This is a genomic window from Acinetobacter sp. YH12145, from assembly GCF_013418335.1.
In the GTDB taxonomy this organism is placed as follows: domain Bacteria; phylum Pseudomonadota; class Gammaproteobacteria; order Pseudomonadales; family Moraxellaceae; genus Acinetobacter; species Acinetobacter amyesii.
Window position 1 is genome coordinate 115,344 of record NZ_VPCE01000005.1, and the last position, 115,343, is coordinate 230,686.

At 41.0% G+C, this 115,343-nt stretch carries 112 protein-coding genes and 1 tRNA gene (2 of these 113 cut by a window edge); 70 read left to right on the forward strand and 43 right to left on the reverse strand.

Annotated features, from left to right (window positions below; translation table 11 throughout):
- The 4 genes from FTU80_RS06430 to FTU80_RS06445 all read right to left on the reverse strand — a co-directional run.
- On the reverse strand, window positions 1-92 hold the beginning of the coding sequence (locus FTU80_RS06430) for a hypothetical protein (protein ID WP_078189395.1). 250 nt of this gene lie to the left of the window's left edge; the window shows 92 of its 342 coding nt (coding positions 1-92); it begins with the start codon at window positions 90-92; the stop codon falls past the left edge of the window.
- Between the two features lie 154 nt (window positions 93-246).
- Window positions 247-322 (reverse strand) — tRNA-Glu (locus FTU80_RS06435).
- A 91-nt stretch (window positions 323-413) separates the two neighbouring features.
- Window positions 414-1,922 (reverse strand): glutamate--tRNA ligase, encoded by a 1,509-nt coding sequence (gene gltX, locus FTU80_RS06440; protein ID WP_168378189.1) that lies wholly within the window; start codon window positions 1,920-1,922, stop codon window positions 414-416.
- Window positions 1,923-2,091: 169 nt separating this feature from the next.
- Window positions 2,092-2,385: a hypothetical protein gene (locus tag FTU80_RS06445; protein ID WP_180084550.1), complete on the reverse strand. Its 294-nt coding sequence runs from the start codon at window positions 2,383-2,385 to the stop codon at window positions 2,092-2,094.
- Window positions 2,386-2,766: 381 nt separating this feature from the next.
- On the opposite strand from FTU80_RS06445, the gene FTU80_RS06450 reads away from it, so the two are divergent.
- From FTU80_RS06450 to FTU80_RS06490, 9 genes are all read left to right on the forward strand, one after another.
- Window positions 2,767-3,774, forward strand: coding sequence for a sulfate ABC transporter substrate-binding protein (locus FTU80_RS06450; protein WP_180084551.1), 1,008 nt, complete (start codon window positions 2,767-2,769; stop codon window positions 3,772-3,774).
- 248 nt (window positions 3,775-4,022) lie between these two features.
- Window positions 4,023-5,039 carry a sulfate ABC transporter substrate-binding protein gene (locus FTU80_RS06455; RefSeq protein ID WP_180021499.1) on the forward strand — a complete coding sequence of 339 codons (1,017 nt, stop codon included), beginning with the start codon at window positions 4,023-4,025 and terminating at the stop codon, window positions 5,037-5,039.
- 185 nt (window positions 5,040-5,224) lie between these two features.
- Entirely contained in the window at window positions 5,225-6,136 is a 912-nt protein-coding gene (rsmH, locus tag FTU80_RS06460; RefSeq protein ID WP_168378187.1) for a 16S rRNA (cytosine(1402)-N(4))-methyltransferase RsmH, read from the forward strand.
- Window positions 6,137-6,146: 10 nt separating this feature from the next.
- Window positions 6,147-6,479: a cell division protein FtsL gene (gene ftsL / locus FTU80_RS06465; protein WP_078189390.1), complete on the forward strand. Its 333-nt coding sequence runs from the start codon at window positions 6,147-6,149 to the stop codon at window positions 6,477-6,479.
- 12 nt (window positions 6,480-6,491) lie between these two features.
- Window positions 6,492-8,318, forward strand: a complete 1,827-nt coding sequence (gene ftsI / locus FTU80_RS06470; protein WP_168378186.1) for a penicillin-binding protein PBP3 — start codon at window positions 6,492-6,494, stop codon at window positions 8,316-8,318.
- Between the two features lie 10 nt (window positions 8,319-8,328).
- Window positions 8,329-9,825, forward strand: a complete 1,497-nt coding sequence (locus FTU80_RS06475; protein WP_180084552.1) for a UDP-N-acetylmuramoyl-L-alanyl-D-glutamate--2,6-diaminopimelate ligase — start codon at window positions 8,329-8,331, stop codon at window positions 9,823-9,825.
- Window positions 9,826-9,834: 9 nt separating this feature from the next.
- On the forward strand, window positions 9,835-11,244 hold the full coding sequence (gene murF, locus FTU80_RS06480; RefSeq protein ID WP_180084553.1) for a UDP-N-acetylmuramoyl-tripeptide--D-alanyl-D-alanine ligase: 1,410 nt from the start codon (window positions 9,835-9,837) through the stop codon (window positions 11,242-11,244).
- Complete coding sequence (gene mraY, locus FTU80_RS06485; RefSeq protein ID WP_180084554.1) at window positions 11,244-12,362, forward strand: phospho-N-acetylmuramoyl-pentapeptide-transferase; 1,119 nt, start codon at window positions 11,244-11,246, stop codon at window positions 12,360-12,362. The genes murF and mraY overlap by 1 nt, the downstream gene beginning before the upstream one ends.
- 77 nt (window positions 12,363-12,439) lie before the next feature.
- Entirely contained in the window at window positions 12,440-13,243 is an 804-nt protein-coding gene (locus FTU80_RS06490) for a putative RNA methyltransferase (RefSeq protein WP_180084635.1), read from the forward strand.
- A 56-nt stretch (window positions 13,244-13,299) separates the two neighbouring features.
- On the opposite strand, the gene ponA is transcribed toward FTU80_RS06490, so the two are convergent.
- The gene (ponA, locus tag FTU80_RS06495) at window positions 13,300-15,840 is read right to left on the reverse strand and encodes a penicillin-binding protein PBP1a (protein WP_180084555.1); all 2,541 of its coding nucleotides are present in this window, start codon (window positions 15,838-15,840) and stop codon (window positions 13,300-13,302) included.
- 165 nt (window positions 15,841-16,005) lie between these two features.
- Between ponA and FTU80_RS06500 the strand changes: the two genes are divergently transcribed.
- From FTU80_RS06500 to FTU80_RS16485, 18 genes are all read left to right on the forward strand, one after another.
- On the forward strand, window positions 16,006-17,064 hold the full coding sequence (locus FTU80_RS06500) for a pilus assembly protein PilM (RefSeq protein ID WP_078192532.1): 1,059 nt from the start codon (window positions 16,006-16,008) through the stop codon (window positions 17,062-17,064).
- On the forward strand, window positions 17,064-17,750 hold the full coding sequence (locus FTU80_RS06505) for a PilN domain-containing protein (RefSeq protein ID WP_078189382.1): 687 nt from the start codon (window positions 17,064-17,066) through the stop codon (window positions 17,748-17,750). Before FTU80_RS06500 ends, FTU80_RS06505 begins: the two co-directional genes overlap by 1 nt.
- The gene (locus tag FTU80_RS06510; RefSeq protein ID WP_180084556.1) at window positions 17,747-18,520 is read left to right on the forward strand and encodes a type 4a pilus biogenesis protein PilO; all 774 of its coding nucleotides are present in this window, start codon (window positions 17,747-17,749) and stop codon (window positions 18,518-18,520) included. The genes FTU80_RS06505 and FTU80_RS06510 overlap by 4 nt, the downstream gene beginning before the upstream one ends.
- Window positions 18,520-19,047, forward strand: coding sequence for a pilus assembly protein PilP (locus FTU80_RS06515; RefSeq protein ID WP_111884140.1), 528 nt, complete (start codon window positions 18,520-18,522; stop codon window positions 19,045-19,047). Before FTU80_RS06510 ends, FTU80_RS06515 begins: the two co-directional genes overlap by 1 nt.
- 61 nt (window positions 19,048-19,108) lie before the next feature.
- Window positions 19,109-21,253, forward strand: coding sequence for a type IV pilus secretin PilQ family protein (pilQ, locus tag FTU80_RS06520; RefSeq protein ID WP_180084636.1), 2,145 nt, complete (start codon window positions 19,109-19,111; stop codon window positions 21,251-21,253).
- A gap of 36 nt (window positions 21,254-21,289) precedes the next feature.
- Entirely contained in the window at window positions 21,290-21,835 is a 546-nt protein-coding gene (gene aroK / locus FTU80_RS06525; protein WP_180084557.1) for a shikimate kinase AroK, read from the forward strand.
- A gap of 14 nt (window positions 21,836-21,849) precedes the next feature.
- Window positions 21,850-22,932, forward strand: coding sequence for a 3-dehydroquinate synthase (aroB, locus tag FTU80_RS06530; protein WP_180084558.1), 1,083 nt, complete (start codon window positions 21,850-21,852; stop codon window positions 22,930-22,932).
- Window positions 22,933-22,939: 7 nt separating this feature from the next.
- On the forward strand, window positions 22,940-23,779 hold the full coding sequence (locus FTU80_RS06535; RefSeq protein ID WP_180084559.1) for a hypothetical protein: 840 nt from the start codon (window positions 22,940-22,942) through the stop codon (window positions 23,777-23,779).
- A gap of 445 nt (window positions 23,780-24,224) precedes the next feature.
- Entirely contained in the window at window positions 24,225-28,700 is a 4,476-nt protein-coding gene (gene gltB / locus FTU80_RS06540) for a glutamate synthase large subunit (protein WP_180084637.1), read from the forward strand.
- A 69-nt stretch (window positions 28,701-28,769) separates the two neighbouring features.
- Entirely contained in the window at window positions 28,770-30,191 is a 1,422-nt protein-coding gene (locus FTU80_RS06545) for an FAD-dependent oxidoreductase (RefSeq protein WP_078189374.1), read from the forward strand.
- A 239-nt stretch (window positions 30,192-30,430) separates the two neighbouring features.
- Window positions 30,431-31,315 carry a metal-dependent hydrolase gene (locus FTU80_RS06550; protein WP_180084560.1) on the forward strand — a complete coding sequence of 295 codons (885 nt, stop codon included), beginning with the start codon at window positions 30,431-30,433 and terminating at the stop codon, window positions 31,313-31,315.
- 161 nt (window positions 31,316-31,476) lie between these two features.
- On the forward strand, window positions 31,477-32,067 hold the full coding sequence (locus FTU80_RS06555) for a LemA family protein (protein WP_180084561.1): 591 nt from the start codon (window positions 31,477-31,479) through the stop codon (window positions 32,065-32,067).
- A 29-nt stretch (window positions 32,068-32,096) separates the two neighbouring features.
- Complete coding sequence (locus FTU80_RS06560) at window positions 32,097-33,164, forward strand: TPM domain-containing protein (protein WP_180084562.1); 1,068 nt, start codon at window positions 32,097-32,099, stop codon at window positions 33,162-33,164.
- Window positions 33,158-33,718, forward strand: a complete 561-nt coding sequence (locus tag FTU80_RS06565; protein WP_180084563.1) for a TPM domain-containing protein — start codon at window positions 33,158-33,160, stop codon at window positions 33,716-33,718. The genes FTU80_RS06560 and FTU80_RS06565 overlap by 7 nt, the downstream gene beginning before the upstream one ends.
- A 204-nt stretch (window positions 33,719-33,922) precedes the next feature.
- Window positions 33,923-34,264: a prepilin-type N-terminal cleavage/methylation domain-containing protein gene (locus tag FTU80_RS16480; protein WP_180084564.1), complete on the forward strand. Its 342-nt coding sequence runs from the start codon at window positions 33,923-33,925 to the stop codon at window positions 34,262-34,264.
- A gap of 59 nt (window positions 34,265-34,323) precedes the next feature.
- Entirely contained in the window at window positions 34,324-35,967 is a 1,644-nt protein-coding gene (locus FTU80_RS06575; protein WP_180084565.1) for a PglL family O-oligosaccharyltransferase, read from the forward strand.
- Window positions 35,967-36,686, forward strand: coding sequence for a TfpX/TfpZ family type IV pilin accessory protein (gene tfpZ / locus FTU80_RS06580; protein ID WP_180084566.1), 720 nt, complete (start codon window positions 35,967-35,969; stop codon window positions 36,684-36,686). Before FTU80_RS06575 ends, tfpZ begins: the two co-directional genes overlap by 1 nt.
- A 132-nt stretch (window positions 36,687-36,818) precedes the next feature.
- The gene (locus tag FTU80_RS16485) at window positions 36,819-37,166 is read left to right on the forward strand and encodes a type IV pilin protein (protein ID WP_180084567.1); all 348 of its coding nucleotides are present in this window, start codon (window positions 36,819-36,821) and stop codon (window positions 37,164-37,166) included.
- A 47-nt stretch (window positions 37,167-37,213) separates the two neighbouring features.
- Here the strand turns inward: FTU80_RS16485 and bfr are convergent, their stop codons facing one another.
- The 6 genes from bfr to gmk form a co-directional block, all read right to left on the reverse strand.
- The gene (gene bfr / locus FTU80_RS06590; RefSeq protein WP_180084568.1) at window positions 37,214-37,678 is read right to left on the reverse strand and encodes a bacterioferritin; all 465 of its coding nucleotides are present in this window, start codon (window positions 37,676-37,678) and stop codon (window positions 37,214-37,216) included.
- Window positions 37,679-37,935: 257 nt separating this feature from the next.
- On the reverse strand, window positions 37,936-38,130 hold the full coding sequence (locus FTU80_RS06595; RefSeq protein ID WP_078192519.1) for a bacterioferritin-associated ferredoxin: 195 nt from the start codon (window positions 38,128-38,130) through the stop codon (window positions 37,936-37,938).
- A 217-nt stretch (window positions 38,131-38,347) separates the two neighbouring features.
- On the reverse strand, window positions 38,348-38,731 hold the full coding sequence (locus FTU80_RS06600; RefSeq protein WP_180084569.1) for a RidA family protein: 384 nt from the start codon (window positions 38,729-38,731) through the stop codon (window positions 38,348-38,350).
- 56 nt (window positions 38,732-38,787) lie between these two features.
- A complete protein-coding gene (locus tag FTU80_RS06605) occupies window positions 38,788-40,893 on the reverse strand; it encodes a bifunctional (p)ppGpp synthetase/guanosine-3',5'-bis(diphosphate) 3'-pyrophosphohydrolase (protein WP_180084570.1) in 2,106 nt (701 codons plus the stop codon).
- Window positions 40,894-41,111: 218 nt separating this feature from the next.
- Window positions 41,112-41,393, reverse strand: coding sequence for a DNA-directed RNA polymerase subunit omega (gene rpoZ, locus FTU80_RS06610; protein ID WP_067762989.1), 282 nt, complete (start codon window positions 41,391-41,393; stop codon window positions 41,112-41,114).
- A 76-nt stretch (window positions 41,394-41,469) separates the two neighbouring features.
- The gene (gene gmk / locus FTU80_RS06615; protein WP_078192517.1) at window positions 41,470-42,093 is read right to left on the reverse strand and encodes a guanylate kinase; all 624 of its coding nucleotides are present in this window, start codon (window positions 42,091-42,093) and stop codon (window positions 41,470-41,472) included.
- Window positions 42,094-42,226: 133 nt separating this feature from the next.
- On the opposite strand from gmk, the gene ispH reads away from it, so the two are divergent.
- The 12 genes from ispH to rplS all read left to right on the forward strand — a co-directional run bounded on the left by ispH (window position 42,227) and on the right by rplS (window position 53,244).
- Entirely contained in the window at window positions 42,227-43,177 is a 951-nt protein-coding gene (gene ispH, locus FTU80_RS06620; RefSeq protein ID WP_180084571.1) for a 4-hydroxy-3-methylbut-2-enyl diphosphate reductase, read from the forward strand.
- 164 nt (window positions 43,178-43,341) lie between these two features.
- Entirely contained in the window at window positions 43,342-43,827 is a 486-nt protein-coding gene (locus FTU80_RS06625; protein WP_180084572.1) for a GspH/FimT family pseudopilin, read from the forward strand.
- Window positions 43,827-44,372: a type IV pilus modification protein PilV gene (pilV, locus tag FTU80_RS06630; RefSeq protein ID WP_180084573.1), complete on the forward strand. Its 546-nt coding sequence runs from the start codon at window positions 43,827-43,829 to the stop codon at window positions 44,370-44,372. Before FTU80_RS06625 ends, pilV begins: the two co-directional genes overlap by 1 nt.
- Window positions 44,372-45,343, forward strand: coding sequence for a PilW family protein (locus tag FTU80_RS06635; protein WP_180084574.1), 972 nt, complete (start codon window positions 44,372-44,374; stop codon window positions 45,341-45,343). The genes pilV and FTU80_RS06635 overlap by 1 nt, the downstream gene beginning before the upstream one ends.
- A complete protein-coding gene (locus tag FTU80_RS06640; protein ID WP_180084575.1) occupies window positions 45,344-46,114 on the forward strand; it encodes a pilus assembly protein in 771 nt (256 codons plus the stop codon).
- 17 nt (window positions 46,115-46,131) lie between these two features.
- A complete protein-coding gene (locus FTU80_RS06645; protein ID WP_180084576.1) occupies window positions 46,132-50,088 on the forward strand; it encodes a pilus assembly protein in 3,957 nt (1,318 codons plus the stop codon).
- A 13-nt stretch (window positions 50,089-50,101) separates the two neighbouring features.
- Window positions 50,102-50,554: a type IV pilin protein gene (locus tag FTU80_RS06650; protein WP_180084577.1), complete on the forward strand. Its 453-nt coding sequence runs from the start codon at window positions 50,102-50,104 to the stop codon at window positions 50,552-50,554.
- Entirely contained in the window at window positions 50,548-50,982 is a 435-nt protein-coding gene (locus FTU80_RS06655; protein WP_180084578.1) for a type IV pilin protein, read from the forward strand. Before FTU80_RS06650 ends, FTU80_RS06655 begins: the two co-directional genes overlap by 7 nt.
- Window positions 50,983-51,126: 144 nt before the next feature.
- Entirely contained in the window at window positions 51,127-51,384 is a 258-nt protein-coding gene (rpsP, locus tag FTU80_RS06660) for a 30S ribosomal protein S16 (RefSeq protein WP_078189354.1), read from the forward strand.
- 17 nt (window positions 51,385-51,401) lie between these two features.
- The gene (gene rimM, locus FTU80_RS06665; RefSeq protein ID WP_078189353.1) at window positions 51,402-51,950 is read left to right on the forward strand and encodes a ribosome maturation factor RimM; all 549 of its coding nucleotides are present in this window, start codon (window positions 51,402-51,404) and stop codon (window positions 51,948-51,950) included.
- 42 nt (window positions 51,951-51,992) lie between these two features.
- Window positions 51,993-52,733, forward strand: a complete 741-nt coding sequence (gene trmD, locus FTU80_RS06670; protein WP_180004770.1) for a tRNA (guanosine(37)-N1)-methyltransferase TrmD — start codon at window positions 51,993-51,995, stop codon at window positions 52,731-52,733.
- Window positions 52,734-52,872: 139 nt separating this feature from the next.
- The gene (gene rplS / locus FTU80_RS06675) at window positions 52,873-53,244 is read left to right on the forward strand and encodes a 50S ribosomal protein L19 (RefSeq protein WP_078189351.1); all 372 of its coding nucleotides are present in this window, start codon (window positions 52,873-52,875) and stop codon (window positions 53,242-53,244) included.
- Window positions 53,245-53,307: 63 nt separating this feature from the next.
- Here rplS and FTU80_RS06680 read toward each other — a convergent pair whose 3' ends face one another.
- The 5 genes from FTU80_RS06680 to FTU80_RS06700 all read right to left on the reverse strand — a co-directional run bounded on the left by FTU80_RS06680 (window position 53,308) and on the right by FTU80_RS06700 (window position 59,089).
- Window positions 53,308-54,267, reverse strand: a complete 960-nt coding sequence (locus FTU80_RS06680; RefSeq protein ID WP_180084579.1) for a triacylglycerol lipase — start codon at window positions 54,265-54,267, stop codon at window positions 53,308-53,310.
- 225 nt (window positions 54,268-54,492) lie between these two features.
- Window positions 54,493-55,458, reverse strand: a complete 966-nt coding sequence (locus FTU80_RS06685; protein WP_078192507.1) for a triacylglycerol lipase — start codon at window positions 55,456-55,458, stop codon at window positions 54,493-54,495.
- A gap of 202 nt (window positions 55,459-55,660) precedes the next feature.
- Window positions 55,661-56,671 (reverse strand): triacylglycerol lipase, encoded by a 1,011-nt coding sequence (locus FTU80_RS06690; RefSeq protein WP_180084580.1) that lies wholly within the window; start codon window positions 56,669-56,671, stop codon window positions 55,661-55,663.
- A 366-nt stretch (window positions 56,672-57,037) separates the two neighbouring features.
- Complete coding sequence (locus tag FTU80_RS06695; protein WP_373685179.1) at window positions 57,038-58,018, reverse strand: lipase family alpha/beta hydrolase; 981 nt, start codon at window positions 58,016-58,018, stop codon at window positions 57,038-57,040.
- A 42-nt stretch (window positions 58,019-58,060) separates the two neighbouring features.
- Window positions 58,061-59,089, reverse strand: a complete 1,029-nt coding sequence (locus tag FTU80_RS06700) for a lipase secretion chaperone (protein ID WP_180084582.1) — start codon at window positions 59,087-59,089, stop codon at window positions 58,061-58,063.
- A 153-nt stretch (window positions 59,090-59,242) separates the two neighbouring features.
- Between FTU80_RS06700 and truB the strand changes: the two genes are divergently transcribed.
- The 3 genes from truB to FTU80_RS06715 all read left to right on the forward strand — a co-directional run bounded on the left by truB (window position 59,243) and on the right by FTU80_RS06715 (window position 61,548).
- Window positions 59,243-60,151, forward strand: a complete 909-nt coding sequence (gene truB / locus FTU80_RS06705) for a tRNA pseudouridine(55) synthase TruB (protein WP_180084638.1) — start codon at window positions 59,243-59,245, stop codon at window positions 60,149-60,151.
- Window positions 60,152-60,177: 26 nt separating this feature from the next.
- Entirely contained in the window at window positions 60,178-60,951 is a 774-nt protein-coding gene (locus FTU80_RS06710) for a TSUP family transporter (protein ID WP_180084583.1), read from the forward strand.
- Window positions 60,952-61,086: 135 nt separating this feature from the next.
- Complete coding sequence (locus FTU80_RS06715) at window positions 61,087-61,548, forward strand: hemerythrin domain-containing protein (protein WP_180004765.1); 462 nt, start codon at window positions 61,087-61,089, stop codon at window positions 61,546-61,548.
- 82 nt (window positions 61,549-61,630) lie between these two features.
- On the opposite strand, the gene FTU80_RS06720 is transcribed toward FTU80_RS06715, so the two are convergent.
- The 3 genes from FTU80_RS06720 to serA all read right to left on the reverse strand — a co-directional run bounded on the left by FTU80_RS06720 (window position 61,631) and on the right by serA (window position 64,846).
- Entirely contained in the window at window positions 61,631-62,509 is an 879-nt protein-coding gene (locus FTU80_RS06720; RefSeq protein ID WP_180021550.1) for a DMT family transporter, read from the reverse strand.
- A gap of 117 nt (window positions 62,510-62,626) precedes the next feature.
- Window positions 62,627-63,496, reverse strand: a complete 870-nt coding sequence (locus FTU80_RS06725; RefSeq protein ID WP_180084584.1) for an EamA family transporter — start codon at window positions 63,494-63,496, stop codon at window positions 62,627-62,629.
- 117 nt (window positions 63,497-63,613) lie between these two features.
- Window positions 63,614-64,846 carry a phosphoglycerate dehydrogenase gene (gene serA / locus FTU80_RS06730; RefSeq protein ID WP_180084585.1) on the reverse strand — a complete coding sequence of 411 codons (1,233 nt, stop codon included), beginning with the start codon at window positions 64,844-64,846 and terminating at the stop codon, window positions 63,614-63,616.
- A gap of 372 nt (window positions 64,847-65,218) precedes the next feature.
- On the opposite strand from serA, the gene FTU80_RS06735 reads away from it, so the two are divergent.
- The 5 genes from FTU80_RS06735 to FTU80_RS06755 all read left to right on the forward strand — a co-directional run bounded on the left by FTU80_RS06735 (window position 65,219) and on the right by FTU80_RS06755 (window position 71,081).
- Window positions 65,219-66,628, forward strand: a complete 1,410-nt coding sequence (locus FTU80_RS06735) for an FAD-binding oxidoreductase (RefSeq protein WP_078189543.1) — start codon at window positions 65,219-65,221, stop codon at window positions 66,626-66,628.
- Between the two features lie 191 nt (window positions 66,629-66,819).
- Window positions 66,820-67,191 (forward strand): hypothetical protein, encoded by a 372-nt coding sequence (locus FTU80_RS06740; protein WP_180004761.1) that lies wholly within the window; start codon window positions 66,820-66,822, stop codon window positions 67,189-67,191.
- A 91-nt stretch (window positions 67,192-67,282) separates the two neighbouring features.
- The gene (locus tag FTU80_RS06745; protein ID WP_180084586.1) at window positions 67,283-68,656 is read left to right on the forward strand and encodes an AbiH family protein; all 1,374 of its coding nucleotides are present in this window, start codon (window positions 67,283-67,285) and stop codon (window positions 68,654-68,656) included.
- A 63-nt stretch (window positions 68,657-68,719) separates the two neighbouring features.
- The gene (locus FTU80_RS06750) at window positions 68,720-69,601 is read left to right on the forward strand and encodes a pirin family protein (protein ID WP_180084587.1); all 882 of its coding nucleotides are present in this window, start codon (window positions 68,720-68,722) and stop codon (window positions 69,599-69,601) included.
- A 250-nt stretch (window positions 69,602-69,851) separates the two neighbouring features.
- Entirely contained in the window at window positions 69,852-71,081 is a 1,230-nt protein-coding gene (locus FTU80_RS06755; RefSeq protein ID WP_180084588.1) for an MFS transporter, read from the forward strand.
- Between the two features lie 79 nt (window positions 71,082-71,160).
- Here FTU80_RS06755 and FTU80_RS06760 read toward each other — a convergent pair whose 3' ends face one another.
- The 6 genes from FTU80_RS06760 to FTU80_RS06785 all read right to left on the reverse strand — a co-directional run bounded on the left by FTU80_RS06760 (window position 71,161) and on the right by FTU80_RS06785 (window position 77,044).
- On the reverse strand, window positions 71,161-71,460 hold the full coding sequence (locus FTU80_RS06760) for a DUF3817 domain-containing protein (protein ID WP_078189335.1): 300 nt from the start codon (window positions 71,458-71,460) through the stop codon (window positions 71,161-71,163).
- Window positions 71,461-71,602: 142 nt separating this feature from the next.
- The gene (locus FTU80_RS06765; RefSeq protein ID WP_180084589.1) at window positions 71,603-72,172 is read right to left on the reverse strand and encodes a hypothetical protein; all 570 of its coding nucleotides are present in this window, start codon (window positions 72,170-72,172) and stop codon (window positions 71,603-71,605) included.
- 15 nt (window positions 72,173-72,187) lie between these two features.
- Complete coding sequence (yccS, locus tag FTU80_RS06770) at window positions 72,188-74,338, reverse strand: YccS family putative transporter (RefSeq protein ID WP_373685181.1); 2,151 nt, start codon at window positions 74,336-74,338, stop codon at window positions 72,188-72,190.
- Window positions 74,339-74,462: 124 nt separating this feature from the next.
- Window positions 74,463-75,011, reverse strand: a complete 549-nt coding sequence (gene sodC, locus FTU80_RS06775) for a superoxide dismutase family protein (RefSeq protein ID WP_180084590.1) — start codon at window positions 75,009-75,011, stop codon at window positions 74,463-74,465.
- Window positions 75,012-75,127: 116 nt separating this feature from the next.
- Window positions 75,128-76,249, reverse strand: a complete 1,122-nt coding sequence (locus FTU80_RS06780) for an AI-2E family transporter (protein WP_180084640.1) — start codon at window positions 76,247-76,249, stop codon at window positions 75,128-75,130.
- Between the two features lie 150 nt (window positions 76,250-76,399).
- Window positions 76,400-77,044, reverse strand: a complete 645-nt coding sequence (locus FTU80_RS06785) for a ParA family protein (RefSeq protein WP_078192493.1) — start codon at window positions 77,042-77,044, stop codon at window positions 76,400-76,402.
- A 132-nt stretch (window positions 77,045-77,176) separates the two neighbouring features.
- Here FTU80_RS06785 and FTU80_RS06790 point away from each other — a divergent pair, with 132 nt between their 5' ends.
- Both FTU80_RS06790 and FTU80_RS06795 read left to right on the forward strand, forming a co-directional pair.
- The gene (locus FTU80_RS06790) at window positions 77,177-77,647 is read left to right on the forward strand and encodes a Holliday junction resolvase-like protein (protein ID WP_078192492.1); all 471 of its coding nucleotides are present in this window, start codon (window positions 77,177-77,179) and stop codon (window positions 77,645-77,647) included.
- 55 nt (window positions 77,648-77,702) lie between these two features.
- Window positions 77,703-78,296 carry a hypothetical protein gene (locus FTU80_RS06795; RefSeq protein ID WP_180024322.1) on the forward strand — a complete coding sequence of 198 codons (594 nt, stop codon included), beginning with the start codon at window positions 77,703-77,705 and terminating at the stop codon, window positions 78,294-78,296.
- 47 nt (window positions 78,297-78,343) lie between these two features.
- On the opposite strand, the gene FTU80_RS06800 is transcribed toward FTU80_RS06795, so the two are convergent.
- Window positions 78,344-78,970, reverse strand: coding sequence for a class I SAM-dependent methyltransferase (locus tag FTU80_RS06800; protein WP_168378146.1), 627 nt, complete (start codon window positions 78,968-78,970; stop codon window positions 78,344-78,346).
- Window positions 78,960-79,124, reverse strand: a complete 165-nt coding sequence (locus tag FTU80_RS06805; RefSeq protein ID WP_180084591.1) for a hypothetical protein — start codon at window positions 79,122-79,124, stop codon at window positions 78,960-78,962. Before FTU80_RS06805 ends, FTU80_RS06800 begins: the two co-directional genes overlap by 11 nt.
- Window positions 79,125-79,252: 128 nt before the next feature.
- Between FTU80_RS06805 and FTU80_RS06810 the strand changes: the two genes are divergently transcribed.
- Both FTU80_RS06810 and FTU80_RS06815 read left to right on the forward strand, forming a co-directional pair.
- Complete coding sequence (locus tag FTU80_RS06810) at window positions 79,253-79,813, forward strand: hypothetical protein (protein ID WP_078189325.1); 561 nt, start codon at window positions 79,253-79,255, stop codon at window positions 79,811-79,813.
- Window positions 79,814-79,885: 72 nt separating this feature from the next.
- Window positions 79,886-80,317: a protease inhibitor I42 family protein gene (locus FTU80_RS06815; RefSeq protein WP_257221451.1), complete on the forward strand. Its 432-nt coding sequence runs from the start codon at window positions 79,886-79,888 to the stop codon at window positions 80,315-80,317.
- An 89-nt stretch (window positions 80,318-80,406) separates the two neighbouring features.
- Here FTU80_RS06815 and FTU80_RS06820 read toward each other — a convergent pair whose 3' ends face one another.
- Window positions 80,407-80,739 (reverse strand): HopJ type III effector protein, encoded by a 333-nt coding sequence (locus FTU80_RS06820; protein ID WP_078192490.1) that lies wholly within the window; start codon window positions 80,737-80,739, stop codon window positions 80,407-80,409.
- 168 nt (window positions 80,740-80,907) lie between these two features.
- Here FTU80_RS06820 and crcB point away from each other — a divergent pair, with 168 nt between their 5' ends.
- Window positions 80,908-81,291 (forward strand): fluoride efflux transporter CrcB, encoded by a 384-nt coding sequence (gene crcB, locus FTU80_RS06825; protein WP_180062842.1) that lies wholly within the window; start codon window positions 80,908-80,910, stop codon window positions 81,289-81,291.
- A 120-nt stretch (window positions 81,292-81,411) separates the two neighbouring features.
- Here crcB and FTU80_RS06830 read toward each other — a convergent pair whose 3' ends face one another.
- Window positions 81,412-81,666 carry a type B 50S ribosomal protein L31 gene (locus FTU80_RS06830; protein ID WP_180084592.1) on the reverse strand — a complete coding sequence of 85 codons (255 nt, stop codon included), beginning with the start codon at window positions 81,664-81,666 and terminating at the stop codon, window positions 81,412-81,414.
- A 104-nt stretch (window positions 81,667-81,770) separates the two neighbouring features.
- A complete protein-coding gene (locus FTU80_RS06835; RefSeq protein WP_111884186.1) occupies window positions 81,771-83,069 on the reverse strand; it encodes an AarF/ABC1/UbiB kinase family protein in 1,299 nt (432 codons plus the stop codon).
- 201 nt (window positions 83,070-83,270) lie between these two features.
- On the opposite strand from FTU80_RS06835, the gene FTU80_RS06840 reads away from it, so the two are divergent.
- Window positions 83,271-83,483, forward strand: coding sequence for a DUF1737 domain-containing protein (locus tag FTU80_RS06840; RefSeq protein ID WP_180084593.1), 213 nt, complete (start codon window positions 83,271-83,273; stop codon window positions 83,481-83,483).
- On the opposite strand, the gene FTU80_RS06845 is transcribed toward FTU80_RS06840, so the two are convergent.
- The 3 genes from FTU80_RS06845 to FTU80_RS06855 form a co-directional block, all read right to left on the reverse strand.
- Entirely contained in the window at window positions 83,476-83,910 is a 435-nt protein-coding gene (locus tag FTU80_RS06845; protein WP_180084594.1) for a hypothetical protein, read from the reverse strand. The two genes, FTU80_RS06840 and FTU80_RS06845, sit on opposite strands and share 8 nt — an antisense overlap.
- 123 nt (window positions 83,911-84,033) lie before the next feature.
- On the reverse strand, window positions 84,034-85,392 hold the full coding sequence (locus FTU80_RS06850) for an MATE family efflux transporter (RefSeq protein ID WP_306670494.1): 1,359 nt from the start codon (window positions 85,390-85,392) through the stop codon (window positions 84,034-84,036).
- Between the two features lie 41 nt (window positions 85,393-85,433).
- Window positions 85,434-85,892: a DMT family transporter gene (locus tag FTU80_RS06855; protein WP_180084595.1), complete on the reverse strand. Its 459-nt coding sequence runs from the start codon at window positions 85,890-85,892 to the stop codon at window positions 85,434-85,436.
- Window positions 85,893-86,017: 125 nt separating this feature from the next.
- Between FTU80_RS06855 and hemW the strand changes: the two genes are divergently transcribed.
- Together hemW and FTU80_RS06865 are read left to right on the forward strand one after the other, a co-directional pair.
- Window positions 86,018-87,172, forward strand: a complete 1,155-nt coding sequence (gene hemW / locus FTU80_RS06860; RefSeq protein WP_180084596.1) for a radical SAM family heme chaperone HemW — start codon at window positions 86,018-86,020, stop codon at window positions 87,170-87,172.
- 133 nt (window positions 87,173-87,305) lie between these two features.
- Window positions 87,306-87,713: a hypothetical protein gene (locus FTU80_RS06865; RefSeq protein ID WP_078192483.1), complete on the forward strand. Its 408-nt coding sequence runs from the start codon at window positions 87,306-87,308 to the stop codon at window positions 87,711-87,713.
- A 43-nt stretch (window positions 87,714-87,756) separates the two neighbouring features.
- Here FTU80_RS06865 and FTU80_RS06870 read toward each other — a convergent pair whose 3' ends face one another.
- Window positions 87,757-88,059, reverse strand: a complete 303-nt coding sequence (locus FTU80_RS06870) for a hypothetical protein (RefSeq protein WP_180084597.1) — start codon at window positions 88,057-88,059, stop codon at window positions 87,757-87,759.
- Between the two features lie 342 nt (window positions 88,060-88,401).
- Window positions 88,402-90,225 carry an acyl-CoA dehydrogenase C-terminal domain-containing protein gene (locus FTU80_RS06875; RefSeq protein ID WP_168379095.1) on the reverse strand — a complete coding sequence of 608 codons (1,824 nt, stop codon included), beginning with the start codon at window positions 90,223-90,225 and terminating at the stop codon, window positions 88,402-88,404.
- 230 nt (window positions 90,226-90,455) lie between these two features.
- Between FTU80_RS06875 and FTU80_RS06880 the strand changes: the two genes are divergently transcribed.
- A complete protein-coding gene (locus tag FTU80_RS06880; RefSeq protein ID WP_180084598.1) occupies window positions 90,456-92,966 on the forward strand; it encodes a hypothetical protein in 2,511 nt (836 codons plus the stop codon).
- 85 nt (window positions 92,967-93,051) lie between these two features.
- On the opposite strand, the gene aroE is transcribed toward FTU80_RS06880, so the two are convergent.
- The 3 genes from aroE to hemF all read right to left on the reverse strand — a co-directional run bounded on the left by aroE (window position 93,052) and on the right by hemF (window position 95,337).
- Complete coding sequence (gene aroE, locus FTU80_RS06885) at window positions 93,052-93,840, reverse strand: shikimate dehydrogenase (protein WP_180084599.1); 789 nt, start codon at window positions 93,838-93,840, stop codon at window positions 93,052-93,054.
- A 102-nt stretch (window positions 93,841-93,942) separates the two neighbouring features.
- Complete coding sequence (locus tag FTU80_RS06890) at window positions 93,943-94,164, reverse strand: hypothetical protein (protein WP_078189308.1); 222 nt, start codon at window positions 94,162-94,164, stop codon at window positions 93,943-93,945.
- A gap of 231 nt (window positions 94,165-94,395) precedes the next feature.
- Complete coding sequence (hemF, locus tag FTU80_RS06895; protein ID WP_180084600.1) at window positions 94,396-95,337, reverse strand: oxygen-dependent coproporphyrinogen oxidase; 942 nt, start codon at window positions 95,335-95,337, stop codon at window positions 94,396-94,398.
- A gap of 277 nt (window positions 95,338-95,614) precedes the next feature.
- Here hemF and hemN point away from each other — a divergent pair, with 277 nt between their 5' ends.
- The gene (gene hemN / locus FTU80_RS06900) at window positions 95,615-96,988 is read left to right on the forward strand and encodes an oxygen-independent coproporphyrinogen III oxidase (protein WP_180084601.1); all 1,374 of its coding nucleotides are present in this window, start codon (window positions 95,615-95,617) and stop codon (window positions 96,986-96,988) included.
- Between the two features lie 94 nt (window positions 96,989-97,082).
- Here hemN and ribA read toward each other — a convergent pair whose 3' ends face one another.
- Window positions 97,083-97,685, reverse strand: a complete 603-nt coding sequence (gene ribA / locus FTU80_RS06905; protein ID WP_168379100.1) for a GTP cyclohydrolase II — start codon at window positions 97,683-97,685, stop codon at window positions 97,083-97,085.
- Window positions 97,686-97,996: 311 nt separating this feature from the next.
- Here ribA and dxs point away from each other — a divergent pair, with 311 nt between their 5' ends.
- The 8 genes from dxs to FTU80_RS06945 all read left to right on the forward strand — a co-directional run bounded on the left by dxs (window position 97,997) and on the right by FTU80_RS06945 (window position 106,754).
- Window positions 97,997-99,907: a 1-deoxy-D-xylulose-5-phosphate synthase gene (gene dxs / locus FTU80_RS06910; protein WP_180084602.1), complete on the forward strand. Its 1,911-nt coding sequence runs from the start codon at window positions 97,997-97,999 to the stop codon at window positions 99,905-99,907.
- 112 nt (window positions 99,908-100,019) lie between these two features.
- Window positions 100,020-100,850 carry an inositol monophosphatase family protein gene (locus FTU80_RS06915; protein ID WP_078189303.1) on the forward strand — a complete coding sequence of 277 codons (831 nt, stop codon included), beginning with the start codon at window positions 100,020-100,022 and terminating at the stop codon, window positions 100,848-100,850.
- Window positions 100,851-101,307: 457 nt separating this feature from the next.
- Window positions 101,308-103,119, forward strand: coding sequence for a DEAD/DEAH box helicase (locus tag FTU80_RS06920; protein ID WP_078189302.1), 1,812 nt, complete (start codon window positions 101,308-101,310; stop codon window positions 103,117-103,119).
- Between the two features lie 407 nt (window positions 103,120-103,526).
- A complete protein-coding gene (locus FTU80_RS06925; protein WP_111885426.1) occupies window positions 103,527-104,345 on the forward strand; it encodes an ABC transporter ATP-binding protein in 819 nt (272 codons plus the stop codon).
- On the forward strand, window positions 104,342-105,121 hold the full coding sequence (mlaE, locus tag FTU80_RS06930; protein ID WP_078189301.1) for a lipid asymmetry maintenance ABC transporter permease subunit MlaE: 780 nt from the start codon (window positions 104,342-104,344) through the stop codon (window positions 105,119-105,121). Before FTU80_RS06925 ends, mlaE begins: the two co-directional genes overlap by 4 nt.
- Window positions 105,121-105,801 carry an outer membrane lipid asymmetry maintenance protein MlaD gene (locus FTU80_RS06935; protein WP_180024337.1) on the forward strand — a complete coding sequence of 227 codons (681 nt, stop codon included), beginning with the start codon at window positions 105,121-105,123 and terminating at the stop codon, window positions 105,799-105,801. Before mlaE ends, FTU80_RS06935 begins: the two co-directional genes overlap by 1 nt.
- Before the next feature lie 17 nt (window positions 105,802-105,818).
- The gene (locus tag FTU80_RS06940; protein WP_078189299.1) at window positions 105,819-106,454 is read left to right on the forward strand and encodes a phospholipid-binding protein MlaC; all 636 of its coding nucleotides are present in this window, start codon (window positions 105,819-105,821) and stop codon (window positions 106,452-106,454) included.
- Window positions 106,455-106,493: 39 nt separating this feature from the next.
- On the forward strand, window positions 106,494-106,754 hold the full coding sequence (locus FTU80_RS06945; protein WP_218945760.1) for a lipid asymmetry maintenance protein MlaB: 261 nt from the start codon (window positions 106,494-106,496) through the stop codon (window positions 106,752-106,754).
- A gap of 80 nt (window positions 106,755-106,834) precedes the next feature.
- On the opposite strand, the gene FTU80_RS06950 is transcribed toward FTU80_RS06945, so the two are convergent.
- Window positions 106,835-107,848, reverse strand: a complete 1,014-nt coding sequence (locus tag FTU80_RS06950) for a CorA family divalent cation transporter (RefSeq protein ID WP_078189297.1) — start codon at window positions 107,846-107,848, stop codon at window positions 106,835-106,837.
- A gap of 155 nt (window positions 107,849-108,003) precedes the next feature.
- Here FTU80_RS06950 and FTU80_RS06955 point away from each other — a divergent pair, with 155 nt between their 5' ends.
- Together FTU80_RS06955 and FTU80_RS06960 are read left to right on the forward strand one after the other, a co-directional pair.
- Entirely contained in the window at window positions 108,004-108,612 is a 609-nt protein-coding gene (locus FTU80_RS06955; protein WP_180084603.1) for a TIGR00730 family Rossman fold protein, read from the forward strand.
- A complete protein-coding gene (locus FTU80_RS06960; RefSeq protein WP_180084604.1) occupies window positions 108,609-109,016 on the forward strand; it encodes an NUDIX domain-containing protein in 408 nt (135 codons plus the stop codon). Before FTU80_RS06955 ends, FTU80_RS06960 begins: the two co-directional genes overlap by 4 nt.
- A gap of 43 nt (window positions 109,017-109,059) precedes the next feature.
- Here FTU80_RS06960 and FTU80_RS06965 read toward each other — a convergent pair whose 3' ends face one another.
- On the reverse strand, window positions 109,060-109,692 hold the full coding sequence (locus FTU80_RS06965) for a ComF family protein (protein WP_180084605.1): 633 nt from the start codon (window positions 109,690-109,692) through the stop codon (window positions 109,060-109,062).
- Window positions 109,693-109,831: 139 nt separating this feature from the next.
- Window positions 109,832-111,877, reverse strand: coding sequence for an ATP-dependent DNA helicase RecG (gene recG, locus FTU80_RS06970; RefSeq protein ID WP_180084606.1), 2,046 nt, complete (start codon window positions 111,875-111,877; stop codon window positions 109,832-109,834).
- Window positions 111,878-111,936: 59 nt separating this feature from the next.
- On the opposite strand from recG, the gene FTU80_RS06975 reads away from it, so the two are divergent.
- From FTU80_RS06975 to FTU80_RS16405, 3 genes are all read left to right on the forward strand, one after another.
- A complete protein-coding gene (locus FTU80_RS06975) occupies window positions 111,937-112,716 on the forward strand; it encodes an NAD-dependent epimerase/dehydratase family protein (protein ID WP_180084607.1) in 780 nt (259 codons plus the stop codon).
- Between the two features lie 152 nt (window positions 112,717-112,868).
- Window positions 112,869-113,207, forward strand: a complete 339-nt coding sequence (locus FTU80_RS16400; RefSeq protein WP_257221452.1) for a class I SAM-dependent methyltransferase — start codon at window positions 112,869-112,871, stop codon at window positions 113,205-113,207.
- Window positions 113,197-113,466, forward strand: coding sequence for a hypothetical protein (locus FTU80_RS16405; protein WP_257221453.1), 270 nt, complete (start codon window positions 113,197-113,199; stop codon window positions 113,464-113,466). Before FTU80_RS16400 ends, FTU80_RS16405 begins: the two co-directional genes overlap by 11 nt.
- An 86-nt stretch (window positions 113,467-113,552) precedes the next feature.
- Here the strand turns inward: FTU80_RS16405 and plsB are convergent, their stop codons facing one another.
- On the reverse strand, window positions 113,553-115,343 hold the 3' portion of the coding sequence (gene plsB, locus FTU80_RS06985) for a glycerol-3-phosphate 1-O-acyltransferase PlsB (protein WP_180021599.1). It continues 783 nt past the right edge of the window; 1,791 of the gene's 2,574 nt are visible here — the last part of the coding sequence; the start codon falls outside the window, past its right edge; the stop codon is at window positions 113,553-113,555.

Here is a 115,343-nt window from a genome sequence, read left to right on the forward strand (position 1 = left end):
CTTTTAGGCACGACAGGACGAGCAACAGGCTGGCCTGCTTGCGCAAGAGGCATAATTTTAGGGCTTTGACATTTAGGGCAACGGTATTGCATTGCAACTCCATAATTTTAATCTATGGTTTATTTTAATCAGAATGACGCAGAAAGCAAAAATACCGTAAATTTAAATCAGATAAAATTTAGGCAATAAAAAACCCAAGTCATAATGCTTGGGTTTTTTATAAGATGATTTGCATCACCTTGAATATGGCGTCCCTACGGGGATTCGAACCCCGGTTACCGCCGTGAAAGGGCGATGTCCTAGGCCTCTAGACGATAGGGACAATTTGAGGCAACTTAGAGTTGGTTGACACCATCTCTTTGTATGGGCGCTATATTAGGGGGATAACGCCCATCCGTCAACTAAAAAATCAATTAAGCTTCATCAACTGCATCATTTTTCGGCAGTTTTAGGCTTTCATTGAGTTTTTCCCATGCTTTTGTTTCTTTTTTACTCGGACCGCCCACAATTTCAAGTGCATGACGTAAGCGAGCAAAGGTTAAATCAGGACCAATGGTTACCATTGATTGCATAACCGGTGTCGAAGATGTCGAACCTGCAATAGCAATAAAGAAGGTTGGCATGAAGTCACGAAGTTTAATGTCCATTTGGTTCGCCAAATCCATCAGAGTTTGGCTGACGGTGTCATTGTTCCAAGTGAACATGCTTTCTAGACGCCAAATGGCAAATTGAAGGCTTTGACGAACTTGTTCTTCGGTCAATTTTTTGCTTTCAAACTGTTCTTTGCTGAGTGTTGGGAATTGGTTGAAATAAAAACCTGCCCAATTCACTGCTTCAGACAATAAATTAATACGCGGTTGAATCGCAGCAGCAATTTCTTCCAAGGTATTACGATCAGATTTCCAAGCCAGTAGGGTATCGAGCAATTGACCCGGTGTTAAACCTTTAATCCATTGACCATTTAACCAGTTTAGCTTTTCAACATCAAAGATTGGACCGCCTAGTGATACACGTTGAATGTCAAAGTGTTCAATCATTTCAGCCAAAGTGAATTTTTCACTTTCATCCGGCATTGACCAGCCCATACGGCCTAAGTAGTTCAATAATGCTTCAGGTAAAACGCCGATGTCTTTGTAGTAGTTAATTGACGTTGGGTTTTTACGTTTAGACAGTTTTGATTTATCTGGGTTACGTAACAGCGGCATGTGGCAAAGTACAGGCATGTCCCAACCAAAATATTTGTACAATAATTGGTGTTTAGGCGCAGATGGAATCCATTCTTCACCACGAATCACGTGAGTGATTTCCATTAAATGGTCATCAACCACGTTTGCCAAGTGATACGTCGGTAAACCATCGGTTTTCAGTAGAATTTGCATGTCGACTTGCGCCCAAGGAATTTCGACTTCACCACGAAGTAAGTCGTTAAATTTACAAATCCCTTCTTCAGGCACTTTCATACGAATGACATGCGGTTCGCCAGCAGCCAAACGCTGTGCCACTTCTTCCGCAGTGTGTTTTAAGCCACGACCGTCATAACGTGGTGATTCACCACGCGCTTGTTGTTCCGCACGCATTTGATCGAGTTCTTCTGCTGTTGCGAAGCAGTAGAATGCATGACCTTTTTCAACCAGTTCTAAAGCATATTGTTTATAAATGTCCATACGTTCAGATTGGCGGTATGGCGCATGAGGACCACCCACATCTGGACCTTCTGACCAGTTCAAACCTAACCAACGCAATGAATCTAAAATCATTTTCTCAGATTCTGGGGTAGAGCGCAGTTGGTCTGTATCTTCAATACGAAGAATAAATTCACCGCCATGTTGCTTCGCAAAACATAAGTTAAACAATGCAATATAAGCAGTCCCAACATGCGGGAAACCAGTAGGAGAAGGTGCGATACGAGTACGAACAGTCATAATCAGCTTTTAATCAGAATGTAAATTGGGATCTATTATAACGAAAAAGCCTGATCACTTAATGCTTAATTCAACATTGAATGATCAGGCGTTTTTTAGTATTTTTTAGACGACAGTAGGGGAACTCGTCTAAAACAATAGCTTGGACAGCATCAGTATGCTGATGTCGTTATGAGTTGCTACCAGAAAAAATGGCTTGAACAAAACGAGAAAAACTTTGGTTTTGTGATGCAAAGAAACTTTGAGTCGGTGCAGTTTTAATAGACGTAAGTACTTTTAAATTATCGTCTGTACGGCCTTTACCTTCAGATTTTTGCTGATTAATCGCTTTTTCGATCAATGAGGTACGTTCAGCAGGCATCGTAAGTTTGTTATTCGATGCGGTGCTGGTTGCAGCACAAAATCCAGTCTGTGCAGTCACACTTAAACTTAAGCCTAGGCATAGTGCGTATGAAAATTTCATGTCCAAATCTCCCCCTAGTTTTGGTGATGGAACTTTTTATTTGCAAAATAGTTTTAATATTTAGACTACGATTTAACCATCTTTCGTAATTAAAAAGTAGAACTACGTCACAATTTTTACAAAAAAACTAAAAAAGTCTGTACTAGGATTACCTAAATAGACTGTTTTCTCCAGATTTTCGGATGTTTTAGCAAACAACTATGAAGATAGCATGGAGATCGCTTCTGATTGTTGCTGTATTAGCAGAATTAAAGCTTTAAATACGTTATTTTTAGATATCTTTAAAACAGAAATAGATTTGAATTTATATTATAGATAGCTGATTGTTAAAGTTATTTTTGATTTATATAGTGCTCTCAAGATCAATTTGAGTTTGAGCAGATGAAAAAAATAATAGCATCGGGTATTTTCGCTTTATTGGGTGGGGTAGCAGTACAGGTATATGCCGCAAAAGATTTCTTAAATGTCTCATATGATCCAACACGTGAGTTTTATCAGGAATATAACCAAGAATTTGGACAATATTGGAAAAAACGTACAGGACAAGAGATTAACTTTAAACAATCACATGGTGGTTCTGGCAAACAAGCTCGTGCAGTAGCAACGGGTTTACAAGCAGACGTTGTCACTTTGGCATTGGCCAACGATATTGATGAAATTGTGGCGACCGGACAAATCAATAAAAATTGGCAAAAACAATTTCCACATAATTCTGCACCGTATACCTCAACTATCGTATTTTTGGTGCGTAAGGGCAACCCGAAAAAAATTAAAGATTGGAATGACCTGACCAAACCGGGTGTTGAAATTATTACGCCAAATCCAAAAACAGGTGGGGCACCGCGTTGGATCTATTTATCAGCTTGGGGATATGCTTTAAAACAACCGGGTGGAAATGAGGCCAAAGCCAAAGAATTGGTGAAAAAACTCTATAGCAATGTCAAAGTATTGGATTCTGGTGCACGTGGTTCGCTCACGACCTTTGCTGAGCGTGGCATTGGAGATGTCTTACTATCTTGGGAAAATGAGGCACTATTAGCGACCCAGAGCCTAGGCAAAGATAAATATGACATTGTTTATCCGTCTATTTCGATTTTAGCTGAACCTTCGGTGGCTGTAGTAGATAAAACCGTCGACAAAAATGGTAATCGAAATTTGGCGAAGGGTTATTTAAACTATCTATATTCACCTAAGGGCCAAGAGCTGGCAGGTAAATATTTCTTCCGCCCTCGCGATGCAAAAGCCACTGCAAAGTACGCTGCTCAATTCCCGAAAGTTCAAACTTTTACCATTGATAAAGTGTTGGGCGGTTGGGCTAAAGCGCAAAAAACACATTTTGTGAATGGTGCGATTTTTGATCAAATTTATAGTGAAAAGAATAAAGAGTAAAACACCCCACCATAATGTGCGCTGTAAAAACGGATAATCTGGATTATCCGTTTTTTGCATATGTAATGCATAAAAATCTATATATAGTGAATAAGTAGATTGTTTTTGTGTATTTTAATATGAAAAACAAACAATTAAATTCGTAGCGTTAGCTGTATTTAGCAAAGGGTCTAAACACGCTGCAATTGCGATTTATGACTTTATTTCATATATTTAGCAGTATTGAATATAACTTTATGCTGGCTGTTATGAAAACTCAATTTAAGGCGTGGCTCAGTGCTGCGTTGCTTGCCACTGGTGTTGCTTTCTCAGCGTCTGCTCAGGCCGCTGATCGTGAATTTTTAAACGTTTCTTATGATGCAACGCGTGAATTTTATGACGAATTTAATAAGTCATTTGGCGCATATTGGAAAGAGCGTACCGGTAAAACGGTTGCATTTAAACAATCACATGGTGGTTCCGGCAAACAAGCCCGTTCCGTGGTTGACGGTTTAAAAGGTGATGTCGTGACTTTGGCTTTAGCCAATGACATCGAAGAAATTGTGAAGTCTGGTCAGATTCAGCCGGGTTGGCAAAAAGAGTTTCCACATAACTCAGCGCCATATACGTCAACGATTGTCTTCATGGTGCGTAAGGGCAACCCGAAACATATTAAAGATTGGTCTGATTTAACCAAACCGGGCGTACAAATTATTACCCCGAACCCGAAAACTGGCGGTCTCCCACGTTGGGTTTACTTGTCAGCTTGGGGTTATGCTTTGAAACAGCCGGGCGGTAATGAAGTGAAAGCCAAAGATTTCGTGGGTAAAATGTACCATAACGTAAAAGTGATGGACTCTGCGGCACGTGCATCGATGACTACATTTGCAGAACGTGGTATTGGTGATGTGTTATTGACTTGGGAAAACGAAGCTTTAGTTACTCAAAAAACTTTGGGTAAAAACAAATTTGATATCGTGTATCCATCGATGTCGATTTTGACTGAACCTTCGGTGGCAATCGTAGACAAAACTGTCGATAAAAATGGCAATAAATGGTTAGCTCAAGGCTATATCAATTATCTTTATTCTCCATTAGGTCAAGAGATGGCAGCTCGTCATTTTTACCGTCCACGTAATGCAGCAGTTTTAGCAAAATATAAATCACAGTTCCCGCCATTAAAAACCTTTACCATTGATGAAGTGTTTGGTGGTTGGGCAAAAGCTCAACAAACACATTTTGTGAATGGTGCGATCTTCGATCAGATCTATAATAACAAGCGCTAATACATCGAAATCTATGATTTGAGATGTACAAAGACCTCCTTCGGGAGGTTTTTTAATGGATGGCAAAAAATAAAAACGGTTTTCTCTATGGAAAGTAATATTTCTGTACAAAAAGACGTTTGGAGCTTTGCTAAAACAAGGTAATAATGTGCAGTTACATTTTTAGCTGTGTTGAACGAACCCTTATGTCGCATATTTCTGTATTACTTCATGAAACTGTTGATGCTTTACTGGCAGATCGCAATACAGGAATTTTCGTAGATGGCACATTTGGGCGTGGCGGTCATACGCGTTTATTACTGTCTAAATTAGATGAAAATGCACGTGTTTATGCCTTTGATAAAGACCCGCAAGCATTGGCCGTTGCCGCAGAATTAGAACAAGAAGATGCGCGTTTTAAAATTATTCACGCCAGTTTTGCCGATTTAAAAGAGGAACTGCGTAGTCGTGGTATCGATTTGGTCGACGGTATTATGGCGGATTTAGGGGTGTCATCTCCGCAGCTAGACCAAGCAGAGCGTGGCTTTAGCTTTATGAAAGATGGCCCACTTGATATGCGTATGGACAATTCACAAGGTCCAACAGCCGCAGAGTGGTTGGTTGATATTGAAGAAGAAGATTTGGCCAATATTATTTTTAAATATGGTGAAGAGCGTTATAGCCGCCGTATTGCCAAAGCGATTAAAGCGGCAGGGTATATTGAAACTACAGCTCAATTGGCAGAAATCGTAAAAGTTGCCCACCCGAAATGGGAAAAAAATAAACATGCAGCGACACGAACTTTCCAAGCAATTCGTATTGCTATTAACAAAGAACTCGACGATATTGATAACTTCTTACCTCAAGCGGTGGAGATGCTGAAACCTGAAGGCACTCTTGCAGTGATCAGTTTCCATTCTTTAGAGGATCGTTTAATTAAACAATTTATTCAAAAAGAATCTACACTTGCAGAAGACACAGGCTGGGGTTTGCCACAAAAACGCGAAGATACCCGCCGCTTAAAAAAAGTGTCACGAATTAAAGCAAGTGAAGAAGAAGTTAAAGCCAATCCACGATCTCGTAGTGCTTGGCTTCGTGTGGCAGAGCGTTTAGCTTAAAAGGCAAAGAATGAAAACCGAAGCAATCGAAAAAAACTCTGATCAATCGCAGTCAAAGAAAATCATTACATACGGCATTTTATTGCTCTTGGTTTTTGTGAGTGCGATTATGGTTGTATTTCAAGTCTTTGAATATCGACAAGATTATCGTCAATTGAGTACCTATATGCGTGAAAGGGATGACCTCAATGCAGAATGGGGACGTTTGCTGATCGAACAACAAACTTTTGGTGCAACAGCCCAAATTGGGACACGTGCAGTTACCCAATTACGGATGTATTCGCCTCCTATTGCACAAACCGTTGTTATTTCATTGCCACAAACTCCAGAACAGAAAAAATAGGCTGCCGGTCACATGGTTGAAAAGAGAAACAAACAAACTCCGCGTAAAAAACAGCAGTCTGTTACTGGTCGTACAGCCATTTCGGTGGAGATGTGGCGCTATCACTTGATGTGGGCAGTGGTTTTACTGTGCTTTATTGCATTGGTCGGGCGGGCTTTTTATGTACAAATCATCAACAAAGACTTTTTACAAAATAAAGCCAATGCCAAAATTTTAAGAACTGAAACCTTAAAAGCCATGCGCGGTGTAATCTATGACCGTCACGGCGTTCCTTTAGCCATTAGTACTCCGATCATGAAAATCGTGATTGATCCACGTGATTATTTTGACAATAAAAAACTCTTTGAAGAAATTACGGCGGAATTGGCTAAAGATCCAAACAATCGTAAGTTAAAACGTCAATTACCAGATAAAAATCTGAATTTAGATGAACTTGCTGATGCTGTAGGGATGGATCGTGCTGAATTGAGACGCAAAATGAATGAGCGTCCACGTTCACGTTATTTAGTTTTAAAGAAAGAAGTGCCACCACAACAAGCTGAATTGATCATGAAACGTGACTTTCAGGGGGTATATACCGAGAAAAACTATAAGCGCTACTATCCACAGCCTCAGCCAAACTCACAAATTATTGGTTTAACCAATAGTGAGGGTATGGGCATCGAAGGTTTAGAGATGCAATTGAATGAACGTCTTGCAGGCGTAGATGGTGCGCAGCAAATTGTCCGAGATAAAAAAGGCAACCGCGTTAAAGACCCTGAGATCGTGAAAGAGGTTGAGTCGGGTGAAAATATCACGCTGAGTATTGATTCACGTTTGCAATACATTATGTATCGTGAGTTGACTGCAGCCGGCGTAGCCAATAACGCACGTTCTGCAACCGCGATTGCCGTGGATGTCAAAACAGGTGAAATTTTAGCGATGACGTCTTGGCCGTCGTACAACCCGAATGATAAAAAAGGTGTCTTAAATAAAGATGCTATGCGTAACCGTGGTGCGATTGACTCCTTTGAGCCAGGTTCAACCATGAAGCCAATGACCGTGGCAATGGCATTGGAAAGCGGTAAATACACGGCAAATACGGTGGTAAATACCACACCGGGTTCTATGCGTGTAGGGAATCATACTATCCGAGATACGCATAACTATGGCCCTCTGACTTTGGGCGGCATTATTCAAAAATCGTCTAACGTCGGTGTGGCAAAAATCGCTTTATCTCTCCCTTATGAAACATTACCGACCTTCTATCAACGTCTTGGCTTTGGTCAACGTTCAGCGGTGAAATTCCCCGGCGAAAGTGCTGGTCTGATTTTGCCGAAGAGTAAATGGAATGTGTCAGAAGTAGCGACCATGGCTTATGGTTATGGTTTGAACGCTACAGTGCTCCAACTGGCTGATGCATATGCCATGATTGCCAATAAGGGCGTCAAAATGCCACTGAGCTTGTACAAGCTTGAGGAAAAGCCGAAAGGTGAGCAGATGGTTGACCCTAAAATTGCTGATCAAGTGCTTTTAATGATGGAAGCAGTGACCTTGCCGGGTGGTACGGCACGTCAAGCCAATATTCCGGGTTATCGCGTGGCGGGTAAAACTGGTACAGCACATAAATTACGTGCAGACCGTAAAGGCTATTCGACTTCAGAATATCGAGCACTCTTTGCCGGTGTTGCACCAGTGAGTGATCCACGTTTGGCCATGATTGTTGTAGTGGAAAACCCGACAGGTCAGTATTACGGTGGTCTGGTGGCTGCACCAGTTTTCGCTCGTGTAATGCAAGAATCTTTACGTTTAATGAACGTACCATTAGATAAACCTTTAGACACTCCTAAGATCCAGTAATAGGTGATGAATGAAAATTACGTTTCAAGATCTATACACCGTTGAACAGCCCGCAGAATGGATGTTGCAATCCTTTCAGGGCTTCAATCTGGATAGTCGCAAAGTTACAGCAGGGCAAATATTTATTGCCCTGACTTCGTTTTCGCAACCTGAAAAAACTGCACAATTTGCAGGTGCAGCGTTAGAAAATGGTGCGTTGGCAGTCATTTCAGAAACTGATTTGGGCTTGGATCAAAGTGTTGTGATTGCGGATGTGCGTCAATTGATGGGGCAGTGGCAAAAGCAATATCTACAGGCGACTCAACCAGCTCAAGCTGCACGGATTTTGGCTGTGACGGGTACCAATGGTAAAACCACGATCTCACGCTTAATCGCTGAATTACTCATGCTGCAAGGCAAAAAATGTGCAGTGATGGGAACCACTGGAAACGGGATTTTACCGAATTTAGAAGCCTCATCTCACACTACTTTAGATGCGTTACATATGCAAAATGCATTGCATGCCTATGCGCTTGATGGTGCAGAGTTTGCTGCCATAGAGGCAAGTTCGCACGGATTAGAACAAGGTCGATTAAATGGCTGTGCAATTGAAATTGCCGCATATAGCAATTTAAGTCGTGATCATTTGGATTATCATAAAACCCTTGAAGCCTATGCTGAAGCGAAATCACGTTTGTTCCAGTTTACATCGCTCAAAGTTGCAGTCATCAATCTCGATGATGAACATGCAGAAGTGATGCTGAATGCCGCACGCCAAAATCCGGCTCAGCCTAAAATTTTGACTTATTCAACGCGTCAGGCTGCGGATTATCAAGTGACGGATATTCAATACAGCTTAACGGGCGCACAATTTAAATTGCGTACTGCTCAAGCTGAATTTGTGGTGCAAAGTCCATTATTGGGACACTTCAATATTGAAAATATTGTGGCGAGCTTAATTTCAGCGGAGCAAGCGGGTTTTGACTTATCTGCCTTGATCGCAACTGCGCCCGAGTTAAAAGGTGCACCGGGTCGTATGCAAGTGATTCGTGATGATGAACGCCTGTTCGTGGTGGATTATGCACATACACCAGATGCTTTAGTTCAAGTGTTACAGACCTTAAAACGTCATGTATCGCAACAGTTATGGGCGGTGTTTGGCTGTGGTGGTGATCGTGACCGTGGTAAGCGTCCATTGATGACACAAGCGGCATTAAACCATGCAGATGTTGCGTTGATTACCTCGGATAATCCACGTACTGAAAACCCAGAACAAATTTTTGCAGATATGAAGGCTGGTATTGATTTTACTGGAAAAACTGTCCATGAAATCCATGACCGCCGTGAAGCGATTAAATTCGCAGTCAACCATGCGCAAGCGGGTGATATTGTGGTGATTGCTGGTAAAGGCCATGAAAACTATCAAGAAATTGATGGTGTTCGACATTGGTTTGATGATGTGGTGGAAGTGAAATCAGCAATTGATTCCCAGCATCACAACACTGACTCGGCTTATCCAGCGCAATAGGAAACAGATATGCATACTTCAACGACCAGTACGGTTCCGTTAGAACCATGGACTGCCGAACAGTTGGTTCAAGCGACACAAGGTCACTGGCATAACAATCAAGCGCCGACAGGTTCTGTAAAACGAATTTTGACCGACTCACGTCATGCAGAGCAAGGTGACGCTTTTCTTGCCCTGAAAGGTGAGCGCTTTGACGCGCATGACTTCCTTGCTCAAGTGGCTGAAAAGGGTTGTGAAATTGCCATCGTTAGTCATCCTGTCGATGTGGATATTTATCAGTTGGTGGTTGCAGATACACGTTTGGCGCTTGGACATTTGGGTGCATTTCGTCGTGCCCAAAACCCAGCTTTAAAAGTCATTGCCTTGACAGGAAGCAGTGGTAAAACTACGACTAAAGAGATGCTCGGGAGTATCCTTTCTCGTCTTGCACCAACATTAATTACGCGCGGTAATTTAAATAATGACCTTGGCGTACCGATGATGTTACTTGAGTTGCGTCCAGAACATCAGTATGCCGTGATGGAGCTTGGTGCCAGTCATAAGGGTGAAATTGATTACACCTCAAATTTGGTACAGCCTCAGGTTGCCGGTATTTTAAATATTGGCACTGCTCATATGGGTGAATTTGGTGGGCGTGATGGCATTTGTCGTGCCAAGTCTGAAATTTATGCACATATAGCGAAAACAGGAACTTCGATTGTTCCTGCGGCAGATGATTTTACAGATGCCATTCGTCAAGCGGTGCAAACTGAGCAAGTAATGAGTTTTGGTCAGGGTGGGGATGTCTTTGCGACTGAGACGGAGCTTCAGGCTCAATCTTCACGTTTTATCTTAAATACGCCACACGGTGCACGTCCTGTTCAGCTGCCATTTGCTGGTGAACATAATGTGCAAAATGCCACTGCAGCCGCAGCTTTCGCGTTGTCGATTGGTGTGAGTTTAGATGATATCGTTGTGGGGCTTGAACATGCGACAGGTGCCAAAGGTCGTCTAAACTTTATTCAACATAAAGATTATTTGTTTATTGATGATACTTACAATGCAAATCCAACCTCAATGCGTGCTGCTGCTGATGTACTTGCGCAGCAAGATGGCATCAAAGTCATGGTCATTGGGGATATTGGTGAGTTAGGTTCTTCTGCTGCACAGCAGCACTACATGTTGGGACGTGATCTTGTCTCACACTCTGGTCTTCAATTTGTCGTTGCTGTCGGTGAGTTTTCACCTGCTGTGCAAGAAGGCGCGCGCAGTACACAATATGGTAAAAAATTACAGGCCTTTCTTACTCAAGAACAGGCTTTACCGTTATTAATTAGTCTAGTCAAAACACATCAGCCTCAGTCCATGAGTTTCCTGTTTAAAGGTTCTCGTTATACCCACATGGAAACTTTGATGGCTGAATTGATGGAGAAACTTTAATGCTGTTATGGTTATTTGAGCAGCTTGCGGGTTATCACAGCTCGTTTCAGGTTGTTCGTTATTTAACGCTTCGTTCGCTACTCAGTGTCTTAACGGCATTGGCCATTGGTCTGTTGCTTGGACCTGTGATGATCCGCAAATTGCAAGCTCTCAAATATGGTCAGGCAGTCAGTTCATTTGCACCTGAAAATCATGCCAAAAAAATGGGCACACCGACTATGGGCGGTGTGTTGATTTTACTGTCTATTGGGATTTCAACCTTACTTTGGGCCGATCTTTCAAACCCTTATGTATGGATTGTACTTGGCGTGATGGTGATCTTTGGTGCTGTTGGCTGGGCCGATGACTGGATTAAAATCCGTTATAAAGACAATGCCGGTCTATCTGCGAAGAAGAAATTCTTTTGGACTTCTGTGGCATCATTAGGTGCTGGTATTGCACTTTATGTGATTGCGACACAGCAAGCAAACCCAGTACATACCTCAAATATGTTGGATCTGCTGATTCCATTCTTTAAAGAAATTAGCATTCCATTGTCTATTATTCCACTCGGTATTGGCTTTATTGTCTTTACTTATTTGGTGATTAACGGCGCATCTAATGCGGTGAACTTAACCGATGGTTTAGATGGCCTAGCAATTATGCCAATCGTTCTGGTTGCGGCAGGTTTAGGTGTATTTGCTTATCTTGCTGGTGATGTTCGTTTTGCCGATTATTTACATATTCCTTATGTGAAATATGCATCTGAACTTGTCGTGATCTGTGCGGCAATGATCGGTGCTGGCTTAGCATTCTTATGGTTTAATGCACATCCTGCTCAAGTCTTTATGGGTGATGTCGGTGCCTTATCTCTAGGTGCGATGCTCGGTACGATCGCAGTCATGGTTCGTCAAGAAATCGTTTTTGCCATTATGGGCGGTGTTTTCGTGGTTGAAGCTATTTCTGTCTTCTTGCAAATTGGCTCGCTGCGTATGCGGAACAAGCGTGTATTCTTAATGGCACCGCTGCACCATCACTATGAGAAAAAGGGATGGCGTGAAACTCAGGTGGTGATTCGTTTCTGGATTATCACAATTATGCTGGTAGTTTTGGGTCTAATGACTTTAAAATTACGTTAAGCAAATATATAAACGAAACCGGCATTTGCTCCCACAGATGCCGGTTTTTTTATTTCAATAATATAGTGGAGTAAATGATGAACCTGTTGATGTGTCCTGTATGCCGTGAAGCATTAAAACTCACAGAGCGGACATGGCGCTGTGAAAATAATCATAGCTATGATGTTGCAAAACAAGGCTATGTCAATTTACACGTGGTTCAACATAAACACAGTAAAAACCCAGGCGATACGCCTGAATCTGTACAGGCGCGTCGAGCATTTTTAAGTGCAGGTCACTATGCACCTTTGCAACAGACAGTAGTGGCTTTGATTCAAAAGTTACGTGTTGAAAACTTATTGGATATTGGCTGTGGTGAAGGCTATTACACTAATGCGATGCAAGCTGAAGTATTACAGTGTGTGGGTGTCGATATCGCTAAAAATGCAGTACAAGTGGCCGCTAAACTGAATAAAGAGGTGACTTGGGTGGTTGGGACAGGGGCAACCTTACCTGTATTAGATCATTCGATTGACTTGTGTACGAGTTTATTTAGTCCTATTCCTCAAGAAGAAATCCTTCGTGTGTTAAAGCCTGAAGGGCACTTGATGGTGGTCACACCTGCGCCAGAGCATCTTTATGCAATGCGTGAAGCCCTGTTTGAAGAAGTAAAACCCCATGAACCGCATAAATTTGTGGAACAACTGGCAAATGATTTTGAATTGGAAAGTGAGCAAGTGGTACTAGCGAAAATGTCACTTTCTCAGCAGGATCTCAAAAACTTAATTGCAATGACGCCTTATGCCTATAAAGTGAAAGCTGAGCGTCGAGAAGCTCTAGAAAAAAATGAACAATTTGAGTTGCAAGCGCAGTATCAAATTTATCTCTTTAAAAAGAAATAATGCATTGGAAGTGATAAAAAAAGCCCTCGTTTGAGGGCTTTTTTTATGCAGCTTATTTACTGAACTTGATCGATGAGATGATCAAGTGCGTCAGTTTTATGCTCTGTACCTTGTGGTTTAGGCTGCATTGGTGGTGGCGCAGTCCGAGTAGGTGCAAGATTGGTTTCAGCAGACCCTGGAAGGTCGTCAAAATCATTTTGCGAAGCCTGTGGCTTCGGTGCAACAGGTGCAGGACGATACAGCGGTTGAGCCATCGGCGGCGTTGCTGCACGATCTTGTTCAGGTTGACCTTGAGTCGCTTTAGCTGAATTACGGTTGATTGGATTCTTGGCATGGGTGTCTAAACGCACCCAAGCTTCAGGTGTACCTTTGAGGGATTTTGCCATAAAATCTGACCAAATCGGCAGTGCTGCAACACCACCATATTCACGTCGACCTAAGGTAGAAGGTTGGTCAAAACCGACCCAAGCTACAGTGACTAATTTTCCATTAAATCCAGCAAACCATGCGTCTTTTGCATCATTGGTTGTACCGGTTTTACCACCTAAATCTCCGCGACCAATTTTTAATGCCGCACGACCTGTACCATGTTGGATCACATCACGCAAGATGTTCGCCATATCAAAGGCCGAACTCGACTTCAAAATTCGCTGAGCTTGCTTATAGTTTGCTGCTTCAGTATCGGAAATTTTCGATTCAGCAGGTTTATTATCCTGATTAGTGACTTCAATCACTTCATCATCTGGCGTGGTCGGATCTGCAGATTCAACTTCGTCCTTTTGATTGATACATTGAATACATGCATATTCAGGATTGGCTTGATAAATCACTTTGCCATAAGCATCTTCAATACGACTAATAAAGTGCGGTTGAATACGATATCCACCGTTGGCAAATGTCGCATAACCTGTCGCCATTTGAATCGGCAATACCTGTGGGGTACCTAAAGCAATGGTGTAGTTACGTGGAATTTGGTTTTCTTGCAAACCAAAATCCATAAATAATTGGCGAGTACGTTCAATCCCGACGACTTGTAATAAGCGAACTGAAACTGTGTTACGTGATAAATAGAGGGCGCGGCGTAGAGGAATCATCCCCAAATAGCGACCGTCAGAGTTTTTAGGCGTCCATTTGCCAATCGTAATTGGATTGTCATTGACCATGGAGTATGGAGTCATACCGCGTTCAAGTGCTAAAGCATAAACAAAGGGTTTAATGGTTGAACCCGGCTGACGCCAGCCTTGTAGAGCACGGTTAAATTTAGATTGATAAAAATTATAACCACCGACAATGGCTTCAATGCCACCATTATTGGGGTTGAGTGCGATCAATTGACCTTGCGCTTTTGGAATTTGCACCAAAGCCCATGAGCTTTTATCAGCATTCGGACGTAGGCGAATAATATCTTTTACTTTAACAATTTGTGAGGCTTTGCTTGGCGTATTGCCTACACTATTGGCATTGCGATAGGGACGTGCCCAAGACAGACCTGACCATGGAACAGTCACACTACTGCCGTCTTGCATCAACACTTCGATACTGGTGTTGTTGACTTTAGTGACTTCGGCAGGATAAGTGTTAGCATATGGAATAAAGTTTTTTAATGGCTCATCATGTGCTTCTGCACCACGCCAACCATGTCGTCTATCGTAAGCTTCAAGACCATCTTGCACAGCTTGCTCAGCATAGGCTTGGCGTTGGCTGTTGATGGTGGTATAGACTTTATAGCCAGAATCTATCGCTTGTTCGCCAAACTTTTCTACGAGCTCAGAGCGAACCATTTCCCCGACATAGGGGAATTTGTTGCTAACTCCGCGGTCAGGCATATCGAGATTAATTGGTTCAGCAATTGCTTCTTGATATTCCGATTGATTGATATAACCCAATTGCAACATACGTCCTAAAATCCAATTACGACGCTCTAAAGCACGTTTTGGATTGGCTACAGGATTATATTTTGATGGTGCTTTGGGGAGGCCTGAAATCATTGCCATTTGAGCCAAGCTCAAATCTTGCAAGCTCTTGTTATAATAAATTTTTGCAGCTGCTGCGATCCCGTATGCATTTTTGCCCAAAAAGATTTTGTTAACATACAGCGTTAAAATTTCTTCCTTACTTAGATTTTGTTCAATTTTTCGAGCAAGGAAAATTTCGGTTAGTTTACGTTTTAAAGTACGCTCTGGAGTCAGATAATAGTTTTTTGCAACCTGCATGGTAATGGTTGAACCACCCGTTTGCACATCTGAGCCTGTAATACTTTCACTGACGGCACGCCCCAATCCTTTGAAACTAATTCCGCTGTGTTCAAAGAACGAAGAATCTTCCGCAGCTAAAAAGCCATGAATGAAATGAGACGGGATTTGGTCGTACTCTACAGGAACCGAAAGTTTGCCACCATATTCTGCAATCAGCTCATTATCAGCACTATAAACTTGCAATGGTTTTAATAATGGAGCCTTTTTTAAGATGGACATTTCAGGCAAAGACGGGGCAATATAGAGATACATGCCATAGAAACCCATTGGAATTGCGACCAAAACAATAATAATGGCCAAAAAAAATGGATGAACAAGGCCTGAACAAGATAGCTTTTTCATAACAAGTAAGTTTTAATAAGAGCTAATGGCAAACTAATTGGTGGTCAGTATATCCTTTCGATATACGGATTGTTAGATGAGTTATTGTATCTGTATAAAATTATAGACCAATGCTAATTAGTGGGTTAATTTTTTTGGGGATAAAAAAATAATAGGAATTATATTGTGCTCAGGTTATATCGTAAGCCAAATAAGGGGTTAATAGGAGTAGATATTAGTTCGACTTCTGTTAAGGTTTTGGAACTTTCTGTAAAGAGTGGGCGGTATTGGGTAGAAAGCTATGCTTTGGTGCCATTACCAGAAGGAAGTGTTGTTGAAAAGAACATATTGAATCCGGAAGCTGTCGGTGACTGTTTAGAGCGCGCAATTAATTTGGCCAATACGCAGACCACTAATGCAGCTTTGGCGGTTCCAACGTCGATGGTGATTACAAAAATCATCGAAATGGACGCAGATATGAACGATGATGAACGTGAAATTCAGATTCGTGATGATGCTGAGCAATATATTCCGTTCCCACTTGATGAAGCGAGCCTTGATTTTGAGGTCTTGCCAGATCGTCTGTCCAACCCAAATCGTGTCAATGTTTTGCTTGTCGCTACACGTATTGAAAATGTTGAAGCGCGTGCGGAAGTCATTCAGCTTGCTGGTCTTACACCAAAAATTGGTGATGTAGAAAGCTTTGCAATTGAAAATGCATTTAAAGTTTTCTCAGATACTTTGCCAATGGGTGTGAATACCGTGGGTATTTTAGATATTGGTCATAGTATGACGACCTTATCTGTCATGCAGAATAACAAAGTGATTTATACCCGTGAGCAAGTGTTTGGTGGCAAACAATTGACACAGGAAATTCAAAATCGCTATGCATTGTCTTTCGAAGAAGCAGGTCGAGCGAAAAAAACACGTGCCTTGCCAGATGATTATGATATCGAAGTCTTAGAACCCTTCTTAGAAGCTGTCGTTCAACAAGCAGCACGTTCTTTACAGTTCTTTTTCTCATCTTCACAGTTCAACGAAATTGACCATATTTTATTGGCAGGGGGGAATGCCAATATTCCGGGGCTTGCAAAATTACTTCAACAAAAATTGGGTTACCGCGTCACGATTGCCAATCCATTCTTGCAAATGGGTTTTTCACCTCAAATTGATATTAAAAAAATTGAAAATGATGCCTCATCACTCATGGTGGCATGCGGTCTAGCATTGAGGAGTTTTGATTAATGGCAAAAATTAACTTGCTCCCTTGGCGTGATGAGCTAAGAGAGAAACGAAAAAAAGAATTTATTGCACTTTGTATTGGGGCTTTCTTAATTGGGGTAATTGGGGTTGGTTTAACATGGTTGTACTTTGATCACAAATTAAAAGATCAAGAACAAGCGAACCAATTGATTATCAGTCATAACCAAAACTTAGATGTTCAATTAAAGTCTTTGGATGGTTTACAAGAACAGCGTAATGCCATTATTGAACGAATGAAGTTGATTCAAGGCTTACAAGGTCAACGTCCAATCGCTGTACATCTTGTAGATGAATTGGTCCGTGTGACACCTGCCAATATGTACATCACAAAATTTGAACGTAATGGCGATAAATTTATGATCGAAGGGCGTGCGGAAAGTCCAAACACTGTTGCAGATCTACTGCGTAATTTGGAAGCATCACCTTGGTATCGTAATGCCTTCATGAGCTCATTCCTCGTGGCGGAAGAGAAAAAAGACAAAGCGCCGACGTCAGTGGTTCCTCGCGTAGAAGAATCTTATGGTGCATTTACTGTGACTGCTGATTTGGAGCAAATTGCGCAGCCGACCATTAATGATCCAGCAGCAAATGCAGGACAGTCAGCTTCATCGGCGCAAACATCTGACGCACAAACTGCAGCAACACCAACTCCGGAGGCTGCAAAATGAGTCGTGATGAATTTGAACAATTGAATCAAGATGCTGTGGTCATTCCGAAAAAGAAAATGACTTTTGATAAGTTTGTACAGCAGTTCAATACGCTAGATCCGAATAACTATGGTAGTTGGCCAATTTCAGTCAAAATTACATGTTGGATTTTTATCATTATCCTTGTGGCAATTTTGGGCTATTTCTTGGCGATTAAAGACAAGATTGAAGCTATTTCAAGTGCCAATGCACAAGAACAAAATTTGTTAAATGAGTTTCGTGAAAAAGATTCAAAACTACGTAATTTGCAACAATATCAATTGCAGTTACAAGATATGGAAGCACGTTTTAATCAACAGTTAGAACAATTGCCGAAAGAAACTGAAATTCCAGGTTTGGTTGAAGATATCAACTTAACAGGCGTGAATTCTGGATTGAAATTTAAAATTATTCGTCTTGAGCCTGAAGTGAAGCAAGAGTTCTTTACGGAACAGCCAATTCATATTGAGGCAACAGGTGATTACCACGCCTTTGGTTCATTTGTAAGTAGTATTGCGGGGCTCTCACGGATTGTGACTTTGCATAATTTAACGATTACAGCAACTGAAAATAAAGAAAAGAACTCAGATATTCCAAAAATTGACTATGTGATTTCTGCAAAAACATATCGTTATGAAGGGAATGCTGACCAGTCATCTAATACTGAAGCAAATAGCACCGATGGGAAAGGCACTCAGGATAGTAAAAATAAATCTATGAATAATTCAAAGAAAAGTAAGGGGGCTAAGTAATGAAAATAACTAAGTTTACATTTGCTTCTCTTGCTGTTTTCTTTTTAGCAGGTTGTGAATCACGTATTGATGTAGTCAATCAAGAGATGGCAAATATACGCAATCAAGCTCCACTAGCGATTGAACCTGCGCCAGATTTTGTACCTGTCGAAACTTTTAATTATGCGGCGCACTCTTTAAAAAGTCCGTTCTTGCCAAGTTCATTGGCAGCAGAACTTAAAATCATGGCAGGCAAGCGTGTTTATCCAAACTTGAGTCGTCAGCCTCAACCTTTGGAGAGTTATGCACTCGAAACCCTGAATATGAAGGGTAGTATGCGTAACCAATCTGGGCAAATATTAGCCTTGATTCAGACACCTGATGGTGAAGTTGAGCGTATTCAACGTGGAAGTTATATGGGGCTCAATCATGGTCGAGTGGTAAATATTACCCCGACTCAAATTGATTTGATTGAGATTATTCCGGATGGGCGAGAAGGATATGTAGAGCGTCCTAGAAGTCTCATATTAATTGGACCAGCACCTTAAGGTTAAAGGAATAAAAATGAAGAATAGTGTACAAGATTTTATTTTTGGGGATGGCAATACAATGAATCATGTGTTTCGTCAGTTTTCGATGGGGGCTGTTGCAATGGCGATGATGCAAGTTGCCAATGCTCAGGTGAGTGTAACCAATGTGGTACCAATGCAAATTCCAGGTCAAGGGACTGAAATTCGCGTGATGTTTAATGGCTTGCCGCCGCAACCACAAGCTTATCAACTCGATCAACCATCACGATTGGTTTTAGACTTTGATAAAGCACAGCAAAATTTAAAACAAAGTTCAATTCCTGTTGCAACGGCTGAAGCGAGCACTGTGGATGTGAGTTCGGATGCACAACGTGCGCGCCTAACTGTGAATTTAGCCAATGCTGGCGCTTTTACCACGCGTGTTGAAGGTAATACCTTTATTTTAAAAATCAACTCTGCACAAGCTGTAAATTATGTACAGCCTGTAGCACAACGTCGGCAACAGGGCATCTCAAATATTGGTTTCCACCGTGGTTCTAATGGTGAAGGTCAAGTTGTTGTTGATTTACTGGGTGGAAATACTCCCGTTGATGTTCAACAGCAAGGCAGTAAAGTGGTGATCCGTACTTTAGGCAATAAAGTACCTGCACATTTGACTCGCCGTTTAAATGTCAATGATTTTGCAACACCTGTTGCAACGGTGGATGCACATAATGATGGCGGTAATGGTGTGATTACCATTCAGTCGACGGGCAGCTATGAATATATGGCGTACCAAACTGATAATAAATTAACGGTAAGTTTGAAACGTCCGGAAGATAAGAATCCATTACGTCCTAAAGCTGCCAATCATTATACCGGTAAGAAGATTTCATTAGACTTCCAAGATATTGAAGTACGTCGTGTGCTGCAACTTTTGGCTGATTTCACTGAAATCAATATGGTTGCGGCTGATACGGTTCAAGGAAATATTACACTTCGCTTAAAAGATGTACCTTGGGATCAAGCACTAGATATCGTGTTGAAAACCAAGAATTTGGACAAACGTCGTAATGGTAATGTGATTTGGATTGCGCCTGTGTCTGAGTTGATTAAAGCGGAAGAAGAAGAAGCGAAAGCGATTGCACAAAGTGTAAAGCTAGCTCCTCTTCAAACTGAATACATTCAACTCAGTTATGCTAAGGCAACAGACGTCGAAAAACTTATTACAGAAGGTCGGAATTCTAAAAATTCAAACTCAAGCTCAAGCTCAAACTCAAACTCAAACTCATCAAATAGTAATGATTATTCTGGTGAAAATGTCGGAAGTTTGCTTAGCCCACGTGGAACAGTTTCAACTGACCCCCGGACTAATACTTTAATAATTAATGATACCTCTACTAAAATTGATCAAATTCGTAAGATGATTGATCTTTTAGATGTATCGGTAAAACAAGTGATGGTAGAAGCACGTATTGTTAAAGCATCTACCGACTTTACTAAAGAGATGGGGGTTAAGTGGGGAATTTTATCTCAAGGAATTAACCAAAATGACCATTTGTTGGTCGGTGGAAGTGATACTACGCTTTGGGACTTAAAAACACCGGATGATGATGGTAAATATACTATTCAACGTCCAAGTAATTTAAACGTGGACCTTGGTGTAACGACAGCAGGAGCAAGCCGTATTGCCTTCGGCTTAATTAGTTTGTCTGACTTTATGTTGGATCTTGAATTATCAGCATTACAAGCTGATGGTTATGGTGAGGTGATTTCTACGCCAAAAGTACTGACTGCAGATAAGCAGCAAGCAAAAGTGGCTTCGGGACAAGAAATTCCATATCAAACCACAACGGGTACAGGTTCAAATGCAACTTCTTCTACCGAGTTTAAAGAAGCTTTATTAAGTTTGGATGTCACGCCTAGCATTACTCCAGATGGTAAAGTGCAAATGAAGCTGAATATCAAGAGCGACTCACCAGCAGGATATGCACAAAATGGCGAGATCATTCTGAATAAAAATGAGATTAATACTGATGTCCTAGTAAATAATGGTGAAACAGTTGTCTTAGGTGGGATATTTGAACAACAAAATACATTAAGCCAAACGAAAGTGCCATTTTTAGGGGATTTACCTTATGTTGGACGTTTATTCCGAAAAGATACGAAATCGGACAAAAAGACAGAACTTCTAATTTTTGTTACTCCGCGAATTGTTAATGACAGTGTTACCAGAAATCATTAATATATTTTCAATTTAACAAAAGAAATAGGTGACTCCTTGCCAAGCAAAGAGTTTGAAACCCTACCAAATATCTATTTGGTAGGGCCAATGGGGGCAGGAAAAACAACCGTAGGGCGACATTTAGCAGAATTGTTAGGACGTGAATTTCTAGACAGTGATCATGAAATTGAACGTAAAACAGGTGCGACCATTCCTTGGATTTTTGAAAAGGAAGGGGAAAAAGGCTTTAGAAGTCGTGAAACGAATGTCATTGATGAGTTAACTGCAAAGAAACAACTGGTCTTGGCGACTGGCGGTGGTGCTGTGACTCAGTCCCCAAATCGTGAATTTTTAAAACAACGTGGTATTGTTGTTTATCTATATACTCCGGTGGAAATTCAGTTACAACGAACCTACCGCGACAAAAATCGCCCACTTCTTCAAGTGGAAAATCCAGAGCAAAAGCTACGAGATTTATTGGCTGCCCGTGATCCTCTTTATCGTGAAGTCGCGCACTATATTATTGAAACCAATCAAGGTGCTGCGCGAGATCTTGCGCAAAAAATTTTTAATTTAATTGTTTCACAAAATATATCTCGTTAGAAAAGGTTAAATTCATGCAAACCTTACATGTTGAACTCGGTGATCGTCGCTACCCTATTTTTATTGGGAGTGGCCTTAATCCACAAACTTTACTTGAGCCTTATGTTCAGGGTAAACAAGTGATGATTGTCTCTAATACCACAGTGGCCCCGCTCTATTTAAAACATTATGTAGAAGCAATTGAGGCATTAGGGAAAACTGTTGCGACATGTATTTTGCCTGATGGTGAAAAGTATAAAAATTTAGACCATTTGAATTTAATTTTTGATGCCTTGCTCGAAGCAGGCTTTAACCGCGATTGTACGGTTTTGGCATTAGGTGGTGGTGTTATTGGAGATATGACCGGTTTTGCCTCTGCATGCTATCAACGCGGTGTGTATTTTATTCAAGTACCGACGACTTTGCTGTCTCAAGTGGATTCAAGTGTTGGTGGCAAAACAGGGATTAACCATCCACTAGGTAAAAACATGATTGGTGCCTTTCAGCAACCCCAAGTGGTCCTAGCGGATATGGCGCAATTAAAAACTTTGCCTGCGCGTGAACTTTCTGCAGGTTTGGCTGAAGTGATCAAATATGCGTTGTTGGGTGATGTTGAATTCTTAACTTGGCTTGAACAGCATATGGATGCTTTAGTTGCAGGCGATGCAACTTTGTTGGCTGAAGCGGTTTATCGTTCATGCGCTCATAAAGCGCGTATTGTGGCTAATGATGAAAAAGAACAAGGCGAACGTGCGTTATTAAACCTGGGTCATACCTTTGGGCATGCGATTGAATCGTACTTGGGATATGGTGAATGGTTACATGGTGAAGCCGTTGCAACTGGTATGGTGATGGCTGCAGATTTGTCCTATCGTATGGGCTGGATCACAGTTGAAGATTTAGAGCGTACAAAAAAAATCATTTTACGTGCACAATTACCGATAGTTTGCCCTAAAATTCCGCTAGAGGAATTTTTGGCGTATATGTCCCATGATAAAAAAGTATTGAATGGGCAATTACGACTTATTTTACTGAAATCATTAGGTCAGGCCATCATCACCAAAGAGTTTGATGTCGAATTAATGAAACAGGCAATTTTGGCAAATCAGGCAGAGTAGGTACATCATGGCAGCGCGGCAGTCTCAATGGCAAAAAGTTCATCACTACACATGGTTGGTGGGTGGAGCTGTGTGTCTGTTCGCTGCATTGGTTTTCTGGGCGATTACAGATACCAAAGAATTGGTTGAAGTTGAAAAGCAAGCGGAAACCGAAGTGGATTTGCAAATTCAGCCAGAGAAAGTGGCAGCAATGTCCCATCTTGGTGCATTAAATGAAGAAGTACGTCCGCTGGATATGACGACCCGTGTGGTTGCTACAGCTCAACATGAGCCAGAATTTCGCGGCACTAAATTTATCAAGGATTCTGCCAAGCTTTATGGTGTTGAATTATTTCGGGTTTCTGAAGAAGATATTTTAAAAAGCTTCTTACGCAAGCAGCCTGAGCGTCACAAATTTATTTATCTACGTCTTTCTGGTGAAGACCATCCTGAGCAATACGTCATTTTAACAGGACCATATTCGTCTCAAAATGATGCGAAAACTGCAATGTCGAGCCTCAATATTGCTTTGCCTGCATCAATTAAACCTAAGGTTGTGGAATTTAAACAATATCAAGCATATGTGAATGACTTAGGCGCGGAAGAAATGTCGTCGAGTCAAAAGTTATATGCTGTTAAATTAAAGTCTGTGCCTTTACCGAAAATTGATGAAGCTCAAATCGCAGCACGAAAAGCAGCGGCTGCAGCGACAGTAACAACTCCAGCTAATGCAACAACAAGTACTACGGTGACTCGCCGTGATGCTGAAGGGAATGTGATTGATGTGCAAAAATCACAAAGTAGTGTAGATGCACCACGTCCAAAACCTACACCGGTAGAGCAAGAAGTAACCGATCCATTCAATTAGTTCTAAAATAGCGCAAGATGTCTTAGAAAAAGTCTAAACTGCACAGAAAAAGTGCATAAAATTATAAAAGAACAATTTAAATTATTTGTTATAACCAAAAAATGTTTGTAATCAGCCATCTTAGGAGAAAACGCATCAAGTTGGCATGTAAATTGCTTAATTGGTGCGTAAATTGAACTTTTCTCCCTGTTTTGGCGCGAAAATGATTCGATAAAAGTGCGAAGTCATTAATCCAGTCGTTATCCCTGATCTGAACTGCAAAAGCAGAAAATTTGACTTTTATTCATGCATCTAAGATGAATTCGGTTTATCTTAAGGGTGTGAATAAGAAATAATTTTGCTCGACAGAACAATTCATGTGAGTAAGTTAAGACGAATCGCAACAAGAAATTAGTTTGTTAAGTGCTCGAAAGAGCTGTAAAGAAAAGAAGGGTACGCTATGCACATGCCATCGCCTAATACTGTAGCTCCCGCTCAAGGTTTATACCAACCGGATGAGTTTAAAGATAACTGTGGTTTCGGTTTAATCGCCCATATGCAGGGTGATGCAAGCCATGATCTCGTCAAAACCGCAATGCATAGTTTAAGTTGTATGACCCACCGTGGTGGTATTGCCGCAGATGGTAAAACCGGTGACGGCTGTGGTCTACTCCTTGCTATGCCCAAAGAATTTTTCCGTGAAGAAGCGAAAAAACTCAGTGACATTACATTGAGTGAAATCTTTGCTGTGGGTACGGTATTTCTAAACCTAGACCCTGCATTAGCCGCACATGCAAAACAAATTTTAACCAAAGAAATCGAAGACGAAGGTTGTAAAGTCATCGCTTGGCGTGTTGTGCCAACCAATAACGATGCGTTGGGTTCAATCGCGATGCAGTCATTGCCTGCATTTGAACAAATTATCGTGAATTGCCCAATGGGTGTTTCAGAGGTTGAATTCAACCGTAAGTTGGTGATGGCACGTCGTCGTGCAGAACAACAGCTGACTGCTGACCCATACTTCTATGTAACCACTTTATGCTCAACTGTGATCAGCTATAAAGGTTTGATGATGCCAGCAGCCATTGCTGATTTTTATACCGATCTTGCTGATGAGCGTTTAAAGTCACACATTGTTGTATTCCATCAGCGTTTCTCAACCAATACCTTACCGCGTTGGCCTTTGGCACAGCCGTTCCGTTACTTGGCGCACAATGGTGAAATTAACACCATTACTGCTAACCGTAACTGGGCAATGGCACGTACACCAAAATTTGAAAACCCATTATTGCCGGGTTTAACTGAGCTGAATCCAATTGTAAACCGTACAGGTTCGGATTCTTCAAGCTTAGATAATATGCTGGAAATCCTTGTTGGTGGCGGTATGGACTTGTTCCGTGCGCTACGTATGTTGGTTCCGCCAGCTTGGCAAAACGTTGAAACTTTAGATGCGGACTTACGTGCATTCTACGAATTCAACTCGAAGCATATGGAAGCATGGGATGGTCCAGCAGGTCTGGTAATTCAAGATGGTCGTCATGCGATTTGTATGCTTGACCGTAATGGTTTACGTCCAGCACGTTGGGTAATTACCAAAAATGGTTACATCACATTGGCATCAGAAATTGGTGTTTGGGGTTATGAACCAGAAGACGTTGTGTCTAAAGGCCGTGTCGGTCCGGGTCAAATCTTGGTGATTGATACCTTTACCGGCAAAATGCTCGATACTCAAGATGTGAGTAATCACCTCAAACGTATGCGTCCGTACCGTCAGTGGTTACGTGAAAACTCAGTACGTGTACAAGGCAGTCCAGAGCTAGAAGAATATTTATGTGATCAAGGCTTAAAAGGTGATGACCTGAAAGCTTCACAAAAAATGTTCATGGTGACATTTGAAGAACGTGACCAATTGCTTCGTCCAATCGCTGAAAGTGGTCAGGAAGCCGTGGGCTCAATGGGTGATGATACGCCAATGGCAGTATTGTCTCGTCAGGTGCGCCATGTGTCTGACTACTTCCGTCAGCAGTTCGCTCAGGTTACGAATCCGCCAATCGATCCATTACGTGAATCGATCGTAATGTCGTTAGAGACATGCCTCGGCCGTGAACAAAATGTATTTGAACAAGGTCCAGAGCATGCAGATCGTCTGATTATTTCAAGCCCTGTATTGTCAAATTCGAAAATGCATCAAATTCGTACCCTTGGTCGTAAAGGTTATGAAATTGCAGACATCGACCTGAACTATGCAGAAGATGAAGGCTTAGAAGCTGCTATCGCGCGTATTTGTGAAGAGTCTGCTCAAGCGATTCGTGATGGCAAAACGCTATTAGTATTGTCAGATAAGAAAATTCGTCAAGGCTTCTTACCTGCAAATGCATTAATGGCAACTGGTGCGGTTCACCATTATTTAATCAATGTGGGTCTTCGTACCGATGCTAACATTATTGTCGAAACTGGTTTAGCACGTGATGCACACCAGTTTGCGGTGATTCTTGGTTTCGGTGCGACAGCGATCTATCCTTACCTTGCATATGACGTGATTAATGACTTGATCGCGAAAGGCGAATTGTTGGGTGACCCAATTCATGTGCAAGCGAACTTCCGTAAAGGTATTGAGAAAGGCTTATTGAAAGTCCTTTCTAAGATGGGTATTTCTACTGTTGCTTCTTACCGTGGCGGTCAGTTGTTTGAAGCGGTCGGCCTCTCTGATGAAGTGGTTGCAAAATGCTTTACTGGTGTACCGAGCCGTATTAAAGGTGCAACATTCTCTGATCTAGAAAATGACTTGAAAAAATTGGCAGATTTGGCGTGGAAATCACGTAAACCAATTGATCAAGGCGGTATGCTGAAATTTGTATTCGGTAAGGAATATCACGCATTTAACCCAGATGTGATCAATGCACTGCATAAATCTGTGCGTTCTGGTAATTATGCGGACTTTAAAGAATACGCAGAGCTAGTGAATAACCGTCCAATCGCGACGATTCGTGACTTATTCAAGCTGAAAACAGATCAATCGATTGCACTCGATCAAGTTGAATCCGTAGAAGAGATTCTGCCGCGTTTTGACTCTGCAGGTATGTCTTTAGGTGCATTATCACCTGAAGCGCACGAAGCTATTGCAATCGCTATGAATACCATTGGTGGTCGCTCGAACTCAGGTGAGGGCGGCGAAGACCCAGCGCGTTACGGCACTATTCGTAACTCGAAAATCAAACAAATTGCATCTGGCCGTTTTGGTGTGACCCCTGCATATCTAACTTCTGCAGAAGTCCTTCAAATTAAAGTGGCACAAGGTGCAAAACCAGGTGAAGGTGGTCAGTTGCCGGGCGGTAAAGTGAATGGCTTAATTGCACGTTTACGTTACTCAGTACCGGGTGTGACATTAATTTCTCCGCCACCGCATCACGACATCTACTCAATCGAAGATTTATCACAGTTAATTTTCGATTTAAAACAGGTTAACCCACAGGCGATGGTGTCCGTTAAGCTGGTTTCTGAGCCGGGTGTCGGTACGATTGCGGCAGGTGTAGCAAAAGCATACGCAGACTTCATTACCATTTCTGGTTATGACGGCGGTACAGCGGCTTCTCCACTTTCTTCAATTCACCATGCAGGTTCTCCATGGGAGCTTGGCCTATCTGAGGCACATCAAGCCCTTCGTGTGAATGACCTACGTGGCAAAGTCCGTGTACAAACTGATGGTGGCTTGAAAACAGGTCTAGACGTTGTGAAAGCAGCGATTCTTGGGGCAGAAAGTTTCGGTTTCGGTTCTACACCAATGATCGCATTGGGTTGTAAATACCTACGTATTTGCCACTTAAACAACTGTGCGACCGGTGTTGCAACACAACAAGATCATTTACGTCAGGAACACTATATCGGTGAGCCTGAAATGCTGATCAACTTCTTCCACTTTATTGCGGAAGAAACACGTGAATGGTTAGCAGCGCTAGGCGTTGCAAGTCTGAAAGATTTGATTGGCCGTACAGATTTACTGGAAATGCTTCCGGGTGAAACTGAAAAACATGCACACCTTGATTTGAGCGCATTGCTCCAATCGCATCCTGCGGCTGAAGGCAAAGCACAGTACTGTGAAGTACAAGGTAATGCACCATTCGATAAAGGTTTATTGGCTGAGAAAATGGTAGCTGAAATGCTGCCAGCGATTGAAGCAGGCACAGGCGGTGAATATAGCTTCACTATCGGTAACTGTGACCGTTCAATTGGCGCGCGTATTTCGGGTGAGATTGCAAAACGTTATGGCAACCTCAGTATGGAAGCGCACCCTGTTAAAGTTAAATTAACAGGGACTGCAGGTCAGTCATTGGGTGTTTGGAACGCCGGCGGTTTACACATCAGCCTAGAGGGTGATGCGAATGACTACGTGGGTAAAGGTATGGCTGGTGGTCGTATCTCGATCTTCCCACCGAAAGGTTCACCATTCCAAACGCAAAATACTGCAATCATTGGTAACACCTGTTTATATGGTGCAACAGGCGGTAAATTGTTTGCTGCAGGTACAGCAGGCGAGCGTTTTGCAGTACGTAACTCAGGTGCGTTTGCTGTGATTGAAGGTGCAGGCGACCACTGCTGTGAATACATGACAGGTGGTATCGTGACTGTATTGGGTAAAGTGGGTCATAACTTTGGTGCGGGTATGACAGGCGGTTTCGCTTATGTGCTTGACCTCGACAATGACTTTGTTGACCATTACAACCACGAACTGATTGAATTGAACCGTATCTCTACAGAATCGATGGAAGAACACAAAGAGTTCTTGTGCCGTATCTTAGATGAACATATTAAAGAAACAGGTAGTGCTTGGGCGTATAAGATCCGCAACGAGTTTGACTTCTATAGCCGCAAATTCTGGCTTGTGAAACCAAAAGCTGCTAATTTGCAGACTTTGTTGAAAACAACTCAAGCTGATCCACAATAATTCCACTACTGCAGATTTGATAGGCAGGTGTAAGTCAAAACATGCTTACACCTACCCACGGAGAGAGACATGGCAGAGCGCCTAAATAATGACTTTCAGTTCCTGGATGTAGCACGCCAAGATCCAGAGAAAAAAGATCTAGTTGTCCGCAAAGCAGAATTTGTGGAAATCTATAAACCGTTTACAGCTGAAGTTGCAAAAAACCAAACACACCGCTGCTTAGGTTGCGGTAACCCGTATTGTGAATGGAAATGTCCAGTACATAATTACATTCCAAACTGGTTAAAATTGATTGCAGAAGGTCGCATTTTCCAAGCAGCAGAATTGTGTCATCAAACCAACACCTTGCCTGAAGTTTGTGGTCGTGTGTGCCCGCAAGACCGTTTATGTGAAGGCGCATGTACGCTAAATGACGGCTTTGGTGCAGTCACCATTGGTAATGCTGAAAAATACATTAACGATACAGCCTTTGCATTGGGCTGGCGCCCAGATATGTCACACGTTAAGTGGACAGACAAAAAAGTTGCGATTATTGGTGCAGGTCCTGCTGGCCTTGGCTGTGCAGATATTCTTGTACGTAATGGTGTGAAGCCAGTCGTATTTGACAAGCGTCCTGAAATTGGTGGTTTGCTGACATTTGGTATTCCAGAATTCAAAATGGAAAAAGACGTAATGAAACGTCGCCGTGAGATTTTCTCGGGCATGGGTGTTGAATTCCGTCTAAATACCGAAATTGGTACAGATGTGACGATAGATCAGCTATTGGCTGATTACGACGCTGTATTCATGGGTATGGGAACCTATACCTACATGAAGGGCGGTTTCGCGGGTGAAGACCTTGTTGGTGTGCATGATGCACTGGATTTCTTGATTGCCAATGTGAACCGTACGCAAGGTTGGGAAAAAGATCCATCTGAATACATCAGCATGGAAGGCAAAAAAGTGATTGTTCTGGGTGGTGGTGATACCGCGATGGACTGTAACCGTACCTCGATCCGCCAAGGTGCCGAATCCGTTGTTTGTGCCTACCGTCGTGACGAAGAAAACATGCCGGGTTCACGTCGTGAAGTGAAAAATGCACGTGAAGAAGGTGTGGATTTCCAATTTAATCGTCAGCCGATTGAAATTGTGGGTGAAAATGGCAAAGTGACGGGTGTTAAAGTTGTGACTACACAGCTTGGCGCACCTGATAGTCGCGGTCGTCGTAGCCCTGAACCAGTTCCGGGTTCAGAAGAAATTTTACCAGCAGATGCAGTATTGCTAGCCTTTGGTTTCCGTACCAGCCCCGCAGATTGGTTTACTACATCAAACATCAGTATGGATGGTTCAGGCCGCGTCATTGCTGCTGAACAGCAAGAATTTAAGTTCCAAACATCGAATCCGAAAATTTTCGCCGGCGGTGATATGGTCCGTGGATCTGACCTTGTGGTAACCGCAATCTGGGAAGGTCGCCAAGCTGCAGAAGGTATTCTTGACTACTTAGATGTTTAAGTCATGACATGCCAGTGATTGAACTGGATTTATTCAAAAAACTCGCTTCGGCGGGTTTTTATTTTTTGGAATTTACCTCAAATGACAAGTAAATGGATTTTGCAGATAAATACGCTGAAAAGTTGTCAGACAGCGCTTTAGAATGGTGAATTATGCAAATGTGCTAGCACATTTTGCCATGTGTGAAAGAGCTTAGGAATTACATACTGCGATCATGATCTAAATCTTAGGAAGCGACCATGACGCAAGTGACGACACAAAAAGCATATTTAAATCGTCCTAAAGCCATAGGCATTACGGTACGTCGAGCACAATTCAATCCTAAAGCGATTCGCCGGCATTATTTTGCCAACTCACCGGTGATGTCTCATTTGTTGACGGCATTGTCATCGACCTTTCCCATTGGTGAGCAATTCTTTGTGCATAGCGTGCGCAATGTACGCGATCAAGTCAGTGATGAAAAATTACAAGCTGAGATCGCAGCATTCATTGGGCAAGAAGCGATGCATTCCAAAGCCCATGCTGAATTTAACGATGCTTGGCGCAGTGAAACCTATAATTTAGATCGTTTCCAAGCATGGCTGGCACGTAAAGACAGCTATGTAAAAAACTTACATCCAAAAATACAGTTGGCAATTACCTGTGCATTTGAACACTTTACCGCTTTACTTGGCGGCTATATTTTAAGACATCCTGAAGTACTGAGTACTTTAGATGATGATGCAGTGAAACTTTGGGTTTGGCATGCGATTGAAGAAATTGAGCATCGCGCAGTGGCATTTGATGTATATCAACATGTCTATGGAGATGACAAAATACGCCGCATGATTATGCGCAGTGTGACCACAGGTTTTGCTAGTCTCACGTTTTATTCTGCAACTAAGCTATTTATGCAGGATAAGAAAAAAAGTTTACCGAAGATTGGCGGAAATATTTTCGGGGCGTATTTATTGGCAAAAATGTTTATTCAATTGACGCCAGAATATTTGTCATATTACAAAGCAGAATTCCATCCGAGCGAAATTGATTACAGTCAGATCGTGAAATATTGGAAAGAACGCCTTGCTGATGAATATCAAATGGAAAGTTTTCAGACTGAAATCACACCGCAATTGTATAGTTAATTCAATATGATAAAAAAGCCCGAGTTGTGGGCTTTTTTTAATGCTAAATATTTTTCGAGTAGATCAGTTTAATCACAAAGAAAATACATAATTCATTCGAAAAATAAGGTTAGAATGAATTTATTTAAACAATTACAAATAAATACTTGAGGTTAAGGGTTATGAGTTCAATGAAAAAAAGCATGCTCGCAATCGCATTAGTCAGTACATTGACCCTCAGTGGTTGTGGCTATAACACATTACAAGTCAAAGACGAGGCCGTTACAGCAGCATGGTCTGAGGTGCAAAACCAATATCAACGCCGTGCAGATTTGGTACCTAATCTTGTCAATGTCGTGAAAGGCTACGCGAAACATGAGGAACAAGTACTGACTGAAGTGACTCAAGCACGTGCCAATGTTGCAGGCTTAAAAGTGGATAAGGAAGTTTTGGAAGATCCAGCACTGTTCCAAAAATATCAAGAAGCTCAAGCGCAGATGACCAGCGCACTTTCTCGTTTAATTGCAGTCTCGGAAAATTATCCAGACTTAAAAGCCAATGAGCAATTCCGTGATTTACAGGTACAGCTTGAAGGCACTGAAAACAGGATCGCTGTCGCACGTAATCGCTACATTACTACGGTACAAGACTTTAATGGCTATGCACGCCAGTTCCCGCAAGTGATGACAGCTAAAGTCATTGGTATGGATACCAAGCCTAACTTTAGTGCAGAGCAAAGTGCACAAACTGCACCGAAAGTTGATTTTAATTAATTGGCATCACTGCATTGTGAGGTGGGCTGATGGTGGATTTTGAGCTAAAACATACAGGTTTGTTGTGGTTGCAGCGCATGGTTTTAGCATGCTTATTGTGTGTGGTGGGTTTCACACATGCAGAAACTGCCACCGCTACAGATGTAGATGCTGAAACAGTTGTTGTCGGTAAAATATTAAAAGATCAGCAGTCAGCTACACAAAAAGAAACAACAGCACAGCCTGAAATCAAAATTCAGCAGCCGGATATCGCCAATGATATGGCAGATGGCGAGTCGATTCGTGGCTTGCCGACGCTAAATGAACCGGTAGTTGATCAGGCAAATTTACTTTCGGCTGCTGAAAAGCAAGCCATTAGTCAGAAAATTCTACAGTTGCACGAACAAGGTAAGGCACAAATTGGTGTCGTGATTGTGCCAACCACAGGTCAAGAAGATATTTTTGATTACGCCATGCGTGTTGCAGAAAAATGGCAACTCGGTTCAGCAAAACATGACAATGGGATATTGATGGCGATTGCTGTGAATGATCACAGAATTCAAATCCTGACGGGTTATGGGCTGGAAGGAATCATGCCCGATATCATCGTTAGTCGCATTATTCGAAATCAAATCACACCATATTTTAAGCAAGCTCAGTATGCTCAAGGCATTGATGCTGGCTTAACAGAAATAACCCATATTTTAAATCAAGATCCTGAAGTTGCCGCTCAAGCAGCCCAAGAGCTGAAAGAACGTCAGGAACAAGCCTTACACGAGCAGCAAGCCAAAGAGAAAACTTTTACGACAGTACTCATCATTTTGGTGATAGGTATATTTGCGTCTTTTATTGTGGGTAAGCGCTTAAGTGCGTCAACTGCTGCTGTTGCAGGTACCGTTGCGGGTTTGATCAATGGTGCAGGTCTACTCACCAGTCTGTTGATGGGTGGAGCAATTTTCTTTTTACTGATTACGGCTATTGCTCAAACCATTTTTCAAATGTTTCTTGCGGGTGGTGGGGGCGGTGGAGGTCGTAGCGGAGGTGGTGGCTTTGGTGGCGGAGGCTATAGCGGAGGCGGTGGTGGCTTTGGCGGTGGGGGAGCATCAGGTTCATGGTAACGAAAACAGAAACAACAGAAATTGTCACCTGTCCTAAAACACAGGAAATACAACAACCAAGTTTTAAACGCTGGTTGAAGCACTTCTTTTATATGCCTGCAGCAAACCGGTTTTTTAATAAGCAAGATCAGCAGGCCATTGCTCAGGCGGTGACAGAAGCTGAACATGGACATGTAGGTGAAATACAGGTGGTGATCGAAGGGCATATTCCTTCGAACCAAGCCTATTATCAAAATACCCGCGCACGTGCTGAACAGCTCTTTGCTGAACTCGGTGTGTGGGATACAGAATTTAATAGTGGTGTTTTGCTTTATTTAAACTTGTGTGAACGCCAGGTTGAAATTGTCATTGATCGTGGGATGAGGCAGGCGACCGATGCTCAAGTGTGGCAGGCTATTTGCGCGCGAATTATCCAACACATGCAAAATAAACAATACCGTATAGCTTTGACGGCAGGTGTAAAAGAAATTGGTGATGTGATGGATCACTTTTACGCAGGGAAGTCTGTAGATAAAGCTAATGAAATCGAAAATGAGCCCATTATTTTGCGCTAAAAAACGGTGATAAAGTGACACAAATCGTCACTTTTAAACACAAAAAGAGACGTAATGATTACAAAAAATAAAAATATTTTTTTAAAGTGCTGTTTTTTCTGTTATTTTCACTATAATAAATCTTGGCACGCTCTGTGCTATTTATAAAACAAGCTATATAGCTTTATTAAATAATTAAATTAAAAAACATTTGTGGAGAATGTTATGAAATCAGTTCAAAAGGGTTTTACTCTTATCGAATTAATGATCGTTGTTGCAATTATCGGTATTCTTGCTGCGATTGCGATTCCTGCGTACCAAAACTATACACGTAACTCATCAGACAAAGCATGTTTAGGTGAAACAAAAGCATATGCAAACGTAGCATTGGCTCAATTCCTTGATCCAAATGGTGCGGGTTCAATTCCTGCACCAACAGCAAGCGCGTGTTCAAACATTACTACGCCAACAGCTATTACTACTGATGTTGTAGGCACAATTAAAAATGGTAACAATACAACTGTTACTTGTGACCTTGAAAACGGCGCAACTTGTACTCTTTCTTAAGAACGTATAAGTAAAAAAACCATCCTCTTATGAGGGTGGTTTTTTTTGGATAAGCGTAAATGGATAAAAACCTAATAAAAAATACTATGTTGCTATTGTCTGCTATCATGTTGGCTTTAGCATGGTTAAATACGAGTTACTTTCAACCATGGGTAACTTTTATTAGTGATTATTGTGCTTTTACTTCATTATTTTTTTTTATTGTAGTAATTGTTTTTTTTAAAGAAAATACAAAAATTGAAATCCCCTATATAAATTTATTTTTAATCTTTATTATATTAATTCCAATTATCCAATATCAGTTCGGAATAATTATTTATTGGAGTACTGCTTTTTTATCAAGTAGTTATTTAATAGGATTTTTCCTATCAATTATATTTGGTTATAATTATTACAAAAAAGATCCGGGTATTTTAAATAAAATTATATTTCTATTTGTGATTTGTGCAATTTTTCAATCTCTAATTTCAATTGTTCAATGGTTGGGGTTAAGTGCAGATATTTCCTGGATAATTGAAAGAAATAGTTCGAGAATGTATGGTAATTTTGCACAACCAAATCATTTGGCTAGCTTTTTACTTGCTGCGTTAGTTGGATTGCTATATCTTCGTGAAAAAGAAAATATAGGTTGGCTTATTACTAATACTCTCTCTTTCATATTTATATTTTCTTTGGTTTTGACACAATCTAGAACTAGCTTAATAACGTTTTTATTTATAACACTATATATTATTTTTTATAGTAAATATTTCGATAATATAAGAATAAAGTCAATATTTTACATGAATTTAATTTTTTGGTTTTTAACTTTTTTTACTCAAGAATTGAATGTTAGATTAAATGAATCTGTAGGTCTAAATATAATAATTAAATCAAGTATGCAACAAAGAATTACCACTGGGTATGATCGTATAGACATGTGGAAAAATTATTTAAGTTATATATATGATCAACCATGGTTTGGATATGGTTGGGGGCAAGTACAATTATCACAGTATTACCACATTAACAGCATGAAGGTCTGGTATACAAGTTCACATAATATAATTTTAGACATACTGCTGTGGAATGGTATTGTTGTTGGCTTATTAATTGTAATTTTTACATTTATTTTTATGGTTAAAATTTTTATACACCTACCTAGATGTGAATTATTATTAATATATTTAATGGTTTTTGTGTTTTTTATTCATGCTTTTTTTGAATTTCCTTTGGATTATGCATATTTTTTACTACCTGTAGGGATTTTAATTGGTATTTTACAAGCTGTATCAAATAAAGGTGTGCATGTAATAACTGTTAGATTGTCATATTTTTACTTTGTAATTTTTCTATATGTTTTTTTAATGGTGAGAATATGGTGGGAATACGGGTGGATAGTACAAGAAAATCATCGGGCAGTAAATGCGGGATTAAGTGGGGATAAGTATTATAGTGTGCCTCAAAAAGTATACTTCCTAGATCAGTTGGAGGCTGAGTTAAAACTCATTGCTATACCGAAAACTAGAAAGCTAACTGACGATGAAATTTTTCAACTAGAGAAAGTTGTAGCTATGAAGCCGACATTTTTTAACCTATTAAAGTTCTCTCAAATATTGATTTCAAATGATAAAATTGAAATTTTGAATAATGTATTACATAAGCTAAATATTTTATATGGTTTTAAGATTGAAAAATCGAAAATTTTGGAATTGAAAATATAATGTTAGATTTTATAAAAATGAATAGGTTTACTTTTTTTATTATTCACTTTTTGATTTCTTGCTGCGTTGCACTAGTGGCTAGTTATTTCGTATTTTTTATTTGGTATCCATATCCATTGTATAGAGCTTTAGGTGTGGTAGATATCGCTGTTATTGTTTTTGCAATTGATGTGATTTTAGGGCCAATTTTGGGCTTTATAATATATGATAAAACGAAGGCTTCTTTAAAATTTGATATATTTGTAATTATTTTAATCCAATTTTCTGCTTTTATATATGGCTTGTATACGTTAAACCAAGCGAGACCTTTATACCTAGTGTTTGCAGGATATAACTTTGAAACAGTTAGAAAAAATGAGTTGATAGATGGTGGAGATACGGTGGATTTTTTTTCAGCAATATTCCAAAAACCAGAATTTGTTAGCTTAAATAGCAATTATTATGAATCAAGAAAAAATTTATTAATTTCTAAAACTAATTTAAGAGATACATCTTTTTATACTCCTTTTTATTTAAAAAATGGAACTGAACATAGTGTCTTAGTGGGTATTCCTTTGCTCAATCGTTTCAACTCAGAAAAAAGTGTTCAATCGGTTGTTCAAAAATATCCGAATGCAGATAGCTGGGTTCCATTAAGAGCTAATAATCTAGATATGGTTGTACTATTTAGTAAAGAAGAAAGAAAATTAATAGCTGCTGTTGATTTGCGACCATGGTAAATTACAAAATATGTTAAGTTGTGACAATTTTTATTTCAATAAATATAAAAATACTTAATAAACATAAACTTATATTTTGGTATGTTTTTTGCTAATACCTCGTATAGTGTGATTAATTTTGAGAGTTGCGCAATGAAATCTGGTTTTACCTTGGTAGAGTTAATGGTGGTTGTCGCAATAATTGGGATTTTATTTGCTATTGCTTTGCCTCTATATCAAGAACAATCTTCTATTGCATCTACACGTGCATGTATGCAAGAAGCAAAAGCCTATAGTAATTCTGTCGCATATAACTTATTTGATCAAGATGATACAACATTACCTTTAGCACCTGTTATTCGTTCTTGTGAAACGATTACTGATGCTAGCAGTTGGACAATCGATTCTATGAATATAATTAACGCAAAACCAAAGTATCCGAGTGAAGAGACAATAGAATGTGACCTACCTAATGGTGTTCCCTGTCGTGTAAAGCTTTAAGAAAACTTTAATATAAAAAACCCGCATCCGCGGGTTTTTTATTAAGTTTAAATCTGACTTTGAATATAATTTTCTATACCCACAGAATCAACAAGGTCTAGCTGTGTCGTAGTCCAATCCAACCATTCTTCTTCTTTCTCTAAAATTTCTTGAGCCAGATCTCGAGTGACATAATCTAACTGTTCTTCTGCTAGTTTAACTGCAGTTTGAATGGCTTCAATGTTCTCTTTGACTTTACGTACATCACAATTTAAGACTTCAACGGTATGCTGACCGATATAGAGTTTACCGAGGTGCTGTAAATTTGGTAAACCTTCTAAAAACAAAATTCGCTCAATAATTTTATCAGCATGCTTCATTTGACGGATTGATTCTTTATATTCCGCAGAGCCCAGTTGCTCAATGCCCCAATCGTTAAACATCCGTGAATGAAGAAAATATTGGTTAATTGCAGTTAAATGATGATAAAGCACCTGATTTAACTGATTAATTACATCACGATTGCCTTTCATGTCTGACTCCTTAACTGCAATAAAGCTCGAACTAAGCAATATAAATTCGATATTAGAATAGAAATATCTTAAACAACAAAGTGTAATTTAGCGAGTGTTTTATAGAACAGCAAATGAAAATCACAATCAAAACAAGGCGCTAATTTTCAGGGTTTTAATAAATAAAAACCCGCTTAGAGTCAGAAGCGGGGGAGGAGGAATGGTCTGAGACCATTGGTTTTATAATTATGATTGTTGAGGAAATTTAAAAGCTTGGTTTATGCAGCAATTGCGATACGGGCTGCAATTTGCGCAACTTCATCACTGATGATCATACGTGCTTCAGGAGCGCAGCGACCACAACAGGTGCCTAAATCGAGCATATCGCGAACTTCACGATAGCTTTCTGCGCCATTGGCAATTGCATCTTTAATGTCTTGATCAGTAATACCACGGCACAAACAAACGTACATGAAATCAAACCAAGTGAATAAATGGGATAAGTAATATTATTGATAATTATTATCGTTTGTCAATAAAAATCATTTAAAAATGCTTTTAAGGTGATTGAGTTTTTGAATAAAAAATGTCATTTAAGTGGAAATCTGAGTAATGCTCAGATTTCCATGTGAGGCTTTTGTTCTTTTGGGATGTGATATTTCGTGAAGGGCTTAAGCGATGTTTACTAACTTATTGATTAATAATCACCACGCCATCCATTTCAACCAATGCACCTTTTGGTAGACTTGCTACACCCAATGCTGCGCGTGCTGGGTAAGGTTGAGCAAAGTATTCTCCCATAATTTGGTTGACCAATTGGAAGTTAGAAAGGTCAGTGAGGAAAATATTCAGCTTAGCGATATCTGCTAGCGTACCACCTGCAGCTTCACATACCGCTTTTAAGTTGTCGAATACACGGCGAATTTGAGCTTCAATGCCTTCTACCAGCTCCATGCTATATGGATCTAAGCCAATTTGACCTGATAAATACAAAGTGTCACGCACTAAAATGGCTTGTGAGTAAGTACCAATTGCAGCGGGTGCATTTTCAGTATGGATTACCTGGCGGGACATCTATTTCTCCTATTATCATCACAGACACATCACATATAATTATGCGTTGTGTCAGGTTAGCTGGCAACTTTCGCAGGCTCAGCAATGGCAACAGCTTGTGCCAAACGACTGATGCGTGGGAAGCCAAAATGCATTCTTAAATTACGGATAATTTCGGCAATTTGTTTACGGTTGTGTACAACAATATTCACATAGGTTTTTTCTTCATGTGAGCGGACAGTTTCTACACCGACTTTTTCTTTACGGCATAGATAGATCAGCTCTGAAATTTGTTCATCATTTAACAGCATGTTTAAGCATAAATAGGCTGTAAAACTAATGTCTTCACTGTCTTCTGTAGTCCAGTGTAAAGGCATGATATTTTCAGGATGTAAATGTTGTTCATGCAATAAATTATGACAACGTGAACGGTGCACAATCAAACCACGACGTGATAAATGCCCTTGTATTGGATCACCTAAAACAGGGTTACAGCAGTGCGCATATTTAACGTCGACACCATCAGTGCCCAAGATTAAGCGTGCAGAGTTTGAAGTCTGAATGGTATCTTGAGCATATAAATGATTGGCAACCAATTGAGGTAGTAAGTCCCCCACGGCAATCTGTTCAAATAATTGTTCTTTATCATTTAAATGACGCCAATTCAGCACATTTTCCCAATCCGCTAATGTCAAATCACTTACAGAACGGTTAAAGAGTTTTAATGCGCGATTTAAAGCTTGCTGACCAACTAAACGTTGTTCATCTTGGTCTTGGTCACGGAGGATATTTTGTAATGCGCGGCGGGCTTTTTGGGTATTAATAAAGCTTAGCCAGTCAGGGTTTGGTGTTGCAAGAACATCAGTAATAATTTCAATCACTTGACCACTCAGTAATGGTGTTGAAAGGGGCTTGGTTTCCCCATCAATTTTCGCACCAACGGCATGGTTGCCCAAAAATAAGCTTGCTGAATAAGCGAAATCAACCGCTGTGGCACCCTGAGGGAGTTCATGCAAATGACCATGTGGGGTATAAACCCAAATTTTCTCTTGATGTAGATAATCGAGTAATTCACTAAATGTGGTCTTGGCACATGCGCCATCGACTAACACGTTTAAATTTTGCATGGAGGCTTGGATCGCTGAGCGACAAGCTTGTGGTGCATTTTCACCGAGAACCACACCAAAGCGCGCCGCTTTACGCATCAACTCCGTTTGGATGGTCAGAGACAAAATAGTCTTTTCGCCTTTTAAGCGCATCATCAGTGACTGGTTGCCACCGGGTAACGGGCGACGGATATGATCGGCGTAATTTAGAACTTTAAAGCTTTCTTTGAGGATATCAGCAAGTCGGTCACAGTCTGCAATGCTTTGTAAAATAATTTCAAAGGCATGACTATGGGTAAGCTCTTGCAGATCGATATCGTTTTTTACAAAGTGACGAAGTAATTCAATATTATTATTCTTCTTTTTAATTCGACCTGAAATATGGTGTTGTTCTAGTAAGGCGGTGAGGTTATTTTCCCACTTGGTTTGGTATTCGCAGCGTTTCGGTTTGGTTTGTAATAAAGCTTCTTGAACATTGTTATACATATCTAAGTCGAGATTTTGATAACACAAATGTTCAAGGTTGTCGGCCATTTCATTCATACCGACAAGGCGTGCCATAGGCACAAAAATTTCAAAGGTTTCTTGGGCAATACGAGCACGCTTATCGGGGCGTAAAGCACCTAGTGTGGTCATATTATGATAGCGATCTGCTAGTTTAATAATAATGACACGTGGGTCTTGTAGTGTGGCTTGCAGAATTTTACGGAAGGATGCGGCTTTATTATATTCTTTATCACTAGAGTGGCTGAGTTTGGTGACGCCATCGACGAGTTCAGCAACGGTCAGACCAAATTTTTCAGTAATATCTTGTTTGGTAAATTCAGTATCTTCGATGACATCATGTAGTAAAGCAGCCATTAAAGTTTCCGCATCAAGACGCATATGCGCCAAAATACAGCTCACCGCAATTGGGTGAAGGATGTAGGGTTCGCCACTTTTACGTGTAATGCCATCATGGGCAATATCCGCATAGTCGCAAGCTTCAAGCACGCGTTCGACATCACTTACTGAAAGGTAAGCGTCGATAATCACATTTAACTGTTGCTTGGCTTGGCTGACCATTGGGCCTGGCATAGAACACCCTTTTACTACTAATTTACAAATGAAACGGTTAATACTTTAATGAAATGCATATCGCATGACTTGTCAATTTTTTAGTTTAAAAAAATGAAAATCTTTTTTGCTTGCTTTGCACTTCTTAAGCTTATGTTATAACTGTTCTGAGTAAAATATTAAAGAGAATCCATAAAAAAAGCCTAGTTAAAAACTAGGCTTTTAAGGTCAGGTTTATCTTATTGGAAAGAAAAACCGTCTAAGTTTAGGTTATTTGCAGAAAGTGCAAGGTCTAAACTTGAAGTTTGGTAGTCTTGTTCACGTTGTTTCAAAATGTCTTTAGAAACGTGACCCGCTGCGATTTCACGAAGAGCAACAACGGTTGGTTTGTCATTGTCCCACTCAACAGTAGGTTCGATACCTTGACGTGCCAATTGACGCGCGCGTTTGCTTGCCACTAGTACAAGCTCAAAGCGGTTGTCTACATGGTCTAAACAATCTTCAACGGTTACGCGTGCCATAAGAATTCTCGTTTGAATATAAATTTTTAACAGACTGTGCAGTATAAGGCGCTTTGCCTATAGACTCAAGTTTTAATCACTGTTCCGTAGGGGTGATTAATTTCTCAATCAATTTTTCGTGACGCATGGCCTGTTGTTTTAAAACAAGACGATTGGCAATAATCACGGACTCTAAGTCATGCAGTGCTTTATTAAAGTCATCATTAATAATGATATAGTCAAAATTAACGTATTGCTGCATATCTTCTACGGCACAGCTTAGGCGATGTTCAATCACTTCAACAGAGTCTGTACCACGATTGGATAAACGTTGACGTAAATCGAACTGACTCGGAGGGAGAATAAAAATTTGTCTAGATTCAGGAAAAAGTTTACGAACCTGTTCAGCACCTTGCCAGTCAATTTCAAGTAAAACGTCATGACCTTTGGCCAATTGTTCTTTTACTGTGCGCTGTGCAGTACCGTAATAATTACCAAAAACTTCTGCATATTCAATGAAGCCGCCTTCATTTACTAAAGATAGAAAATCTTCTTTTTTTGCAAAATGGTAATGTACGCCGTCTAATTCGCCAGGACGCTGACCACGAGTGGTATGAGAAACAGAGACATGTAAATTGTTTACACGTTCAAGCAGGGCTTTAACGAGGGATGTTTTGCCCGTTCCCGAAGCAGCAGAAACGACAAACAAGAGACCCGACATGATATTTTTCCTGATATGATAAAATATCTTCTCTATTTTAGAGTAGACGCGCGCCAAACAAAATAGTCAGACGTCTATTGTTTACATTTATTTCAAGTGATACCCGTAAAATTGAGTGGGCATTGAGGATTCTATGGAAATTGTTTTAGCTAATCCACGCGGTTTCTGTGCAGGTGTTGATCGCGCCATCGCGATTGTGAACCGTGCATTGGAATGCTTTAACCCACCCATTTATGTACGTCACGAAGTAGTACACAATAAATTTGTGGTGGACGACTTGCGTCAACGCGGTGCGATATTTGTGGATGAACTGGATGAAGTGCCAGATGACAATATCGTGATTTTCAGTGCGCATGGTGTATCTAAAGCGGTACAACAAGAAGCTGAACGCCGTGGGCTAAAAGTTTTTGATGCGACTTGCCCTTTGGTGACTAAAGTACATATCGAAGTGACCAAGTATGCCCGTGAAGGGGTAGAAGCGATCTTGATTGGTCATGAAGGTCACCCAGAAGTTGAAGGGACAATGGGTCAGTATGACACTAAAAATGGTGGTTCGATTTATTTGGTTGAAGATGAACAAGATGTTGCTGATCTCAAAGTGGTGCATCCTGAAAAAGTAGCGTTTGTAACTCAGACAACGCTTTCTATAGATGACACAGCAAAAGTGATTGATGCTCTACGTCAGAAGTTCCCTGAAATTCAGGGGCCGCGTAAAGATGATATTTGTTATGCCACTCAAAACCGCCAAGATGCCGTACGTGATCTGGCTGAGCAATGTGATGTTGTATTGGTTGTGGGTTCACCGAACTCTTCGAATTCGAACCGATTACGTGAATTGGCAGAACGGATGGGTAAGCATGCGTATTTGGTAGACAATGCCGATCAGTTACAGCAAGAATGGTTTAATGAACATACTAAAATTGGTGTAACTGCAGGAGCATCTGCGCCTGAAATTTTAATTAAACAAGTAATTCAGCGACTACAAGATTGGGGGGCAAAAGCGCCGCAAGAATTGGATGGTCGCGAAGAAAATATTACATTTAGTTTGCCAAAAGAGTTACGTATTCCTGTAACTCAAGCATAAAGTGTTAATGACTTAACATTCTGAATTTTTTTAAGAATTGACAGATAATTGCTTTTTGGCAATTATCTGTTTTTTTATGCCTTTTATCCTTATTTGTGTTTGTTTTGTAATTTAATTGGATATTATTTTTAATAGGGTAAAGTTTGGCGCGCCTTGGGGGGAGTATGCAGAAAAATAATGGATTTACGTTAATTGAGCTGATTGTGACTTTAGCAATTGTTGCAATTGTTGCAATGATTGCTGCTCCTAATATGGCGGATTCAATAGATAGAAGACAGATAGAGCGAACGACAACTGATTTTGAAAAGGCGCTTACACAAGCAAGATCAGATGCTGTTTTAAGTCGTAAACAAATCACGATTCATCTTAATGCTTCAGGACAAGATACGCCAACGGACCGTTATTGGATGATCCCAGAAGACGTTGATTTAGCATTTAATGCAGGTAGTTGTGCTAGTGGAAATTGGAGTGTTTCAACCATTTCACCATTGACAACAATTGTATTTTTACCACAAGGCAATGTAGCAACTTTACCAACGAATTTGGAAATAAAATTATCACGTGATCAAGTAGATCGTTTTATTTATTTAACAAGTTTTGGTCGTGTAGCGTCCAATAAAATATCAGCTTTTGCAGGGAGCTGTGAATAATGAAAAATATACATGAGAAAGGCATAGGTTTAGTTGAAGTCATTGTTGCACTATTACTTTTATCTATAGGTGTGCTTGGTTTTTCAATGCTGCAAATTAGGGCAATGGAAGCTTCATTAGATGCTTCAAAGCGGATCCAAGCAATGAATTTAGCACGTGATTTATCTGAGCGAATGAGAGCAAATAAGCAAGGATTAACTAAATTTACTGTGGGCGCAGATGATAGTGAAAAGATTGTGGATGCTTATACGAATGCATTGACAGGTAAATACTATATAACAAGTTATTCTCCACAATGTACAAATACATCGAAATGTAGTAGTGCTGAATTTGCTCAAGAAGATGTGAATCAAATTTTATTTAGAGCGAATACTTTAGGGATGAAGGTAGCTGTAAATGATTGTCCTGGTGATGAAAGCAGTAGGAACTGTGTATTTGTCGCTTGGGGCGAGACTAATCCAGTGGATGGCTCTGCAGCAACTAGCTGTACACAGAATGGCAGCTTTTTGTCTAGTTCAAAATGTATCGTTTTGGAGGCTTATTAATGAAAAATTCTAAAGGTTTTACTTTAATTGAGTTAATGGTCTCCTTAGTTATAGGTTTAATAGTTATTGGGGCAGCAATGCAGCTATTTCTAACTGGAAGTATTAACTACAGTTTGCAAAAAAACTTGGCTGAGCTCCAAGATAATGGAAACTTTGGCCTAAATTTTATTATTAAAGATATAAAGTTGGCGAATTTAGATGCTGATTTATCTGTCATAAATGACCGTAACAAATATAGTGGTATTGTTCTAACAAGTTTAAAAAGTTACTCCTCTTTGACACCTGAAGAATTAGAAGTTCAGTCAGCAAATCTACCTTTAACGTTAACGAATGCAACTGTAAATATCGCTAATTTATCTTTGGCTGATGTAGGGCCAAGTAATGTTGGTGATGGAAGTGATCAATTGGTAATACAGTATAAAGTCTTTGATCCTAATGGTTTTGATTGTGAGGGTGGTAGTTTTACTCAAGAAGAAATTGAGGAAGGAACGTTTGTAGTTCAGCGCTATTACTTGAGACCTGATGGAAAATCTTCTGATTTAGCTTTGGTGTGTGATGCGGGTCGTTATAAAACATTAGTGGCGACAGACAGTTTGCCTGTTGGAATTAGTGGTTTAGGGGAAAACAGCCAAATCATTATGCGACGTGTTGATTATTTTCATGTACTTCTTGGCGTGAAGCAAAATAATTCAGATGAGTTTAGTTACATGACAATTGACCAATATATGGGGGCGAATAATGTTTTAACTAAAGACGGATCCCCTCGACCACGGATCATGTCTATACAGTTAGGTGCTTTAGTGCGTGGTTTTGATTCAATTTCTGGCAATGATGCTCTACCTACAGCATTTCGAGTTTTAAATAAACAAGTGACATTAAATGATGCGAGTTCAAAAGAAAAATTTGCTCGAGAAGTTGTGAGTCAAACTGTAGCTTTAAGAAATGGCTATGGTCTCATGGAGGACCTATAAATGAAGCAATATCAAAAAGGGGCAACACTCATAGTTGTACTGTTCGTGCTTATTTTTATGGTTTTAATTGGGACGCTTGCTGTTAAACAAAGTTTGGTAGGATTGAATGTTGCAACAAATAGCCAAGTACAAAGTTTAATGCGTCAAACAGCCGATGCAGTTTTTTTCTCACTTGAACGTGATAATCAAAATTCAGCAATTTTTCAAAAAAACTTAAGTTCATTGGGGTTATTTGGAATGGTGAAGTCTGATGCTTTTTTAAATAAAGAATTGGTGTTTTGTTATCGCCCGAAGACTCAGAAACAAGTTTTTAATATTCAGAATGCCAGTATTGTTTATCCGACAGGGGCTGATGATATTAATAATTCTGAACTTGGTTCGAAAGGTTTTTGTAAATATACGTCTAGTGACTACAGTAGTGGTCGAGACTTTATGATTTCGCAAGTGGCTGTGAAGAAAAGTAGTTTATCAACAGATGTTCCTTTTAAGTTTTACCCTCTAGGAACCGACGCATCTACAGTACAACTTGATCAAGTCCAACCGGTACAGATTATCGTAACAACGATTATTCCAGGGGCAGCGAGTGGTTCAGGATCAGGTTGGGCAAGTTTTGATACACAAATCAATAACTGTTTTAAAAATCATATTAATGACAAGTCGACTAAATATCCAGATCAAACGACGGTAGCGGAGTGCTTTAGTGATCTTGGTGTGCCTTATAGCCAACAGGTCATGGATTATGCCGTCATTAGTTATGCGTCAAAAAATTAAGGAATTGGGAGATTGAAATGAATATGAAATATAAAAAACTAGTTATCGCTATCCAATCTGCAATGATGACATCGCTCATTTGTTCGGCACTTCCAAGTTATGCAAGTGATATTGAGTTATATAAGAGTCCGCAGACTACACAAACCACATTAATGTTTATGATGGATGTGTCGGGAAGTATGGGGGATGAAGATCGTATTGGCAACCTAAAGCGGGGCATGATTAAGTTGCTTCAAGGTGATGTGGCAACTGGAATAGAGCCGCTACCAGATAGACTTGTAACAGGGCTTTCGGAATTTAGCTCTCCTGATAGAAATGGGCCTTTTGGGAGGGTAAAGCTTGAAGCAAGACCTTTAGGAGAAGAGACAATTTTATCTGGTAATCGACCAGTATTTCAGACGCAGCAAACATTCTCTCGTCCAGTTACTAGAACAATTACAGAATCGAGAAAATGGACTGCAACAAATCAATCTCGTACACAGTCAGGTACAAGAGTAAGAGACTGTGGAATTTGGGGTAATAGTTGGTGTAATCCCAGTAATTGGTCGCCAGCGGGGGTGAATGATGGATGGACACCGACTACAATAAATAGTAGTAGTGGTGGAAGTTGGGGGGTAACAAATTCTCCAGATTGGACACTTATTGGTACAGCTAATGCTACCAGTGGTGTCATTAATCCTAAAGAATGTATTTCATGGAATGAATCGAATTATAATTGTACATCTTGGGAAAGCTCAGTAAAAACAGTTGCTGATTTTAGTAACGTTACTTCAAATTCTGAAAATTCTGCTGTCGGTGTAGGTGGAGTCTCTGACTCAGCTAAATCAACACCTATTGCGGGATCTCCAGAATTTGGAAGTATAACTACAGGTGATGCAAGTTGTTCAAGTACAAATTGTACACGAACACAATATCGATCTGCACAAATTACAAGCACGAGGACATATACACAAACAGGTACGGGTACATATACTGTTACAACAACATACTATAGTACTTCCGCAAAAGAAACTCACCGGAAAAAAATGATACGGGCTGTAAATGCGTTAAATGCTAATGGTGGTACTCCAACAGGATATGCCTATGCTGAAGTAGCTGCGTATTTGATGGGACAAACAACATCAGGAGTATCAACTGCTGGATCTGCATCAGGTTTTTCTGCTAATAGGAGTAATATAAGTGATGCGACAAATTACATTCGTCCATCTGCTATTAACTCAAAAACAAATACTAGAGAATATACTATTGATTCCTCTAAACAATGTAATACGCAGGGAATTTACTTTTTAACAGATGGTGCTCCGACTTATTATAACTCCAATGGCAATAATGTTCGAGATCAATATAAACGAAGTGTACTAGAAGATTTTATGAAGAAATCTTTGGGTGCAAAAGGGGCTAGTTTTTCTTGTAACAATGAAAGCACTTTGGGGAAATATTCATCTGGATATAGTAGTGGTTCTCATATGTCTATACCTAACGGGTGGGATTGTATAGGGGCATATACAAATGCTTTACTTGATCCAAATTCAAATCCAGCAGGAGTGACAATTAAAACAGCTGTAGTGGGATTTGGTAGTGATTTCAGTAATAAATCAACTTCAGATGAGAAAGATGCAGATAAGTGGGGAGAGTTAGGTTTAGGTGGAAGTTACTTGGGTAATAATGAACAAGATATTGTCACGAGTGTAAATGCGTTTCTAAAAAAACTGCAAAAGTATATTCCTCCAGTAACTACAGGTTCTGTCACAATTCCTGTAGATAACTTAGATACGCAAAATATTCAACCATGGGGTTATTTCCCGCAGTTTGATCCACAACCAGATTCGAAAGTTAATACTTGGATTGGTAACCTTAAAAAATACGAAGTAAAAAATAACGTTTTGTTAGATCGTGATGGTAAAAATATTATTGACTCTACAACACAAATTAGTGTTGATGACCCTAATGATTTCTGGTCAGATAATTCAATTAAGAAAACTATTACAAAAATTAAAAGAGTGGGTACGGCGGATATCGAGGAAGATATTGAGGTTCGGGTTGGCGGTGCTTTGAGTCAATTTAAATTAGGTATGGTTGATAGTAACGAACGAAAAATTTTTACTGACCGCAAAATTGATGCTCAAGGTGTGGGTTCGACTATTTCTGACGATTCTAATTTAGTTCAAGTGAAGACGACTGATTTAAAAACGTTAAATGCTTCCAATAATTTTTCTAAAGATCCACAACGTGGCTATATCGCAGCGTTATTTGGTTACGATGTTGGTGCTACGATGGCAAAAACGTTGGAAACTGATACTAGTACAGCAACGCAAACCAACTTTTCAAATTATTTAACTCAAAGTAATGCAACCTTACGCCAAATGGGTGCGGTTATGCATTCAAAACCAGTGCTGATTACTCAGTCGGGTACGACAGCTTACAATGATGAAACTGGTGATTTAACCTATACAGATCGTGATGACCTAATTGTTTTTGGCACTACACAAGGTCTATTACATATTATTCGTGCAGGAAAAACCAGAACAGACTCTAATGCAGGTAAAGAAGTCTTTACATTTATGCCAAATGAGATGGTTGAAAACCAATCTCAAGGTTTCTTAAATCAAACCCAACAAGGTGGCACTTTAAATTACGGTATAGATGGTCAATGGACTGCTTATACTGAATATGTCACGAAGAAGACCGATAATACTTCAAAAGAACCAGAAGTCACAGTAAAAGGTGGTAAACAGTGGTTATATGGTGGATTGAGAATGGGCGGAAGTAGCTATTATGCTCTGGATTTATCTGATGTAACCTCAAGTGGTGGTACACCTAAATTAAAATTTAAAATTGATCCTGCAAATTCGACTAATTCTGCAATACGATATATGGGACAAAGTTGGTCTAAGCCAACCTTGACTTGGGTGAATTGGCAGGGTGAGCGTAAACTTGTCATGCTTGTTGGTGGTGGCTATGACAATGTAGCTTACGAAAGTAATATTAATTACAGCCCATCATCAAGTATTGATAAAGGTGCAGGCGTGTATATGTTTGACGCGGATGACGGTTCATTGCTTTGGTGGTCTAGTGCGAATGTTGGATCAAATTCAACACAGAATAATGCGACCTATGCAGAAAACATGAAACGTAGTGTTGTCAGTCAAATTAAAGCTATCGATCGCAATAATGATGGTTTAGCAGATCATTTATATTTTGGTGATCTTGGTGGGCAAGTATGGCGTGTAGATTTGAATGCTTCTAGTAATGCAGGCGATACAGAAAACTTTGCGAAGCGAGCAGTCCGTATTTTAGATATGTCAACAGCGGCTAAAGTTCCACGTTTTTATTCGACTCCAACATTTACAATTCATAACTCCGTTAATGGTTATTTTGGTGTTTTGACTATTGGATCGGGTAATTTAAGTTACCCTATGTCTGCCGAAAATCAGAATGATGCTTTATATGTTGTTTATGATAAAGATGTGACCAAACGAAACTTATCTGTTTTAAAAGATAGTGAATTAAGCACAATCGATGTCTCACCATCAGGGCAAGGTGGTAAAAAACTGGTTGCAAATGCAAATGGTAATACTGGCGTGTCACTATCAAATGGTGGATGGTATTACACGTTACCTTCAAAAAATCGTATTTTGAATGATAACGTTGCTATCGATAATGATTTGTATATTAGCGTTTTTGATTCAACTGTTGATATATCTGATGTCGATTGTGTGGGTGGCGTCCGAGGAAAAAGTATTGCGCAACAATATTGTCTTCCATTTGGTCAGTGTCTGAAAAAAGATGCGTCAGGTAATAATGTTTCAGAAAACCGTCCGGATGATATTGAATTAGGTCGAGGAAATATTGGTATTAGTTTTGGTGGTATTGACAAAAAACGTGGATTAGTACTTAACTTGCCGACAGATAAGCCATTAAAGTCGTATCAAGGTAAAACGAAGTTTATTTCACAACGTTGGTACGAACGTTAATTAGGGGGATTCAATGAATAAAGAAAATGGATTCACTCTGATTGAGCTTATGGTTGTGGTGGTAATCCTTGCGATTATTGCCGCAATCGCAATACCAAGTTATCAAAGCTATATTCGTAAAAGCACTGAAACTAAAGTTCAACAAGAAATTTTAAAAGTTTCTGAACAGCTTGAAAATTATCGGGCTCGAAATTTTAATTATCGAAATTTTACAGCGACATCAGTAGAGATGCCTGATGGATATATTTTAAATATATATGATATGGACGATACATCAAAAAGTTTAACTGCAGGAGTTCAAGGAAGGGGCTGGTATATTAAAGTTGTACCTCCTGTTGATCCGAAGAACTATTATTTCTTGATGGGGAGTAATGGGCTAAAGTGTAAATCACATTTAGCGAGTGATGTTGATTTTCAATGTGAGCCGTGGGATGAATCTAATAAAAGCGGTGGTCAATTATGGTAAATAATCATGGTTTTACGTTAATTGAATTATTAATTGTTGTTGCGATCATTGGTATATTGGCAGCTATAGCATATCCATCCTATACACAATACGTTGTAAAATCGAATCGTGTTGATGTTCAAACAGAAATGGTGCGAGTTGCGTCAGTTCTACAACGTTATAAGATGCTAAATTCCACGTTTTTAAAAGCTGGACAACCAATAACTTTGACTGACCTTGGGGTTTCAGCAGATTATCCAAGTTCGGCAAAAAAGTTATATGAATTAGAGATTTCAAATGTGACAGCAGGCACATGGACTTTGAAGGCTGTTCCTGAAGGTATGCAGGATGGCAATGGAGAAGTGGTACTCAATCATAATAGCCAAAAATGCTGGACTAAAGGCTCGTCGTGTATTCCATCCGCCACCTCAAACTGGGACGGCAAATAACCTTAAATTCAAAATTGTGGATAAACACTTTTTGATCTTTCATTCAGGGCAAATTTCACGTAAAATATTGCCCTCTATGAAAGGGGTTTGAAATGTATCGATGGTCGGTACAGGGATAATCCGTAAAAACTATAAGGTTCTATCATGGTTGTTATTCGTCTTGCACGCGGTGGTGCTAAAAAACGTCCGTTCTATCAAATCATTGTGACTGATAGCCGTAATGCACGTGACGGTCGTTTCATCGAACGTATCGGTTTCTTCAACCCTACAGCTCAAGGTAAAGCAGAAAAACTTCGTTTAGATGCTGACCGTTTTGCTCACTGGGTTTCACAAGGTGCTCAACCTTCAGAACGTGTTGCTTCTTTAGCTGCTGAAGCTAAGAAAGCTGCAGCTACTGCTTAATTAGTAGTAGGTTGCCCATGACACCAACACAGAATGTTCCCGAAGATCGTATTCAGATTGGACAGCTACGTTCAGCATATGGATTAAATGGGTGGCTCTGGGTCTATTCCAATACAGAACCTATGAGCAATATTTTTGACTACCTCCCTTGGTACATTGAGACCAAAGCAGGTTGGCAAACAGTAGATGTAAAACGTTGGAAACCACATGGCAAAGGCTTGGTTGTTTCGCTAAAAGGTGTGAGTGATCGTACCGCAGCAGATAACTTGGTTGGCGCAAATATCTGGATTTCTAAATCGCAACTGCCTCAAGCAGGCGTGGACGAGTATTACTGGTCAGATTTGAAGGGCTTAACAGTGTTAGGTCTTGGAGAAGATGAACAAGAAGTCAACCTCGGTCAAATCCACGAATTGTTTGAAACAGGTGCTAACGACGTGATGGTAGTTCGCGCTACTGCTGACAGTGTCGATAGCGAAGAGCGAATGATTCCATGGCATAAAGATGTAGTACAGCGTGTTGATCTCGAAGCTGGTCGTATCTACGTAAATTGGGGCGTAGATTATTAATCCTTTAAGGATTGACGCAGCAGGAAAATAGAGGAGTCTGCGATGTTTTTTGCAGTCATTACGCTTTTTCCTGAAATGTTTGAAGCGATTACAGCCTACGGTATTAGCGGGCGCGCAGCAAAACGTGACATTGTGCAAGTTCATTGTATCAATCCACGCGAATTTGCTGAGGGCAACTACAAAAGAGTGGATGAACGTCCATTTGGTGGTGGTCCAGGTATGGTGATGATGGCTGAGCCATTAGCGAAAGCAATTCATCGTGCCAAAGAGCTTGCCAAGCAAGCGGGTGCTGTTCATGTCCCTGTGGTGTATATGTCGCCGCAAGGAAAGACCTTAAATGAACCTGCAGTACAAGATTTCGTCAAATATGATGGATTAATTGTATTGTGTGGTCGTTATGAAGGAGTTGATGAGCGTTTGATCCAACAATATGTTGATCAGGAATGGTCAATAGGCGATTACGTTTTATCTGGTGGTGAACTCCCTGCGATGGTTTTATTGGATAGTGTGATTCGGAGACTTCCGGGTGCAATGTCTGATGAGCAATCACATGTGCAAGACTCATTTGTGGATGGTCTTTTAGATTGCCCACAATATACCAAGCCAGACCATTTTGAAGGTTTAGATGTTCCTGAAGTATTAAAATCGGGACATCATGCCAATATTGAGAAATGGCGGTTTTTGCAGCGATATCAACGCACTTTAGAACGCCGACCTGAGTTGGTTGAAAAAGTTGAATTGACCAAGCAGCAAAAGAAATGGCTAAAAGATTCCAAGGTTTAAATTTTTTAAATCTTATATTAGGCTCTTTATGCATTGAAGCGGTCAAGCATAAAGGGAAAGTCAATCGGGTCTATGCGCTTTAGCCTCTAGCCCCAGCGATGATTAGACCTCTTCTAACTCGCATAATCGGAGATACCCCATGAGCGGTAAACATCCTTTAGTACAAGCTGTTGAAAATGCACAGTTGAAACAAGACATCCCTGCTTTTGCTCCTGGTGACACAGTAGTTGTTCAAGTTAAAGTAAAAGAAGGTGAGCGTGAACGTCTTCAGGCATTTGAAGGTGTTGTAATTGCTAAGAAAAACCGTGGTTTGAACTCTGCGTTCACAGTACGTAAAATTTCTAGCGGTTTCGGTGTTGAGCGTGTATTCCAAACTCACTCACCAATCGTTGCTGGTATCGAAGTGAAACGTCGTGGTGACGTTCGTCGTGCTAAACTTTACTACCTACGTGAATTGTCTGGTAAAGCTGCACGTATTCGTGAAAAATTACCAGCTCGTAAAGCAAAATAATTTGTTTTACAACGCTGTAAAAAAATGCGCCTTTTGGTGCATTTTTTTATGCATGAAAGAAAGTTATAAACCTTGAAGTTTCAAACGATTGGCATGTTGACGGTAGACTGAAACAGGGTCTGGTGCAAATAGTCCCTTCAAGCCCAATACTTGATTGACTTCATCGAAATGGTTCCACTTGTAATTATCACGGACGGTTTTACCTAATTTACTGCTGCATTGGCTCACTAAGCCGTCGTTCGGTTGTCCGCTAAATGCAATTGGCCCCATTGCGGTAAAGATCGTATCTGGATCAAGTAAGTTGGTGGTGTTAGAAATACCTGTCCATGAATAGAAGCTAATGCCATTGGCAACACTTGGGCCATCAGCACATTTAGTTGCAGGCATACCCAGTGAGAATTTTGCATTAAAGGCTTTGACTCCCGGTTTAGACATACTATAGATCGAAGCTTTAAAATTTGAAGGCAGATTGGACTGCTGGGCGAAGTTAATCACTGGGGTCATTAATGCATCCATAACAGTCGCTAATACGCCATTTAAAATCGGTACGCTCTGTACTAAATCCGCCACAGGTGAACCGTCATTAGTGCCTGCGACTGTACTGACAGAGGCAACCAAATCAGGTCGTACGCCAGCAATATATCGAGCCGTAGGGCCACCATGTGAGTGACCAATTAAATTCACTTTGGGTTTGCCAGTAATGGCAACTACTTGTTCAACTTGGTCTAACAGTTGTTCTCCACGAACTTCAATGGATTCCAACGGGGAGATTTGTGTAGCAAAGGCCGTAGCTTTATGGCTTGCCAAATCGGGAAGAACTTGATACCAATAATCCAGACCAAAAACGGCACCGCCTAAGCGATTAAAACCAAACATCCCGTGTACAAACACTAGGGGGTATTGGGTTTCAGCATAATTGTCGATGACTTTTTTAGTGGTCGCTTGTTGTATACCCAATGCAGCATGCGTTTGGGTCACTGCCATACTTGCAAGGAGCGTGGCGCAGAGCAATTTTCCTTTCATTTTTTCATTCCTTTCTTTTTGTTTTGGTTTTTAAACTGCGATTTAGTTCAGTTTGGAAATAGACAAACGCGTATATTTGACAATTTTTATTGTCATTAAGGATTATAAGAAAAGGAAAGTAAAATGTGCGAACTAATCGATGGAATGAAGATAATTTTGTGAATTGATTGATGAAAATATCATTAAACCCTGAATTTACAGGGTTTAATGTATAGCTTTACTAAATTATAAACCTTGAAGTTTTAAACGATTGGCATGTTGACGATAAACGTCGACAGGATCTGGTGCGAACAACGCTTTGAGACCAAGCACTTGGTTGACTTCATCTAAATGGTTCCAGTTGTAGTTATCACGAATGGTTTTACCAAATTTGGCACTACAGCGTGATACGAGGCCATCATTGTCTTTTCCGCCATCGATCAGTAATGCGGTCACTTTTAGTGCTGAGTCTAAATCTAAAATATTGGTGATTTGGCCCACACCTGTAAATGAATAGTTATAAATGCCTTTCTCAACGCTATTGCCATCAGCACAATTGGATTTAGGCAAGCCCAGAGGGAATGCGGCATTGTACTTTGCAGAACCCGCTAGCGTTAAACTTGAACCACCTGCCAATGCATCATGAGGGTAAGTCTTTGGATCTAGACCTTGCGCCCAAACGATGGCTTTAGAGACAAAATTCACAGCTCCAACCAAGGGTGCTTCGACAGCGGTGCCTTCAGCTTTTAAAATTAAGTCTGCAACAGGGGAGCCTTGATGAGGTCCTGCAACACTGGTTAATGAAGCCACGACATCTGGGCGAACACCGGCAACATAACGAATCGTTGGTCCACCATGACTATGTCCAATTAAATTCACTTTATCCGCACCTGTGAGTGCTTGGATTTCAAGAACTTGTTGTAGAAGCTGTTCGCCACGCACTTCGGTAGAGTTAAAAGGCGATACGCGAGTTGCCCAAACATTTGCACCATTTCGGGCAAGATCAGGAAGGATTTGATACCAATAGTCGAGTCCAAATGAGTCCGTACCAACGGTAATAAAACCACCCATACCATGGTTGAATACGATTGGATATTTGGTCTTTGCATAGCTGGAACTAGCTTTGGCAGTGACTTGGGTTGCTTGCGATGCAGATACATTACTGATGAACGTAGCTGCAATTAAACCTGCTAAAAATGATCCGTATTTCATGAGCGATCCTCAATGTATTATTGTTTTATGACAATATTTATTGTCACTTCTAATAAAGCAATAAAGATCACCTGTTGCAAATTGAAAAAGATTAACTGTGACGCTAAATGTAACAAAATAAAAGATCACGAATTTTCAGATTGATAAAAGCAAATAAGAGAGCAGAAGCCCCCTTATTGCATTTAAATTTCAACGATAAGAATTAAAGTCCTTGCAGTTTTAAACGGTTTGCATGTTGACGGTACAGCGCCACAGGATCTTGTGCAAATAGACCTGTTAAGCCGAACATCATATTGGCTAAATCGGTATGGTTAAGTTTGTAACTGTCATTAATGACTTTACCGATATAAGCACTACAACGTGCAACCATACCATCATTGTCTTTATTGCCATAAGACAATGGCCCGAGTTGCATCAGGATCGTGTCGATATCAAGTAGATTCGTGGTTTGCGCAACACCGGTCCATGAATAGTATTGGATGCCTTTGCTGTCGACTTGCTTTAAGTTTTTGCTGCAATTTTCTGAAGATGCCAAAACACCGTCAGCTACAGCAGATTTTGCAACCGTACTGTTAAATGTAGCAGAACCTGTTTGTGATAATGATTTCATAGAAGCATCGAAATCAATTTCAAGCTCAGGTTTTGTCTGACCTAAAGCAATCAGTGGGCCGACAATATAATCGCCTAAAATATTGAAGGCAGTACGAGAAAGTGAGTTGCCTTGAATATCATCCGCTACTTTAGAGCCGTGATAGGTACCTGCAACACCTGTAATAGACGCAATGTACTGTGGTTTTGTTTGAGCAACATACAATACAGTTGGACCACCATGAGAGTGACCAATTAAGTTAAGTTTTGGTTTCCCTGTAATAGCCAAAACATCTTCAACTTGTGCAATTAACTGCTCACCACGATGTGCTGTAGTATTTGCAGGAGATAATTGCGCTGCGAATACGGTTGAGCCATTTCGTGCCATATCTGGCAAGATTTGGTACCAATAATCTAGTCCGATGGTGTCAGTGCCGATACGTGACCAACCGAGCCAACCATGCACCATTAAAATTGGATATTTGGTTTTTGCGTAGTCAGATTTTGCCGTTTCCTTCACCTGGAGGGCGCTAGGCGCAGCTTGAGTGCTTGCCGATATACTCATCGCTAAGCCTGCAACTGCAGCTACAGAGGCCATCTTGGCCGTGTTTACTAAAGATCGCATAAATGTTCCTTGATCTGATGCTGTTTTTATTACTTTTTAATAATGAAAATACTCTCTGTTTTTAAGCAACATCTTTGTGATTGGCTAGGCCATATCTTTGATTTTAGAGAGTTTGAATAGACAAAGATGCCTTGTCATTTTTTCATGCTCGGTTTGAAATTCCATGTCATTTTAGGACATGGGCTGCATTCAGATGACATGCATATTTATATACATTTGTCTTTTATTTTGATCGTTTATTTTAGTTGTTATGATTTAATAACTTATTGAATTAATTTATTTAATGCTTACAAGTAAGAAAATTGTAAATAAAAAAGGACGTCCAAAGACGTCCTGTTCACTACTGAAAGGGAACTAACTTTTGAGTTAAAGTCCCTGTAACTTTAAACGATTGGCATGTTGGCGATAGAGCGCAACTGGGTCAGGTGAAAATAGGCTGCGTAGGCCAAAGATCATATTCACTTCATCTAAGTGGTTGTGATTGTAATCATCACGGATTACTTGTCCGATGTGGGTGCTACAGCGTCCAACCAAACCGTCATTGTCACGATTTCCATAGGCCAAAGGGGCAAGCTGACTAATCACTGTATCTAGTACATCTAATACATTTGTGGTTTGCGCTGTACCTGTCCATGAGTAGTAATACACGCCTTTGTCGACTTTGGCACCCGACTGATTGCAGTTCGCAGCCAGTGCTGCAGTTGGAAATTTCGCATTAAATTCAGCAGAACCTTTTTCACTGATCGCGGTAAGTGATGCATCAACACTGTTGGGTAGACTCGAGTTGCCTTCAGCCCAAGTAATAATCGGTGCTAAGAGTTGATCACCAAGGACCCCAAAGACTGAATTAATAGTTTTATTCGCTTGGATTTTATCTGCGACTAGAGAGCCACGATAAGTGCCTGCAACCCCAGTCACCGAAGCTACATATTCAGGTTTGATCGCTGCAATATAGCGAGTTGTCGGTCCACCATGTGAATGACCAATGAGGTTCACTTTGGGTTGGCCGGTCAGAGCAAGAACTTCTTCGACTTGAGAGAGCAATTGCTCACCACGGACTTCTGTCGACTCTAGCGGAGAAACTTGGGCAGCAAAGGTATTGGCCCCATTACGAGCTAAATCTGGCAAAATTTGATAAAAATAATCCATGCCAAAGCTGTCAAAACCAATGCGAGTAAACCCGAACATACCATGGGTAAACACAATCGGATATTTGGTCTTGGCATAGTTTGCCGAGCTGTTGGCGGTGACATGTTGGAGTCCTGCCGCCGCTTGGGATTGTGTACTGGCGATCACTGCTGATGCAGCGATGATTGCGCATAAAAGAGCTTGTGGTTTTTTCATCATTTCATCCTGAAATTGAGGTTGTTTTTAAATTGTTGTTTGCAGTTATTCTGCGAAAGGTAATTTTCCACCTTGATCATGCACAGATTCAAAGGTACTGACGCGGAGCTGATCTTCCTTCGATTTAAAATGTTGATTACGGAGTTGCTGCACCGCTTGTTGTTTAGCACTGTCACTCATATTGCTTTTCACAATGCTGTCACGCTCTGTGAGGTATTGATTTACGCTAGATTTCCAAGAGCTGCGCTGGCTGTCTAAATTTTCAAGGCGCTGAGTAGCTTCTGGACCCACTAAATTTAACCGCATTTGATGAATTTCTTCGCTTGAACCACCACGGGCTTTAATGTCTGCTGTGAGCTTGCGTAAATCTTCAAGTTTATTGATTTGTTCCAGATTTTCTTTCCAATCTTCTGGGAGTTCATCAAACAGGGCTTTTAGTTTTTTGGCTTTTTCTGATTCAGACAGTTTTTTGTCATTTACTACTTCCATCCGTTTCAGCGTGTATTCGTGATAAGTATTTTCCTTGCCAAATAAACCTTCAATTTCATAATCAGAAAAGAACTGTTTTCTTAAATTCTGGGTGCTGCTGTAGATCGAGCGATAGTATTGTGGTGATTCTTTGTCGTCGCTTGGTGGCTGTAAATGACCTAACTGTTCACGATATTTCATATAACGATCCCACAAATCATAAATTTGGGACAGCGCAGGTTCTTTATGACCTTGTGCAATGTAGGATTTAAAATCCTTTTTAATTTGATCTATCGACTTTTCACCATACTGAGTAATGAAATATTCAAAGCAATTCCGTGTTTGTTCATTCACGATCAAACGGTTTGAACCATCCATACTGATTTGACAGTTAACTTCCGTGTCTTGTTGACTTGGACTGAGCAGCGAAGAACCGCTTGTTGCTTGAGCCGTAGCGGTTTCGCCCTGAGCTAAAGGCGTATTTTGTTGTTGAATCGATTGATCTGAAGGATCATTTTGTGATGCTTTTGGCGCCAGCCAAAATATAAATGCAGCAACTGCGATAACGACCAAGGCTATGATGAGCCAAAGTTTATTTTTTTGCATATCCCAATGCACCTTTATTCCGTTTTTAATTGTTCTAGAGTTCTAAATGCGAACTCAATATGACATAAAATGCAGATAAAAACATAGAAAAGTTGTAAACGCTTAGCATGGATTGATACCATGGCGCAGTTCTCTTTTTGCCCTATTTTAGTCATGAAAAAAGCTTCTCCTAAGATTCAGCGTCGTCCTGTACATGGTGTATTTTTATTAAATAAGCCTTTGGGCATTAGCTCGAATGCAGCCTTACAGAAGGTTCGTTGGCTGTTTCGTGCGCAAAAAGCAGGGCATACTGGTGCGCTTGATCCACTGGCTTCAGGTTTATTGCCAATTTGTTTGGGTGAAGCGACGAAGTTTTCACATTTCTTGCTCGACTCGACCAAGCGTTATCAAACCACCGTCTTTTTAGGACACAGTACCACGACGGGTGATGTGGAAGGTGAAATACTATTAGAGCAAGCTGTTCCAACATTGACTGAAGAAAATATTCAAAATGTCTTGGCGCAATTTGTAGGGGATATTCAACAAATTCCACCGATGTATTCTGCGCTGAAAAAAGAAGGTCGCCCGCTGTACGAGTTGGCGCGTAAAGGCATAGAAATAGAGCGTGAAGCACGTCCAATTTCGATTTATGCCATCGAGTTATTATCATTTAATGAGAATAGTATTACACTCGACATCACCTGTTCCAAAGGCACATATATTCGTGTTTTAGGCGAAGATATTGCCAAAGCATTGGGTACTTTTGGACATTTGACCTATCTACACCGTACGCAAACAGGGCATTTTGATCTCAATCCAACTTACACTATTGAATATTTAGAGAGTCTGACCGAAGCTGAGCGTGAAGCATTATTGCTGCCGGTGTATTCGCCTGTCGATCATTTCTGCAAAGTGCAAGCGCCGGAAGGTCGAGCTGAATATTTTAGTCGTGGAATGGAAAGTAATATTGAGCATGCTGCGGAAGCGCAGGTTTTGGTATTTGATGGGGAACGTTGCTTAGGTCTAGCGGAAATTACCGATCGTAAGCGCTTAGTACCAAAACGTGTATTAAATCTTGAATAGTCATTAACAGCCACTGAAGCCAAATTATGGAAATTGAAATCATCTTAAGCCTGCTATTTTTTGCATTTTTTGCTGGTGCAATTGATGCAGCTGTTGGCGGTGGCGGACTGATTCAAATTCCAGCCATTATGAATGCCATGCCGCACTTATCTCCGGCGACGGTGTTTGGCACCAATAAGTTGTCTTCGATTTTTGGTACAGCGTCAGCTTCCTATTCTTTTTTACGCCAAGTCAAACTCCGTTGGAAATTACTTGCGGTCATTGCAAGCTGTGCATTTGTTGCCTCCTTTGTGGGAGCAGCCTGTGTATCAATGATTCCAAAAGAAGTCTTACGTCCTTTCGTTTTGGTCATGTTGATCGTGATTGCGATTTATACCTTTGCCAAAAAACAATTTGGTCAGGTGCATGTACGCCAAGAACTGACTCCTAAAATCCTCGGTCTTGCCGCTATTGGTAGTCTGGTGATTGGCTTTTATGACGGTATCTTTGGGCCGGGTACGGGCAGTTTCTTTATTTTCTTTTTTATTCGTTATCTACAAGCAGACTTTTTACATGCCTCTGCTTTGTCAAAAGTCGCCAACTTAACCACCAACCTTGCAGCACTGAGTTTTTTTGCGCCCACTGGCCATGTGTTATTTGCGATAGGCTTAATGATGGCTGTAGCAAATATTTTAGGCTCGATCGTTGGTGTACGTGCGGCAATTAAATACGGTAGTGGCTTTATTCGAATTCTATTTTTGATTTTGGTGAGTATTTTGATTGTACGGTTGGGTTATCAAACCTTTACGGGACAAGCTTAAAACAAATCTTAACAGAGCGTTGCTGAATTCTGTCGCTGAAATGATTAGTATGAAAATAAGCGACTCGTTTGAGTTGTGGATAATAATTAAATTTCATAATACACAATTAGCTAAGCATCAGAGGTCATCACTACAATGAATATATTTGAAGCTTTACGCCAAAGTCATGAAAAGCAACGTGAACTTGCTGAAAAACTCATTCAAACATCAGGGGATACACCTGAGCGTCGAGATTTATTTGAGCTGCTCAAAAATGAGTTATTTGCTCATGCTGTTGGCGAAGATCGTTATTTTTACATCCCGTTAATGATGACTGATTCAGGCCTAAACATCACCCGTCATGCATTGGCGGAACATCATGAGATGGATGAATTATTAGAGCAACTGACGGAAACTGAATTTAATAATCCAAGTTGGTTGGCAATTGCGAAAAAGTTATCTGAAACGGTACATCATCATTTGCAGGAGGAAGAACACGGCTTTTTTCAGCAAGCAGGTAAAATCTTAGATGAAAAACAAAAGGAAAGTTTAGCCAAACAATATTTGGCAGAATATAAAAAATACAAGAAAGCGGATAAAGACAGTTTGACGGGATAAATATTAGTGAGTTTTGAGGACAAATTCCAAATTAAAAAAGACGGCAGAGGCCGTCTTTTTATTTCAGCGATAAAGATGAAAATTAGTTTGATCCGCTAGTCGTTGTAGTGCGAGAGGAGCGCATTGTCACCCCGACCGAGGCAAGCATAATACACACCAAAGCAAGCCATTGCCCTATATTAATGCGTTCCCCCAATACCACCATACCCGTAATGGCTGCCAAAGCAGGTGAGATACTCGACAATGTACCATAACTCAGCTTGCTTAGAATCTTCAACGCTTTGAGGTCAAGGGCATAAGGTATGGCTGTAGCTAAAATCGCAATCAACAAGGCTTTAGGCCAATATTGTGTATCCAATAAAGCTGATGCGTTGTTATAGAGGCCGATGGGTAATAAGGTCAATGCCGATAAACTAATGGCGATGGTCAGTGCATGCATACCAATATTTTGGTGTACCACTTTTTGTCCAAAGTAAATATAGAATGCCCAACATAGCCCCGCAGTTAAGGCACAAGCTGCTCCAAATATTGAGAAATTACCACTTTGAGCTTGCCCCCAAGGCACCATCAACGCAATCCCTAAGATCGCCAAAAAGACCCAAATATAGTCACTACGATTTTTAATCGACAGCAGTGCCAAACCTAGCGGCCCAATAAACTCGAGTCCTACGGCAATGCCTTGAGGGAGTTTGCCCAGTGACATATAGAACAAGACATTCATGAGGCACAGTGCTGCGCTATAGCAGAGCAGATCACGCCATTTTAAAAACGACAGTCGTTTTAAAATGTGCCATGAACGAAACATTAAACAAATAATAATTGAAGCAAAACAGAGTCGTAAAATGGTCACACTGAGTGGATCAAGCACCAAAAATAATTGTTTGGCGAATGATGCACTGATCTGATAGGAAATCATGGAGAGCACCATGAAAACAACAGCGAGAAGTTGTGAATTTGGCATGCGGCACACAGTTGTTGGGCGGTGTTGAGCCCTATTTTTGAGTCAGTACAGTATAGCGGTTAATGCTAACAATTGAGTGAATTTTAACATTTGACCAAATCATGATGGATTTTGAATTTAAATGACTTTGGCTTTTTGCGTGGTATAGGTACACCCAATCGATGCACAGATGATGACAGCAAGGGCTAACCACTGGGTCCACAGCAATTGTTCATTTAAGAAAACAAAACCAGAGAGTGCTGCAATTGCAGGTTCTAGGCTCATGAGCGTTCCGAAACTGAGCGCCGTTAAATTGCGGAGCGCAATCATTTCTAGAGTAAAAGGTAAAGCACTGGCTAAGGTCGCAAGTGCAATAAAATACAGCAGACTACTTGGCTCAAACGCCTGTGCCGGCATACCTGCAAAGAGTGCGATGGGCATCAGAACACACATGCCGACGAACATGCCTAAGCAAACGGTATGATTGCCTGAGACCCCTGATGGTTTTTGACCTGCCACGATATAGAGTGCCCAACACGCACCTGCACCGAGGGCAAGCAAGATCCCAATTGGGTCAAGACGTTGTGCTGCTTGATCAAATGGAAACAGCAAAATTAGGCCTAGAATTGCAAGGCCGACCCAGACGAAGTCGAATTTTCGTCTTGCTGCCAATAGTGCAACACTTAAAGGGCCAATAAATTCAAAAGACACGGCAATGCCGAGAGGTAGGCGATCAATGGACAAGTAAAACAGCATATTCATGCCTGCAAGCGCACAGCCATAGCTGATAATTGCAGACCATTTGACTTGTTTAAAATTGATTTGCCAAATTTTAAAAATAATCGCCAAAATCAAAGCGCCTAGCATTAAACGCATGGCCGAGACGGTCAGTATGGGAAATTGACCGAAAAGATATTTGGCAAATGAACCGCTGCTTTGCATGCTGATCATGGCAATAAGCAAGATCAGCGGTGCTTGGACAGCCGGTGCAACTTTAAAATTTGGCATAAACTAAATTTGTTTCGATAACTCGAAGAGCGGGAGAGTGGCACTAGCCAGATTTTAAAATTTTATAACAATAAAAAAACCACAGCCCGAAGGCTGTGGCTTCAGTGTCTAATTAAATTAGAACAATACGCGAACGCGGATGGTACCTTCAACTTCGTGAAGAGTATCCAAAGCTTCTTTAGAAGCAGTTGCGTCAACGTCCATCACTAAGTAACCCACATCACCTTTAGTCATTAAAGACTGACCAGAGATGTTGATACCGTGTTCAGCAAACAAGTTGTTGATTTTTGAAAGCACGCCTGGCACGTTTTTGTGGATATGAAGTAAACGGTGTTTGCCTTCAGTCAACGGTAACGCGATTTCTGGGAAGTTCACTGCAGATAAAGTCATACCTTTATCAGAGTAAGCAACGAATTTTTCAGCAACCTCAAGACCGATGTTCGCTTGCGCTTCCATTGTTGAACCACCCACGTGAGGAGTCAAAATCACGTTGTCTAAGCCACGAAGTGGAGAAACGAATTCTTCACCGTTTGCTTTAGGTTCTTTAGGGAATACGTCTACAGCCGCACCAGCAATATGACCAGATTTGATTGCATCAGCAAGATCTTCAATGATGACACATGTACCACGTGCAGCATTGAGGAAGATTGCGCCTTCTTTCATTTGAGCAAATTGGTCTTTGCCGAAGAAGTTGCGAGTTGATGGAACGTCTGGAACGTGTAGAGATACGACGTCTGCATTGGTAAGAAGTTCACCCATAGAACCGACTTGACGTGCATTACCCATTGGAAGTTTAGTTACGGCATCGTAATAAATTACGTGCATACCTAAACTTTCAGCAAGTACAGAAAGTTGCGAGCCAATCGAACCGTAACCAACAATACCTAAAGTTTTACCACGAGTTTCAAATGAACCAACTGCAGACTTGTTCCAACCACCACGGTGAGTTGAAGCAGATTTTGCAGGAACACCACGAAGTAATAGAATCGCTTCAGCAAGAACTAATTCAGCAACTGAACGCGTATTTGAGTATGGTGCGTTAAATACTGGAATACCACGAATCATGGCAGCATTTAAGTTCACTTGGTTTGTACCGATACAGAAACAACCCACAGCAATCAGTTTGTTCGCCGCTTCAAAAACTTCTTCAGTTAATTGAGTACGTGAACGAATACCAATGAAGTGAGCATCTTTAACCGCTTCTTTCAACGCTTCACCCTCAAGCGCAGTTTTACGGTAGTCAATGTTGGTGTATCCAGCAGCATTTAGAGTGTCGATTGCGTTTTGGTGAACGCCTTCTAACAACAAGAAACGAATTTTATCTTTAGGTAAAGAAAGATGTTGGCTCATTACGGCTCCGCTACAAAGGCCAAATTTAGTGCGCATATAATAGCATAGGAAGTCGCCTGATATACATTTCCTTTATGATCGACGTCATGGCTATTTTGGCGAATGATGAGTCAATTTTTTTAGATTTGGTCTAATTAACTTGGTCATATTCCTCGTGACATTTTGAAATCACGTTTTTCTTTGGGTTTTGTCAAAAAAAGCCCAGTTATAGCTTATAATGGTGCCGCTCAAAATCATCATGACCAATTCCCTGACATTTTGATGCGCTCTGTTTCAGGCTTTTTCCCTTGAAATATGCGTTACCGCAGTTTTGACTGAATGAAGTCTGGACCTTTAAAAAAACTTGTTTACTTCTTGCAAGGTCTGAAAACGATGAATGCTCCAGTCGCTTTAACCCCAGAGTTATTGACCCAATTGACCGCTATTGTTGGCGAAAGCCGAATTAAAACCGATGCGGATAGTCTCCAAAATTGGGGTCGTGACCACACTAAGCACTTCGATCCAAACCCGTCGGTCGTCGTTTTCCCTTCAAGCACAGAGCAAGTTCAACAGATTGTAAAACTTGCTAACCAATTTAATGTCGCGATTACCCCAAGTGGCGGTCGTACAGGTTTATCAGCAGGTGCTGTGGCTGCTAACGGTGAAATCGTGGTAAGCATGGATAAGATGAATCAAATCTTGGAATTCTTCCCAGCTGACCGTATGGTGCGTGTACAAGCAGGTGTAGTGACTGAACAACTTCAGAACTATGCTGAAGAACAAGGCATGTACTACCCAGTTGATTTTGCATCTTCAGGTTCATCTCAAATTGGCGGTAACATTGGTACCAACGCTGGTGGTATTAAAGTGATTAAATACGGCATGACTCGTAACTGGGTGTTGGGCATGACTGTGGTTACAGGTAAAGGTGACATCCTGCGCTTGAACAAAGGCATGATCAAAAACGCGACTGGTTATGCACTTCAACACTTATTTATTGGTGGTGAAGGTACGCTAGGTTTAGTGACTGAAGCTGAAATCAAACTTGAACGTCAACCCCATGACTTACAAGTGTTGGTTCTCGGTGTGCCTGATTTTGATGCGATTATGCCTGTTCTACATGCCTTCCAAAAGAAAATCGACCTGACTGCATTTGAGTTCTTTGGTGAACTTGCGATGCAAAAAGTATTGGACAATGGTCATGTACAACGTCCATTTGAAACACCATGTCCGTTCTATGTTTTACTTGAGTTTGAAGCACCATTTGAACCGATCATGGATGCGGCAATGGAAATCTTTGAACATTGCATGGAACAAGGTTGGGTACTGGATGGCGTGATGAGCCAAAGCTTAGACCAAGTACATAGCTTATGGCGTTTACGTGAAGACATTTCAGAGTCAATCGCACCGTTCACACCATACAAAAATGACATCTCAGTTCTGATTACACATGTGCCTGCATTTATTAAAGAAATTGATGCAATTGTGGAAGCGAACTACCCAGACTTTGAAATTTGCTGGTTCGGTCATATTGGTGACGGTAACTTGCACCTAAATATTTTGAAACCTGCGGATTTAAGTAAAGATGAATTCTTTGCAAAATGCCAAGTGGTGAACAAATACGTATTTGAAACTGTGAAAAAATATGACGGTTCAATTTCTGCAGAACATGGCGTGGGTATGACTAAGAAGCCTTACCTCGATTACACACGTTCAGCAGAAGAAATCGAATATATGAAAGCATTGAAAAAAGTATTCGATCCAAATGCGATTATGAACCCAGGTAAATTGTTCGATCTTTAATTTTTAAAGACGATTGAAAACGCATCTTCGGATGCGTTTTTTTTATGGCTATAGCACGACTTTTTAGCCACGCATGGATGAGAGACCACACATTGATTTTTGGAATGGAGTACTTCTTTTACATTGCTTAAATAGTGTTTTGGACAAATGTTCGGCATGATAGGACTGAATAATAATTTTGAGTTGCTTCTATGTATCGTTTAATTGCTGTGTCTGCATTGTGTGTGGGGATGTTGGCGGGTTGTGCGACAACGCAGAAAATTGTGTCTAAAGTCGGTTCTTCTGCTACGCCACTCGATCAGGTATTAAAAGAACGTCCTGATTTGCGTAAAGAACTGTCGACTGTGGAAATTCGTCAGTATTTTAACCGTGTTGAGTCGCCAAATGCGGGGCAGGTGAAAGTGACGGAAACGGGTTTGATGGATGATTCGGTGAAATCGGTTCGTACCATTTATAGTTTTAGATTGGTGGATGGTGACTGGCAGCGTGTAAATACGCAAAAGGAATATCAGTGCCAACGTGGTAAAAATACCAAGACTTTCCAATCGGCGAAGTGTCCTTAATAAATCTTTGATTTATGGTTGAAATTTAGGCATGTGTGCCTCATAAAAAGCGTATCGATTGATGCGCTTTTTTATTGGGGAAATAAGAATAATGAATATTTTAATTGTCGGAAACGGTTTTGATTTATCACATTATTTGCCGACGAAATATGACCATTTTATGGTGGTAATGGATGTCATAGAAAATTGGGACGAAGCCAAAGGTGATATGGGCTTTGATGATCTTTTTGGATCCTTGTATGAAAAAGAAGATTATTTCTTTGGATATACGAAAGCAATGTATAAAACTGAAGAAATTCAGATTCCTGTAGCACAAATTGAGCAATTACAATATAGATTAAAAGAAAATGTGTGGTTTCAGTATTTTTCTGATCATGTGAGAGAAGTTCAAACTTGGATAGATATTGAAAATAAAATTGAAGAAATTCTATTAAGTTTCGCACATGTATTGCCTTTTATTGAAAGAATAAATCATCAATCACAACATGCTTTTAATCATCATGAATTCGATACAGAAGTTGGAAAAAGAAATTCAATTATTTTAAAGAAGTTCGATTTATTTGAGGAGAAAGGTCTGCATAAAGGATTTAACTCCAAATTTTGTTATGGTAGTAACGACAAAAATGGGGTGAATCCATCGTTATTTTTAAATTTTTTGAACAAAAAATTAGATGAGTTTATTGAAATTTTTAATTTATATCTTGAAATGATAGTCAGCAAATTATCTCGAACTAATGATTTCACTTTTAAAGGTGATAATTGGGTTTTTCCAGAAAAAATTTATTCATTTAATTATACAAATACATATGAGCGTATTTACAATTCAGTAAAAATTGAATATTTACATGGTCGTCATGGTGAGCAACAAAATATCGTTTTAGGTGTTTCAGATATAGATGATGAATATCTAAAGAAGTTAAAAGCTTATGGCTTAACGAAATATCATCAAAAACTTTTTAAAGAAACTGATTATTTATTTCTTAGTGAAATCGTTGATCATTTTTTTTCAACTGAAAAAGCAAAAAAAACTTTGGAAGATGAAATAAATACATATTTAGATAACCCAATGCTTACTTCTGATGTGTATTTTAGAGCTATGTTTGATGCAAAGCGGAATGATTTTATACATCTTAGTACGAGCACAGAGGAAACATATAACATAAAAGTTTGGGGGCATTCTTTAGATCGATCTGATTCTAACTATATAAAAGAAATATTTTCTTTTAATGGAGAACTAATTGAGCATAGATGCAATGTAGTAATTTATTATTTTCATGAGCAAGCTAAATTTGATTTGCTTAATAATTTGTTGGATATAATTGGAAAGATAATAGTAGAAAAATGGATGAAGAAAGGCTGGCTAAAATTTGAGAAAAATCCAGATATTGCAAAACTTAATGGAATAAAGCCCGTCGAATTACCAAAATATCAGCATCCTAAAACTGTGACACTGAAATCCATTTAGCCTATCGAATCAGCTATCTCTAGTAAGCTAAGATCAAACGATCCTAAATAAACCTAAAACAATATGAAAACCCTCGCTTTTATTCACGTCAATGATTCAGGTTCACCCGTTGGTGACTTTGCACCAGTCACATCAGTATTTTCCCATTATGAATTGGGAAATACCGTTTCGCCATTTTTATTGCTCGACCATTTAGGGCCTGGGGTGCTGAAACCAACCCAACTGAAAAAAGGTGTGCTGGAACACCCACATCGAGGCTTTGAAACCGTCACATTGGTGTTTAAAGGTGAACTTGAACATCATGATACGACTGGCGGCGGTGGTGTCATTGGTGAGGGCGATGTGCAGTGGATGACTGCGGCTTCAGGCATTCAGCATGAAGAAGTCTTTAGCCATGCCTTTGCACAGCGGGGCGGAGCATTTGAAATATTGCAATTGTGGGTCAATTTACCTGCTAAAGATAAAATGAATCCTGCACGCTATCAGAGCTTAGCCAAAGCCAGTATTCCTATTGTGAATTTAGCCCAAGATGCTGGTTATGTAAGGGTGATTGCAGGGCAATATTTAACAGCCCATGGCCCTGCAGAGACACATACACCCATGCAAGTATTTGATGTCTTTGTCAGAGCCAATCAAAGCATCACCCTTCCTGCACAGGAAGGGGATACCACGCTTGTGTATTTACGTTCGGGCAAGCTGAAATTTAATGAAACGGATGAACTATTAAATGCACAGCATATGGCAGTTATGTCGAGCCAAGGTGAAAATGTCGAATTGACGGCAGTTGAAGATAGCCACATGTTGTATTTATCGGCGCAGCCTTTAAATGAACCCATCTATGGGCGAGGTTATTTTGTGATGAATCATTTTGCAGAAGTCATGCAAGCCTATGAGGACCTAAAACAAGGTCGCTTTATCCAAAAAGCAGACAATGAAAAGCCATAAAAGTGGCTAGATAAAAAGACCAATACAACGCCAGCAAACACTGTTAAAATAGTCGGACTCAAACCGACAGATCGGTTCGTTGAAGTTCATTTTATCTCTATCTAGCGTCTTGTGAATACGACGCACATATGGCGGATATGCCGCAAATTCATTTTTAAAATTAATATTACAGTGCTCGTCATTGGGCTGAAGTGTCTCTCCCTATTTGTCATTTCAAGCTCGACAGCACACATTTGATATGTAGATAACAATGCAAAACGTACAAACCACAAAATTAAGTCGTGCCACCTTAATGTTTCCCTTGGCACTGGTTTTATTTGAATTTTCTGTCTATATCGGCAACGACTTAGTCCAACCCGCCATGCTTGCGATTACCCAAGAGTTTGGCGTGAGTAGTGCATGGGCACCCTCGTCGATGTCATTTTACTTATTGGGAGGTGCTTGTGTCGCTGCGATATTAGGACCTTTGTCAGACCGATTAGGCCGTAAAAAAGTCCTGTTGGGTGGTGTGGCATTCTTTAGCTTATGCTGTTTAGCGATATTGCTCACGCATAATATCGAAAGCTTTTTAACATTGCGTTTTTTACAAGGTTTCGGTTTATCGGTTATTTCAGCCGTGGGCTATGCCGCTGTTCAGGAAACTTTTGAAGAGCGAGATGCCATCAAAGTCATGGCGATCATGGCCAATATTTCACTACTGGCGCCACTGATCGGACCCGTCCTCGGTGCCTTTATGATTGATCATGTGTCATGGCATTGGGGCTTTATTGGAATCGCATTTCTATCTTTTTTGAGTTGGTTTGGTTTAAAGGCCAAGATGCCGACTCAGCACATCAGCATTCCAAAGCAACCGGTGGGTTATATTATCGATGACTTTAAACAGGTGTTCAAAAACAAACGCTTTTTGGCGTTGACACTGGGCCTACCAATGGTGGCAATGCCACTGATGCTGTGGATTGCGCTATCTCCGGTCATATTGGTGGAGCAGCTAGGACTGAGTAGCATGCAATACGGCATGGCGCAGTTTCCCGTTTTGGGCGGTCTGATCCTCGGTAATATTGTCCTGATTAAAATCATCGACAAACTGCCTCTAGGTCAGTCTGTGATGATCGGGCTACCGCTGATGTTACTCGGAACGAGCCTCGTGGTGATTGGGACGATGACTGAAAGTTATTTTCTGACCTTTCTCATTCTTGGTATGAGTTTAGTCAGTTTTGGTGAAGGGATTAGCTTTTCTGTGCTCTATCGATTTGCCTTAATGTCGTCTGAAATGTCGAAGGGCACAGTGGCTGCGGCAGTGTCTGTGATCATGATGCTGACGTTCTTTGCCGTGATCGAAATCGTGCGCGTGCTGTATGAAAACTTCGGCCTTTGGGCCTATAGTTTGGCAGGATTTACCCTCATTATCTTGTGGTTCAGCCTACCACGCTTAGTGGTGCGAGATATTATGCGACAACGTAAATTGACGGGTGAATTTTAAATTCGAGTTCATGCCATTATAGAAAAAGCCCAATGCTGTGTAGAACAACATTGGGCTTTTTTATTTGCTCTATACCGTCTTAATTTGATGTTGCAGGTTGTTCTGCATTTTTTAATTTGCGATCGAAAATGAAAGGACCAAAAGGCAATATCGATGCAATCAGGCCCATTAGAAATACGCTGAGTGACCATTTTTGCTTTTCACAGACCACAAATAGCACCACTAAGAAGGCAATAAACAAGACGCCATGTCCCATACCGACGTACTTGACCAATATTGGATTATCCATCAGGTACTTCATTGGCATAGCAATGAACAACAATAATAAAAAGGAGATGCCTTCGAGTAGGCCCACAAAGCGTAAGGTCTTGATATTCATGCGAAGTTTAAATTCAAAGTGATTTCAGCCTTGAGTGTACCTGAAAGCACTGCAGGAACGAAGCATTCCCGTTGAAATAATTGATTCGCATATTGAATCTAAGTAAATGTTTTTTAAGTTAATTCTGAGTTATCTGCTCGGATTAATCTTCTAGATCCGCTAAGGCGTCTTCAATCGAACCTTGATCAAATTCATAGTTACAGCCGAATAAAATCATCGGGCTTTTTCCGGTCATTTCAGACAGGCTCAGTTTGTGATTAATGGCATGCAGATCATCCGTTTCAGCTTCCGTGCGTAGGATTTTTTCACCACGGAAAAATGGCATATTGGCAAACATTGGATGCTGCTCAATACCATATTTTTGGGCAAGTTTTTTCACATCGGCTTGGCGATAGATCGCGAATACTGCATTGGAAGACAGGCCAATTTCTTGGGTTGGCATGCCAAAAAATTCAACCGCTTGCTTATTTTTATAGATATAAATAAACGGTTGATGTGGGTCATCATGGCGTTTCCAGCCCAGTTGCTCCAGAGTCTTTTCATAGTCGAGCAAAGTGTCATGGTAGGTGTCGTAATCGGCCTGACATTCCAAAATACGCTTCAAATCTTGTGCTGTCGGTGCTGCAAAAACAGAAGACGCAGCTAAACATGAGGTCGCCACAATCGTAGGTAATATGAGGCGTCTAAAACCTAAACTAAGCATTTTCATCATGAGTCTCAAATGATTTTATTTAATTTCCGCCTGAATCAGTTGTGTTCGAAGCTGAATCAGTTCGGCTAATGTTTCTAATAATAAACTGATCTGCTTGAGCACCAATTGTAGGTGATTAGACCGCATTTCTTCAGTGCTGAGTGTTTGAATTTCGAAAAGTTTTTGCTGAATTTTCTCAGGGTTGAGCGGTTTTTGCTGAATTAAGACCTCGTCTAGGGTGCTTTGACACCATTGCAGCAGTTCAAGGACTTGTTGGTCTTGTACCTGTTCACGGTGGCTCCCCAATGCCGAAATATAACTGAGCTGACTATGGCTATAGACCAAATAGCGAAAAGCATGTTGAATCAAAGTTTGGTCGGGTTCAGGCTCGGTACTTAAACTTGAAATCATGCTCGATAGTTCAGTTTGAGCATTATGGGCTGAACGACGGGCACGCCGATAAGCAATGCTATTGGTTTTCCCATGGAGATATTGCTCAACCACGGCATCAAAATAATGCAAGGTCGCAGCAGAGCTTTTTTGAATGGTCTTGGAAATATTGCGAAAGTCCCAATCTGGCCAGATGACATTGACTGCGAACCATGCAATAAAACAGCCGAGTAGGGTATCAACGATACGCGGTAAAATAACTGCATAACCTGCGCCTTTTAAATTAAAAATCAGCAAGACCATTAAGGTTGCCATGAGGGTCGCCATGGCATATTTTTTGGCACTCAGATAGAAAAAGCACACGCCAAAAATAATCGTTAGCAGCAATTGACCTTCGACACTCGGCACAAAATACAAAATAGGAATGCCAAGTAAGACCCCTAATATGGTTCCCAAAGTCCGCATTTTTAAACGACTTTTGGTCGCAAAATAACGCATCTGACAGACAAATAAACTGGTCAATAAAATCCAGTAGCCATTTTTGGCAAAGGGCAAGAGGGAAATGGCATAGCCCATAGCAAAGACAAAAGCGATGCGAACGGCATGGCGAAATAAGGCAGACTCAGGACTCAAATGCTGTTTCAGTTTGAGCCATAAATCATGCCAGCCGTGAATGTCGTCATCAAGTAAATTGAGGTTATCAATATGCTGCTGATAAGCCTGTTGCTGTGAATGATCTAAATCCTGCACATGCGAAAAACGTTCTTGCACACTGTCCAAATTACTCAAGATCAGCTGTAGGTTTTTCACTTCTATGTTTTGCGGATTATTGGCCATCCACTCCTGCAAAGAGGCATGCAAATGTGCCAGTGCTTGTGCGGTAATGGGATCAGGCTGATAGGGCTGTCGATGCAAAATACAGTAGGCCAACTGTTGGCAAGCCTGCGCTTGTAATCGAATATTTTTTTGAAAACGGAAAATTAAATCAGTACGGCTAAAATTTTGATGAATTTGTTCGTAGTGTAAATAATTCGCACTGGCCTGTTCGTGAATATCTTGTGCCAAGAAATATAAATTCAGCCAGTAGATGGTGTTTTTATTGGCTCTTGATGCTTTTAAACGGGTGAGTAAAGAAGCTTTGGTCGTGTTTAAACTCGGGATGACATCACTGTTTTTGAGTGATAATTCATACAGTAAGTGTTCCACATTGTCGACATTATCTGGGTCAAATAAGCGTGCTTTTGCATTCAGTACTTCGGCGATTTGTAAAAAACAACGCGAGAGATTGTCCTGTACGGGTAGGGTGGGTTTAATCAGGTAAAAAAGAATTGAGGTCAGGCCATACCATAAGGCCCCTAGAACAAAGCAGCTGGGTTGAAAATACCAGGTGTCATATTCGCCCAAGCCGAACATGGTGTAAATCGACAGTAAAATCGTGCCAAAAGATATCGTGGCATAGCGTTGCCCCAAAGCTCCTAATAAAATAAATCCTGCACTGGACAGTGAAAGATACAATATAAACAGCAGCTTATAGGGAAAGAGAAAATCTAAAATACTACTGACACTAAAGAAGAGTACGCAGACATAGAGCAAATTACGCAGTCGGATGCTGAGTCGGTCGTCAAAGTCCGTGAGCGCGGTGGCAATCGCACCTAAGGTGACGGGCACAATAAAACTATGAAAACCGAGAAAATATAATCCGAGCGTGGTGCCACTCAAAACAATACAAATTTGCAGGCAATACATAATGATTGCACTGGATTGAAACTGTTGAAACCAAGAGAGTCGCGTGTTCACAGAGTTATGAAGTATTCGAATGATTTTGTAAATTAGACTGAGCTTTTTTCTGTGAACTGTCAATTTTTATTCAATAGAAAAGCGGACTTAAAGTCCGCTTATTCAAATCTATGTGCAAGGTCGATTATTGAATCACACCACAGGCAATACGGTCACCGCCACCGCCTAGAGGTTTAGGGTCGTCAGAGTAATTATCACCACCAGCATGGATCATGATGGCTAAGCCTTGTACATCCGCCAATTTCAAACGTGGTGCAATTAAATTCACTTTTGCTGTGCCATCGGTTTGAACTTGAAGGATCGGTAAGTCACCCAAGTGACCTGTTAGCGGCGTACCGTGGTGAGGTGCAGCTTTAGGGTTAAAGTGACCACCTGCAGCAAGAGCAGCACCCGCTTTTCCATCTTTTTCAGCTGGGGCACAAGAGCCTTTTTCATGAATATGGAAACCGTGTGGACCCGGAGGAAGCTGGGTTAAATTGGTATGAATAACCAAGCCAGCAGGGCTATCAACCAAGTTAATTTGACCGATGCTTTGACCAATACCTTGAGCAGTCACGGCATTGACCGTCACGGTTTTTGCATTCAGACCTGTTGAAGTCGAGGTACTCGCACAGCCTGTAAACATCAGGGCACTGACCGCAGCAAGCGCACCGAATTTAAATAGTGAAGACATGTTTGGCATCCTGTCTGTTTTTATGGAGTTTCAACCATTGAAACAGATGCGGATACAGGATGACAGATAATTTAAGTATTTGATTGTAATATTTGTTTAATGAATTCAAGCCTGAATTAAGGTTGTTCAGGCTTATCATCTATATTGTCTAAGTTATGTGCCAACGTTGCTTTGGGCATCATGACGGGTTCAATTTGGGTTTCATGCAACCATTCACGCCAAATGGCTAACAATACTGCCAAAATCACTGGGCCGATAAATAAACCGACAAGACCGAAACTGGCGATCCCACCCAAAACACCAAACATGATTAATAAGAATGGAATCTGCGTTGCCCCTGAAATCACTAAAGGACGAATCACGTTATCGGCTGTACTCACGATACATACACCCCAAGCCATGACGCCAATGGCTTCAATGGTTTGACCTTGTGAAAATAACCACAACGACACAGCGGTATATGAAATTGGTGGGCCAAACGGAATCAGTGCCAACATGAAGGTAATGATGGTTAGTAACATCGGGTTAGGGACATCGGCGACAAAATAGCTCACACCGGCAAGTAAAGCTTGGGCAATGGCGGTGAGACCGATGCCATACACTACGGCACGTGTGGTATCCGAAATAGTGGCAAGATAATGATGAATACGTGGCCCAATGACCATTTCGAGGGCTTTACTGACCTGACTTAAAATGGTTTGACCATCACGATAGAAGAAAAATAAAGACATCACGGCAAAACACAGCTTAAAGATATTTTTACTGACTTCGCCGACCAAAACTTTACCGTAGTTCAAATGCCCCTGAATCCAAATTTGTACTGATTGAATAATACTGTTTGGGTCATTGTTCAGCTCATGCAGGGTACGACTGACTTCTTTACCAATAAACGGCAGTTGGCGAATAAAATCAGGCACATTGACATGACCAGAGAAAACTTGCTTTTGTAATTCAAAATACAAGTTACGGCCTTCATGTTGTAGCAAGAAGATCGCAAAAATCACCGGCAGACCCACCACGAGCACCACCAGTAAGATCATCAGCGCCGCACTTAGATTTGCACGATTGCCACAAAAACGATGCACCGATTGATACAGCGGCCAAGTCATATAAGCAATAATCGCTGCCCAAACAACGGGCACAATAAAGTATTTGAGTACGCTAAAGCTCAAAAAAATCAGGATAAAAAATAATCCGAACAATAAGACTTTTTGTAATGTAGGTGCGAACGTTGGCAATGCGTGCTCTGATTTTTTCATCATGTTGTGTTCAATCTTAACCGAAAAAAAAGCTCCCGAAAACGAGAGCTTGTTAACTTATGGTGAATATCTTGCAGGCTAGATCCTTGCAAGATTGGCCTTTATATCAACAAAATGTGGAATGATGTGTTAAAACCACTCGGCTTCGTCTTCAATAATGGCATTGAGCACAGGTTGCCATTGTTGCTGCATGCCGAGGTACAATTTTTGCGTTTTGTCAAAAACCGAAAGACCTTGCATGGCAAGTTGACCATAAGCGGTACGTTCAGAAATCCAAGCAACGGGCTGTTGTTCAACTTTATTGAAAAAATCTTGAATTTCTTTGGAATGAGCAGAATTGGGTTTGACACGATTGGCAAGCAATAAGATTTGGACTTTACCTTTACGAATCCGCTTAATTTCTTGCAAATGCTTTAAAAAACGACGGGTCGAGTCGATGTCGAAGAAAGATGGTTGTAGCGGGGTAATGATGGCATGAGCTTCACTCACCAACTGATCTGCATGTTCACCCGATAACGCACCCGGTGCATCGATAATTAGATATTCAATCCCTTTCGGCACATCACCAATCGACTTTTCATGACGCCAATCTAGGCTCTGAATTGGGGCGGCAGTCTCTGGGCGCTGTTTGAGCCATTGACGTGCAGACTTTTGATTGTCAGCATCTGCCAAGGCTACTTTATAACCTTTTTGCGCAAGTGCAGAGGCTAAACTGATTGCTGTGATGGTTTTGCCACAACCACCTTTTTGATTGGCAATTAATATCGTTTTCATCGACCTAAATAGATTTTATTCTGCTCATCCCTAGCATATCATTGTTTAATGCGGGGAATATGACAAAGAACCAAAGTCTAAGTTTTTTCTATAGGTTTCGCTGTAATATATTAAAAAGATTAGGAATTTTAAATGTCTGTCTGGATGGCCATGCTCATTGGCGCGTGTATTGGGATTGTACTGACCACCTTAATTTTAAGTGGCAGTCGCAATGGAAGGATTAAGGCAGAATACGAGCAATATATTGCAGAACTAGAATTGGAACATCAGCAGGCATTGGCCCATGCACAAAAACGCAGTGTAAATACCAGTCGTGCTGTTTTAAAAGGCAAAATGGCCGAACAAATGGCGCCGATCATGCCCGAATTTCAATATTTACCTAGCGATGCAAAGTTTCTCGGTGACCCGATCGATTATGTGGTTTTTGATGGCTATACCGACTTTCGTGATGGCGATGGACTCGCTGAAGACATCGAAGTGGTGCTGATTGATATTAAAAGTGGTGGGGCACGTTTGACCAAAGGGCAACAAGCGATTGCTCAAGCCATTGCTGAAGGGCGAGTGCGTTTTGAAACCATCCGAATTGATTTTGAGCATATTTAAGCTCACTTGATTCAGGCTCAGAACCGTCGAAAAGTAATAAGGACAGAATATCCACATGGAAAAACTCTTAGCGACTGCAGCCGTTTTTGCGCTCATGCTGTGGATATGGTCTGAATATTTTCGTGCCATTCCACATTTAGAGCAAACTGGTGTGCTGAAAAATTTTCAGGTCACACCGACTCAGGCATTTTCCGGTGAATATTTGCTGTTGGATAAACGCTACTACAGTGCGAGTAGTCGTACTTTACATCCGGCAGCACCGACCGTGGTGGGTGGCTTTCAAGACTTGGCCTATGTCAGCAATATTGATCTGCTACTGAGTTCAGGCGCAAATGATTTCCAGTCTTTAAAATATCATCTTGAATGGTCGCAGCAGAACCGCTGTTTTAACGTACAAGCGAAAAATGTACCCTCGACACAAGTTGAACAGCTCAACTCCGAATTGCAAAATGTCAGTGTGATTGCTCAATCCGAAGACGTCGCAAATCGTATTCGGCGTTTGAAATCAGGGGATCGTGTGGAGATTTTGGGTGAATGGGTGGATGTGCATTCCACCAAAACAGGGAAGTCGTATAGCACCTTTAATGTGTTGAATAAAAAGCCCTGTCATATCCTAAAAATTAATGCCATTCGATTAATCAAAGACTAGGTATTTTTATCTAGATTTGATTGTGCTTAAACATGGCCTTGGACGCTTTAACTCAACTTCCGTGCGCGGGCGAGCAACATGCGCTGACCAATTTTTGGAATGCCTTCAGCATCAAAATACTGCGTTTCAAAACATTCAAACTGGGCATCTTCAAGCAACTTTTGCATATGACGATCCAGATGACAGCCATCCGCGACTTTCTTTTGAATGGGCGTGAGTAAATGCTGTAACTGCTTAATTTTTCGATTTTCATTGTGTTGTACATGCTCAACCAAATGAAATGTCCCTGTTGGTTTAAGGACACGGTAGATTTCTTCAAGCGCAGTTTCAATATCGGCAATGCTGCATAAGGTCCATGTACTCACGACATGATCTAGACTTTCATCTGCAAAGGGTAATTTTTCAGCACCGGCTAAAATATGCTGTACCTCAAAGGGTGCCGCATGTACACGTTCAGCAGCTAAATGAAAAATATCGGGATTGGGCTCAAGGGCAAAAACCGTATCGACATTTTGATAAAACGCTAAATTCAAACCTGTACCAAAGCCAATCTCGAGTACTTCACCAGACACGGCTAACAGGAGTTCGCGTCGTTTATCCATCAGGCTCGGTACTTGCATGACTTGATTTAAAAGATGCGGAAAAATGTGTTGTTGATAAAATTTATAAATCATAGCGGGCATTGTTGTTGGTTTTTTTAAAGTGTAAATCATGTCGTGGAGCATGAATATGGGCCAATTGACTGAATAACAGCATTTTGTTACCAAGTTCATAAGGTTTATGCAGACTGTGTGCGTAATATAGAGTTACAACTAGTGAAAACGACATTCATCAGGCTCAACCTACGCGATTTTAAGCTCATGTTCAGGTTGGGGTATTATGAATAGATGAAGTCGGCTCAATTGCAGAATTAAAATTGAGTAATGTGAAGTATTACAGGGTAAGAGGATAACGCGATGATCAAGCGAATTGCATTAAGTACTGTGCTTGCAGGCTTTTTATTGAATGTCGGTGTCCAAGCGTCTTCAGATTATAATATTGCCAAAGGCTTAGCACCTGCTGCCAAAGGCCAGTCGATTTCTACCTTGAAAGAATTTAAAGGTGATTTCCGAATTTTAGGTTCAAAAACCTATCAAACAGATGAACAAGCAAAATTTTCTCCGATTGATTATGCAGTCAGTTGGGGCTTATTTGCAGAGCCAGAAATTGCTCGTACGATTTCAGTCAATCAATATGACCGTTTCTTAAATTGGAAAATGGATCGTGTTCCTGTACCGCAAAAGCAAGCCATGATGATGGTGTCGAATATGCACATCATTCCTGCAAACCCGCAAATTGCGAAGCAAATTACTCAAGTGAAACGTGGCGATCTTGTGCGTTTAAAAGGGGATTTGGTTGAGGTGAAAGACAAAGATTTGGTTTGGACTTCATCTTTGACCCCAACAGATACGGGTGATGGGGCTTGTGAAGTTTTTCGTGTAAGTTCGATTCAGTGGATTGAAAAAGTCAAAGGCTAAACTTCGATTACATCGAGATCGTATTGAAATCGGTGTGCATTAGATTCAAGGTAAAATAATTTGATGATGAAAATGACGATAAAGAAACAGCTTATTTTGAGTCTAATGTTGGCGAGTGGTTTGGCGCTTGGCGGATGTACCAGTATGAGTTCAACTGTAGATGGGAAAACCCATGTATTTACTGAACAGCAAAGTTGTCCGACCTTGCTTGAGATGGATCGTGGACAGACTTTGGAAGTACTGTTAAACGAAAATCCAAGTACTGGTTATGTATGGTCTTTGGCTGAGCAACCGAAACTTTTTAAAGTTGAAGAAGTGTTTCAGTCAGCTCAACAACAACAAGCTGCTGCTGCAGATGCGACACCAGTGCTTGGTGTCGGTGGTCAAAAAACTTATCGTTTTACCGCAACGACTGCGGGTGAAGAATTACTACATTTGAAGCATGCACGAGCTTGGGAAAAAACCGCGATGGCTGAATGGACTTGCAGAGTTCGAGTATCTTGATTTGAACCAATGATGAAAAGATAAAAAAGCCAGTATTTATACTGGCTTTTTTATTGCAGATGAACTGATTTAAAACGTCCACGTATGCATTATTTCGCGCTCAGCGCTTGACCGTCAAATTGAATACCTTCCCAACCATTTTGCATAAATTGGCGAATGTTTTGGTGGTCAGTTGCGTCTGGTGTCGCCAAAACAGCAGCATAATGTTCAGCAAAAAGACTTAAGGTTTCAGCTTGGTTTAGACCATTCAATTGGGCAAAAGAAAATACTTTGGCACTGCCTTGGTTTTCAGTCGCTGCATTGGCTTGTTTGCCATTGGTAAAAGCAGTTGGTGTGTGGTTATAACGCGCTTCAATAAATGCAATCACATCTGAAAATTTCGCAGTCCCTGCTTGAAGTTGATCTAATAATTCCTGAGCCATAATGTCCTCTTTCAATAAAAAATACCGCAAAGTGTTGCAGACTATAGCAAGCTTTGGCCCAAACATTTAACACTATTTGCGTAAATTAAATGCGTGTATATTGAAGGGCGACCTTAGGCAGACTGTTGCCTAAATTGTAGATACCAATGATGTTGAAGTAGGACAACTATGAACTGGCTTTTGGTCGCATGTGGCGGCGCAATTGGAGCAACACTTCGCTATGCAGCAGGACTGTTATTGGCCAAGCCAACAGTACTCTTTCCATGGGCTACATGGTGGGTGAATATTTTAGGTTGCTTTTGTGCAGGTGCGTTCTTTGCATTTAGCCAAAAATATCCCGTTCTACAAAATGAAGCACGCTTATTGCTTATGGTCGGGATCTTAGGTGGCTTTACCACATTTTCCAGTTTCGGCTTAGAAACCTTTCAACTGCTCAGACAAGGGCAAAGTGGGCTGGCATTTAGTTATGCCATTTCCAGTGTGGTAATTGGTGTCATCGTATTGGGGCTGGGATATTACTTATTTCAGTCGATTTTAAAAATAGATGTTTAAAACAACGTTTGAAAACCACAAAATTTCAGACATAAAAAAAGAAGCTCAGGCTGGAGGAGGGGAACCCTGAACTTCTTTAATGTTTTAATTTTAAAAGAAAAAACTTAATCTAAACTGAACTTATTGTGAGCGTTTGAAACGCGCAAAGCGTTTATTAAAGTTCGCAATACGTCCTTCGTTATTCACTTGGCGTTGTTCACCTGTATAAAAAGGATGTGATGCACTTGAAATATCGAGCGTCACATAGGGATAAGTTTTGCCTTCAAACTCTTTGGTTTGATTGGTGCTTAAGGTACTGCCAATCACAAAAAAGGCATTGGCATTGGTGTCATGAAAGAGCAATTCACGGTATTCGGGATGGATGTTGGCACGCATTCTTCTGTTCCTTAAATTTATTGACTTAAGCAATGTTATAACATAACAATATAAAATGCAAATATTGCCCGAAATTCATCAGGCAATCAGCGCGTCATGTTCACTTAAGCGCTAGGTGGGACCAACTCATCAAAGAGATCATTGAGATTGTCATTCACTTTCAAATGAATCAAATTCCAATAATGCCCTGAAACAGTCCGGTTCACCATCAGGGTGTCTGGCGACGGTTTAAACACATCCCAGTATTTAAGAGAAGGCTTAATTAATTCTACCCCGTCATGGTGTGCTGAGTTTTCAGCAAAGTCGTATTGTGTGGTCAGTGGACGCATCAGCACTTCTAGCCATTGTTCATACAACTCCGCAGGAAATTTACCGAGTTCATTGAGTGAATGTAAGGCATCGAGTTGCTGTTCCATCAGCGGAATATCGTGCTTGCGTGCAGCATTGATCAATTGCTTAAAATGCGACACGATTTCAGGAGACAGGGTTTTCACACCGCCGTAGTCATATACGATGACGGAACCATCTTCACGAAAGGCGAAGTTGCCCGGATGTGGGTCACAGTGGAAACGTTTAAGGAAGAAAATTTCACGGCCTATGGCACGGAATAAGCGCCTTCCCAAGGCATTTCGTGTTTCTTGTGACCATGTGCTGGCAGTTTCTATACTGTCGCCAAGCTCTAGACTTAGAGTCAAAATATGACGTGAAGAATAATCTTTATAGACTTGTGGAATGATGATTTTGTCATCCAGCGCACTATGAAACGCACGGGCCACATCTAAGTTTTGCGCTTCAATTTCATAGTTCAGTTCGTTGTCTAAACTGTCCTGAATTTCACGAAATAGCTTGTCTTGTAACTTCCGATCAATTTTTAATACGCCCATCAGACGAAGTGCAAGGCGAACTTGTTTTAAGTCACTTTCACAGGCTTCTTCGACACCCGGATATTGCACTTTCACCACCACCTGCTGACCATTAGGTAACACGGCTTTATGCACCTGCCCAATGGATGCAGCGGCAAAAGGTTGTTCTTCAAAACTTTTAAAAATTTGCGCGAGGGGTTTGCCGAGTTCTTGTTCTACTTGGGCCTTAATTTCAGCAAAAGGCATGGCTGGCGCTTGGCGTTGTAATTTACTGATCGCTTTTGCGACTTCAGGTGGAAAAATGTCTTTGTACTGCGAGGCAATTTGTCCGACTTTCATCACCGCACCTTTCATTTCACCCAAAGTGTCTGCAATTTGCAGACCGATGTCCTGAAAAAGTTTACTGCGAGATGCATTTTTCTGTTCTTCATCGGCAGTGATATTGCGGATGGAATTGGAAACGGTTTTAGTAGCAATGCTTGCCGTCATACTGGCAAGTTTCATAAAGCGACGACCCGGTGTGCTAGCCGTTTTTGCCATGTGATGTTCCTCAAGATCATCATTTATTATCTAATACCGATCATAGGCGACAAAACACAAACTGCCTACTTTAAATTGTTAAGACTTTATTTACATTGATAAAATGATGGGCAAAAATGTAAATACTGAAAATAATTCAGGCAAATTTAAGCCACGTGCTGAATGGTTTAAAATATCGCGTCGCTAGAAGAGAACTGAACGATGAAAGTGTATCGCTATTTAACCGGTAAAGATGATGTCAATTTCTGTGCCCGTGTGACCAAAGCTTTAAATGAAGGCTATGAATTGTATGGCTCACCGACCATGAGTTTTAATGGGACAGATGTGATTGTCGGGCAGGCGATCGTGAAAGACGTAGAAGATGACAGCCAAGTGCCACAAGGTTTAAAAAGTGCCATCGAGGCGCTTAATTAGTTGGTTTTGCTACTTCGCTCGATTCAGTTTTTTCCAGTTCTAAATGTGGACTGAGATATTTACTGCATTGGTTATGGTGTAAATTTTCATTCAAGGTGATGAGGTTTTGCGTCACGATAAAATCCTGATCATCCGCAGAGGCAAACTTTTGATTGGCCTTGATGAAGTCCTGAAAGGTATATGCCATACCAGATTGCTGACAACTTAACTTTAAACGTGCGGTATATGAGTCTGCTTGTTGTTCATGATAAAAGCGAAAGGCTGTCCAAAGTGCTTGATTGATGTAATCAAATTCGGGTTGTGATTGGACTTTAATGGGTGCGTGATATAAAGGAAATTCATGTCGGTTGATCGTTTGTTCAGCTTGTAGTGACATGGAAAAGCCTAAGCTCAGACAGAGACTGATCGAGCGAAATACATGGGACATGTTTATTTTCCTCTTCTTCATGCTTTTTATTTATGGCATTGCTATGCAGGGTGTTAATTTGCATTAATCTTCTGCATAGCGTAGCCGTATTTTTAAGTAACTTTTTAGATGATTTTTAAGGGCTTATCCCGCTTGAGCTAAACGTTTATTCATCATAAATAAACGTGTAAGTAGCAGTATACAGGCGACAGTCAGACCCACAATTAGGCCAATCCAAACGCCTGCAGCACCAGTCGTGGTGAAGCGTGCAAGATAGATCCCGACAGGGAAGGCAATGATCCAATACGCGATCATGGTGATCCACATTGGTCCTTTGGTGTCTTGCATACCGCGTAAGCACCCTGCGGCACTGACTTGCCATGCGTCCATCAACTGATAGGCAATCGCGAACAACACCAAGTACACCGCAAGCTGAGTCACATCATAGTCATTGGTATACAGTGACACAATTTCATTACGTAAAAGCCAAAGCAGCAACATGGTAATCAGGGCAAATACCGTCCCTGTCAACATACCGACTTTCTGGACTTTTCGCATAGCCAGCCAGTTCTTTTCCCCATAATAAGTACCGACCCGAATGGTCAGCGCAATCGCTAGTGACATTGGAATCATAAACAATTGCGAGGTAATCGAAATGGCGACTTGATGCGCTGCAATGGTGACTTCGCCCAAGGGACTCAACACAATAGCGGCTGTACTAAAAATACTGACTTCAAAGAAAATGGCTAAGCCAATAGGAAAGCCGAGTTTTAAAATACGTTTGATCCATTCACTGTTCATTTTTTCAAAAGCAGCGAAAGGTTGGGTTTTTTGATAGGCCGATCCTTTGAAAACGTACATCGCCAAAGCAAAGAACATTAACCATTGCAAAATCGCGGTGGCAAAACCACATCCTGCTGAACCCAGTTCAGGGACTGGGCCTAAACCATACATAAAAATAAAGTTCAGTGGAATTAACACCAATAAGGCCAGCAGACTCAGCACAGTGACTGGACGTGGATGCCCCAATGCTTCTGAGTAACCACGTAAAGCTGCGTACATGGTGACAGCAGGCATACCTAAACTAATGGCGTGTAAGAATAAGCTCGCCTTCGGAAGTAATACTTCAGGGACACCCAATAACGGTAAAAGCAGCGGCATAGCTTGTAAGACTAATGCGGCAATGATCCCTAAAAATAATGCGACCCACAAAGACTGACGGGCGATGGTGGCAATTTTTTCAGGCGTGCGAGCACCATTGGCTTCTGCCACTAATGGGGTGGTTGCAATCATAATGCCGCTGAACAGCAGCATGACCGGTATCCATAAACCGACCCCGACCGCAATGGCTGCAAGGTCATTGGCGGACATGTGTCCAGCCATGATGGTATCAATGAGACCAAATCCCGCTTGCGCAAACTGCGTGATCAATATCGGGATCATTAAATGAAACAGTTGTTTTAATTCATACTTGCTGCTTGTTACAGCCGTGACAGTAGACACAGAATGTACTCATTTCTTGTGAGGTGCTTAGGAATGAGGTCTTAGCGTTGGAAAGTGAGAAGCACACCAATAAAAATCACCACGCCACCCAATAAGCGTTGCCAGTTAATCGGGGTTTTTTCAGTGCCGAGCAAGCCAAAATGGTCAAATACCATCGACATTAATATCTGTCCAAAAATAATCAGACCGGAGAGGGATAAAAAACCCAGTTTCGGTGCGGTATAAATACTGATACTGATGGCATAAACACCCAAACATCCCCCCAGCCATAAATACCAAGGGATTTGAGCAAAACTTGCAAAGTCCGGTTTTTCGGCCGATTGAAAAAACACCATAAAGGCGAGGACTATTGTACCAATCAAAAAAGAAAAAAGGGCAGCTTGCAGCGGTGAATATAAATATTCACGCAATTGGCTGTTGATCGCTGTTTGAATGGTCATGGCGATACCAACACCCATCGCGAGCGGCAGTAAGTACAATAAATGGCTGCTTATTTTCATCTTCTAATCATCTAATTCTTCTTTAATTTTATTAGTCTACTGTATTGTGGATGAGATTTCATAAGCGCTCTGATGCAGTCATGTTAAAATGCGCTTACTTCTTTTGTTCCTTTTGAGCATTTTCCTTGGTTGAATTAAATCCTGCAGTTGTTCCGTTATCTTTATACATTCACATGCCGTGGTGTGTGCGCAAATGTCCATACTGTGACTTTAATTCGCATGCAGTGCCGAATGGTGAATTGTCTTTAGACTTAGAACAAGAATATTTACAGGCGTTGGTTGAAGACTTTAAAACGCAAGTCGATTTTGCTCAGGGTCGCTTGATTCATAGTGTATTTATTGGTGGGGGTACACCATCGCTCATTTCATCCAAAGGCTATCAATGGTTATTTGCTCAACTCAAAGCGTTAGTGCCATTTGAAGCGGACTGTGAAATTACCTTGGAAGCCAATCCGGGCACGGTTGAGCACGATCCTTTTGCCGGTTATTTAGATGCAGGGATTAATCGTCTATCTATCGGTGTGCAAAGTTTTAATACCGACCAGCTGAGAAAACTGGGCCGGATTCATTCCAATGATGATGCGATTTCTGCCATTCAGCATGCAAAAGAGGCGGGTTTTGAACGCGTAAATGTCGACTTGATGCATGGCCTGCCTGAACAAACCATTGAGCAAGCGCTTTTGGATTTGAAATTGGCTGTGGAAAATGGGGCAACCCATGTGTCGTGGTATCAATTGACCATTGAACCCAATACAGTTTTTTTCCGCACAAAACCGATTTTACCTGTCGATGATGTGCTTGAAGATATTCAAGAACAGGGCGAAGCCTATTTAACAGCGCAAGGCTTTATCAATTATGAAGTATCGGCATGGCGTAAAGAAAAGCCGTCGGCACATAATTTAAATTATTGGCAGTTTGGCGATTATTTGGCGATTGGCGCAGGCGCACATGGCAAAGTGACCATGCCAGACGGGGTGTATCGTTTCCAAAAAACCCGATTGCCGAAAGACTATTTAGTCAAAGTACCTGCTGAACATCTTCAGTTTAAGCGCATCGAAGCAGCCGACATGCCTTTTGAATTTATGATGAATGCACTTCGTTTAAATCATGGGGTGGAAGCCAAGCTATATAGCGAGCGTACAGGGGAAAGTTTAGAGCCGATTGCCGAGTTATTGAACTCATTACGTGAACGTAAATTGATGGTCAATGATCCAACACGTTTGTCTTGTACCGAGCAGGGGCATATCTTTTTAAACTCAGTATTGGAAGAATTCCTGTAATGAAAGCTATGTCAAACTTGTTTTAAAATTTGAGCGACAAGTAATTTTTCATATTTCGAATGTAATTTGCAGAATGTGTATGAAATTATTCAGTTGATAATTGAATTTATATGGCATAAAGGAACTTCAGAAAATGAAATATATTTTAACTGCGACGTTATTAACTATAGCTTTGGTGGGTTGCACCGATAAAAAAGCACCATCAGAACAAAATGTTGCAACAGAGGCAACGGCCACAACTGCACAAACAAACGATGTTGCAGTAGCTCAAGATGAGCAAGTGATTCACTTTACAGGGCCACAAGATCTTAGCCTTGAGTTAAAAACCAAAGATAATTTTGAAACCGCACAATTGACTGATAATTCTGATCGTGTGTATGAATTGAAACGAGCAGTTTCAGGAAGTGGTGTACGACTTGCCAACGACCAAGGTGTTTCAATTCACTTTAAGAACTTTAATGGTGTGAATGAAGGCACAGTTGAGTTGGTAAAAGATAAACCCATAGAGATTAAAGAATTTATTGCTGATAAAGCAAAGTAAATATTAAAAAAAGACCGCATGAGCGGTCTTTTTTTAATTTAGCTTAACGATGTTTCGGTGGCATTGGCGGTAATTTATGCTGCGAAGCAGGTTTGTGTTGATTGCCTTTAAAAGCTACTGCCTTATGATTTTGTTTGGCAAATTTTGCATGAGCTTGTTGATGCTCTTTTTTCACTATTTGCGGCCCAGCAGGTTTGTGATGTATTGCTTTAGGAGGTACAGGTTTTTTATCAAAGTGTGGAGCAGGTGATGGATTTTTATGATTGAATGCAGGCGCTGCCATTGCAGACATTGTCGCAGTTATTGCAATCAGACCAATCATTAATGAAGACATCAATTTTTTCATGGTTACGCTCTTTATGAATCAATGAAGTCATCATAGGGGGAGGCTATGGAGAAGATATGAAGTTGTATGAGATACAAATGTAAAGCTAAAATTATGGAGTTAAATTTACTTTAAGTATTTAATATTTATTAAATAAAATTATGTTTTAGCGATAAGGTGTTCTATTTTTGTTGAAAAATACAACAATATTTCTCCATATAAAGTTCATCTTTATACATTGTTATTACCTCATGAAGAAATTAAGAATACTACTCGTAATTCCTATAGATCAAAATTAAAAGAGAAGACAAAAAAGACCGCCGAAGCGGTCTTTTTATAGAGTCATTTAACTCGGTTTAAAGCTTAGTAGTCAAAGCTAAAGTGTTCAGGAGCCAAAGAAGTCATGGTCTTCGATGGGTTAACCATTGCTTCAGCGTGACCTTGTGAGCGTGGTAATAGACGTTCAAAGTAGAAGTCTGCCACTTTGATTTTTGCTTTATAGAACTCAGGAACTTCTGCACCATTGCCTTCTGCTAATTTTTCAGAAGCTACGGCAGCTTGTTGTGCCCAGAAATAAGCCATCATCACGTAGCCAGAGAACATCAAGAAATCGACAGAAGCAGAAGATACGATGTCACGGTCTTTACGTGCTGCAAGCATGATACGAACCGTTAATGCATTCCACTGTGCGCAAAGCTTCGTTAAGTCCCACGCAAAACGACGCATGTATTTGTTACGTGCATGTTGACCACAGAACTTCAAGATTTCTGCTGTGTAGTCACGAATCACTTTACCTTTAGAGGTCAGCAGAACTTTACGACCAATCAAGTCTAGTGCTTGAACACCGGTTGTGCCTTCGTAGAGAGTAGAGATACGTGAGTCACGAACGATTTGTTCCATGCCCCATTCTTTAATATAACCATGACCACCGTATACTTGCATACCATGGTTTGCAGCTTCATAACCCATTTCGGTTAAGAAACCTTTGAGAATCGGTGTGTAGAAGCCTAAGTGGTCATCATGTGCTTCAAACGCTGCTGTATCACCGCGGGTTAAAGCATCAGTCATTTTGTCCGCAATTTGAGCTGCATAGTAAATCATTGAACGGCCGCCTTCAGCGATCGCTTTTTGAGTTAAAAGCATACGACGTACGTCTGCATGGTGAATAATCGCATCGGCTACTTTTTCAGGATCTTTTTTACCTGAAAGCGCACGCATAGACATACGTTCTTTCGCGTATGGAAGTGCGCCTTGGAATGCCAATTCAGCATGTGCAATACCTTGAATTGCTGTACCAATACGTGCAGTGTTCATGAAGGTGAACATTGCATGTAGGCCTTTGTGTTTTTCACCGATCAAGTAACCAATGGCATTGTCAAAGTTCAGCACAGCTGTTGCCGAAGCACGGATCCCCATTTTGTGTTCAATCGAACCACAAGTCACTGGGTTGCGTTCGCCCACTGAACCGTCTGCGTTCACAAGGAATTTTGGAACGATGAACAATGAAATCCCTTTAGTACCTGCAGGAGCATCTGGAAGACGAGCAAGTACGATATGCACGATGTTATCTGTTAAATCATGCTCACCCGCAGAGATGAAGATTTTTGTACCAGAAATTGCATAGCTACCGTCAGCTTGAGGTTCCGCTTTGGTTTTTACCTGACCTAAGTCGGTACCGCATTGAGGTTCAGTTAAGCACATGGTGCCTGACCAAGTTCCAGCAACAAGGTTCGGTAAATATTGGTTTTTCTGTTCTTCTGAACCAAATTGTAGAATGGTGTTGATACAACCTACGCTTAGACCCGGATACATTTGGAATGACCAGTTTGCTGTACCCATCATTTCAGATTTGATGAGATTCAACGACTGTGGCAAGTTTTGACCGCCAAATTCTTCAGGGAAAGACAGACCTTGCCAGCCACCCTGTACAAATTGGTCATAGGCTTCTTTAAACCCTTTTGGTGTTTTCACATCACCATTTTCAAAATGACAGCCTTCTTCATCACCCGTTTGGTTTAAAGGTGAAAGGATGTTTTCACAAAAATCCGCTGCACCTTCTAAAATCATGTCGACAGTATCTGCATCAGCAGCTTCACCATTAGACAAAGTTTTGTAGTGTGCTGGGTAATCGAGCACTTCATTCATTAAGAAACGAATATCGTGTAAAGGCGCTTTATATGCAGGCATAGTCTTAATCCTAATATCTAAATTTTTTTGGATTATCTGTATTGATGATTTGATTATTCATAATTTCATCCAAAAAACATTGATGAATACGCCCTTAAAAAATGTCAGAAAGGCGAATTGTAATATTTAACCAACATGTGAAAAGTAAACTTCTGATAGACTAGATGTTGATCTTTTGATCATTTTTTTCTTTTAATAAATCATAAAGAACTTAGGTCTTTCGTACAATTATGCGATTAAAATATATAACACTTTGTTTACTGGGTTTGAGTATTACTGGGTGTGCTCAACATGTCATAAAAACCAATTCAACGGATCAGTCTCTTGGGCAACAAGCCACTCAAGGCTTAAACGCAATGTTTGAAAATGCCAGTTATGACATGAAAGGGCAATTTTCAATTCAGACAGATATTCAGTTCGATGAAAAAAAGCCTGAAACCAAGTCAAAACCTGCGATAAGCACACAGCCAGAGCTGGATCCTAAACTTAAAAAACAACTGGATCAGTTGATTAAAACCCAAAATATTCCGTTTAGCCAAAAAGAAAAGAAACAGCTCTATCAAGCCATTGCCAATGAATCGATCCCACCATCAGCGCGTTATAGCGATGAAGAGGATGGCGTTTCTCCGCAATCTAAAATTGCACAATCACTGCTGAATGTGTTGAATGATTTACAGTTTAGCTATAGCGGTTCAGTACATTTTAGAGAAAAACTTGCCGCCTTAACCTTACAACTGAGTTATCAAAAACCGACTTTGCAGGTCAATGCACAGTTGCCGATGATCATTGATTTTAATCAACATAAATTTTATACCAACTACTTTGCGTTCATGCCGTTTATGGTAAATCGTGAAAGCCAAAGCAGCTTGGCTTATGTGGATTTTTCAAAACATAAAGAGACGATTGCTCAGTACGATTTGAAAAAATTTGCTGACTATTTAAAACAAATGAATGCTTTGCCCTATGTCTTGGCAGAGCCGAATCAAGTGCAAAATATTGCTTTAACACGTGATGAAAAAAATGCAGGGCTGACTAAAAAAATCCGCTATGTGGGTGATCTTAATGCGCTATACACCCAGCTTGAACTTTTCGATTTTGTGAATGCCAACTATTACACCACGCAAATCAAAGGTCAGCGTAATAGTGACGCCGAGCAAGATGAATCTGTGGACGCTGCTGCGCATCTCAGTGCTTCCGAAGAGGCGATGGCTGCGGCTGAAGCGGCGGGAGGGACTGCAGTAGCGGCAGCAGTTGAGGATGAAGACTTTGATGAGGCTTATGCATCTGTAGAACGTGTGAATGAGCTGCTCAATGCGAAAATGCATGGCCTGATGTATCACCAACACGAAACGGAAGACGAACAAACGTCTTCTGCCGCTGAATCTGCTGAAGAGGCGATTGATACTGCAAGTGCATATGCGGAGGCAACCGCGGGTGATGACGAAGAAGCCTATAGTTCGGATACTGAAGTAACCGAAGTTTATGCGGCTTCCGAAGAAGATGATGAAACAGCGAACTTATCTGAGGAAGTCTGTCAGGCCTTGATGAATACCAAACAGGTGCCGATTGGTAAAGTCACACTGTGTCAGGATTATCAAGATGTTCGGGTGATACCGCTGCAAGAAGATGCTGTACCATCGGCTTCTGATGCGGACACATCCAATACAGATTCAGAGATTTCGGACGCTGTTGAGCAGTTAAAACCAGTATTCCAGCAATATCAAAGTGAACAACTTGTCGATGTAAAACAATTCCAGCAATTATGGCAAAAGCATCAAGCTGAAATTGCGCAGGTGCTGAATGCACAGGATAAATCATCTTCGAATGTGGTGATGGATGTAGGCTTAGATCACAAAGGCCGCGTCCAAGTAATGGACTATCAATTGGCCTTTAATGAGCCACGTTTAGGTCAATTAAAGCTGAAAAGTAGCAACCAAATTTTGAATTATGGCAATGCGACTAAAATTGATCGTCAAGCCATGAAACAGGCAAAATCCATTGAGGAAGTCAGTAAAGATTCACTCTTTGAAAATATGTTGAAAGGTCTGCTTGCGCCAATCACGGGAAATGATCCTCTGCTTGTTGAAGCAGAAACTGCATCGGTTGATGATGTCCGTGCTGCAAATGAAGAAATCGAACTTCCTGAATATCTCAGTACTGTGGCATTGCAAAGTTATAAACGTCATCAATCTGAAGTGAAAGCCTATCAAGCGGCATTTGTCGTGGCATTTGCTAATTATCGCGCTCAGTATGTGCGTTATTACTCAGCCAATGATTTGAATGAAATTGCTGAAGTTTATGCATATCGATTTGTTGATGGCTTAAAAGAGCCAACAGGCAATGCGCTGAAACGTTTAAATCAATTACGTGATAAGCATGCTTTGCATCGCTATCAAGACTTTGATGACTTAGGTTCTTCAGTCAATCATTATGTGCAGTCGGGGATTGGTGAGTACAAAGCTCAGGTTGAGTGGAAACAATTGCAAAAAACCTATAAGACTGATCAGGCGATTTTTGCACATTTATATCAACAAAACTTTTTAGCCAATTATGAACTGGAAGGAACTGAAAAAGCACATTTGGTGAAAGCATCAAAAATCTATGCGCAAGCCTTTGCTGATGATATCAAAGGAAAATTATCAGAAGCGTCATTACAAGGCCTAACAGCAGAACACGAAGAGTTGTTCAGCCAATCGGCTTATTATGAAACCTATAAGGCCATTCAAAAACACAAGAACTAAGTTGGATAAAAAAAGAACCTCAATTGAGGTTCTTTTTTTAGGTGTTTAGACTGCTCAGAAAGTGAATTGAGCAAATCATTTTGAATTATAGAAAGTCTTTTAGATCAGGTTTGACGCCATTCCAAATGGAAAAAGATTCAATCGCTTGACCAACCAACATGCCAAAACCTTCTGAGGTTGGAACATGGCGTGCTTTGGCTTGATCCAAAAATGTCGATGGTTTGCCATAGGCCATTTCATAGGCGTGCGTGAATTGTAATGCTTCAGGCAAAATTAGCGGATCACCCGTTAAGCTGGCCGATGTGGCATTAATCACCAGATCAAATTGACCTGCTAAGTCAGTGAGGGCAATGGCTGCAAGTTCGGCATTGGTGACAGCAGTTTTTAAGTCAGCGACCAATTGTTCAGCACGCGCTAAAGTCCGGTTGGCAATGACGATTTTTTTGGCCCCAGCTTGTACCAGTGGATAAATTACGCCACGTGTTGCACCGCCTGCACCTATAATTAAAATATCGGTCTGTTCTAAATTCCAATCTAAGGCATGAATGGCATTCACCAAGCCTTGACCATCAGTATTATCACCGTGTAATTGACCATCTTGCATCCATAATGTATTGACCGCACCTGCAATTTTGGCACGTTCAGTAAGGACGGTACATTGTGCATACGCTTGTTCTTTAAATGGAACAGTGACATTCATACCGATACCACCTTCGGCAAAGAAGGATTCGACACTGTGCTGAAAACCATCGAGTGGCGCAAGTCGTTTGCTGTACTGAATGTCGAGGCCTGTTTTTTCAGCGAAGGCATGATGAAGTTCAGGTGAGCGTGATTGTTCAATCGGGTTGCCAATCACGGCAAATTGTTTGCTCATTGCACAGCGTCCATGTAGATGTGAAAGAGCAGACAATATACGCCAAATGTGATGATGGCTAAAGTTCGGGCAGTCTTAAAATCGTGAAATAAAGGAGGAAAATTAAGGATTACAAATATCTAAGACGCTTTGAATCAAGATGCTGGCAGCACTGATGACTAAACCAATCAAGGCAACCACCATGAAGCCAATAGCCAAATTGTCATTCAAAGACGTTTCGGAAAAAATATTAGTACTGATAGCGCTGATCAGCACAACAGCAAAGCTCCAAAACACCAAGGCAGTAAGACTGACTGCTTTTTTATTGAGTGTTTGATGTGTCATGTGCGTTGTACTCCGTACAAGAAAGTTACAGCCATGAGTTTATTGACACATTGTGCAATGACATAGCGTAAAGCTGTTTAAAAGATGTGTCATTGTTGAGCAATATGATTACAAAGTAAATGCTTAAAAAATTTATTTATGCATCAAGATATTACCTAGAAATATAAATACTTTAATTAAAAGGCAATGAAAAGCCCCTGATGGACAGAGGCAAATACATGTCTATCTATTTTATTTCAATATATTAAGCCAATCATGCGGTTTTAAATAAAAGTCGGTAAGCTTTTTCTCGGCAGAATTTTCTTCCCATTCAGGACGATACGACCAGCCCGCCAAAGGTGGCATACTTACTAAAATGGATTCAATACGCCCACCAGTTTGTAAACCAAATAAGGTGCCACGGTCATACACTAGGTTATATTCAACGTAACGACCACGACGGTAAAGTTGGAAGTCTCGTTGTGCTTCGGTATAGGCTTTGTCTTGGTTTCTTTGGAAGATTGGTAAAATCGCCTCTAAATAACCATTACCCACGGCCTGCATATATTTGAAGCAGGTTTCAAAGTCCCATTGGTTGAGATCATCAAAGAATAAACCGCCCACACCACGTTGTTCATCACGGTGTTTGAGATAGAAATAGTCATCACACCATTTCTTATGTTCATCATAGAGTGTATCGCTAAATGGGGCACAAAGATCATGGGCAGTTTGATGCCAAGACAAGACATCTTCATCATTTGGATAAAATGGAGTGAGGTCAAAACCACCGCCAAACCACCAAATCGGATCTTGGCCTTCTTTTTCCGCGACAAATAAACGCACATTGGCATGTGAGGTTGGGACGTTGGGGTTTTTCGGGTGAATTACCAACGACACGCCCATGGCTTGTGCTTTTGCACCTGCAATAGCGGGATGGCGTTCAGTCGCAGAGGCCGGTAATTTTGAAATGTTGATGTGCGAGAACATCACGCCGCCTTTTTCAATCACCGTTCCATTTTGAAGAACACGTGAGCGACCACCACCACCTTCAGGGCGTTCCCAGTCATCGATCGAAAACTCGGCACTTCCGCCACCAGCACGTTCTTGCTGTTCCAATGCGGCACAAATCCGTGCCTGTAAATCGCGAAGGAATTCATCTACACGTTGAATATCGGCTGAAGTTGGATTCTGCATGGTGACCTTTATTAAAATAATTTAAAGATAAGTGTCATCAAAGCATAAATTAGGTGAAAACTTAAGGCATTTTTCCCGATACTCAGCATCGGATCTTTGCTTTAAATCTAGAAATCTAGTGATTAAACCAAAAGATCATGCAAAGTTAGCAGCAATTGCTCCGGCTGAAATTAGGCCTATTCCGACAAATTTGCTAGGTTGAATTCACATCTGAAGCTCAGCACAATAATCATCAGGTAGATTTAAATTGAATCTCATTGATTGAAATGGTGCATCGATGTCTCAGCAGGCGAGTTCTTTAATTCAAAAATACAATGTACCAGGTCCACGCTATACCAGTTATCCAACCGTACCGTATTGGGAGGAAGCTGAGTTTTCATTGCAACAGTGGAAACAGGGATTGAAGCGTTCATTTGATGAGACCAATCACAGTGAAGGCATCAGTCTGTACATTCATCTGCCATTTTGTGAAAGCTTATGTACGTTTTGTGGTTGCCATAAAAAAGTCACAAAAAAACATGAGATGGAGCTGCCTTATATTCAGGCGGTGCTGAAAGAATGGGACTTATATTGTCAACTCTTGGTTGATCGGCCAATAATTAAAGAAATTCATTTGGGCGGTGGAACGCCTACTTTCTTTTCTCCTGAGCATCTCACCCAGTTGATTCAAGGCATTCTAGTGCATGCTGATATTGCCGATACACATGAATTTAGCTTTGAAGGGCATCCGAACAATACCACACGTGAGCATTTACAAGCTTTGTATGATGTTGGTTTTCGACGCGTAAGTTATGGAGTGCAGGATTATAATGAGAAGGTGCAAAAAGCCATCCACCGTATTCAGCCCTTTGCACATGTTGAACAAGTGACACAGTGGGCACGTGATATTGGCTATACCTCTATTTCGCATGACTTGGTTTTTGGTTTGCCATTTCAGGATTTAAACGACGTGTTGCATACCATTGAACAGACCAATCGTTTGATGCCAGATCGTCTAGCCTTTTATAGCTATGCACATGTACCATGGATTAAGGGCAATGGTCAGCGTGGTTTTAAAGATGCCGATGTCCCGAAAGATGATTTAAAGCGTCAATGCTATGAAGAAGGTAAAAAACAGCTACTGGCGCAGGGCTATCATGAAATTGGGATGGATCATTTTGCATTAACCCAAGATCCGATGTATCAAGCTTTTCAGCAGGGCAGTTTGCACCGTAATTTTATGGGCTATACCGCATCGAAAACCCAACTGATGATTGGTCTCGGCTTATCTTCGATCAGTGATAGTTGGTACAGCTTTGCACAAAATGAAAAGAAAATTGAAGACTATTATGCACGTTTAGAGCAAAACCAAATTCCTGTTTATAGAGGTCATGTGCTGACTGAAGAAGACTTGATTATCCGTAAACATATTCTGAATTTGATGTGTACATTCCATACTTCGTGGGCAAATACAGACATGCAATTTCCAGAAATTGATGAAGTGGTTGCACAATTAACAGAAATGCAGGCGGATGAATTATTAGAGTTGGGTGATCAGAGCATCCAAATTACCGAAAAAGGCAAACCTTTTGTACGTAATATCTGCATGGCTTTTGACTTAAGGTTAAAACGCCGTGTGCCGGAAAATCGTATTTTTTCGATGACGATTTGAATCTCCCTTAACCCCTCTTTAATAAAGAGGGGGAAGCCTCCCTTTTGTAAAGGGAGGTTTGGAGGGATTAATTTATGGAGAATTTAAAGGATTTTTAAAAATCGTCCTTTTGATACATATGCGACATACGATCATGTTTGGTTTTTAAATATTGTTCGTTAAAGGGATTTAAACCCACAGTCAGCGGAACACGATCAACGACATTCACACCTTGCTCTTGGAGCGCTTCAATTTTTAATGGGTTATTGGTAATGAGACGCACAGCCGTAATATTGAGATGATTCAACATGATAGGGCACATATCATAACGACGTGCATCGGCAGGAAGATCCAATAATAAATTGGCATCCACTGTGTCATGGCCTTGGTCTTGTAGGGCATAAGCACGGATTTTATTGGTTAAACCAATACCACGACCTTCTTGACGTAAATATAAAATCACCCCTTGACCCGCTTCATTAATTAATTTTTGGGTGGCTTGAAGTTGTGGGCCGCAGTCACATTTGAGTGAAGCGAAGGCATCACCTGTCAGGCATTCGGAGTGGATACGTACTAAAACAGGTTCAGTGGGAGCTTGTTCTAGTCCTTTAGAGAGTGCGACATGTTCTTCACCGGTTTCAGGATCCTGAAAAACCGTAATATTGAATTCACCAAAAGCGGTCGGTAATCTTGACGTTGCGACAAATTCTATAGGCACTGCTTAACCCGTTTATTCGATTATAAATTGGCTAAAGTATAGCGTAATGCTTGGACATTGGTAGAATTGCAACGACGAATTTATGCAGAACATTTTCTTTTTTGTATAAAGCGAACGATAATAGTTGATAAATAGGAAGATTATTCAGGATAATCTGACTCATTCAAAATCTCCCCAACGAGATCATTGCTAAAAATTACATCGCTACAAGTTTGGCTGATTGTAAGGTGATACAATTCGACGATATGATCGAGTTACCCATTTAGACCGAGCTTAGGAATTTGCCAGGCTTTAGAAGGCTTTGCCACATTATGCTGTATAAAGAAATACCATTTCAACGCCCTGTAACACCGTTGCTGGATACGATTAACCATCCTCAACAACTTCGTTTACTCGAGCGCAGCCAATTAGAGCAAGTGGCGGATGAGTTACGTCAATTTATTTTGTATGCGGCCGGACAAAGTGGTGGGCATTTTGGTGCCAATCTTGGGGTGATCGAATTAACCGTGGCATTGCATTACTGTTTTGATACACCACGTGATCGTCTGATTTGGGATGTGGGTCATCAAGCCTATCCGCATAAAGCCTTAACTGGTCGTCGTGAACAATTAGTGACGATTCGTGCCAAAGATGGTTTGGCTGCGTTTCCTGCCCGTGAAGAATCTGAATTTGACACCTTTGGTGTAGGCCATTCATCAACAGCGATTTCTGCTGGTCTTGGGATGTCATTGGCACGTCGCTTCAAGCAAGATCCCTGTCATGTGGTTGCAATCGTGGGTGATGGCGCGATGACAGCGGGCATGGCTTTTGAAGCCATGAACGATGCGGTGGCACACAATGCTGACCTCATGGTGGTATTGAACGACAACGATATGTCGATCTCATGCAGTACTGGTGGTTTTGCTAAGCATTTGGCTGCGATTTGGGAAAGTGGTCAATCGGTGAATATTTCTGAAAATGGCGAAGCCTATATTCAACCTCATCCTGAATGGGCGTATAACTCACGCCTACATTGTGCTGCGACCGATGCTGCAGACAACCTATTTAAAGCCATTGGCTTTGACTACTTTGGTCCTTTTGATGGGCACGATGTTGAACAATTGACACATGTGTTTGAAGCCTTAAAAAAACGCAGAGGCCCACGTTTAGTGCATGTCTATACCAAAAAAGGTAAAGGCTTTGCACCTGCCGAAGCAGATCAAATTAAATACCATGCCATCAGTAAACTGAATGCACCTGCTGCTGTGGCAACTGCACCGAAATATTCAGATGTTTTTGGTCAGTGGTTATGTGATGAAGCTGTACAGGATGATCGTTTATTAGCGATTACTCCTGCGATGTGTGAAGGCTCAGGCATGGTGCAATTTGCAAAGCAGTTCCCTGAGCGTTTTTTTGATGTTGCCATTGCAGAACAACATGCGGTGACTTTGGCTGCGGGTATGGCCTGTGAAGGGGTAAAACCGGTTGTTGCAATCTATTCAACCTTTTTACAACGTGGTTATGACCAACTGATTCATGACGTCGCTTTGCAAAATCTTGATGTGACATTTGGTATCGACCGTGCAGGTTTGGTTGGTGAAGATGGCCCAACGCATGCAGGTGCATATGATTATGCCTTTATGCGTACCGTGCCGAACATGGTGATCATGGCGCCGAAAGACGAAAATGAATGTCGTCAAATGTTGCATACGGCTTATTTGTATAAAGGCCCAGCGGCAGTACGTTACCCACGAGGTAATGGACTAGGTGTTGAGATTCAGCAAGAGATGACCGAGCTTGAAATTGGCCGTGGTGAAGTTCTTGCAAACTTCAATGTTCAGCAAGATGCAACAATTTCGATTTTAGCATTTGGTAGCCGTGTTCAGGCAGCGGTTGAGGCGGCTGAAGTATTGGCTGAAAAACTGGATGTTGCAGTTCGTGTGCTAAATATGCGTTTTGTAAAACCATTAGATACACAGTTGATCGATCAAATCGCGGCAAGCACGCAACTATTTGTGACAGTTGAAGAGCATGCAGTGATGGCGGGTGCGGGTAGTGCGGTAAATGAATATTTAGCGCAGGCTAGTATTGTTAAACCGATGCTGAATTTAGGTTTGTCAGATGAATTTATGCATCAGGCGACACATGCTCAAATGCTACAACAAGCTGGACTAGATGCTGAAGGCATTATCACTTCTGTGACACAAAGCTGGATAAAACATAAGTCAACTGTAGTTTGCTGAATTTCTAATTTTTAGAAACATTTTTTCCCTAAAAGCCCTTATATTTGATAAGATATAAGGGCTTTTATGCATTATTCTTTATCAGTATCTTCAAATTTGTAGTGGGTGTTCAATGGAACCTATGGTGGTTATGGCTGCGCGTGCGGCTCAATTAGTTGGTCAAGAGCTTTTAAAAGCGCATCAAAATCGTCATAAACTCGATCTACAAGTCGAAGAAAAAGGAATTGATGGTCCAGTAACGCGTGTAGACCGTTATTTGGAACAATTGACTATCGATACCCTACGTAAAAGCTATAAAAATCACAGTTTCCTAGGCGAAGAGTTTGGTCTTCAAGAAGGTAAAGGTCATGACGCTGATTGGTGTTGGATCATCGACCCACTTGATGGCACATTAAACTTCGTTAATGGTGTTCCACATTTCTGCATCTCTATCGCAGTTCAACATAAAGGTGTAACTCAGCACGGTGTTATTTATGACCCTGTGAAAGATGAGTTGTTCTCTGCAAGCCGTGGTCGCGGTGCGATGATGAACCAACGCCGTATTCGTGTAAATGTAAAAGACAGCTTAGAAAACACTTTCCTTTCAGTGGGTCATGCGTATCGTAAAATTCGTAATGGCGAAGTGGTTTCTTATGCGAAAAACCATTTCAACTCATTGTTAAATGTGACTGAAGCCGGTGCTCAATACCGTCGTTCAGGTTCTGCTGCTCTTGATCTAGCATATGTTGCTGCTGGTCGTTTCGATGGTTATTTCGAACTTGGTTTGAAACCATGGGACATCGCTGCGGGTGAACTTATTGTAAAAGAAGCGGGTGGTACTGTGGTTGATGCTCGTGGTGGTAACGACTCAATGGACAATGGTCAAGTACTTGCATGTTCTATGAAAATGCTTAAACCGCTTATGCAAGCTGTAGTTCCAGCTTGGGGTGAAGCTGCTAAATAATAGAACGCTTAGTTCGAGTTTATTGACAGAATAATGAAATAAAGCCCTCTTTATGAGGGCTTTATTTTTGTCTAATCGGTCAAAAATAAAGGCTTAAACACCTATAATTTAAAGCTTCTTACAAAAAATATTCTGAAGTTGACTAAAACAGGTGACATTTAAAAACTTTCTGCTATAATCCCCGCACGCACTAAATTTCGTTCATTACCTGAACATTCTCTTCTATCATTGTGTATGCGCGTTCCGGTCCAAAGAGAGGACGATATTTCGCGCCCCACCCAATCGCTAAGCGATTCCTTCAGGTTGCGGCTGTAATCATGTGTGCGTTATACACATCGTCGTTCTCGGATCGCCGCTGATTCTATATTTTCAGCGTTTTTTGCTGTGCCGCTTTTTGCCGATGTCCATCTGAATTTATATTTTTAATGGAGCACCCATTTTTGGGGTGAAATACTCTATGAGCAAAACTTTTGCTGATTTTCCTTTACATGAGTCGTTACAACTAGCATTACAAGGTCTAGGTTTTACTACTCCGACTCCAGTGCAAGAACAATCAATTCCAGCTGCATTAGAAGGTAAAGACCTTCTTGTATCAAGCCAAACTGGTTCTGGTAAAACTGCTGCATTCTTACTCCCAACTGTGAATGCTTTGGCTGGTCAAGACACTTTGATGTCTTTCAAAGAGCGCATGAAAGCGGTAACTGCACCGTCTATTCTTGTACTTTGCCCTACACGTGAATTGGCTCAACAGGTGAGCCAAGACGCAATTGCTTTAGTACGTCATATGAAAGGTGTTCGTATTGCTGCAATTATGGGTGGTATGCCTTTCGGTAAACAAATTCAACAGCTTAAAGGTGCACAAGTTGTCGTAGCGACTCCAGGTCGTTTACTTGACTTGGTTAACCGTCGTCAAATTAAACTAGACAACGTTGATGCGTTAATCGTTGACGAAGCTGACCGTATGCTTGACTTAGGTTTCTCTGAAGACCTAGAAGCGATCAGCGACTTGGCTGCTAACCGTAAACAAACATTAATGTTCTCTGCAACATTTGCGCCGCGTATCATTACACTTGCAGAACGCATGATGAATGATCCACAGCGTATTGCGATTGAAACTGGTCACTCTACAAATACTGACATTACTCAGACTCTTCATTGGACTGACGGTTTCGAACACAAGAAAAAACTTTTGACTCACTGGTTATCTGATGAGTCTGTAGATCAAGCAGTTGTATTCGCATCTACTCAAGAAGATACAGATATGTTGGCTGAAGAACTTGCAGAAGCAGGTCACTCAGTTGTCGCTCTTCACGGTGCAATGCCACAAACTGTACGTAACCGTCGTTTACGCAGCATTCGTGAAGGTCGTGCAAAAATCTTAGTTGCGACTGACGTTGCTGCACGTGGTCTAGACGTACCAACTATTTCTCACGTAATTAACTTCGGTCTTCCAATGAAGAACGAAGACTATGTACACCGTATCGGTCGTACAGGTCGTGCGGGCCGTACTGGTAACGCGATTACTTTAGCGACTTACCGTGAACGCGGTAAAATCCGTGCTTTAGAAGACTTCTTAGATGCACGTTTAAATGTGTCTGAAATTGAAGGTCTTGAGCCATCTCCACCTCCTGCACGCGGTAGCCGTGATGGCGGTCGTGGTCGTCGTGATGGTGGTCGCGGTGGTCGTGGTGGCTTCGGTGGCGGTCGTCGTTTTGAAGGTGAATCAAACTTCAAACGTCGTGAAGGCAACCGTGATGGCGAACGTCGTTCATTCGGTGGCGAAGATCGTCCACGTCGCGAATACAACAACGATCGTCCACGTCGTGAAGGTGGTTTCGAAGATCGTCCACGTCGCGAATTTAACAACGATCGTCCACGTCGTGAAGGCGGTTTCGAAGATCGTCCACGTCGTGAATTTAACAACGATCGTCCACGTCGTGAAGGCGGTTTTGAAGATCGTCCACGTCGCGAATTTAACAGCGATCGTCCACGTCGTGAAGGTGGTTTTGACCGTCGTTCTAACGATGACAACCGTGGTAACCGTGTAGATTACAAACCAGCTCGTGAAGGTTATGGCGATCGTCCAAAACGTTCATTTGGTGAAGATCGTCCACGTCGTGAATTCAACGGTGACCGTCCTCAACGTTCATTTGGTGAAGATCGTCCAAAACGTTTCGGCGATGACCGTCCAAAACGTTTCGGTGATGATAAACCACGTGGCGAACGCACTTTCGGTGAAGATCGTCCACGTCGTAAATTCAATGACTAATTGAATTTCGAAAGAAATATCGAAAAAACCGGTGGAAACACTGGTTTTTTTTATGGATTTAAATTAGCTTTTTAATCAGAAAAATGTATACTTGATCAAACTTTATGTGTTTAATGATAATTAATATGAATGGAAACGCGTTGGCAAATATGCGTACAGTGATGATCGAGGTACTTATGCCTTATATCGGTTTGACACTCTTATTGTGTAATATCGTTTACTATATATACAATTATTTTAACTAAATTCTTCTATTGGGTTGAAGACAGCCTCTATAAAATCGCATTAATAATAAAAAACAATTTACCTGACAGAATGCAGGGATATGCGCTCATGCAATGGTAACATTTTAAACTTCAATCCTTTATAGTATGCATGCTGAAAAAAATGCAGGAAAATCCTCAGCTATGAATAATCAAACGTCTTCTCAGACTCAGGCACTGATCGAAGTGAAAAACCTGAGTTTTAAGCGAGGAGAGCGCGTCATTTATGACAATGTCAGTTTAAAAATTCGTCGTGGTCAGATCACTGCAATTATGGGTCCATCTGGTACAGGTAAAACGACTTTACTCCGTTTAATTGGTGGTCAATTGACTCCCGATAATGGAGAAGTGTTGCTTGATGGGCAGGACATTGCACAGATGTCACGTCAGGAACTCTTCGCTGCGCGTGCGCGTATGGGGATGTTGTTTCAGAGCGGTGCATTATTTACCGATATGTCGGTATATGAAAACGTAGCCTTTCCAATTCGTGCCCATACCAAGTTGCCAGAGCATTTGATCGCTGAAATTGTTGCGTTGAAATTAGAGTCGGTTGGTTTACGTGGTGCAGAACAAATGATGCCCTCTGAACTATCGGGTGGTATGAATCGTCGTGTGGCTTTGGCTCGTGCAATTGCACTCGATCCTGAGCTGATCATGTATGACGAACCCTTTGCAGGGCAAGACCCGATTGTGATGGGGGTTTTAACTCGCTTGATTCGTTCGCTACGTGAAGCTTTAGATTTAACTACGATTATTGTCTCTCATGATGTGGCTGAAACATTATCAATTGCAGATTACATCTATGTGGTGGCTGAAGGGAAAGTGCAGGGCGAGGGAACACCTGAGCAGTTAAAAGCACATGCCTCGCCGTTTGTGAAGCAGTTCTTGACGGGTTCGGTAGAAGGTCCAGTCGATTATCAATTCAGTCATCAGCCCTATTTAAATCATGAGGTTCGTTCATGAATGCTATTGCCGCATTAGGTAGACGCGTCATTGAACGTGTTCGAGGAATCGGCGTAGCAACCATTATGTTGCTGCAGATTCTTTTTTCCATGCCGACTTTACTTGGCGTGAAATTGTTTATTTATCAGATGTACCGTGTTGGTGTGCTTTCATTACTGATTATTGTGGTATCTGGCTTATTTATTGGCTCGGTACTGGGTTTGCAAATGTATAGCATTCTGTCGACCTTTGGTAGTGAAGCAATGCTCGGTACCGCCGTTGCACTGACGTTACTGCGTGAACTTGCACCTGTGGTGGCGGCTTTACTCTTTGCAGGTCGTGCAGGCTCTGCTTTGACGGCTGAAATTGGTTTGATGAAAGCCACTGAGCAGTTGTCGAGTATGGAAATGATCGGGGTCGATCCATTAAAACGAGTGATCTCGCCTCGACTTTGGGCCGGTATTTTTAGCTTACCAATGTTGTCGGTGATTTTCGCTGCGGTCGGCATCATGGGCGGTAAATTGGTGGGTGTTGATTTTCTGGGTGCAGATGAAGGCTCTTATTGGAGTGGCATCGAGAACAGTGTGCAATTCTTTAAAGACGTCTTTAATGGCACCATCATCAAAAGTTTTGTTTTTGCATTAATTTGTACTTGGATTGCGGTCTATCAGGGTTATGCCTGTGTCCCAACTTCAGAAGGTATTGCAACGTCGACCACACGTACTGTCGTGTATTCTTCGTTGTGTGTTTTAGGTTCAGATTTCGTGTTGACTGCGGTCATGTTCGGAGGTATTTAATGAAATCACGTACGAGTGAACTGGCCGTCGGTTTTTTTGTCATTCTGTTTGCTATCGCTATTTTCTTCTTGGCGATGCGTGTGAGTGGTTTGGTCGGCAATAACATCGAAGACAGTTATGAATTGACCGCGACATTTGAAAATGTAAACGGGATTAAACCCCGTGCCAAAGTCACCTTAAGCGGTGTTAAAGTTGGTCAAGTGGAATCGTTGAAACTCGATCCTGTGACGCGTTTAGTGACAGCACATCTCATTATGGATGGCTCATTAACCTCTTACAATGCAGAACAATTAAAAGAAGTGCAAAAGAATGCACTCGAAGAACTGCGTTACACATCAGACTATGAAGCAGCGACACCTGCGAAACAAAAAGAAATGGAACAGCAACTGATTGCTAACATGAAATCCATCACCAATATCGATGAAGATGCTTACATTATGGTGGCAACCAATGGTTTATTGGGCGAGAAATATTTGAAAATTGTACCGGGTGGTGGTGTCAACTTCTTAAAACGTGGTGACCAAATTGGTAATACCCAAGGTACGATGGAAATCGAAGATTTGGTGTCTAAATTTGTGACCGGTGGTGCAGGGAACAAATCTGACAACACAGCAGATGCTGAACAAAAAACAGAAGCTGCTGACACAACAACGGCAGAAGAACCTGCATTTGTTGAATAATTTTTAGGAGAAAATAAGTGAACACATTGTTAAAACATACGCTTACAGCAAGTATCTTATCAACTATGATGGCAGGTACAGCTTTTGCTGCTCCAAGCGAAGCACCACCTGCATTTGTAAAAAAAGTGGCTGATGGCCTCATTACACGTTTAAAAGCAGACCACGCAAAACTACAAAATAACCCTGCGGCTGTGAAAACGATTGTTCGTCAAAACTTAGACCCGTATATCGATTCACAAGCGTTCACACGTATCGTGATGGGTACTTATGCAACGAATCAATACAGCTCAGCGGCTCAACGTGCGCAGTTTGAACGTAACTTCCGTGCAACACTGATTGAAAACTATGGTTCAGCTTTTGCTAAGTTTAGTAACCAAACATATAGCATGCGTCCTTATAAAGCATCGAACAGTAAGAACCCTGTTGTAACGATTGATTTCCATAACAACGGTGAAAAAATTCCAGTCTCTTTCCAGTTGGCGGATAAAGGTTCACAATGGAAAATCCGTAATATCAACGTTTCGGGTATCGATCTAGGCTTACAATTCCGTAATCAGTTTGCGGCGACTGTAAAACGTAATGGCGGTAACATTGATAAAGCAATTGCGAACTTCAAACCTGATGCTGATGCTGCATTAGACAAGAAAAAATAAGATAGGTGATGTGTGATTAAACTTCATCAACAAGAATTGATGGTTTCAGGCAAAATCGATTACAACAATGCCGAATTGTATTATCAAGACGGCTTGAAATTGATTCAACAACAGCAAGCTTTTCCCTTGGTGGTCAATCTTGCTGAGCTTGAGCATGGCAGTACTTTGGCTTTAGCTGTTTTGGTCCGTTGGTTACGTCAAACGCCAAAAGCGCAAGGTTTGCAGTTTAAAGCAGTCCCTGAAAAAATGATGAAGATTATTCAAGCCTGTCATCTTGAGCATGACTTGCAATTGATCTAAATAAAAAAAAGCACCATAAGGTGCTTTTTTTTATTTCAGCGTGATAAGAAGTTCTCGTAAGTCCACGCAATAGGAAAGGATCAAATCCATTTCTTCCAGCGGAAGTACATCAATGGGCCAATAAAGAATGCCACGATGATTAAGCTGACCACGATAAAACTGGTTGTACCATGTGCGAAGGGCAGTACATCGGTATTCATCCCATAGACGCTAGCCACTAACATCGGTGGCGCAAGCATACTTGGTAAAATCGAGAATCGACGAATCGTATCATTCTGTTCGGTATTAATGAACCCAGAAGTGGTATCCAGTAAGAATCGAACCTTTTGGAACAAGAAGGCATCATGCTCAACAAGAGAGCGTACGTCTTCGCTGAGTTCTCGGATGTCGGCATCATAAATATGACTGCCCAAGGCGCGAGGACGTGACAGGAAGGTGAGAACACGACGTAAATCGATCAGACACAGCTGTGCTTTCCCGAGCATATCTTCTAAATGCGCAAGTCGGGTAATCATGTCATCTAAGTCTAAAATCATCTCACGATGACGGTTATTCAGCACTTCTGTGGAATACTTTTCTAAGTCCTTGTGGATATCTTCCAAGATATCCGCAAGCTCATCGAGTTTGGCTTCTAAAAGACCCAATAAAATCCAAGTTGGATCTTTATAGTCAATTTCATAGTCATTACGACGCGCACGGGCACGAAAGGCACGGAAAGCCACCAGCTTTTCACCCCGTAAAGTGAATAAGCGCTCTTTATGCAAAATAAAGGCAACTGTCTGCACGGTAGCTAAGGTGCTGGCATTTTCTTCTGGTTCGCCATCGACCTGAAAATTTTTATTTTTCGTTAAAAAATAGGTGCTGATGTGCAAAATACCATCGTCATCACGGTAGAATCGTGCACTCGACGAAATATCTTCTAATGATTTTAATGTAGGTAAATTCTGATCATAGGCATCCATAATCCATTGCTGCTCTTCCTGAGACGGGGCAATGAGATCGAGCCAGACTAAATCCTGATGTAAATCGAAGTCACCATTGATGGTGACATCTTCTAAGCTACCGCGCTCTGTCGCGTAAAAGGCTTCAAGCATGTTGTCTTTTCCCCTTACGCAGTAAGTTAAAAATGAATGGGTGTATTTTAGACAAGGATTTGCTTAAAAACACTGTTCTAATGATTATTTTATGAAAAAATCTGTTTAAAGTTGATTTTTCCAGCATAGTACTCCTGATCTGATGGTGATTATAAATGAAATCTATCGCAATTTTCTGTGGTTCCGCCCTTGGTAACAATCCTATCTATTTACAGGTGGCTGAAAAAGTCGGTCGTCATTTAGCGGCCCAAGGTATTACATTAGTCTATGGTGGTGGCCGTTCAGGTTTGATGGGTGTCGTGGCAGATAGTGCTTTGCGTGCAGGTGGGCAAGTCGTTGGGGTGATTCCAAAAGTCTTGGTCGATAAAGAATTGGCACATCCAGATTTAACCGAATTGCATGTGGTAGAAAATATGCAACAACGGAAAACCAAAATGTCTGAACTCTCGGATGGATTTGTAGCGATTCCTGGTGGAGCAGGGACTTTAGAGGAAATTTTTGAGCAGTGGACGTGGGCTCAATTGGGCATTCATTTAAAGCCATGTGCCTTTCTCAATGTAGATGGTTTTTATGACGATTTATTGAATTTTCTAAAAACAACTGCAGAAAAAGGCTTTACCCATCCGCGTTTTATCGAAGGCTTAATTGCAGAAGATAATATTGAAACGATTGTTGAGCAGTTTCAACATTTCACTGCGCCAGAGCCGAAATGGGGCATGGTTGAACGTACAGCCTTTATCGCCGATTTGGAACAAGATAGATGAAAATTATCACTGTTGCCGCAGCCATTATTTTAAATGAACAGCATGAACTTTTAGTGGTTCGTAAAAAACACACGGCATTCTTTATGCAAGTAGGTGGAAAATTAGAACCCAATGAAGCTCCTGAAATCACCATGCTACGTGAAATTCAGGAAGAAATTGGCTGCGCTGCGCAGATTGAACAATTCATTGGCCGTTTTGAAACGGCCGCTGCGAACGAAGTCGATCATCTACTGGTGAGTTATGTCTATCTGGTCCAGTTGCAAGGTGAACCGAAAATTGATGCGGAAATTGCAGCGATGCAATGGGTCAGCTTGGATGATACACAAACAAAACTTGCACCTTTAACACGTGAGGTGGTGATTCCTTGGGTGAAGCAGCAGGCGCGATCTCTTGCTGAAAGCTAAACCGCTTCGCGTGTTCATTTTCTTTAGAGGTTGATGTTTGAAACTAAGGCTGTGCCGCAGCAATGCATGCGGCATATACCTGCGTGCAATGTAGCTGATGTAACAGCTTGCTTAATGCATGGATTGAACTTCCCGTGGTCACCACATCATCGATGATGAGGACTTTACGGAAACGGCGTTTTTCAGTTGGGTCGATAATAAATTGCTGTTCGATATTTTCTAGGCGTTCTAGCCGACTTAAACCTTTTTGAGCGTGCTGTGCTTGACGAATCACGGGTTGCCAAACAGGGATGCGCAATTGCTTTGCCATCATGTGTGCAACGAGCAGCATTTGGTTGTATCCACGGTCCTTGAGGCGTTCTACTGAAATAGGCATGGGAACAATGGCCTGAACTCGAGCTAAGCGCATGCTTAAAAGGCTCTGTGCCAGTAAATTTTGATAGTGCAATTGTTGTTCATACTTATAGCTTTGGATGATGCGATCTATTGGGAAATCATAGTGAAAGGCACAAGAGATGCTGTGTTCATGGCGATCAACTACTTGTTTAAACCAAGGCAATTGTTCCCAACAATCGGTACAAAGCGAATGATGTTGTTGTCGATCGATACCACAGAGCAGGCAAGGGGAAACGCTCTGCAGTCCTTTTCGGATGAAGTGTTGGATAGATTGGAGCATATTTTTATTCTAATCATTCTTTTTTGAGTATTCTGCACAGTTTGTGGTGAAGTGCAATCACAACACCACAGAAACCTGTTCGATAAGCTTATTGGTTAAAGCCAATCTGTATTTTAGGATGATCGATCCGTCATCCTAATTATACATAGGCATAACGGGGTGCTTCAGGCAGCCATCGTTTTAAAAGCGCTTGAGCCTGTGCAGGATAATCATTTAGGACTTGTTGAGCCACATAGTGTGCCTGATTGAGTAAATGGTCATCTCGCTCTAATTTTGCTACACGAAAGCCCATATCGCCTGTTTGTTTAGTGCCGAGGAGCTCGCCGGGACCACGAATTTCCAAATCTTTTTCAGCAATGATAAAGCCATCATTGGTCTCGCGCATGATGCGTAAACGCTCTTGCCCATTTTGCGATAAGGGATTTTTATACAGCAAGGCACAGAAACTGGCTTTGGCACCACGTCCTACACGACCACGTAGCTGATGCAATTGTGAAAGCCCTAAACGCTCTGCATTTTCAATTACCATGATTGAGGCATTCGGGACGTCAACACCAACTTCAATCACTGTGGTTGCAATCAGTAATTGCAATTCATTATTTTTAAATTGCTGCATCACTGCTTGTTTTTCATCGGCCTTCATTTTGCCGTGAACAAGACCAATATTGAGGTCTGGAAAGCGTTCTTTAATTTCATTAAAAGTCGCTTCAGCGGCCTGAGCATCTAAAGTTTCTGATTGTTCAACTAAGGTACAGACCCAATAGGCTTGTTTACCTTCAGCACAATTGCTGGCAATCCGCTGTAGCACTTCTTCACGACGGTCAAGTGGAATAGTGACTGTTTGAATCGGTGTACGACCGGGTGGCAGTTCATCAATCACCGAGGTATCTAAGTCGCCATAAGCCGACATGGCCAAGGTACGAGGAATAGGGGTTGCCGTCATCACAAGTTGATGCGGTGTCATGCCATTGAGACCTTTGTTTCGTAGCGCCAAACGCTGATCGACGCCAAAACGGTGTTGTTCATCAATAATCACTAAACCCAATTTGGCAAATTGTACATTGTCTTGAAATAAAGCATGTGTGCCGACCACTAAATTGGCTGAACCATCTTGAATACTTTGTTCTGCAGCAGCTCGAGCTTTACCTTTTTGCTTGCCGGAAAGCCAAGACACGGTTAGACCCATAGGCTCAAACCATTTTTTGAAATTTAGATAATGTTGTTCGGCCAAAATTTCTGTTGGCGCCATCATGGCCACTTGCCAACCTTCCTCAAGCGCATGACAGGCTGCAACGCCTGCAACCAATGTTTTACCTGCACCTACATCGCCTTGTACGAGTCGCAGCATAGGTTTGTTCTTTTTCAGATCGACCGCAATTTCTTTGGACACACGTTTTTGTGCGCCGGTCATTTCAAATGGCAGCGTACTTAAAAGTTGTTTGGTGAAGTTCTTACTTGTAGAGAATGACGGTGCTTCGATTTGTTGAATATAAGCACGGCGGCTGAGCAAACTGACCTGATGGGCAACCAATTCTTCGAAAATTAAACGTTGCTGTGCAGGATGAGAACCTTGGCTGAGTTGCAACATATTGGCATCGACAGGGGGATGATGAATATAGTCCAAAGCCTGTTTTAGTGCATAGCCATTGGTGAATTTTTCCGGCAATAATTCAGGTAAGTCATCACTATATAACTGTAGTGCTTGTTTGACATATTCACGCAATTTGGACTGCGTTAAGCCTTCGGTTGCAGGGTAAATCGCAGTGAGTTGGGTTTGTGGTAAAGGTGTGTGTTCAGTAATCACCTGTAGTTCAGGATGATACATTTCTAAGCCACGAGCACCAACACGGACTTCACCAAAAATCCGTAAACGATTGCCCGGTTTTACCCGATCAGTAATGCCTTTGTAGATATGGTAAAAACGTAAAGTAACTTTGCCACAGTCGTCATCCAGTAGGGCGGCCATCGATTTACGCTTTCCGGGTGGAAAGTCGATACTTTTGACTGTACCTTCCAGTAAATAACTTCGACCCACGGTCAATTGGTTCATGGGGATGATCGTGCTACGATCTTCATAGTCGCGTGGCAGATGAAACAAAAGATCATCTGTCGTGAAAATATTTAGTTTTTCAAGTAAAGCAGCGGCGGCATTGCCAACCCCTTGCAATTGATGGACGGAAGCCATGTCCCCTCAACTTCGGTTTATATGATCTAAATGGATCAGTTCTGAGAATAGGTCGTTTGATGCATATTCTATTTATCGGTTATGGTAAAACATCGCAACGTGTTGCTAAACAATTATTTCAGCAAGGTCACCAAATTACCACAGTGAGTCGTAGTGCGAAAGAGGATGATTTTGCAGAACATTTAATCCAAGATATTCACCAACTGGATTTGTCGCAGGTTCAACCGATTGATGCTGTCTATGTTCTTTTGGCTCCTGCACGTCATGCTCAATTCAATGCTGTGGATGCTTACCGACATACTTATGTCGATTCTGTACAGCCAATTGTTCAAGCATTAGCACGTCATCCAATACAACGTTTAATCGTGGTGTCGTCCACTCGTGTCTATGGTGAGCATGCGGGGGAGCGCATTGATGATGATACTGTGCCACAACCGATCGATGAGCAGGGGATGTTGTTGCGCGAAATGGAGCATCGCTACTCACAAGCATTTCCTACCGAATGCGTGATTGTACGTCCATCTGGGATTTATGGCACATCGACAGCGCGAATGCAGAAACTGGCAGAAACGACTCATCGCTATCCCAATATCCATTGGTCAAATCGAATACATATCGATGATTTGGCAAAATTTCTGTGTCATCTACTTCACGTGGAACATCATGAAAAATCATATATTTGCACTAATAACCAACCTCAACCTTTGCATGAGCGAATCTTGGAATTGCAAAGAGCTATGCATTTACCCGAATTGGTTTTAGAGAGCGAAGCAGAAACAGGGAAAAAAATTTATGCAATGCGGATGATGGAGAGTGGTTTTAAGTTAGCGCACGATTGATTGTGATGTGTAGTGTAAAATTGGGGGTGATGTATAAAATTCAGTGTAGCTTGGTGAGTATTAAAAGAAATTCTATAAATGAATAAAATAGGTCTTTTACAACATGTATTGTTCAAATTTTCGAATGGATCTCAAAGGATAAAATTTAAATAATGACAAAATCATTTGCTGAACTTACTCAGAATTTACCCCATAGACCGATTTTGGAAAAAGCTTTGAGTTATTTTGAGAATTTACCAAAGATCGCGATTGATTGTGGTTGTGGTGCAGGAAATGAATCATCATTTCTACTCCGTCATCATTTTAAAGTATATACATTTGATCCAACTGTTGACGCTAAAAATATCTGTATAAGTAAATTTAAAGACAATAAGAATTTTTTATTTTCTAATCAGGCCTTTGAAGACTATAGCTTTCCTGAAGCTAGTTTAATTATTGCTTTATTCAGTTTATTTTTTTGTTCAACGGATTCGCTTGGAAGTGTTTTTTAAGAAAATGCAGGAATCCTTAAGTGAGCAAGGCATCTTACTCATACAACGGTTAGGGAAAGATGATGATTGGGTAAATAATTTTTCTGAAAAATTTATAGGTTTTGAGCAGGAAGAGCTTAAACAATTGTTTGATGCGGACTTTGATATTATTTATATCGATGAATTTAAAGGCAATAAACCGCTAGCCAATGGCACTCCAAAATTTTGGAATGTACATACCTTAATTTTAAAAAAGAAAATATTAAATACTTTTGTATAATCCAAAAAAAAGAGACAAGTTTTTTACAACTTGTCCCTGATCTTGCTCATCTTCTTCCGCTTTTATGGCGAAAAAATCAGAACGGTTTATTTCTTCTTACGTTTCAAGCGTTTTTTGGCTTGTTCCGCAGCAACTTTATCAAGTGCTTCTTTTAACTCTTCATCACTAAAGGTTGTAATGTGCTGCAACATTTGGAGGGTCACATCATCCAAAACGAGGTTGGCATATTGCGCAACATTTTGGAAATTTTCATCAAACACAATGGCGTTGTTTTCATTGGTGCTGATATAACCTTGTTGGGTTAAGACTTTAATAAAGCTTTGGAATAAGGCCTTATCAAAGAACTCAGGCGAGTTAAATTCATACAACACAGATAGACGTTGACCAACTAAGTGACTGAGTTCTTCAACCTGACGCGTAGAGATATTGCCCGAACCACGTTGTGTGATTAAAGCCAAAGTCATGTAGTAACGCTCTAGACTTTGCATCACAGGTGCAGCCAAGACCACTAACTGATTGTGCTGCTCTGAGTTAGGCGCAGGGGAGATCAGGTTGCCTTCTGCATCTTCAGAAATTAGCTTGGCTTTGATCAGTACTTCTGCATACGCACAGATCTGATCTTTAAGCTCTTCATTATTCCATTTGAGGAATAACTCAGCTTTTAAGAATGGATACAGTGTACGTATGACATTAATCAAATCACCACGGCGAATAGAACCATTATGTTCAACCAAAGCGGCAATGAGTGATGGCAAAATAAATGCGTGCAGGATGTTGTTACGGAAGTAGGTTAACAGCACCGCTTGATTATCAGCAATGGCAATAATATCGCCAAGGACATGATTAACACGTTTGATCAGCTTGAGTTTTAAACCATAAGCAATGATTTCTTTACCTGACAGCGGTGTTACTTGCATGCGCTCATCGTAAGGTAAGGCAGTTAAAAGATCGCGATAGGTATCTAACTGCTTAATGCAAATCTCTTCATCTAAAGTATGTTTAGATGTTGCCAATAAAATCAGTGAAAGCAATGAAACTGGGTTCACCACTGCTGCACGGTTAATATTTTCTAAAATCACGTGTGCAGAACTGTTAATGGCATCCGAAACTTCTGGCGGAATTGGATCGTCATTCTTCTCGATTTTGATGTTGCTTGCATTGTGCTGTTTCAACATATCATCAAGGAAAACTGGCTCACCAAAGTTCAAATGAACTTTACCGAAAATACGTTCGATCTTACGCAGAGTTTTCATAATCCCAATGATCGATTCGCCTTCTTTCGGCTTACCATTCATTTCGCCAACGTAGGTCGCACCTTCCATTAAACGCTCATAGCCGATATAGGTCGGTAAGAACACGATCGGTTTGGCTGGATTACGTAAATGACCATGGACCGTCATGGCGAGCATGCCGGTCTTCGGTGGTAATAAACGACCAGTACGTGAACGACCCCCTTCGATGAAGTATTCAAGTGGTGTATTACGCGCCAAAATACTATAGAGGTATTCTTTAAATACGGTGGTATAGAGACCATTGCCACGGAATGAACGACGAATAAAGAACGCACCGCCACCACGTAAAATTTGCCCTACAAATGGCATGTTCAAGTTATCACCCGCAGCAATGTACGGCACCATCAAACCACGCTTATAGATCACATATGACAATAATAAATAGTCGATATGGCTACGATGACATGGGGTGTAAATGATCTCGTAGTCTTTGGCCAGTTCACGAACGGTACTGAAGTTATGCACTTCGACGCCATCATAAAGCTGTGTCCACAGACGAGTCAGTGCTAAGTCAGCAAAACGTACTGTTGATGCAGAATAGTCAGAAACGATTTCATTTAAATAACCAATCGCACGACGCTCAGC

Coding starts and splice junctions, on each gene's coding strand:
- trmD (WP_180004770.1), top strand. CDS start 51,993: ATGTTTTTTGCAGTCATTACGCTTTTTCCTGAAATGTTTGAAGCGATT.
- FTU80_RS06685 (WP_078192507.1), bottom strand. CDS start 55,458: ATGAAATACGGATCATTTTTAGCAGGTTTAATTGCAGCTACGTTCATC.
- FTU80_RS06690 (WP_180084580.1), bottom strand. CDS start 56,671: ATGCGATCTTTAGTAAACACGGCCAAGATGGCCTCTGTAGCTGCAGTT.
- FTU80_RS06785 (WP_078192493.1), bottom strand. CDS start 77,044: ATGAAAACGATATTAATTGCCAATCAAAAAGGTGGTTGTGGCAAAACC.
- recG (WP_180084606.1), bottom strand. CDS start 111,877: ATGGCTTCCGTCCATCAATTGCAAGGGGTTGGCAATGCCGCCGCTGCT.
- FTU80_RS06915 (WP_078189303.1), top strand. CDS start 100,020: ATGGAACCTATGGTGGTTATGGCTGCGCGTGCGGCTCAATTAGTTGGT.
- FTU80_RS06960 (WP_180084604.1), top strand. CDS start 108,609: ATGAAAATTATCACTGTTGCCGCAGCCATTATTTTAAATGAACAGCAT.
- FTU80_RS06445 (WP_180084550.1), bottom strand. CDS start 2,385: ATGAAATTTTCATACGCACTATGCCTAGGCTTAAGTTTAAGTGTGACT.
- FTU80_RS06595 (WP_078192519.1), bottom strand. CDS start 38,130: ATGTACGTTTGTTTGTGCCGTGGTATTACTGATCAAGACATTAAAGAT.
- FTU80_RS06745 (WP_180084586.1), top strand. CDS start 67,283: ATGAATATTTTAATTGTCGGAAACGGTTTTGATTTATCACATTATTTG.
- FTU80_RS06625 (WP_180084572.1), top strand. CDS start 43,342: ATGCAGAAAAATAATGGATTTACGTTAATTGAGCTGATTGTGACTTTA.
- FTU80_RS06575 (WP_180084565.1), top strand. CDS start 34,324: ATGGATAAAAACCTAATAAAAAATACTATGTTGCTATTGTCTGCTATC.
- FTU80_RS06450 (WP_180084551.1), top strand. CDS start 2,767: ATGAAAAAAATAATAGCATCGGGTATTTTCGCTTTATTGGGTGGGGTA.
- FTU80_RS06945 (WP_218945760.1), top strand. CDS start 106,494: ATGGTTTCAGGCAAAATCGATTACAACAATGCCGAATTGTATTATCAA.
- rimM (WP_078189353.1), top strand. CDS start 51,402: ATGACACCAACACAGAATGTTCCCGAAGATCGTATTCAGATTGGACAG.
- FTU80_RS06700 (WP_180084582.1), bottom strand. CDS start 59,089: ATGCAAAAAAATAAACTTTGGCTCATCATAGCCTTGGTCGTTATCGCA.
- rplS (WP_078189351.1), top strand. CDS start 52,873: ATGAGCGGTAAACATCCTTTAGTACAAGCTGTTGAAAATGCACAGTTG.
- FTU80_RS06455 (WP_180021499.1), top strand. CDS start 4,023: ATGAAAACTCAATTTAAGGCGTGGCTCAGTGCTGCGTTGCTTGCCACT.
- pilV (WP_180084573.1), top strand. CDS start 43,827: ATGAAAAATATACATGAGAAAGGCATAGGTTTAGTTGAAGTCATTGTT.
- FTU80_RS06840 (WP_180084593.1), top strand. CDS start 83,271: ATGAAAGTGTATCGCTATTTAACCGGTAAAGATGATGTCAATTTCTGT.
- FTU80_RS16400 (WP_257221452.1), top strand. CDS start 112,869: ATGACAAAATCATTTGCTGAACTTACTCAGAATTTACCCCATAGACCG.
- FTU80_RS06830 (WP_180084592.1), bottom strand. CDS start 81,666: ATGCGTGCCAACATCCATCCCGAATACCGTGAATTGCTCTTTCATGAC.
- gltB (WP_180084637.1), top strand. CDS start 24,225: ATGCCATCGCCTAATACTGTAGCTCCCGCTCAAGGTTTATACCAACCG.
- FTU80_RS06600 (WP_180084569.1), bottom strand. CDS start 38,731: ATGTCCCGCCAGGTAATCCATACTGAAAATGCACCCGCTGCAATTGGT.
- FTU80_RS06725 (WP_180084584.1), bottom strand. CDS start 63,496: ATGCCAAATTTTAAAGTTGCACCGGCTGTCCAAGCACCGCTGATCTTG.
- FTU80_RS06555 (WP_180084561.1), top strand. CDS start 31,477: ATGAGTTCAATGAAAAAAAGCATGCTCGCAATCGCATTAGTCAGTACA.
- FTU80_RS06680 (WP_180084579.1), bottom strand. CDS start 54,267: ATGAAAGGAAAATTGCTCTGCGCCACGCTCCTTGCAAGTATGGCAGTG.
- FTU80_RS06845 (WP_180084594.1), bottom strand. CDS start 83,910: ATGTCCCATGTATTTCGCTCGATCAGTCTCTGTCTGAGCTTAGGCTTT.
- FTU80_RS06510 (WP_180084556.1), top strand. CDS start 17,747: ATGAGTCGTGATGAATTTGAACAATTGAATCAAGATGCTGTGGTCATT.
- FTU80_RS06645 (WP_180084576.1), top strand. CDS start 46,132: ATGAATATGAAATATAAAAAACTAGTTATCGCTATCCAATCTGCAATG.
- FTU80_RS06765 (WP_180084589.1), bottom strand. CDS start 72,172: ATGATGAAAATGCTTAGTTTAGGTTTTAGACGCCTCATATTACCTACG.
- bfr (WP_180084568.1), bottom strand. CDS start 37,678: ATGAAAGGCAATCGTGATGTAATTAATCAGTTAAATCAGGTGCTTTAT.
- FTU80_RS06965 (WP_180084605.1), bottom strand. CDS start 109,692: ATGCTCCAATCTATCCAACACTTCATCCGAAAAGGACTGCAGAGCGTT.
- FTU80_RS06920 (WP_078189302.1), top strand. CDS start 101,308: ATGAGCAAAACTTTTGCTGATTTTCCTTTACATGAGTCGTTACAACTA.
- murF (WP_180084553.1), top strand. CDS start 9,835: ATGCATACTTCAACGACCAGTACGGTTCCGTTAGAACCATGGACTGCC.
- FTU80_RS06735 (WP_078189543.1), top strand. CDS start 65,219: ATGAATGCTCCAGTCGCTTTAACCCCAGAGTTATTGACCCAATTGACC.
- hemF (WP_180084600.1), bottom strand. CDS start 95,337: ATGCAGAATCCAACTTCAGCCGATATTCAACGTGTAGATGAATTCCTT.
- FTU80_RS06550 (WP_180084560.1), top strand. CDS start 30,431: ATGACGCAAGTGACGACACAAAAAGCATATTTAAATCGTCCTAAAGCC.
- FTU80_RS06870 (WP_180084597.1), bottom strand. CDS start 88,059: ATGAAAAAATTGATGTCTTCATTAATGATTGGTCTGATTGCAATAACT.
- pilQ (WP_180084636.1), top strand. CDS start 19,109: ATGAATCATGTGTTTCGTCAGTTTTCGATGGGGGCTGTTGCAATGGCG.
- hemN (WP_180084601.1), top strand. CDS start 95,615: ATGTCTCAGCAGGCGAGTTCTTTAATTCAAAAATACAATGTACCAGGT.
- FTU80_RS06710 (WP_180084583.1), top strand. CDS start 60,178: ATGGAAATTGAAATCATCTTAAGCCTGCTATTTTTTGCATTTTTTGCT.
- FTU80_RS06865 (WP_078192483.1), top strand. CDS start 87,306: ATGAAATATATTTTAACTGCGACGTTATTAACTATAGCTTTGGTGGGT.
- FTU80_RS06640 (WP_180084575.1), top strand. CDS start 45,344: ATGAAGCAATATCAAAAAGGGGCAACACTCATAGTTGTACTGTTCGTG.
- ftsI (WP_168378186.1), top strand. CDS start 6,492: ATGGTTGAAAAGAGAAACAAACAAACTCCGCGTAAAAAACAGCAGTCT.
- ispH (WP_180084571.1), top strand. CDS start 42,227: ATGGAAATTGTTTTAGCTAATCCACGCGGTTTCTGTGCAGGTGTTGAT.
- FTU80_RS06810 (WP_078189325.1), top strand. CDS start 79,253: ATGATCAAGCGAATTGCATTAAGTACTGTGCTTGCAGGCTTTTTATTG.
- aroB (WP_180084558.1), top strand. CDS start 21,850: ATGCAAACCTTACATGTTGAACTCGGTGATCGTCGCTACCCTATTTTT.
- FTU80_RS06720 (WP_180021550.1), bottom strand. CDS start 62,509: ATGCCAAATTCACAACTTCTCGCTGTTGTTTTCATGGTGCTCTCCATG.
- tfpZ (WP_180084566.1), top strand. CDS start 35,967: ATGTTAGATTTTATAAAAATGAATAGGTTTACTTTTTTTATTATTCAC.
- FTU80_RS06715 (WP_180004765.1), top strand. CDS start 61,087: ATGAATATATTTGAAGCTTTACGCCAAAGTCATGAAAAGCAACGTGAA.
- gmk (WP_078192517.1), bottom strand. CDS start 42,093: ATGTCGGGTCTCTTGTTTGTCGTTTCTGCTGCTTCGGGAACGGGCAAA.
- sodC (WP_180084590.1), bottom strand. CDS start 75,011: ATGTCTTCACTATTTAAATTCGGTGCGCTTGCTGCGGTCAGTGCCCTG.
- FTU80_RS06565 (WP_180084563.1), top strand. CDS start 33,158: ATGGTAACGAAAACAGAAACAACAGAAATTGTCACCTGTCCTAAAACA.
- FTU80_RS06800 (WP_168378146.1), bottom strand. CDS start 78,970: ATGATTTATAAATTTTATCAACAACACATTTTTCCGCATCTTTTAAAT.
- FTU80_RS06805 (WP_180084591.1), bottom strand. CDS start 79,124: ATGTCGTTTTCACTAGTTGTAACTCTATATTACGCACACAGTCTGCAT.
- FTU80_RS06635 (WP_180084574.1), top strand. CDS start 44,372: ATGAAAAATTCTAAAGGTTTTACTTTAATTGAGTTAATGGTCTCCTTA.
- ftsL (WP_078189390.1), top strand. CDS start 6,147: ATGAAAACCGAAGCAATCGAAAAAAACTCTGATCAATCGCAGTCAAAG.
- FTU80_RS06890 (WP_078189308.1), bottom strand. CDS start 94,164: ATGACACATCAAACACTCAATAAAAAAGCAGTCAGTCTTACTGCCTTG.
- crcB (WP_180062842.1), top strand. CDS start 80,908: ATGAACTGGCTTTTGGTCGCATGTGGCGGCGCAATTGGAGCAACACTT.
- FTU80_RS06750 (WP_180084587.1), top strand. CDS start 68,720: ATGAAAACCCTCGCTTTTATTCACGTCAATGATTCAGGTTCACCCGTT.
- mraY (WP_180084554.1), top strand. CDS start 11,244: ATGCTGTTATGGTTATTTGAGCAGCTTGCGGGTTATCACAGCTCGTTT.
- gltX (WP_168378189.1), bottom strand. CDS start 1,922: ATGACTGTTCGTACTCGTATCGCACCTTCTCCTACTGGTTTCCCGCAT.
- FTU80_RS06475 (WP_180084552.1), top strand. CDS start 8,329: ATGAAAATTACGTTTCAAGATCTATACACCGTTGAACAGCCCGCAGAA.
- FTU80_RS06515 (WP_111884140.1), top strand. CDS start 18,520: ATGAAAATAACTAAGTTTACATTTGCTTCTCTTGCTGTTTTCTTTTTA.
- FTU80_RS06875 (WP_168379095.1), bottom strand. CDS start 90,225: ATGCCTGCATATAAAGCGCCTTTACACGATATTCGTTTCTTAATGAAT.
- FTU80_RS06880 (WP_180084598.1), top strand. CDS start 90,456: ATGCGATTAAAATATATAACACTTTGTTTACTGGGTTTGAGTATTACT.
- FTU80_RS06955 (WP_180084603.1), top strand. CDS start 108,004: ATGAAATCTATCGCAATTTTCTGTGGTTCCGCCCTTGGTAACAATCCT.
- FTU80_RS06950 (WP_078189297.1), bottom strand. CDS start 107,848: ATGCTTGAAGCCTTTTACGCGACAGAGCGCGGTAGCTTAGAAGATGTC.
- FTU80_RS06755 (WP_180084588.1), top strand. CDS start 69,852: ATGCAAAACGTACAAACCACAAAATTAAGTCGTGCCACCTTAATGTTT.
- rsmH (WP_168378187.1), top strand. CDS start 5,225: ATGTCGCATATTTCTGTATTACTTCATGAAACTGTTGATGCTTTACTG.
- FTU80_RS06925 (WP_111885426.1), top strand. CDS start 103,527: ATGAATAATCAAACGTCTTCTCAGACTCAGGCACTGATCGAAGTGAAA.
- FTU80_RS06605 (WP_180084570.1), bottom strand. CDS start 40,893: ATGCCAGGCCCAATGGTCAGCCAAGCCAAGCAACAGTTAAATGTGATT.
- FTU80_RS06795 (WP_180024322.1), top strand. CDS start 77,703: ATGGAAAAACTCTTAGCGACTGCAGCCGTTTTTGCGCTCATGCTGTGG.
- FTU80_RS16480 (WP_180084564.1), top strand. CDS start 33,923: ATGAAATCAGTTCAAAAGGGTTTTACTCTTATCGAATTAATGATCGTT.
- FTU80_RS06855 (WP_180084595.1), bottom strand. CDS start 85,892: ATGAAAATAAGCAGCCATTTATTGTACTTACTGCCGCTCGCGATGGGT.
- ponA (WP_180084555.1), bottom strand. CDS start 15,840: ATGAAAAAGCTATCTTGTTCAGGCCTTGTTCATCCATTTTTTTTGGCC.
- FTU80_RS06650 (WP_180084577.1), top strand. CDS start 50,102: ATGAATAAAGAAAATGGATTCACTCTGATTGAGCTTATGGTTGTGGTG.
- mlaE (WP_078189301.1), top strand. CDS start 104,342: ATGAATGCTATTGCCGCATTAGGTAGACGCGTCATTGAACGTGTTCGA.
- FTU80_RS06815 (WP_257221451.1), top strand. CDS start 79,886: ATGACGATAAAGAAACAGCTTATTTTGAGTCTAATGTTGGCGAGTGGT.
- FTU80_RS06695 (WP_373685179.1), bottom strand. CDS start 58,018: ATGATGAAAAAACCACAAGCTCTTTTATGCGCAATCATCGCTGCATCA.
- FTU80_RS06835 (WP_111884186.1), bottom strand. CDS start 83,069: ATGGCAAAAACGGCTAGCACACCGGGTCGTCGCTTTATGAAACTTGCC.
- FTU80_RS16485 (WP_180084567.1), top strand. CDS start 36,819: ATGAAATCTGGTTTTACCTTGGTAGAGTTAATGGTGGTTGTCGCAATA.
- truB (WP_180084638.1), top strand. CDS start 59,243: ATGAAAAAAGCTTCTCCTAAGATTCAGCGTCGTCCTGTACATGGTGTA.
- FTU80_RS06505 (WP_078189382.1), top strand. CDS start 17,064: ATGGCAAAAATTAACTTGCTCCCTTGGCGTGATGAGCTAAGAGAGAAA.
- FTU80_RS06545 (WP_078189374.1), top strand. CDS start 28,770: ATGGCAGAGCGCCTAAATAATGACTTTCAGTTCCTGGATGTAGCACGC.
- rpoZ (WP_067762989.1), bottom strand. CDS start 41,393: ATGGCACGCGTAACCGTTGAAGATTGTTTAGACCATGTAGACAACCGC.
- FTU80_RS06820 (WP_078192490.1), bottom strand. CDS start 80,739: ATGGCTCAGGAATTATTAGATCAACTTCAAGCAGGGACTGCGAAATTT.
- rpsP (WP_078189354.1), top strand. CDS start 51,127: ATGGTTGTTATTCGTCTTGCACGCGGTGGTGCTAAAAAACGTCCGTTC.
- FTU80_RS06975 (WP_180084607.1), top strand. CDS start 111,937: ATGCATATTCTATTTATCGGTTATGGTAAAACATCGCAACGTGTTGCT.
- dxs (WP_180084602.1), top strand. CDS start 97,997: ATGCTGTATAAAGAAATACCATTTCAACGCCCTGTAACACCGTTGCTG.
- FTU80_RS06560 (WP_180084562.1), top strand. CDS start 32,097: ATGGTGGATTTTGAGCTAAAACATACAGGTTTGTTGTGGTTGCAGCGC.
- FTU80_RS06655 (WP_180084578.1), top strand. CDS start 50,548: ATGGTAAATAATCATGGTTTTACGTTAATTGAATTATTAATTGTTGTT.
- FTU80_RS06490 (WP_180084635.1), top strand. CDS start 12,440: ATGAACCTGTTGATGTGTCCTGTATGCCGTGAAGCATTAAAACTCACA.
- serA (WP_180084585.1), bottom strand. CDS start 64,846: ATGAGCCAACATCTTTCTTTACCTAAAGATAAAATTCGTTTCTTGTTG.
- FTU80_RS06935 (WP_180024337.1), top strand. CDS start 105,121: ATGAAATCACGTACGAGTGAACTGGCCGTCGGTTTTTTTGTCATTCTG.
- FTU80_RS06535 (WP_180084559.1), top strand. CDS start 22,940: ATGGCAGCGCGGCAGTCTCAATGGCAAAAAGTTCATCACTACACATGG.
- FTU80_RS06740 (WP_180004761.1), top strand. CDS start 66,820: ATGTATCGTTTAATTGCTGTGTCTGCATTGTGTGTGGGGATGTTGGCG.
- aroE (WP_180084599.1), bottom strand. CDS start 93,840: ATGAGCAAACAATTTGCCGTGATTGGCAACCCGATTGAACAATCACGC.
- FTU80_RS06790 (WP_078192492.1), top strand. CDS start 77,177: ATGTCTGTCTGGATGGCCATGCTCATTGGCGCGTGTATTGGGATTGTA.
- FTU80_RS06760 (WP_078189335.1), bottom strand. CDS start 71,460: ATGAATATCAAGACCTTACGCTTTGTGGGCCTACTCGAAGGCATCTCC.